At 30.6% G+C, this 115,343-nt stretch carries 94 protein-coding genes, 4 tRNA genes and 1 pseudogene (2 of these 99 only partly in view); 77 read left to right on the top strand and 22 right to left on the bottom strand.

What is annotated here, in order from left to right; translation table 11 throughout:
* The 52 genes from J3359_RS13570 to J3359_RS13315 form a co-directional block, all read left to right on the top strand.
* Positions 1-303 carry the 3' portion of a DUF5819 family protein gene (locus tag J3359_RS13570; protein ID WP_208077385.1) on the top strand. The gene continues 294 nt to the left of window position 1, outside the view, so the window shows 303 of its 597 coding nt (coding positions 295-597); its start codon lies off the left edge, out of view; the stop codon is at positions 301-303.
* On the top strand, positions 293-1,174 hold the full coding sequence (locus J3359_RS13565; RefSeq protein WP_208077384.1) for an HTTM domain-containing protein: 882 nt from the start codon (positions 293-295) through the stop codon (positions 1,172-1,174). The genes J3359_RS13570 and J3359_RS13565 overlap by 11 nt, the downstream gene beginning before the upstream one ends.
* The gene (locus J3359_RS13560; RefSeq protein WP_208077383.1) at positions 1,171-3,531 is read left to right on the top strand and encodes an outer membrane beta-barrel family protein; all 2,361 of its coding nucleotides are present in this window, start codon (positions 1,171-1,173) and stop codon (positions 3,529-3,531) included. Before J3359_RS13565 ends, J3359_RS13560 begins: the two co-directional genes overlap by 4 nt.
* Complete coding sequence (locus J3359_RS13555) at positions 3,528-3,905, top strand: DCC1-like thiol-disulfide oxidoreductase family protein (RefSeq protein ID WP_208077382.1); 378 nt, start codon at positions 3,528-3,530, stop codon at positions 3,903-3,905. Before J3359_RS13560 ends, J3359_RS13555 begins: the two co-directional genes overlap by 4 nt.
* A gap of 60 nt (positions 3,906-3,965) precedes the next feature.
* Positions 3,966-4,703, top strand: a complete 738-nt coding sequence (locus tag J3359_RS13550; protein WP_208077381.1) for a hypothetical protein — start codon at positions 3,966-3,968, stop codon at positions 4,701-4,703.
* Between the two features lie 4 nt (positions 4,704-4,707).
* A complete protein-coding gene (locus J3359_RS13545; RefSeq protein WP_208077380.1) occupies positions 4,708-5,121 on the top strand; it encodes a hypothetical protein in 414 nt (137 codons plus the stop codon).
* Between the two features lie 498 nt (positions 5,122-5,619).
* Positions 5,620-5,955, top strand: coding sequence for a hypothetical protein (locus tag J3359_RS13540; protein ID WP_208077379.1), 336 nt, complete (start codon positions 5,620-5,622; stop codon positions 5,953-5,955).
* Between the two features lie 1,122 nt (positions 5,956-7,077).
* A complete protein-coding gene (locus tag J3359_RS13535; protein WP_208077378.1) occupies positions 7,078-7,578 on the top strand; it encodes a hypothetical protein in 501 nt (166 codons plus the stop codon).
* A gap of 1,325 nt (positions 7,579-8,903) precedes the next feature.
* On the top strand, positions 8,904-9,434 hold the full coding sequence (locus J3359_RS13530; protein ID WP_208077377.1) for a hypothetical protein: 531 nt from the start codon (positions 8,904-8,906) through the stop codon (positions 9,432-9,434).
* A gap of 2,578 nt (positions 9,435-12,012) precedes the next feature.
* A complete protein-coding gene (locus J3359_RS13525; protein WP_208077352.1) occupies positions 12,013-12,564 on the top strand; it encodes a hypothetical protein in 552 nt (183 codons plus the stop codon).
* A 657-nt stretch (positions 12,565-13,221) separates the two neighbouring features.
* Positions 13,222-14,553: a hypothetical protein gene (locus J3359_RS13520; RefSeq protein WP_208077376.1), complete on the top strand. Its 1,332-nt coding sequence runs from the start codon at positions 13,222-13,224 to the stop codon at positions 14,551-14,553.
* Between the two features lie 3 nt (positions 14,554-14,556).
* On the top strand, positions 14,557-15,633 hold the full coding sequence (locus J3359_RS13515) for a hypothetical protein (protein WP_208077375.1): 1,077 nt from the start codon (positions 14,557-14,559) through the stop codon (positions 15,631-15,633).
* A gap of 2 nt (positions 15,634-15,635) precedes the next feature.
* Positions 15,636-16,772 carry a hypothetical protein gene (locus J3359_RS13510; RefSeq protein WP_208077374.1) on the top strand — a complete coding sequence of 379 codons (1,137 nt, stop codon included), beginning with the start codon at positions 15,636-15,638 and terminating at the stop codon, positions 16,770-16,772.
* A 1-nt stretch (position 16,773) separates the two neighbouring features.
* Entirely contained in the window at positions 16,774-17,259 is a 486-nt protein-coding gene (locus J3359_RS13505) for a hypothetical protein (protein WP_208077373.1), read from the top strand.
* Positions 17,260-17,431: 172 nt separating this feature from the next.
* On the top strand, positions 17,432-18,151 hold the full coding sequence (locus tag J3359_RS13500; protein WP_208077372.1) for a hypothetical protein: 720 nt from the start codon (positions 17,432-17,434) through the stop codon (positions 18,149-18,151).
* A gap of 2,943 nt (positions 18,152-21,094) precedes the next feature.
* The gene (locus J3359_RS13495; RefSeq protein ID WP_208077371.1) at positions 21,095-23,044 is read left to right on the top strand and encodes a hypothetical protein; all 1,950 of its coding nucleotides are present in this window, start codon (positions 21,095-21,097) and stop codon (positions 23,042-23,044) included.
* A 4-nt stretch (positions 23,045-23,048) separates the two neighbouring features.
* On the top strand, positions 23,049-23,351 hold the full coding sequence (locus tag J3359_RS13490) for a hypothetical protein (RefSeq protein WP_208077370.1): 303 nt from the start codon (positions 23,049-23,051) through the stop codon (positions 23,349-23,351).
* 157 nt (positions 23,352-23,508) lie between these two features.
* A complete protein-coding gene (locus J3359_RS13485; protein ID WP_208077369.1) occupies positions 23,509-24,300 on the top strand; it encodes a hypothetical protein in 792 nt (263 codons plus the stop codon).
* A gap of 559 nt (positions 24,301-24,859) precedes the next feature.
* Positions 24,860-25,168 (top strand): hypothetical protein, encoded by a 309-nt coding sequence (locus tag J3359_RS13480; RefSeq protein WP_208077368.1) that lies wholly within the window; start codon positions 24,860-24,862, stop codon positions 25,166-25,168.
* A 139-nt stretch (positions 25,169-25,307) separates the two neighbouring features.
* Positions 25,308-25,589 (top strand): hypothetical protein, encoded by a 282-nt coding sequence (locus J3359_RS13475; RefSeq protein ID WP_208077367.1) that lies wholly within the window; start codon positions 25,308-25,310, stop codon positions 25,587-25,589.
* A 169-nt stretch (positions 25,590-25,758) separates the two neighbouring features.
* The gene (locus tag J3359_RS13470) at positions 25,759-26,040 is read left to right on the top strand and encodes a hypothetical protein (RefSeq protein WP_208077364.1); all 282 of its coding nucleotides are present in this window, start codon (positions 25,759-25,761) and stop codon (positions 26,038-26,040) included.
* Between the two features lie 169 nt (positions 26,041-26,209).
* On the top strand, positions 26,210-26,491 hold the full coding sequence (locus J3359_RS13465; RefSeq protein ID WP_208077367.1) for a hypothetical protein: 282 nt from the start codon (positions 26,210-26,212) through the stop codon (positions 26,489-26,491).
* Between the two features lie 319 nt (positions 26,492-26,810).
* A complete protein-coding gene (locus tag J3359_RS13460) occupies positions 26,811-29,255 on the top strand; it encodes a M4 family metallopeptidase (protein ID WP_208077366.1) in 2,445 nt (814 codons plus the stop codon).
* Positions 29,252-29,590: a DUF6970 domain-containing protein gene (locus J3359_RS13455; RefSeq protein WP_208077365.1), complete on the top strand. Its 339-nt coding sequence runs from the start codon at positions 29,252-29,254 to the stop codon at positions 29,588-29,590. Before J3359_RS13460 ends, J3359_RS13455 begins: the two co-directional genes overlap by 4 nt.
* Before the next feature lie 557 nt (positions 29,591-30,147).
* The gene (locus J3359_RS13450) at positions 30,148-30,429 is read left to right on the top strand and encodes a hypothetical protein (RefSeq protein ID WP_208077364.1); all 282 of its coding nucleotides are present in this window, start codon (positions 30,148-30,150) and stop codon (positions 30,427-30,429) included.
* A 248-nt stretch (positions 30,430-30,677) separates the two neighbouring features.
* Positions 30,678-31,166 (top strand): hypothetical protein, encoded by a 489-nt coding sequence (locus J3359_RS13445; RefSeq protein WP_208077363.1) that lies wholly within the window; start codon positions 30,678-30,680, stop codon positions 31,164-31,166.
* 369 nt (positions 31,167-31,535) lie between these two features.
* Positions 31,536-32,894: an IS110 family RNA-guided transposase gene (locus J3359_RS13440; protein ID WP_208077362.1), complete on the top strand. Its 1,359-nt coding sequence runs from the start codon at positions 31,536-31,538 to the stop codon at positions 32,892-32,894.
* 74 nt (positions 32,895-32,968) lie between these two features.
* Complete coding sequence (locus J3359_RS13435; RefSeq protein WP_208077361.1) at positions 32,969-34,723, top strand: DUF262 domain-containing protein; 1,755 nt, start codon at positions 32,969-32,971, stop codon at positions 34,721-34,723.
* Positions 34,724-35,525: 802 nt separating this feature from the next.
* Complete coding sequence (locus tag J3359_RS13430) at positions 35,526-36,884, top strand: IS110 family RNA-guided transposase (protein ID WP_208077360.1); 1,359 nt, start codon at positions 35,526-35,528, stop codon at positions 36,882-36,884.
* Positions 36,885-37,345: 461 nt separating this feature from the next.
* On the top strand, positions 37,346-37,621 hold the full coding sequence (locus J3359_RS13425) for a hypothetical protein (RefSeq protein WP_208077359.1): 276 nt from the start codon (positions 37,346-37,348) through the stop codon (positions 37,619-37,621).
* Between the two features lie 141 nt (positions 37,622-37,762).
* Entirely contained in the window at positions 37,763-38,044 is a 282-nt protein-coding gene (locus tag J3359_RS13420) for a hypothetical protein (protein WP_208077358.1), read from the top strand.
* Positions 38,045-39,438: 1,394 nt separating this feature from the next.
* Complete coding sequence (locus tag J3359_RS13415) at positions 39,439-39,993, top strand: hypothetical protein (protein ID WP_208077357.1); 555 nt, start codon at positions 39,439-39,441, stop codon at positions 39,991-39,993.
* A 772-nt stretch (positions 39,994-40,765) separates the two neighbouring features.
* On the top strand, positions 40,766-41,380 hold the full coding sequence (locus tag J3359_RS13410; RefSeq protein WP_208077356.1) for a hypothetical protein: 615 nt from the start codon (positions 40,766-40,768) through the stop codon (positions 41,378-41,380).
* A gap of 159 nt (positions 41,381-41,539) precedes the next feature.
* Positions 41,540-42,646: a serine hydrolase domain-containing protein gene (locus J3359_RS13405; RefSeq protein WP_208077355.1), complete on the top strand. Its 1,107-nt coding sequence runs from the start codon at positions 41,540-41,542 to the stop codon at positions 42,644-42,646.
* Between the two features lie 840 nt (positions 42,647-43,486).
* A complete protein-coding gene (locus J3359_RS13400; RefSeq protein WP_208077354.1) occupies positions 43,487-43,960 on the top strand; it encodes a hypothetical protein in 474 nt (157 codons plus the stop codon).
* Positions 43,961-44,577: 617 nt separating this feature from the next.
* Positions 44,578-45,084 (top strand): HXXEE domain-containing protein, encoded by a 507-nt coding sequence (locus J3359_RS13395; RefSeq protein ID WP_208077353.1) that lies wholly within the window; start codon positions 44,578-44,580, stop codon positions 45,082-45,084.
* A 664-nt stretch (positions 45,085-45,748) separates the two neighbouring features.
* Positions 45,749-46,300, top strand: a complete 552-nt coding sequence (locus tag J3359_RS13390) for a hypothetical protein (RefSeq protein ID WP_208077352.1) — start codon at positions 45,749-45,751, stop codon at positions 46,298-46,300.
* Positions 46,301-46,465: 165 nt separating this feature from the next.
* The gene (locus J3359_RS13385) at positions 46,466-47,356 is read left to right on the top strand and encodes a carboxymuconolactone decarboxylase family protein (RefSeq protein ID WP_243765918.1); all 891 of its coding nucleotides are present in this window, start codon (positions 46,466-46,468) and stop codon (positions 47,354-47,356) included.
* Between the two features lie 783 nt (positions 47,357-48,139).
* Positions 48,140-48,631: a phosphoethanolamine transferase domain-containing protein gene (locus tag J3359_RS13380; protein WP_208077351.1), complete on the top strand. Its 492-nt coding sequence runs from the start codon at positions 48,140-48,142 to the stop codon at positions 48,629-48,631.
* 606 nt (positions 48,632-49,237) lie between these two features.
* A complete protein-coding gene (locus J3359_RS13375; RefSeq protein ID WP_208077350.1) occupies positions 49,238-49,786 on the top strand; it encodes a hypothetical protein in 549 nt (182 codons plus the stop codon).
* Positions 49,787-50,835: 1,049 nt separating this feature from the next.
* A complete protein-coding gene (locus J3359_RS13370) occupies positions 50,836-51,117 on the top strand; it encodes a hypothetical protein (protein WP_208077349.1) in 282 nt (93 codons plus the stop codon).
* A gap of 164 nt (positions 51,118-51,281) precedes the next feature.
* Positions 51,282-51,563: a hypothetical protein gene (locus J3359_RS13365; protein WP_208077348.1), complete on the top strand. Its 282-nt coding sequence runs from the start codon at positions 51,282-51,284 to the stop codon at positions 51,561-51,563.
* Between the two features lie 318 nt (positions 51,564-51,881).
* Positions 51,882-52,220: a type II toxin-antitoxin system HigB family toxin gene (locus J3359_RS13360; protein WP_208077347.1), complete on the top strand. Its 339-nt coding sequence runs from the start codon at positions 51,882-51,884 to the stop codon at positions 52,218-52,220.
* Positions 52,193-52,807, top strand: coding sequence for a helix-turn-helix domain-containing protein (locus J3359_RS13355; protein WP_208077346.1), 615 nt, complete (start codon positions 52,193-52,195; stop codon positions 52,805-52,807). The genes J3359_RS13360 and J3359_RS13355 overlap by 28 nt, the downstream gene beginning before the upstream one ends.
* Positions 52,808-55,101: 2,294 nt before the next feature.
* Positions 55,102-56,091 (top strand): hypothetical protein, encoded by a 990-nt coding sequence (locus tag J3359_RS13350; protein WP_208077345.1) that lies wholly within the window; start codon positions 55,102-55,104, stop codon positions 56,089-56,091.
* A 197-nt stretch (positions 56,092-56,288) separates the two neighbouring features.
* On the top strand, positions 56,289-57,827 hold the full coding sequence (locus tag J3359_RS13345; RefSeq protein ID WP_208077344.1) for a rhomboid family intramembrane serine protease: 1,539 nt from the start codon (positions 56,289-56,291) through the stop codon (positions 57,825-57,827).
* A gap of 714 nt (positions 57,828-58,541) precedes the next feature.
* The gene (locus J3359_RS13340) at positions 58,542-58,955 is read left to right on the top strand and encodes a 3-hydroxyacyl-ACP dehydratase FabZ family protein (protein ID WP_208077343.1); all 414 of its coding nucleotides are present in this window, start codon (positions 58,542-58,544) and stop codon (positions 58,953-58,955) included.
* Positions 58,956-59,228: 273 nt separating this feature from the next.
* Positions 59,229-59,621, top strand: coding sequence for a hypothetical protein (locus tag J3359_RS13335; RefSeq protein ID WP_208077342.1), 393 nt, complete (start codon positions 59,229-59,231; stop codon positions 59,619-59,621).
* Positions 59,622-61,294: 1,673 nt separating this feature from the next.
* Entirely contained in the window at positions 61,295-61,534 is a 240-nt protein-coding gene (locus tag J3359_RS13330) for a hypothetical protein (RefSeq protein ID WP_208077341.1), read from the top strand.
* A 793-nt stretch (positions 61,535-62,327) separates the two neighbouring features.
* The gene (locus J3359_RS13325; protein WP_208077340.1) at positions 62,328-62,717 is read left to right on the top strand and encodes a VOC family protein; all 390 of its coding nucleotides are present in this window, start codon (positions 62,328-62,330) and stop codon (positions 62,715-62,717) included.
* A gap of 177 nt (positions 62,718-62,894) precedes the next feature.
* Entirely contained in the window at positions 62,895-63,689 is a 795-nt protein-coding gene (locus J3359_RS13320) for a hypothetical protein (RefSeq protein ID WP_208077339.1), read from the top strand.
* A gap of 400 nt (positions 63,690-64,089) precedes the next feature.
* Positions 64,090-64,290, top strand: coding sequence for a transposase (locus J3359_RS13315; protein ID WP_208080483.1), 201 nt, complete (start codon positions 64,090-64,092; stop codon positions 64,288-64,290).
* Positions 64,291-64,561: 271 nt separating this feature from the next.
* Here the strand turns inward: J3359_RS13315 and J3359_RS13310 are convergent, their stop codons facing one another.
* The 5 genes from J3359_RS13310 to J3359_RS13295 form a co-directional block, all read right to left on the bottom strand.
* A complete protein-coding gene (locus J3359_RS13310; RefSeq protein ID WP_208077338.1) occupies positions 64,562-68,083 on the bottom strand; it encodes a leucine--tRNA ligase in 3,522 nt (1,173 codons plus the stop codon).
* Positions 68,084-68,214: 131 nt separating this feature from the next.
* Positions 68,215-68,769 (bottom strand): DUF2911 domain-containing protein, encoded by a 555-nt coding sequence (locus tag J3359_RS13305; RefSeq protein ID WP_208077337.1) that lies wholly within the window; start codon positions 68,767-68,769, stop codon positions 68,215-68,217.
* Positions 68,770-68,856: 87 nt separating this feature from the next.
* Positions 68,857-68,979 (bottom strand): FeoB-associated Cys-rich membrane protein, encoded by a 123-nt coding sequence (locus J3359_RS18615; RefSeq protein WP_243765916.1) that lies wholly within the window; start codon positions 68,977-68,979, stop codon positions 68,857-68,859.
* Complete coding sequence (gene feoB / locus J3359_RS13300) at positions 68,980-71,091, bottom strand: ferrous iron transport protein B (protein ID WP_208077336.1); 2,112 nt, start codon at positions 71,089-71,091, stop codon at positions 68,980-68,982.
* On the bottom strand, positions 71,091-71,321 hold the full coding sequence (locus tag J3359_RS13295; protein ID WP_208077335.1) for a FeoA family protein: 231 nt from the start codon (positions 71,319-71,321) through the stop codon (positions 71,091-71,093). The genes feoB and J3359_RS13295 overlap by 1 nt, the downstream gene beginning before the upstream one ends.
* 699 nt (positions 71,322-72,020) lie before the next feature.
* Between J3359_RS13295 and J3359_RS13290 the strand changes: the two genes are divergently transcribed.
* The 4 genes from J3359_RS13290 to J3359_RS18460 all read left to right on the top strand — a co-directional run bounded on the left by J3359_RS13290 (position 72,021) and on the right by J3359_RS18460 (position 74,848).
* A complete protein-coding gene (locus tag J3359_RS13290; protein WP_208077334.1) occupies positions 72,021-72,551 on the top strand; it encodes a helix-turn-helix domain-containing protein in 531 nt (176 codons plus the stop codon).
* Between the two features lie 85 nt (positions 72,552-72,636).
* A complete protein-coding gene (locus tag J3359_RS13285; RefSeq protein WP_208077333.1) occupies positions 72,637-72,837 on the top strand; it encodes a hypothetical protein in 201 nt (66 codons plus the stop codon).
* 138 nt (positions 72,838-72,975) lie between these two features.
* Positions 72,976-74,178 (top strand): hypothetical protein, encoded by a 1,203-nt coding sequence (locus J3359_RS13280; RefSeq protein WP_208077332.1) that lies wholly within the window; start codon positions 72,976-72,978, stop codon positions 74,176-74,178.
* A 535-nt stretch (positions 74,179-74,713) separates the two neighbouring features.
* Positions 74,714-74,848 carry a hypothetical protein gene (locus tag J3359_RS18460; RefSeq protein WP_302850186.1) on the top strand — a complete coding sequence of 45 codons (135 nt, stop codon included), beginning with the start codon at positions 74,714-74,716 and terminating at the stop codon, positions 74,846-74,848.
* Between the two features lie 66 nt (positions 74,849-74,914).
* On the opposite strand, the gene J3359_RS13275 is transcribed toward J3359_RS18460, so the two are convergent.
* Positions 74,915-75,592, bottom strand: a complete 678-nt coding sequence (locus tag J3359_RS13275) for an SCO family protein (RefSeq protein ID WP_208077331.1) — start codon at positions 75,590-75,592, stop codon at positions 74,915-74,917.
* Between the two features lie 172 nt (positions 75,593-75,764).
* Between J3359_RS13275 and rseP the strand changes: the two genes are divergently transcribed.
* Positions 75,765-77,132: an RIP metalloprotease RseP gene (gene rseP / locus J3359_RS13270; RefSeq protein WP_208077330.1), complete on the top strand. Its 1,368-nt coding sequence runs from the start codon at positions 75,765-75,767 to the stop codon at positions 77,130-77,132.
* A 58-nt stretch (positions 77,133-77,190) separates the two neighbouring features.
* Here the strand turns inward: rseP and J3359_RS13265 are convergent, their stop codons facing one another.
* From J3359_RS13265 to J3359_RS13240, 6 genes are all read right to left on the bottom strand, one after another.
* Positions 77,191-77,346 carry a hypothetical protein gene (locus J3359_RS13265; RefSeq protein WP_208077329.1) on the bottom strand — a complete coding sequence of 52 codons (156 nt, stop codon included), beginning with the start codon at positions 77,344-77,346 and terminating at the stop codon, positions 77,191-77,193.
* A gap of 57 nt (positions 77,347-77,403) precedes the next feature.
* On the bottom strand, positions 77,404-78,270 hold the full coding sequence (locus J3359_RS13260) for a cupin-like domain-containing protein (RefSeq protein WP_208077328.1): 867 nt from the start codon (positions 78,268-78,270) through the stop codon (positions 77,404-77,406).
* Between the two features lie 112 nt (positions 78,271-78,382).
* On the bottom strand, positions 78,383-79,480 hold the full coding sequence (gene bioB, locus J3359_RS13255) for a biotin synthase BioB (RefSeq protein WP_208077327.1): 1,098 nt from the start codon (positions 79,478-79,480) through the stop codon (positions 78,383-78,385).
* A 60-nt stretch (positions 79,481-79,540) separates the two neighbouring features.
* Positions 79,541-80,959, bottom strand: coding sequence for a flotillin family protein (locus J3359_RS13250; protein ID WP_208077326.1), 1,419 nt, complete (start codon positions 80,957-80,959; stop codon positions 79,541-79,543).
* Positions 80,953-81,543 carry a hypothetical protein gene (locus J3359_RS13245; protein ID WP_208077325.1) on the bottom strand — a complete coding sequence of 197 codons (591 nt, stop codon included), beginning with the start codon at positions 81,541-81,543 and terminating at the stop codon, positions 80,953-80,955. The genes J3359_RS13250 and J3359_RS13245 overlap by 7 nt, the downstream gene beginning before the upstream one ends.
* Before the next feature lie 302 nt (positions 81,544-81,845).
* Complete coding sequence (locus J3359_RS13240; protein ID WP_208077324.1) at positions 81,846-83,666, bottom strand: TonB-dependent receptor plug domain-containing protein; 1,821 nt, start codon at positions 83,664-83,666, stop codon at positions 81,846-81,848.
* Between the two features lie 67 nt (positions 83,667-83,733).
* On the opposite strand from J3359_RS13240, the gene J3359_RS13235 reads away from it, so the two are divergent.
* Together J3359_RS13235 and J3359_RS13230 are read left to right on the top strand one after the other, a co-directional pair.
* Positions 83,734-85,230 carry an aminotransferase-like domain-containing protein gene (locus J3359_RS13235; protein WP_208077323.1) on the top strand — a complete coding sequence of 499 codons (1,497 nt, stop codon included), beginning with the start codon at positions 83,734-83,736 and terminating at the stop codon, positions 85,228-85,230.
* A 938-nt stretch (positions 85,231-86,168) separates the two neighbouring features.
* Positions 86,169-86,309 carry a PID-CTERM protein-sorting domain-containing protein gene (locus J3359_RS13230; RefSeq protein WP_243765915.1) on the top strand — a complete coding sequence of 47 codons (141 nt, stop codon included), beginning with the start codon at positions 86,169-86,171 and terminating at the stop codon, positions 86,307-86,309.
* Between the two features lie 4 nt (positions 86,310-86,313).
* Here the strand turns inward: J3359_RS13230 and J3359_RS13225 are convergent, their stop codons facing one another.
* A complete protein-coding gene (locus J3359_RS13225) occupies positions 86,314-86,898 on the bottom strand; it encodes a riboflavin synthase (protein ID WP_208077321.1) in 585 nt (194 codons plus the stop codon).
* Positions 86,899-86,957: 59 nt separating this feature from the next.
* On the opposite strand from J3359_RS13225, the gene pdxA reads away from it, so the two are divergent.
* The 9 genes from pdxA to J3359_RS13180 all read left to right on the top strand — a co-directional run bounded on the left by pdxA (position 86,958) and on the right by J3359_RS13180 (position 93,465).
* Positions 86,958-87,992, top strand: a complete 1,035-nt coding sequence (gene pdxA, locus J3359_RS13220) for a 4-hydroxythreonine-4-phosphate dehydrogenase PdxA (RefSeq protein ID WP_208077320.1) — start codon at positions 86,958-86,960, stop codon at positions 87,990-87,992.
* Positions 87,993-88,074: 82 nt separating this feature from the next.
* A complete protein-coding gene (locus J3359_RS13215) occupies positions 88,075-88,611 on the top strand; it encodes a YceD family protein (protein ID WP_208077319.1) in 537 nt (178 codons plus the stop codon).
* A gap of 1 nt (position 88,612) precedes the next feature.
* Positions 88,613-88,807, top strand: a complete 195-nt coding sequence (rpmF, locus tag J3359_RS13210; RefSeq protein ID WP_088354910.1) for a 50S ribosomal protein L32 — start codon at positions 88,613-88,615, stop codon at positions 88,805-88,807.
* A 154-nt stretch (positions 88,808-88,961) separates the two neighbouring features.
* On the top strand, positions 88,962-89,957 hold the full coding sequence (locus J3359_RS13205) for a beta-ketoacyl-ACP synthase III (protein WP_208077318.1): 996 nt from the start codon (positions 88,962-88,964) through the stop codon (positions 89,955-89,957).
* A 27-nt stretch (positions 89,958-89,984) separates the two neighbouring features.
* The gene (gene accB / locus J3359_RS13200) at positions 89,985-90,461 is read left to right on the top strand and encodes an acetyl-CoA carboxylase biotin carboxyl carrier protein (RefSeq protein WP_208077317.1); all 477 of its coding nucleotides are present in this window, start codon (positions 89,985-89,987) and stop codon (positions 90,459-90,461) included.
* Positions 90,462-90,560: 99 nt separating this feature from the next.
* The gene (gene accC, locus J3359_RS13195) at positions 90,561-91,898 is read left to right on the top strand and encodes an acetyl-CoA carboxylase biotin carboxylase subunit (protein WP_208077316.1); all 1,338 of its coding nucleotides are present in this window, start codon (positions 90,561-90,563) and stop codon (positions 91,896-91,898) included.
* An 87-nt stretch (positions 91,899-91,985) separates the two neighbouring features.
* The gene (locus J3359_RS13190; protein ID WP_208077315.1) at positions 91,986-92,435 is read left to right on the top strand and encodes an Lrp/AsnC ligand binding domain-containing protein; all 450 of its coding nucleotides are present in this window, start codon (positions 91,986-91,988) and stop codon (positions 92,433-92,435) included.
* 1 nt (position 92,436) lies between these two features.
* Positions 92,437-92,754, top strand: a complete 318-nt coding sequence (locus J3359_RS13185; RefSeq protein WP_208077314.1) for an Hpt domain-containing protein — start codon at positions 92,437-92,439, stop codon at positions 92,752-92,754.
* A 12-nt stretch (positions 92,755-92,766) separates the two neighbouring features.
* Positions 92,767-93,465: a LytR/AlgR family response regulator transcription factor gene (locus J3359_RS13180; protein WP_208077313.1), complete on the top strand. Its 699-nt coding sequence runs from the start codon at positions 92,767-92,769 to the stop codon at positions 93,463-93,465.
* Positions 93,466-93,709: 244 nt separating this feature from the next.
* Here J3359_RS13180 and J3359_RS13175 read toward each other — a convergent pair whose 3' ends face one another.
* The 4 genes from J3359_RS13175 to J3359_RS13160 form a co-directional block, all read right to left on the bottom strand.
* Complete coding sequence (locus tag J3359_RS13175) at positions 93,710-95,290, bottom strand: solute:sodium symporter family transporter (RefSeq protein ID WP_208077312.1); 1,581 nt, start codon at positions 95,288-95,290, stop codon at positions 93,710-93,712.
* 661 nt (positions 95,291-95,951) lie between these two features.
* Positions 95,952-96,037: transfer RNA gene (locus tag J3359_RS13170), tRNA-Leu, on the bottom strand.
* 18 nt (positions 96,038-96,055) lie between these two features.
* Positions 96,056-96,127, bottom strand: a tRNA-Gly gene (locus tag J3359_RS13165).
* 799 nt (positions 96,128-96,926) lie between these two features.
* Positions 96,927-97,000, bottom strand: a tRNA-Asn gene (locus tag J3359_RS13160).
* Positions 97,001-97,182: 182 nt separating this feature from the next.
* Between J3359_RS13160 and J3359_RS13155 the strand changes: the two genes are divergently transcribed.
* From J3359_RS13155 to J3359_RS13140, 4 genes are all read left to right on the top strand, one after another.
* Positions 97,183-99,915, top strand: a complete 2,733-nt coding sequence (locus tag J3359_RS13155; RefSeq protein WP_208077311.1) for a 2-oxoglutarate dehydrogenase E1 component — start codon at positions 97,183-97,185, stop codon at positions 99,913-99,915.
* Between the two features lie 210 nt (positions 99,916-100,125).
* On the top strand, positions 100,126-101,343 hold the full coding sequence (gene odhB / locus J3359_RS13150; protein WP_208077310.1) for a 2-oxoglutarate dehydrogenase complex dihydrolipoyllysine-residue succinyltransferase: 1,218 nt from the start codon (positions 100,126-100,128) through the stop codon (positions 101,341-101,343).
* 91 nt (positions 101,344-101,434) lie between these two features.
* Positions 101,435-102,151 (top strand): alpha/beta hydrolase, encoded by a 717-nt coding sequence (locus J3359_RS13145; protein WP_367890376.1) that lies wholly within the window; start codon positions 101,435-101,437, stop codon positions 102,149-102,151.
* Positions 102,152-102,340: 189 nt separating this feature from the next.
* Positions 102,341-104,743: a helix-turn-helix domain-containing protein gene (locus J3359_RS13140; RefSeq protein WP_208077309.1), complete on the top strand. Its 2,403-nt coding sequence runs from the start codon at positions 102,341-102,343 to the stop codon at positions 104,741-104,743.
* 231 nt (positions 104,744-104,974) lie between these two features.
* On the opposite strand, the gene J3359_RS13135 is transcribed toward J3359_RS13140, so the two are convergent.
* From J3359_RS13135 to J3359_RS13125, 3 genes and pseudogenes are all read right to left on the bottom strand, one after another.
* Complete coding sequence (locus tag J3359_RS13135) at positions 104,975-106,459, bottom strand: OmpA family protein (RefSeq protein WP_208077308.1); 1,485 nt, start codon at positions 106,457-106,459, stop codon at positions 104,975-104,977.
* Positions 106,460-106,532: 73 nt separating this feature from the next.
* A complete protein-coding gene (folK, locus tag J3359_RS13130; RefSeq protein WP_208077307.1) occupies positions 106,533-107,657 on the bottom strand; it encodes a 2-amino-4-hydroxy-6-hydroxymethyldihydropteridine diphosphokinase in 1,125 nt (374 codons plus the stop codon).
* A gap of 121 nt (positions 107,658-107,778) precedes the next feature.
* Positions 107,779-108,443: pseudogene (locus J3359_RS13125) on the bottom strand (ISAs1 family transposase); the annotation flags it as partial.
* Between the two features lie 283 nt (positions 108,444-108,726).
* On the opposite strand from J3359_RS13125, the gene J3359_RS13120 reads away from it, so the two are divergent.
* Positions 108,727-110,058 carry a cytochrome ubiquinol oxidase subunit I gene (locus J3359_RS13120; RefSeq protein WP_208077306.1) on the top strand — a complete coding sequence of 444 codons (1,332 nt, stop codon included), beginning with the start codon at positions 108,727-108,729 and terminating at the stop codon, positions 110,056-110,058.
* A 3-nt stretch (positions 110,059-110,061) separates the two neighbouring features.
* Positions 110,062-111,138, top strand: coding sequence for a cytochrome d ubiquinol oxidase subunit II (cydB, locus tag J3359_RS13115; protein ID WP_208077305.1), 1,077 nt, complete (start codon positions 110,062-110,064; stop codon positions 111,136-111,138).
* 90 nt (positions 111,139-111,228) lie between these two features.
* Here cydB and J3359_RS13110 read toward each other — a convergent pair.
* Both J3359_RS13110 and J3359_RS13105 read right to left on the bottom strand, forming a co-directional pair.
* Positions 111,229-111,302: transfer RNA gene (locus J3359_RS13110), tRNA-Ile, on the bottom strand.
* 61 nt (positions 111,303-111,363) lie between these two features.
* Positions 111,364-112,335 carry a polyprenyl synthetase family protein gene (locus tag J3359_RS13105; RefSeq protein WP_208077304.1) on the bottom strand — a complete coding sequence of 324 codons (972 nt, stop codon included), beginning with the start codon at positions 112,333-112,335 and terminating at the stop codon, positions 111,364-111,366.
* Positions 112,336-112,505: 170 nt separating this feature from the next.
* Between J3359_RS13105 and J3359_RS13100 the strand changes: the two genes are divergently transcribed.
* The 3 genes in view from J3359_RS13100 to J3359_RS13090 are tightly spaced (at most 9 nt apart) and all read left to right on the top strand, a layout consistent with a single transcriptional unit that may run on beyond the window.
* A complete protein-coding gene (locus J3359_RS13100; RefSeq protein ID WP_208077303.1) occupies positions 112,506-113,105 on the top strand; it encodes a TetR/AcrR family transcriptional regulator in 600 nt (199 codons plus the stop codon).
* Between the two features lie 7 nt (positions 113,106-113,112).
* The gene (locus tag J3359_RS13095) at positions 113,113-114,444 is read left to right on the top strand and encodes a TolC family protein (RefSeq protein ID WP_208077302.1); all 1,332 of its coding nucleotides are present in this window, start codon (positions 113,113-113,115) and stop codon (positions 114,442-114,444) included.
* A 9-nt stretch (positions 114,445-114,453) separates the two neighbouring features.
* Positions 114,454-115,343, top strand: partial view of an efflux RND transporter periplasmic adaptor subunit gene (locus J3359_RS13090; protein ID WP_208077301.1) — the 5' portion only. Its footprint extends 286 nt past the window's final position; 890 of the gene's 1,176 nt are visible here — the first part of the coding sequence; its start codon is at positions 114,454-114,456; its stop codon lies beyond the right edge, outside the window.

The raw sequence follows: 115,343 nt of genomic DNA, 5'->3' as shown, positions 1-115,343 counted from the left end.
CTATTAAAGTATCAAAACGAATGTTATAATGATATACTCAGAAAATTAGAATCAAAAAAAATATCCTTTTCAAATATTAATGTATCGAATAGTCATGGTCTAGAATCTATTTTAAATTATTCCAAAATTGTACTTAAAAAACAATTGAAATTCTTATCTAACATTAAGAGTACTGATTCTATTAAAGTTGATATTTATCTTATAGATGAACCATTGAATAAGCCCAATAGCCCTAATAAATATGGAGAAAAAAAATATATACAACTTGAAAACATTTATTTAGGAAAAAAAGATGAATTATAATAAATACAAAATAGGTGCTTCGATATTAAGGTTTCTTATAGGTTTTTTTATCTTCAAAGACTTTATTGTGTATGCTATAAACAGCAAATATCTTTTTAATCAAAAAGGTATTATTTCGTATGAGACATATATAGATATTATTAACTATTTCGGCTTTAAATATTTCTTTTTTGATTTTACAAATAATACAGTTATATACTTGTATTTGTTTTTAGGTATTATTTTTAGTCTTTTATTAACACTTGGTGTTTTACAACGGTTTTCTGTTATAGTTTTATTTGTTCTTCTTTTTGTATTCAAAATAAGAAATATATATTTATTAGATGGAGCAGACAATGTAATATCTGTAATGCTACCTTTTTTCCTATTTGTTAACACATTTAGTTTTAGTGAGAAATATGAAAAATTAAAACAAAAAATTTTACAAAGAAAAAATCTTTTAAAAATTGACGGTGTCCTGAGTAAATATTTTTCATATGCAATAATGATTCAAATTTGTTTCATTTACTTTTTTGCTGGTCTTCATAAGTTACAAGGTGAGGTTTGGCAAAATGGTACAGCATTGTATTATATTTTAAACTCAAATGATTTTTCTCCTACCATTTTAAATCAATTTATAACAAGTTCTCTTCTTGTAGTAAAACTTTTGACTTGGTTCACTATTTTTTTTCAACTAACATTTCCGATTTTAGTATGGATTCCCAAATTGAGAAAGCCATACATAATTTTAGGCATTATTTTACATTTAGGAATTTTCTTTATGATGAAAATTGATAACTTTTCCTTTGTTATGATTTCTTGTTATGCAATATTTTTTAATAATGACTTTTACACTAAAAACTTTAAATACTTTAAAAGACTTCACTTATGAAATTAGTTTATTTCCTTATTTCACTGTCATTAGCGAATATTGTTTCTGCTCAAACAATAAATTATGGAGGAGTTGTGGAAAACAATGATTCAAAAGAAGATTTATTAATTATATTATCAAATATAAAAGACTCTACTTTGGTTTATTCACAAAATACAACAAACAATACTTTCTTAATTAAAAATGTAGAAACTGGTAATTATGAACGCTGTGTTATTTCAAATCTATACAATCAATGCGATACTATTATATTAAATCAATCTATAGAAAATGATATTATTTATTTAGAAAATTCTTATCAATTAGGCGAGGTTGTTATAACTGCAAAAAAACCATTAATTCAAAATAAAAATGGGGTTCTAAAAGTAAACGTTGAAAATAGCCCTATTATGTCATCAGGCACTTTATTTGAAACTTTATCAAAATTACCAGGTGTGTCATATAATCAAGCAAATGGTAGTTTTAAATTAAAAGGTAAAGACGGTATTCAAATTCAAATGGATGGACAAACTGTTTATATTTCTGGTAATGAATTATCTTCTCTTTTAAAAAGTATTCCAGCAGAAGATGTTAGCAATATAGAAATTAACTCAAGCCCTTCGGCAAAATATGATGCAGGGGGTAGCGGAGGAATAATAAACATTAATACAAAAAAAATAAAAAGGCAAGGTATATACATAGGCACGTCTTTAAATGCTACACAAGGAAAGTATTATAAACAAAATTTTGGCTTAAAAAGTCAATTTAATACAAAAAAGCAAAGATTTATGTTATACTATATAAATTCATTTAATACAGATTTTGAAAATGCAGATACAGAAAGACAATTCACGGAAAACTATACCACCCAAAATACTTATGCAAAAATTAAGGGTAATTCAAATACTCTTAATGCACAATATGAAAATCAATTCTCAAAATCTAATTTATTATTAAATTCATCAATTTCATTATACAAAGAGGATATTAATCAAAACACAAATTTAGATTTATTTGATAATTCTCATGTATTATACTCAAATGTTTATTCTAATCAACAGAGTAATAATAAACTTAAAAATTTTGATTTCGGAGCAAATTATAAAATGAATTTTAAGAAGTCTGATATTACTTTGAAGTCCAATTATGTCTATTATAATATTGATAATAGCTCTTATCTTATATCAACAGAAACTCCACAAGTAAATACTTTTAACAACTTACAAAACATATCCCCTAATAAAGTAAACCTACTAGTATCGCAGTTAGATTATAATCAAGTTATTGATTCGCTTTCTCATTTTGAAACGGGTTTAAAATACATTTATCAAGATATAGATAATGAAAATAATTTTTACCAAAATATTAATAATAGTTTAACATTTGATTCCGATAAGTCAAACGGATATTTGTATAGAGAGCAAATCGTTGCAGGATATTTTCAATACTACAAGACAATTAATAAATTTGATTTCACACTTGGAGGGCGTTTAGAATATAACCCTTCTAAAGGATTTGATAAAAAAAATGAATATACATTAAAAAGAGAGCAGACTAACTTTTTTCCTTTTATAAACATAGCGTTTAATTATTCTGACAATAATAATTTCAATCTATCCTATACCAAAAGAATCAACAGACCTCGTTTTAGCAATCTTATGCCATTCACATATTATGTAGACCCTTATACACAGCTAATAGGTAATCCTAATTTAAAATCAAGTATAACTAATCAAGTAGAATTGCAATTTATTCATAAACGAAACTATATATTTAGTATAGCATATTCATTAATTAATAATTCAATATATCAAACACCTATTCAAAACAATGCAACTCTAAATACTATATTAACTCCTCTTAATATAGATAAAACACATTCATTATCTCTAAATGCAAATTTATCTTTTGACCTTACAAAATGGTGGTATTTTAATATCAACGCTATAGGTTTCTATGATAAAATATCTTCAAGTAATGATGCAATAAATATTGCTTCAGATAATTTTTCTGGTCAAATCGTAACAACAAATTCTTTTTCTTTACCTAAAAATATTCAGTTTGAAATAACCACTGATTATGTTTCTCCTTTTATTCAAGGTCCATATAAAACAGATGATTTATTCTCTATGAATGCAAGTTTAAGTAAAAGTTTTTTTGATAATAAAATGCGTGTATCAATTATTGGAAATGATATTTTAAGAACGTATAAAATAAATAATAATTCAATAATTGTAAATCAGATTTCCAATATTTTTCAAAGGTTTGATACTCATTGGATTAGATTAAGTTTAGTATATAGATTTAACAAAGGGATAAAAAAAGGAAGTGCTACAGATGATAAGACTACAGAAGAATTAAAATCAAGAGTAAAATGAAAAAAATAATAGTTTTTTATGATAATTGGTGTCCTAATTGCACAAGATTTATAAATCTAGTTAAAAAACTTGATTTTTTTAATCTAATTGATACAAGAAAATTACGATTGAATAGTGATATTAGCAAGCTTCCTGATATAGATTTAGAATTAGCAAAAAAACAAATGGCTTCTAAAATAAATAATAAATGGTTTTATGGTTACAATTCTATTTATCATATTTTAATTAGATTACCCATTATAATTTTAATTTTCCCTTTTTTATACTTTTTTAAAATAACTAATATCGGGCAATATTTATACGTTCAATTAGCAATAAAAAGAAAAATAATTCCATTACATTGTAGTTCAAAAACCTGTAATATAGAAAATTAATAAAGATTATTATTGAAATATTCATAAATTTGTAATGTAAAATCATTAAACTTAATCATTATGGCATCAACATCAGAAACAGGACACTCTAAAAATGTAGCCAACTTCCAAGACCTCATTTCGTTTTGCACAGGATATGGATCAACCTATAACCCTACCAATCCAAGACTAACATTAGCGGAATTAGAAAATCTATATACTACCTCTCAAACCAAATTACAAGCAGTCGCTAATACAAAAACTACTTTTGATAATGCAACTAACGAACGCCGTAACTCTTTTGCAGACCTAAAACCTCTAGCCACAAGAATAGTAAACAGCTTTGCCATATCAGGTGCAGACCCTTTAGCAGTAAGTAATGCCAAATCTATCAACAAAAAATTACAAGGTTCAAGCAAAAGAACTACAACTGAAACAGAAGAAAATTCAGAAGAAACACAAAGCACCAATTCCATCTCAACCTCTCAACAATCCTACGACAGATTAATAGACCACTTCTCAAACCTTATAGAAGTATTACTGCAAAATCCTCTTTACGCACCCAACGAAACAGAACTCCAAACCGCAACCTTACAAACGAAGTTACAAGACCTACAAACCAAGAACACCAATCTCATCAACGCCTATACCCAATATTCCAATGCAATGATAGATAGAAATAACACACTTTACAATCCTGTAATAGGCTTGGTACAAACTTCAAAAGAAGTAAAGCAATATGTAAAAAGCGTATTCGGGGCAAAAAGCCCACAATACCAACAAGTAAGTGGCTTAGAATTTAAAGTAATCAAGAGATAATATAATGTTTGCAACATCGATTATAAATCAGGTAGCTGTAACAAACATTTTTACAACTGCTATTGTAAAACAAGCACCCGCAATTATACTTTTTGTAACTGATTTTAAAAAGTTACTAACTGCAAATATAAAATTAACAACTGCGTTTATACTTCTCCCAACTGAAAAAATAAAACTACAGACTGAATTTAAAACTTTTCAAACTACAGATAATAATTTACAAACTTCAACCCCAAATGAACGAAAAGAATATAGGAAGGCTGCTTACAACATGGTATATATTCAATTGCTCCTTATGGCATTTTCAAGAACGTTTAGGGTAAATCCAAAAGTAATGGCATATTTACAAAGTACAGGCATAAATCACGCAACTAAATATATACCTATCCGTTGGCAACCATTTAAGAAAAATCCGTAAACATTTGAAAAATCCAGCCAAATAGAACCGAAAAAAATATTGTGGGCGGAATTGAATTGCGGAATTGACAAACTGAACTGAATACAAAACCGAATGAAAACGGATTTTTTGCCGACTAAAAGCTGAACCGAAAATTTTTGAGTTTTAAGCCGATTTCTGACAAGCGAAACGCATAAGAAACGTGAAAATTATTGCGGAATAAAAAACTGAACCGAAAACTATTGCGCCGAATTTTACTCGGACGGAAAAAATCAGCGGAAAAAGAATCGAATTTTTTTTGATTTTTAAGTAATAATCCGAAAAGTTTGTGTTTATCTACGAAAATGAATCTGAAAAGGAAAAAGCAGAATCGGAATGTGGAAAACCGTAAAAAGAATTAAGCAGAATTGACTAAATTGGTCGTTTAAAGAATAAAAATGGCTGAATTAAAGCTGACGTGAAAAAGCAAAGCGACAAAGGAAAAACGGTTGCCAACAAAGTATAAAAATAATTGCTATTTTGGCTAAACCAAAGGTAGTTGCAATTTTGCACACTTCTGAATTTCATGCTGAAATTCCTCGTGCACAAAATCGCAACTATTCTTATACAAAAACGTTAGCAAATATTGTTCTCACTCAAACGCTGAAAAATAGTGAATTAAAATTAATAGATTTTATCACAAAAAAGGAATTTCAAAATGCTGAGCACTCGCTCGCTCGTAAAATTTTGCGTGGGAATTTACTCAAATGTGGAATTATAAAACGTGAGAATTTTCTTAGACCCGAAAAACCAAAATTGCGGAATTTACAAGGAATCGTAAAATTGAGCAAGTTTGAGAAATTGAGCAGAAAATGAAAAATTGTGGAGTTCTTACTCAAAAGCTGAATTTTGGGATTTATTAATGAACAAAGAAGAATGAAAAAAAACATTTGCTAACAACGCATAAAAATAATTGCTATTTTAGCTTAACCGAAGGCAGTTGCAGTTTTGCACACTTCTGAATTTCATGCTGAAATTCCTCGCGTACAAAACCGCAACTATTCTTATACAAACACGTTAGCAAATATTGTTCTCACTCAAACGCTGAAAAATAGTGAATTAAAATTAATAGATTTTATCACAAAAAAGGAATTTCAAAATGCTGAGCACTCTCTCGTTCGTAAAATTTTGCGTGGGAATTTACTCAAATGTGGAATTATAAAACGTGAGAATTTTCTTAGACTCGAAAAACCAAAATTGCGGAATTTCCAAGGAATCGTGAAATTGAGCAAGTTTGAGAAATTGAGCAGAAAATGAAAAATATAAATTGCGGAATTCTTACTCAAAAGCTGAATTTTGGGATTCAATTAATGAACAAAGGAGAATGAAAAAAAACATTTGCTAACAACGCATAAAAATAATTGCTATTTTAGCTAAACCAAAAGCAGTTGCAATTTTGCACACTTCTGAATTTCATTCTGAAATTCCTCGTGTACAAAACCGCAACTATTCTTATACAAACACGTTAGCAAATATTGTTCTCACTCAAACGCTGAAAAATAGTGAATTAAAATTAATAGATTTTATCACAAAAAAGGAATTTCAAAATGCTGAGCACTCGCTCGCTCGTAAAATTTTGCGTGGGAATTTACTCAAATGTGGAATTATAAAACGTGAGAATTTTCTTAGACCCGAAAAACCAAAATTGCGGAATTTACAAGGAATCGTAAAATTGAGCAAGTTTGAGAAATTGAGCAGAAAATGAAAAATTGTGGAGTTCTTACTCAAAAGCTGAATTTTGGGATTTATTAATGAACAAAGAAGAATGAAAAAAAACATTTGCTAACAACGCATAAAAATAATTGCTATTTTAGCTTAACCGAAGGCAGTTGCAGTTTTGCACACTTCTGAATTTCATGCTGAAATTCCTCGCGTACAAAACCGCAACTATTCTTATACAAACACGTTGCCACACATTTGAGAAAAATTCTGTACATATTGACAATTTTAGTTTTCGGAATGACTTATGGTCAAGAAAACGAAACTTCTGATTGTGATTTACAATCGGAAAATCAACTATGGAAAGCGGAATATGAAAAAGCGGAATCCAAAGCTGAACGGATTGAATTGATAAAATCTAAAATCAAATCTGACTCGATTTACGAACAATCTGAACCGAAAATTAAGACAGCACATTCGCCAACGATTTTCAACGAACATAAAAACAAAAACGGAATTGAATGTGGTTGTAAAATTTTATTCGTTTTACATTACAAAAAAAGACGTTCGATTATTGTAAATCTAAATGACCGACCTGAATTAAGCATTGTTGTGGATAAACTAAATTCCGAAAATGTAGAACGGATATGGACTGAATTTAATAAGGAAACTGCACAAGCGGTTTATGGAGTGGCTGGTAAATGTGGATTTGTACAATTGAGAATAACTGACAGAAAATTAAAACGACTGATAAAAAACGTGTGGCAACAACGTATATAGCTCATAGCTGGGCAGTTGCTCAATCGAAGTTTCGGCATATTTGGAAGTCCGCCAAATTTTTTAATTTGGTTTTTTGAGAAAATAAGGTGAAAAAAAATTAAAAAATTCGGCTCGTGCTTAACCGAAAAGTTATCGCTAATTTGCACGCTACGAGCCATATACAAGACCGTTGGCAACCATTTAAGAAAAATCCGTAAACATTTGAAAAATCCAGCCAAATAGAACCGAAAAAATATTGTGGGCGGAATTGAATTGCGGAATTGACAAACTGAACTGAATACAAAACCGAATGAAAACGGATTTTTTGCCGACTAAAAGCTGAACCGAAAATTTTTGAGTTTTAAGCCGATTTCTGACAAGCGAAACGCATAAGAAACCTGAAAATTATTGCGGAATAAAAAACTGAACCGAAAACTATTGCGCCGAATTTTACTCGGACGGAAAAAATCAGCGGAAAAAGAATCGAATTTTTTTTGATTTTTAAGTAATAATCCGAAAAGTTTGTGTTTATCTACGAAAATGAATCTGAAAAGGAAAAAGCAGAATCGGAATGTGGAAAACCGTAAAAAGAATTAAGCAGAATTGACTAAATTGGTCGTTTAAAGAATAAAAACGACTGAATTAAAGCTGACGTGAAAAAGCAGAGCGACAAAGGAAAAACGGTTGCCAACAAAGTATAAAAATAATTGCTATTTTGGCTAAACCAAAGGTAGTTGCAATTTTGCACACTTCTGAATTTCATGCTGAAATTCCTCGCGTACAAAACCGCAACTATTCTTATACAAAAACGTTGCAAAACATTGTCGAGCAAGTTTGTGAAAATCACTCAAACTGAATAAATAATTTTGAGATTTTATTTTTTAAAATTTAGAAAAAATGAAAATTGTGGAACACTCTCTCGCTCGAAAATTTTAGAAATAATCAGAAAATTTGGAATTTAAAATGTTTGAACTTACTCGAATTCTGAAAATAAGTTTGGCGGATTTCTTACTCAAAATCTGAATATAGGAAGTTTTCGAATTGAGGAAAGACAAAAAATCTAAACTGTGGAATTTACTCAAACTCTGAATAAAAAATAGTGAGAAAATTACTCAAAAGTTGAAATTTTAAAGAGAGAAAAAGGAAAATAAGACGGAATTATAAACTGAAAAAACAACGATTTTGCAACAAAGTATAAAAATAATTGCTAATTTTAGCCTAACCGAAAGTAGTTGCAATTTTGCACACTTCTGAATTTCATGCTGAAATTCCTCGCGTACAAAACCGCAACTATTCTTATACAAACACGTTACAAACAATTAAAACCAAGATTACGAATGAAAAAAATGAATTTACTTCTCGGAATAATAATATTTATAAATTTATCTTGTACTTCTGAAGATAATGGAGTTGAGAACCGAAATGGATTTAATTTTAATGGCACATTTTACGAAACATCTTTTGCAGGAACTGAAAGTAGAAGTTCACCATATCATTTAATTTTTTCCAATACAGATAACACAAACTTGCCAGAGGCACATTTTGGTAGTTTTTATTTAGATTCGGGATCTGATGTTCAAAATGGTCCATTAATTGAAGGACAATATTCTACTTCTAATGGAACAAATTCTAAATTTGGAATTCACGGCTACCAATTTATTCATTTCCAAGATAACTCTAATGCAGATGAAGTTCATATTGCTTCTGGATATTGGCATCAGGATGAAAGATTTATTTCAGGTAATGTAGAAATTAATTCTATAACTTCAACTGGTGATGATATAGTAACAAATATTGACATTGATTATACATTTAAATGGAATTCTGTAACAGTAGTTGGACATTATAACGGACCAGTTATTAACGATGATTTTTAATTTAAACATTGTATATAAATTTAATATTTTAGATAAAAAAAACTGTTTGTAACACCGTGTAAAAAAAATTGCTGGTTTTATCATACTTACGAAAATCCTCGCGGATTTTCTTGGTTTATGTTTTGTTTAGTAACTTTATTGCTTGAAACACGCAACTTTTCTTACACAACAACGTTGGCAACCATTTAAGAAAAATCCGTAAACATTTGAAAAATCCAGCCAAATAGAACCGAAAAAAATATTGTGGGCGGAATTGAATTACGGAATTGACAAACTGAACTGAATACAAAACCGAATGAAAACGGATTTTTTGCCGACTAAAAGCTGAACCGAAAATTTTTGAGTTTTAAGCGAATTTCTGACAAGCGAAACGCATAAGAAACGTGAAAATTATTGCGGAATAAAAAACTGAACCGAAAACTATTGCGCCGAATTTTACTCGGACGGAAAAAATCAGCGGAAAAAGAATCGAATTTTTTTTGGATTTTTAAGTAATAATCCGAAAAGCTGTGTTTATCTACGAAAATGTATCTGAAAAGGAAAAAACAGAATCGGAATGTGGAAAACCGTAAAAAGAATTAAGCAGAATTGACTAAATTGGTCGTTTAAAGAATAAAAACGGCTGAATTAAAGTTGACGTGAAAAAGCAGAGCGCCAAAGGAAAAACGGTTGCCAACAAAGTATAAAAATAATTGCTAAGTTTAGCTTAACCAAAGGTAGTTGCAATTTTGCACACTTCTGAATTTCATGCTGAAATTCCTCGCGCACAAAATCGCAACTATTCTTATACAAACACGTTGCCAAATATAGCTCACTCACTCAAAACCTGAATTGAAAATTGAGTTTTTAAAGCTAAAAAAGGAATTTAAAAATTGTGAAACACTCTCTCGATAATCGGAATTTTAGCAAAATGTTGAGTTTATAAAATGTGAAAAACTACTCTTTCGAAGTTTCGGAATTGAAAACTAAATGGTGGAATTATCACTCAATCCCAAAATTTCGGAAACTGAATTTAGAAAATTAGCGGGATTCTTACTCAAACTTGAAAAATAAAAAATGAGGAATTAACAAAAACTCAAATTAACAATGAAAAAAACTACATTTGGCAACAAAGTATAAAAATAATTGCTAATTTTAGCTTAACCAAAGGTAGTTGCAATTTTGCACACTTCTGAATTTCATGCTGAAATTCCTCGCGCACAAAACCGCAACTATTCTTATACAAACACGTTGCCAAATATAGCTCACTCACTCAAAACCTGAATTGAAAATTGAGTTTTTAAAGCTAAAAAAGGAATTTAAAAATTGTGAAACACTCTCTCGATAATCGGAATTTTAGCAAAATGTTGAGTTTATAAAATGTGAAAAACTACTCTTTCGAAGTTTCGGAATTGAAAACTAAATGGTGGAATTATCACTCAATCCCAAAATTTCGGAAACTGAATTTAGAAAATTAGCGGGATTCTTACTCAAACTTGAAAAATAAAAAATGAGGAATTGACAAAAACTCAAATTAACAATGAAAAAAACTACATTTGGCAACAAAGTATAAAAATAATTGCTAATTTTAGCTTAACCAAAGGTAGTTGCAATTTTGCACACTTCTGAATTTCATTCTGAAATTCCTCGTGTACAAAACCGCAACTATTCTTATACAAAAACGTTAGCAAATATTGTTCTCACTCAAACGCTGAAAAATAGTGAATTAAAACCAATCGGTTTTATCACAAAAAAGGAATTTCAAAATGCTGAGCACTCTCTCGCTCGTAAGATTTTGCGTGGGAATATACTCAAATGTGGAATTATAAAACGTGAGAATTTTCTTAAACTCTAAAAACCAAAATTGCGGAATTTCCAATCAATCGTGAAATTTAGAAAGTTTGAGAAATTGAGCAGAAAATGAAAAATATAAATTGCGGAATTCTTACTCAAAAGCTGAGTTTTAGGATTTAATTAATGAACTAAGGAGAATGAAAAAAACAACATTTGCTAACAACGCATAAAAATAATTGCTATTTTAGCTTAACCAAAGGTCGTTGCAATTTTGCACACTTCTGAATTTCATGCTGAAATTCCTCGCGCACAAAACCGCAACTATTCTTATACAAACACGTTGCCAAATATAGCTCACTCACTCAAAACCTGAATTGAAAATTGAGTTTTTAAAGCTAAAAAAGGAATTTAAAAATTGTGAAACACTCTCTCGATAATCGGAATTTTAGCAAAATGTTGAGTTTATAAAATGTGAAAAACTACTCTTTCGAAGTTTCGGAATTGAAAACTAAATGGTGGAATTATCACTCAATCCCAAAATTTCGGAAACTGAATTTAGAAAATTAGCGGGATTCTTACTCAAACTTGAAAAATAAAAAATGAGGAATTGACAAAAACTCAAATTAACAATGAAAAAAACTACATTTGGCAACAAAGTATAAAAATAATTGCTAATTTTAGCTTAACCAAAGTTAGTTGCAATTTTGCACACTTCTGAATTTCATTCTGAAATTCCTCGTGTACAAAATCGCAACTATTCTTATACAAACACGTTACCCAACATTTGACCAAACATTACGCTGAATTGAAAAAACTAAAATCTGACTTCACAATAAACGAAATTGGAAAGTTCCGATTTTATAGCGGAATTGCAATCGGAATTGGATTTAGCTTAATTTTAAATTCTCTATTTCGAATTACTTTAAAGCTTTGTAATATTGGAGAAGTTATTACGGATTTGAATTGGATAAATTTAGTGAATTACGAATTTTCAACTTATTATCTGACTTTAATCGGATTCGCTTCAATTGGATTTTCTTTTTGTTTTACGACTTATTTATGGATGAGCAAACCTTTTGCGACTGATAGAAGAAAAACTATAAGGTTGAGAATGGCTCAAATTAATCCGATTTGGATTTTATTTGGAACATTACTTTTTCTATTGCGAATGTTTTGGTTTCTTGCTGGAGTCGATTTGACAATTGAAAAAGATTTTGCGTATTTGGGATTTATGATTCCAATTTTTATTTATTTGTATTGTTGGAATTTAATTTCGGATATTTATAAAAGTAAAAAACCGTTTCTAATGACTTCGCTGATTATTATAATTCTCGGAATTATGTTGAGCGGAATTTAGAAAATAAAATAAAAACGTTGGGTAACACCGTATAAAAATAATTGCGGTTTAGTGCTTAATCAAAGGTCGTTGCGTGTTTGTAACGTCTGAATTTCCTTCGGAAATTCCTCGCATACAAACCCGCAACTATTCTTATACATCAACGTTAGCAAATATTGTTCTCACTCAAACGCTGAAAAATAGTGAATTAAAACTAATCGGTTTTATCACAAAAAAGGAATTTCAAAATGCTGAGCACTCTCTCGCTCGTAAGATTTTGCGTGGGAATATACTCAAATGTGGAATTATAAAACGTGAGAATTTTCTTAAACTCGAAAAACAAAATTGCGGAATTTCCAATCAATCGTGAAATTTAGCAAGTTTGAGGAATTGAGCAGAAAATGAAAAATATAAATTGCGGAATTCTTACTCAAAAGCTGAGTTTTAGGATTTAATTAATGAACTAAGGAGAATGAAAAAAAACATTTGCTAACAACGCATAAAAATAATTGCTATTTTAGCTTAACCAAAGGTAGTTGCAATTTTGCACACTTCTGAATTTCATGCTGAAATTCCTCGCGCACAAAATCGCAACTATTCTTATACAAACACGTTGGCAACAAGGCGGCTCACTCAAACGGCAAAACCAACTCTTTAAAAAAAAGAAAAGAGAAAAAAATGAGAATTGAATTTAAAAAACAACTTCTGACTTTACTTTGCGTGCTGATTTCTTTATTGTCATTTAGTCAAGTTAAACTTCCAACAAAACCGAAAACTTCCACATTTAAAGTTATCAATTCTAATTTAGGGCTTCCTAAAGTAAATATTCCAAACACAAACTTTCTGAACAATCAACCAAATGGAATGAGTGTCTACGAACAAGACCGAAAAAGAGTTGCACAACAAAAAAACGAACTGAAACAAATCTATGCGGAATTAAACGCTGACCGAATTAACTACTCTTTGCCAAGTTATAGCAATATTGAAAGTACAAAGCATTACCGAAAAGCTTTTGACCAATTAGCGAAAATGAAAGCAGACAGCTTTTCTATTAAAAAAGCAACGTTTATAATTGAAAATGCTTACTTCGAAGAAAAACAAAGTTATGCTGAATTTGAAAAAGTAGTTAAACAAACAGGAAACTTCTTGCGTGAAAAAATGGAGGAATTGGGTTATGACCAAAACCGAAACTTAGCTAAAAACTTTATACTCTTTCAATTCTTTTCAGACACGTTGCAAATCAAATCCAAGAATTTAAAACATTTACCTTTTAAATATGACTTTGAAGATTATTTAGGTATTAAAGATTGGTCTAAAATGTTTGTATCAAAATTATTAGCCACAGGAAAAGGACAATGTAATTCATTACCAAGATTATATTTAATTCTTGCAGAAGAAATTGGTGCAGAAGCATTTTTATCATTGTCGCCTAATCATTCTTATATCAAATTTAAAGACGAGGAAGAAAATTGGTATAACGTAGAATTAACAAATGGAATGTTCACAACAGAATCTATGATTTTACAATCGGGTTTTATAAAATCCGAAGCTTTACAAAGCGGGATCTATATGCAACAAATGACAGAAAAACAGTTGCTATCGCAACTGTATTCTGATTTTGCACAAGGTTACACTCGTAAATTTGGTTACGACCCATTTGTAAAAAAAGTTATAGATAAAGCATTAGAATTATATCCCAATAGCATCACAGCAAATATGATAAACTCAAATTATTTAACCATTCAATTTGAGTATGTTGCCAAACAAGTTGGCATCAATCCAAGAAACCGACAAGAATTACAGAACATTCGTTTTTATCCTAAAATTGTAAAACTATTGAACAATGTAAACGCTCAATATACTAAAGTAGATAATTTAGGTTTTGAATTTATGTCGGCAGAAGCCTATCAAAATTGGTTAGCTTCGTTAAAAGAAACTAAACAAAAACAAGATAGTGAGGATATGAAAAAACAATTTAACATCAAACTTAAAAAAACATTTAAATACTAATCAATGCGTAAATTACTACTACTCTTTTTAATAGTTAATTGTTTTGTGCTGAAAGCACAAAACAATCAATATTTATATGATGAGGCGTTTACAACACTTTCAGAAATGTTAGAAGAAAAAAGACCTCTAAATTTTAAAAAAGCTGTTTTTACAGTTGAAAATGCTTATTTAGATGGACTGCTAGATACTATTTCTTTAAACGATCAAATTAATTTTTTAAAAAAATTAAGTATAAAAATTAGAGAAAACAGCAAATTAGAATATCAAGAAAAAGATAGTTTAATCGTAAAAAAGTATGCAAGTCTTTTTGCAGTTATAAAAGATAGTCTATTTATGGTAAATCAAAAAGGTAAAGAATTTATTCATCTACCTTTTAATTACGATTTTGAAGATGTTTTTGGGCATCAAGATTGGTCTAAAATGTTTGTTTCAAAATTATTAAGTTCACATATAGGCAATTGTCATTCTATTCCATATTTATACAAAATAGTTGCGCAAGAGATTGGTGTTACTGCAAATCTTGCATTAGCACCAAACCATATTTACATAAAACATAGAAGTGTAAAAAATGGTTGGTACAATACAGAACTAACAAGCGGAATTTTTCCAATAGATGCGTGGATAATGGCTTCGGGTTATGTCCATTTAGATGCTATTAGAAATGGTGTGTATATGAAAGCCTTAACAGAAAAAGAAAGTATTGCACTTTGTTTGGTAGATTTAGCACAAGGTTATCAAAAAGCAGAAATCTACGATTTAGATTTTGTTATAAAATGTGCAAACAAGGCACTTGAATATTTTCCAAACTATGTAAATGCTATGATTTTAAAAACAGAAGCTAAAGGAAAAAAAATTGAAAACATATTATCAAGCTACAATACAGATTTTAGAAGCGTTCGTAAATATCCAAAAACACACGCTATTTTTAAAGAAATAGAAAAAGAGTTAGCAATAATACACAAATTAGGCTATCGTCAAATGCCAGAGGAAATGTATTTAGATTGGCTTGTTTCTTTAAAAAAGGAAAAGCAAAAATATGCAAACAAAAAAATCAATACCTTTAACACCAAAACCAACTAATTATGAAAAAGTTACTTTTATTTATTGTACTTATTTTTTCTATTAGTCTTTCTTTTGCTCAAGAAAAAAAATTAACAAAAGAAGAAAAAGAAAAAAGAGAGCGTAACATTCAAGCAGGAAATCCTTTCAAAGAATTTGGGTATAAACCAAAAATTGCAACATTAAGCAAAGGAAAATATTTAGAATTTCACGATTTAGATAGCATTGTTAAAATTGGTTCTTTTACGTTTCACGTAAAAAGAAAAACCATAAATGGTTATTCGCAAGAAGAAACAAAATATTCAGAAGCCACTTTAAGACCTGAAATTGTAAGTCGTTGGTTTAGTCCTGACCCTTTAAGTGAGGAATTTCCAAGTTGGTCGCCTTATAATTTTACAATGAATAATCCAATTCGGTTTATTGACCCTGATGGTCGTGCGCCAATAGATGTAAATTGTTGTGGTTTTCTTCCAACTGGTGCTGGTATAGGCTTAATGTTTAGAAGATTTAAAAACACAGCAAACTATATGCGTCAAGGAAATTCTTTAACAACTTCTTATTTAATGGCAAGTGGAGATGATGCAATAGATGCAACTAAACAAACATTAAGATATGTAACACCTGTTGAAGATATTTATGGTGTTGCAACAGGTGAAGATTTTTATGGAAATTCATATAATAGAGCAGAAGCAAGTGGTTGGGCGGCTGCAAGTTTTATACCATTTGCAAAACTCGGAAAATTAGGTAAGCTTGGAAAAGCATATAATAAAGCCGATAATTTGATAGAATACGGGATAAAAGGAGCTGATGATATAGGCACAGGTACTGCATCATTATCCAAGAAAGGGATTTTAGAACTTGATTTTAACGTTCCTAAAGGTATGAGAGGTCAAGGAATTGGTACTGAAATGTTTGATGATGCTGTAAAAACTTTTGGCAAAGACATTAAAGGTATACAGGGCTTGTGGTTAGGTGGCGATAACTTAGGTGCTTTTAATAAAGCAATCAAATCAGGTTCATCCATTCAAAATGCGATATTCTCAACACCAACAGGAAAATGGGCTAAAAAAAATGGTTTTAATACTGTTGAATGGGGTGCAAATAGTGTTTTTAATTCCGATAATACAGCAGAAGCTGTTCAATTAATCTTTAAAAAATAATATGAGAATATATATATGTAACATAGATAAATGTATTTCTTTTGATAAAAATTCAAATGAATATGAGTTTTTAATTAATATATTTTTAAATAATAAGATATCTAAAAACAAAGCAATACTAAAAATTTCAGAAAGAATCGAAAGTATTTTAAAAAGCAGAGAATTAGATACAAAAAGTCATAATTTAATAGAAAAAACGTTTAATAATAAAAAGCTATCATTAGGAAGAGATAGCACAGATATTAGATTAATATTTTTAATTAACCTATTAAATATTGTTAATAAAAAAGACTATTCTACATACATCATTGAAAAAATAAAACCAAATATTAAAAATGAGTTTAATTATTTAAAACAAGGAACTAAAAATATTAATGATTTAGATATTGAAATTATAAAATGCTTATTTAATTTAAGTTTATTAAAATCAAAAAATAATATAATTGAGCTATCAGAAAAAGGAGAAAGAATTTCTTTATTATTATAGTAACTTTTACTATATACTATAAATACACTTATAATTTGTAATTTCTATTTTTTATCCTAAATTTAAGTTACTAAACAATGATGCTTATTTTAAATCAAAAGAAACTTAATAAAATGTCCATTTTATTATAATATTGTATCTTTATTGCTATAAACTTTTAAATATCAATATTATGAGTAAGCAATATGAAACAGGAAATGCAAAAAATGTAGCCAATTTACAAAAACTTATAGAACAAGTTTCTGTTTATACCGGCTACAATCCATCTGTAGAAAACCTAACAATAGCAAGTTTAAATACACTTTACACTAATGCTTTAGCATCTGTAACAGCAGTAGAAGAAAAACGTAATGCTAACAAAAATGCTATTCACACAAGACAACAAGCTTACTCAAATCTTAAACCTATTACTACAAGAATTATCAATCAATTAGATATTCTTGGGCTTACAAAAGGGGTTTTAGACCAAGCAAAATCTTTAAATCACTTAATTCAAGGTAGCGCAAAGAAAAAAAAAGTAATTAATGAAGAAACAGAAGAAGAACAAAATACAGTTTCTACCTCTCGCCAATCATATACACAATTAGCAGATAATTTTTCTAAATTACTACAATTGCTTTCTACTATTCCAAGCTACAACCCAAACATAGAAGAACTAAAATTAGTAAATCTTAATACATATCTTACTTCACTCATAAACAGCACAAAAGGAGTTGACCAAACAGAAGCAGAACTTAATGAAAAATTGATAGAAAGAGATAATGTTTTGTATGCAGATGGAACAGGATTATATACAATTGCTCAAAATGTAAAAAAATATATAAAAAGTTTATTTGGTGCTACCTCACCAGAATATTCAAAAGTATCAAAAATAAAATTTACCACCAATTAATATAAAACTAACAACCTAATTTATAATTTTAATAAGTCATTTTATAAATTTAAAGAAACAATTTAATATTTGAGAGCCCTAAAGCATACTTTTAATAACCTAAACTATATTTATAACAGGAAAAATTATAATTTTAACGACATAATTTATAAATGTTGCACAATAAAATAATATTTGAATAAGTAGAAATAATAATATAATGTAGGAAAACAAAAATAAAGCCCAGTTGCCAACACCGTGTATAATTAATTGCTATTATTAGCTTATTTACGAAAGTACTCGCAAAGATAAAAGTTAGTTTTTATTTATTAAATTCATTGCTTAACCTACGCAACTAATCATACACAAAACCGTTAGCAAATATTGTTCTCACTCAAACGCTGAAAAATAGTGAATTAAAACTAATCGGTTTTATCGCAAAAAAGGAATTTCAAAATGCTGAGCACTCGCTCGCTCGTAAGATTTTGCGTGGGAATTTACTCAAATGTGGAATTATAAAACGTGAGAATTTTCTCAAACTCGAAAAACCAAAATTGCGGAATTTTCAAGGAATCGTAAAATTGAGCAAGTTTGAGAAATTGAGCAGAAAATAAAAAATATAAATTGCGGAATTCTTACTCAAAAGCTGAATTTTAGGATTTATTAATGAACAAAGGAGAATGAAAAAATAACATTTGCTAACAACGCATAAAAATAATTGCTATTTTAGCTTAACCAAAGGTCGTTGCAATTTTGCACACTTCTGAATTTCATGCTGAAATTCCTCGCGCACAAAACCGCAACTATTCTTATACAAACACGTTAGCTTTAATGCTCGGGACATTGCAAAACCGAAAATTTCAGGTTTAAATCAAAAGTCATTTAAAGCAGAATTTAAAAATAAAATGCGGAATATTGAGCTGAATAATCACTCAAACCCTGAATTGAATTGCGTCTGACTTTTTAGCTCGTTTGCGGAATCGAAAACCGAATTGAAAAGTGGAATTTCACTCAATCGGAATTTAGCAAGTTGAGGAATCGCTCACTCGAAATCTGAATTAAAAATATTGCGGAATTTGAGCAAGTTTACTGAATGAAAGTCGAGCTGAATAAAAAAATAAAATGCGGAATTAAAAAGCCGACCGAAATTTAATATTGACTAAAAAATAAACGGACAAAAAAGCACTAAAGCTAACAAAGTATAAAAATAATTGCTACTTTTAGCTTAACCAAAGGTAGTTGCAATTTTGCACACTTCTGAATTTCATGCTGAAATTCCTCGCGCACAAAACCGCAACTATTCTTATACAAGACCGTTGCCAAATATAGCTCACTCACTCAAAACCTGAATTGAAAATTGAGTTTTTAAAGCTAAAAAAGGAATTTAAAAATTGTGAAACACTCTCTCGATAATCGGAATTTTAGCAAAATGTTGAGTTTATAAAATGTGAAAAACTACTCTTTCGAAGTTTCGGAATTGAAAACTAAATGGTGGAATTATCACTCAATCCCAAAATTTCGGAAACTGAATTTAGAAAATTAGCGGGATTCTTACTCAAACTTGAAAAATAAAAAATGAGGAATTGACAAAAACTCAAATTAACAATGAAAAAAACTACATTTGGCAACAAAGTATAAAAATAATTGCTAATTTTAGCTTAACCAAAGTTAGTTGCAATTTTGCACACTTCTGAATTTCATTCTGAAATTCCTCGTGTACAAAATCGCAACTATTCTTATACAAACACGTTGCAAAACATTGTCGAGCAAGTTTGTGAAAATCACTCAAACTGAATAAATAATTTTGAGATTTTATTTTTTAAAATTTAGAAAAAATGAAAATTGTGGAACACTCTCTCGCTCGAAAATTTTAGAAATAATCAGAAAATTTGGAATTTAAAATGTTTGAACTTACTCGAATTCTGAAAATAAGTTTGGCGGATTTCTTACTCAAAATCTGAATATAGGAAGTTTTCGAATTGAGGAAAGACAAAAAATCTAAACTGTGGAATTTACTCAAACTCTGAATAAAAAATAGTGAGAAAATTACTCAAAAGTTGAAATTTTAAAGAGAGAAAAAGGAAAATAAGACGGAATTATAAACTGAAAAAACAACGATTTTGCAACAACGCATAAAAATAATTGCTAATTTTAGCTTAACCAAAGGTAGTTGCAATTTTGCACACTTCTGAATTTCATGCTGAAATTCCTCGCGCGCAAAACCGCAACTAATCTTATACAAACACGTTGGCAACCATTTAAGAAAAATCCGTAAACATTTGAAAAATCCAGCCAAATAGAACCGAAAAAAATATTGTGGGCGGAATTGAATTGCGGAATTGACAAACTGAACTGAATACAAAACCGAATGAAAACGGATTTTTTGCCGACTAAAAGCTGAACCGAAAATTTTTGAGTTTTAAGCCGATTTCTGACAAGCGAAACGCATAAGAAACGTGAAAATTATTGCGGAATAAAAAACTGAACCGAAAACTATTGCGCCGAATTTTACTCGGACGGAAAAAATCAGCGGAAAAAGAATCGAATTTTTTTTGATTTTTAAGTAATAATCCGAAAAGTTTGTGTTTATCTACGAAAATGAATCTGAAAAGGAAAAAGCAGAATCGGAATGTGGAAAACCGTAAAAAGAATTAAGCAGAATTGACTAAATTGGTCGTTTAAAGAATAAAAATGGCTGAATTAAAGCTGACGTGAAAAAGCAAAGCGACAAAGGAAAAACGGTTGCCAACAAAGTATAAAAATAATTGCTATTTTGGCTAAACCAAAGGTAGTTGCAATTTTGCACACTTCTGAATTTCATGCTGAAATTCCTCGTGCACAAAATCGCAACTATTCTTATACAAAAACGTTGTGGTTTATATTTCGCCAATTTACTGTCTGAATTGAAAAATAAAAAAATTGTAGCTTGTTTAAAGCAAAATTGAAAATTAATTTTAAACAATTATGAAAAACAGAAAAAACAAAATTACTAACCTTTTAAAAATTGGAGTTCTACTTTTTGGAATTTCTGTATTACTTTGGAATTGTGAAGAAGAAGAAATTAATAATTTTAAAACACCTACAAACTCAAAAACTCCTTTTGAAACAATTCCTTTTAAATCAGTATTAGAACAAGAGGAATTTAATGAGATTGCTAAAGTTTCTAAAACTGAAAAATACTTTAAAGAATCATTTAATAACCCTAAAGGAATATTTAGTAAATCTTCTTCTAGAAAAAAATCTTTCGAGGTTATAAAAAAGTTTGTTAAAAAAATAAAAAAAGAAAATTATACGTCTTACACTTTTTTAATTAAAAGAGATAAAAATATTTATCAAAACAGTGTTTTTGAAAATTTAGTAGTTGAAAAGAAAAATAATAAAATAAAAGCTTTTATTATAAAATATGAACCTTCTTTAGAATATTTACATAGTAAAAACTTACCATTTTCAGGAAAATTAAGTGTACAAAAAATTGATTATGACCCATCTTTTTTAAGCAAAATGCAACGAGAATGTGGCTGGATAGAAACTTATACCAGAAGAAATTGTACTGTTCATGGTTATAATGGTGTTAATATACCAGGATGCAACAACTATGGAAAAGATTCTTTTGTATATTCAGCTTCATATGTTTGTTCAGACTCAGGTGGAGGAGGAACTTCTTTTGGTTCTGGAGGTTCTTCTACTGGAGGTGGAGGAGGCTCAAAAGGTGGAGGAAGTACTACTTCCCCTGTTTATCCTTGTGAAGACCCTATTCACGGATGTGATAAAATGCCTTGGAAACAATTAGCAAACCAATTAGAAATTACAGACCAAACACAAATAGATTGGGTTAATGACTCTGCTAATTTATTACAGGTAAACGCTCTCTTTAATTTTGGAGAAGCGAACCAATGGTCTAATAGCGTTATAGCTATTTCTCAACAAATTGTAAGCGGACTTTCTAATACCAATAATTTAAATTTATCATTTGAGGAAAATCTAGCAGTAAAAAACAAAGCAACTGAAATTTTCGACATCATCGCAAAAAATAATTTCACTAATATTGACCAATTTTCGCTTGCCGACCAAAAAACCATTGCTAAGAATTCTTTATTTATTGGCTTGTTGCCAAGTGTTAGTTCTATCATTGGAAATTATTGGCCCAAAAATGCTGAACAATGGGCTGTAATTGGTGATTTATTCGTTCAATTTTTACCAGAATTAGCATTGGGGTTTATTCCTGGTAGTAGTATTGTAGATGTTATAAAGGGGCTTGATAAGGGAGATGCTGTAGGTGTTGCTTTTGGTATTGCTGGGGTAATTGCCGATGTTTTTGGTGGCACCATTCTTGGAGGACTTACCAAAGCTGTTAAGATAGGAAAGAAAGTTTTTACTTCTTTTAAACTTACATATAAATTTGTAACTGTCGTAGGTAAAGGTTTAAAAGCTGGATTGAAAGTATCTTTAGAAGGAACTACTGTAATTTTAAAGAAAAGTGGTAACGAAATTGCTCGTATTGCTAACAACGTAATGACTTTTAATTACTCTGGTTTTGGAGGTAAAATTATCACTAATCCTAATAAAACAACTACCGTTATTGGTAGGTTTGATGATTTAATTAACCCTCCAGGAGTTAAAACAATAAAAGATAGTAGCCTTTATAAATATGGAGAAAACTCTGGAGGAATTAACATTTTAGATGCTCCAACTGGTACTTGGTCGATTCAATTAAATATGGATTGGTTAAATGATGCTATACAGAGAGGAGATATTATAAGGGTTGTATCTAATCCATTAGATAATAGAAATTTATTTCGATTAGATTCTTTTGGTAATATAACAAATCAACTCACACCTTTTGGAATGGAAGTAAATAGGCTAAATTTAGCAGGATACACTTTTAATCCAAGTACTTTTGAATTTATACCTTAAACATATGAAATTAAAAAAAGATATTCTTGAAAAAATAGAAAATGATTTTTCTAGTCAAAAAGAAAATGTTATTAATTTATTAGTAAATAAAATAAATGAAAATGAGCATATAAATCACCCAAGAATAATAAGATGCGTGATTTATTTGTCCAATGGTGATTTATTTGAACTAAATCATTATTTAAAAACAGCCATTTCAGATCCGAGAGATGTTATGTTGTACGCTGAATATGAAAATAACAACACTTTAAATCCGTGTAGGATTAGAGATTTTAATAATGAATTTGGGAAAGAATTAATTAAATAAAAAATACAAACCACAACCATGTATATAAAAAATAGCAGTTAAGTACAAACTTTTAATTTTGTGCTTACCTGTTATTTTAACTTATAAACTGAAAGTAATAGTATCTTTTATTTCGCTACTTTTCATATACAAATACGTTGGCAATAATTAAAACGAAGTGCAAAACGACAAACTATTTTACGGAAAATTATTTTTGATTTCTGTTGGTTTACTTCTTGTAAACGACTTTTATTTAAAATATCAGTTTCATAATTATCTGACTGGAAAACTATCTGATTTCGTCGGACTTTTTGCCTTTCCTTATTTTGTTAGTTTATTATTCAAAAGTAAAGTCAAAACTATTTACATTCTGACTGGAATTTTATTCGTTTTTTGGAAAAGCAGTTCTTCTCAATTTGCTATTGACTTTCTGAATAATATCGGAATTGGAATAAATCGTGTCGTGGATTATTCTGATTTAATTGCACTTTTAATTTTACCACTTTCTTATCGTTACAGAACAAAAAACACAAGCGGAATTAAAAAAATAAATTTCCTTCCAAAAGAATTTATAATTGGAATTTGCTCGTTTGCATTTATAGCAACTACTCTTCCAAAAGAGAGAGGAGAAATAAATTTAAAATCGACTTACGAAACAGAATTTGAAATGCAAAAAGATTCTGTATTGAGAAAAATGTTTAAATATTATCAAAGTGATAATGACCCAAAATATCAAGCAGTAATCGAATTACCAGAAAAAAGGTCGAGAATAATTGTATCAACCATAATTTCAGAAACCGAAAATGACAGAACAAAAGTTCAGCTTGACAGTATATTATTTTTTGTGACTGAAGCAAGAGGCTTTTTTGGAGTTCAGAAAAAGAATGTGGATTATGTTAAGGAATTGAAACTAAAAGATTTTGAACAATTATTTACAGAACAAATTATAAACGAACTGAATAAAAAATAACTATTGCCAACACCGTGTAAAATTAATTGCTGGTTTTAGCCGATTTACGAAAGTCCTCGCGGACTTTCTATCTGTGATTTATTTGCTAACTTTAGTGCTTAAAACACGCAACTAATCTTACACAAATACGTTGCAAAACATTGTCGAGCAAGTTTGTGAAAATCACTCAAACTGAATAAATAATTTTGAGATTTTATTTTTTAAAATTTAGAAAAAATGAAAATTGTGGAACACTCTCTCGCTCGAAAATTTTAGAAATAATCAGAAAATTTAGAATTTAAAATGTTTGAACTTACTCGAATTCTGAAAATAAGTTTGGCGGATTTCTTACTCAAAATCTGAATATAGGAAGTTTTCGAATTGAGGAAAGACAAAAAATCTAAACTGTGGAATTTACTCAAACTCTGAATAAAAAATAGTGAGAAAATTACTCAAAAGTTGAAATTTTAAAGAGAGAAAAAGGAAAATAAGACGGAATTATAAACTGAAAAAACAACGATTTTGCAACAAAGTATAAAAATAATTGCTAATTTTAGCTTAACCAAAGGTAGTTGCAATTTTGCACACTTCTGAATTTCATGCTGAAATTCCTCGCGCACAAAATCGCAACTATTCTTATACAAAAACGTTAGCAAATATTGTTCTCACTCAAACGCTGAAAAATAGTGAATTAAAACTAATCGGTTTTATCGCAAAAAAGGAATTTCAAAATGCTGAGCACTCGCTCGCTCGTAAGATTTTGCGTGGGAATTTACTCAAATGTGGAATTATAAAACGTGAGAATTTTCTCAAACTCGAAAAACCAAAATTGCGGAATTTTCAAGGAATCGTAAAATTGAGCAAGTTTGAGAAATTGAGCAGAAAATAAAAAATATAAATTGCGGAATTCTTACTCAAAAGCTGAATTTTAGGATTTATTAATGAACAAAGGAGAATGAAAAAATAACATTTGCTAACAACGCATAAAAATAATTGCTATTTTAGCTTAACCAAAGGTCGTTGCAATTTTGCACACTTCTGAATTTCATGCTGAAATTCCTCGCGCACAAAACCGCAACTATTCTTATACAAACACGTTAGCAAATATTGTTCTCACTCAAACGCTGAAAAATAGTGAATTAAAACTAATCGGTTTTATCACAAAAAAGGAATTTCAAAATGCTGAGCACTCGCTCGCTCGTAAGATTTTGCGTGAGAATTTACTCAAATGTGGAATTATAAAACGTGAGAATTTTCTTAAACTCAAAAAAAACAAAATTGCGAAATTTCCAATCAATCGTGAAATTTAGAAAGTTTGAGAAATTGAGCAGAAAATGAAAAATATAAATTGCGGAATTCTTACTCAAAAGCTGAGTTTTAGGGTTTAATTAATGAACTAAGGGGAATGAAAAAAACAACATTTGCTAACAACGCATAAAAATAATTGCTATTTTAGCTTAACCAAAGGTCGTTGCAATTTTGCACACTTCTGAATTTCATGCTGAAATTCCTCGCGCACAAAATCGCAACTATTCTTATACAAACACGTTAGCAAATATTGTTCTCACTCAAACGCTGAAAAATAGTGAATTAAAACTAATCGGTTTTATCACAAAAAAGGAATTTCAAAATGCTGAGCACTCGCTCGCTCGTAAGATTTTGCGTGAGAATTTACTCAAATGTGGAATTATAAAACGTGAGAATTTTCTTAAACTCAAAAAAAACAAAATTGCGGAATTTCTAATCAATCGTGAAATTTAGAAAGCTTGAGAAATTGAGCAGAAAATGAAAAATATAAATTGCGGAATTCTTACTCAAAAGCTGAGTTTTAGGATTTAATTAATGAACTAAGGGGAATGAAAAAAACAACATTTGCTAACAACGCATAAAAATAATTGCTATTTTAGCTTAACCAAAGGTCGTTGCAATTTTGCACACTTCTGAATTTCATGCTGAAATTCCTCGCGCACAAAATCGCAACTATTCTTATACAAACACGTTAGCAAATATTGTTCTCACTCAAACGCTGAAAAATAGTGAATTAAAACTAATCGGTTTTATCACAAAAAAGGAATTTCAAAATGCTGAGCACTCGCTCGCTCGTAAGATTTTGCGTGAGAATTTACTCAAATGTGGAATTATAAAACGTGAGAATTTTCTTAAACTCAAAAAAAACAAAATTGCGAAATTTCCAATCAATCGTGAAATTTAGAAAGTTTGAGAAATTGAGCAGAAAATGAAAAATTGTGGAGTTCTTACTCAAAAGCTGAATTTTGGGATTCAATTAATGAACAAAGGAGAATGAAAAAAATAACATTTGCTAACAAAGTATAAAAATAATTGCTAATTTTAGCTTAACCAAAGGTAGTTGCAATTTTGCACACTTCTGAATTTCATTCTGAAATTCCTCGCGCACAAAATCGCAACTATTCTTATACAAACACGTTATGGGCAAATTAACAAACATAACGGTCGAAATAAGCTGGAAAACGACTTTAAACAGGAGTAGGCAAAATTTAAAACAATAAGTTATGAAAACAAAACACTACATTCTTTTTGGGTTAATAATGCTAATTTCTAGCAACTTATTTTCCCAAGTAAAACAAAATGAAATCCTATCAAAGGATGCGAAAGGAATTGCTAATTTTTTAAAATTTAAGGAAACTAAACTTGAATCTTCTGACAACGCAGTTAAATCATTTTTAAAAAAACAGTATAACCTGAATGATAATTATGAATTTAAACAAAAAAATAATTCACTCATTATTGAAAACGGTATTAAATCTCAAAAATTAGAACAATATTACAAAGGAGTAAAAATAGCATTCAGTGAAATAGTTGTTGTTTCAAAAAACAATAATGTAAAAACCATAAATGGAAAAGGATTAAATATTGAAAATATTAACATAACCCCAAAACTATCTGAAAGTGAATCATTGAATCATCTTTTAAAAAAGATAAGTGCAGAAAAATATGCTTGGGAAGATAATTCATACGAAGAATTAATAAAAAAAGAAACAAATGACCTACTTGCTACCAATTATCCCAAAGGAGAATTAGTAATTATTGACAAAGACTTATTTGACGACATTTTTGAACCTATTTTAGCTTATAAATTTAATGTCTATGCTACATTACCTTTATCTAGCTCCATTTATTATGTCGATGCTTCTAATGGAAAATTAATTCTTGAAAATCCATTAATTAAACATGTTCAAGGTACAGCACAAACAAGATATTCAGGACAAAGAACAATTGAAACACAACAAAATGGTAGTTCGTATAGATTAAGGGATTATTCAAGAGGTAGTGGAATTGAAACTTATAATATGAATAATGGTACAAATTATAATTCAGCTACTGATTTTACAGACAATGATAATAATTGGACTTCTTCTGAATACAATAATTCAAATAAAGACAATGCTGCTTTAGATGCTCATTGGGGTGCTGAAAAAACTTATGACTACTTTTTAGAAAAACATAATAGAAATAGCTATGATAATAATGGAAGTAAAATTAAAAGTTATGTACATACTAATCTTGTAGGGTTAGGTCGCCCAAACAATGATAATGCCTTTTGGGACCCAACATACAAAAGAATGACCTATGGAGATGGACAGTATTTATTTGATGCCTTAACAAGTATTGACGTAGTTGCACATGAAATAGGTCATGCTGTTTGTAGCTCTACAGCAGACTTGTATTACGGAAATGAATCTGGAGCAATAAATGAAGGTTTAAGTGATATCTGGGGAGCAATGGTAGAATATCATGCAGATACAACAAAACAGACTTATGAAATTGGAGAAGAAATAAAGTTAGGTGGTGGCTCTTTACGTTCTATGTCTAACCCAAATTCTAGAAACCAACCTGACACTTACAAAGGTGATTACTGGTATTGGTATCCTTCAAATCCAGGTTATGGTGAGGGAGTCCATACAAATAGTGGTGTATTAAATTACTGGTTTTATTTACTTGCAGAAGGTGGAAATGGAACTAATGATATTGGAAATGTTTTTAATGTTAACGGAATAGGAAAAGAAAAAGCATCAAAAATTGTTTATAGAGCAGAAAGTATCTATTTTACTTCATCTACAACTTATAGTCAAGCTCGTCAACTGACTATCCAAGCTGCAGAAGATTTATACGGAGAGAACTCTATTGAATCCGCATCAACTTGTCAATCTTGGTATGCTGTAGGGGTTGGAGATAATAGTTGTAATGTTGACATTGAGCTTACAGGAAATTCTACAATTTGCAATACATCAAACTATACTTATACTCTAAATTATACACCACCAAACTCTAGTACAAATTGGTCAGTAACTTCTGGTATTCAAATAATAAATAGTAACAATTCTTCTATCACTATAAACTCTATAAATAGCTCTTTCAATGGAATGGCTACAATTACTGCTTCAATTAGCGGAACAATAATAAAAAAAGATATTTGGATTGGAAAGCCTAAATTTACTTTTGAAATTGAACCAGTAGGCATTAATTATATACATGTTAATATGATTGGTTACAATAGTTCTGATATTACCAAACAAGGCATTACTTCAACAACTTGGCAAAAAATATCAGGTAGTGGTGGTTGTTATTCATCTTTTTATGGAAATAATTTCTTTGGTAGTGGAAATGGAAATTGCAATAGTTGGGTTGCTTATGCCAAAATAACAGCAACAAATGTCTGTGGCACAACAACTATTTATCGTCATTTTACCCCACCAGCCCCAAACCCTTGTAACAATATAACGTTTAATGGTCAAAGTATAGTAATTGAAGACCCTTGTAATAACTTTAACGGAATAGCTGGTAATTCTAATTCAATAAAAAGTATTTTGATTTATAATTTAATGGGGAAACAAGTGAGCAATAATAATGATTTATCAATACTTTCTAAAGGTATTTATATTATAAAAGTAGAATTAACAACAGGAGAAATATTAACTAAAAAAATAATCAAATGAAAAAATTAACTTTAATAATCTGTATCATTCTATCAATATCAAGTTGTGAAAAAAATGATGATGAAATAAACTATCCTACTTGTCTGCAAACACGTATCAATAATTTCATTGAAAACTACGGAGTACAAAATCCACGTTCAAATATAAAAAAGTATACATACCAAAATCAAAGTGTATATATTTTTTATGCAAACAATGTATCTGATGAGCATTTCAGTGTTATTGATGAAAATTGTAATACAATTTGTTCATTTGGCAGTATTGCTGGTAATAACACTTGTGATAACTGGGAAAGTGCAGAACTTATAGAAACCGTTTGGACTGATAATAGATAAAATCTGCCCATAACAACGTATATAATTTATTGCTAGTTCTAGCCTACTCCCGAAAAACCCCGCGGTTTTCCAATCCCGTTTTTATTTGCTAAATTTAGTGCCTAGAAACCGCAACAAACCATATACCGCACCGTTAGCTTTAATGCTCGGGACATTGCAAAACCGAAAATTTCAGGTTTAAATCAAAAGTCATTTAAAGCGGAATTTAAAAATAAAATGTGGAATATTGAGCTGAATAATCACTCAAACTCTGAATTGAATTGCGTCTGACTTTTTAGCTCGTTTGCGGAATCGAAAACTGAATTGAAAAGCGGAATTTCACTCAATCGGGATTTAGGAAGTTGCGGAATTGCTCACTCGAAATCTGAATTAAAAATATAGCGGAATTTGAGCAAGTTTGCGGAATGAAAGTAGAGCTGAATAAAAAATAAAATGCGGAATTAAAAAGCCGACCGAAATATAATATTGACCAAAAAATAAACGGACAAAAAAGCACTAAAGCTAACAAAGTATAAAAATAATTGCTAATTTTAGCCTAGCCGAAAGTAGTTGCAATTTTGCACACTTCTGAATTTCATGCTGAAATTCCTCGCGCACAAAACCGCAACTATTCTTATACAAACACGTTAGCAAATATTGTTCTCACTCAAACGCTGAAAAATAGTGAATTAAAACTAATCGGTTTTATCACAAAAAAGGAATTTCAAAATGCTGAGCACTCGCTCGCTCGTAAGATTTTGCGTGAGAATTTACTCAAATGTGGAATTATAAAACGTGAGAATTTTCTTAAACTCAAAAAAAACAAAATTGCGGAATTTCTAATCAATCGTGAAATTTAGAAAGCTTGAGAAATTGAGCAGAAAATGAAAAATATAAATTGCGGAATTCTTACTCAAAAGCTGAGTTTTAGGATTTAATTAATGAACTAAGGGGAATGAAAAAAACAACATTTGCTAACAACGCATAAAAATAATTGCTATTTTAGCTTAACCAAAGGTCGTTGCAATTTTGCACACTTCTGAATTTCATGCTGAAATTCCTCGCGCACAAAATCGCAACTATTCTTATACAAAAACGTTAGGCAATATTGAAAAAAATGCATCTGAAATTAATATTCGCACACATATTGATATTTATTATTTCCATTTTCGGATTCACATATCTGTATGAATATGTTGGAAATGGAACACTTGAAATAATTTATGCTGTTTTTCATCTAACAATAGTTATTATACTTTATTTAGTTAGCGGATTTTTAGCAACTGACAAAACTGAACTTTTTGATTTAAAAAAATATTACATCATTGCATTAATTGGATTCATCATTTGGCTATTTGCAGTTTTGAATTCCCCAACTGATTTGAATTGGAAAAATGGAAACGGAGGAATTTTATGGCTGATTTACAGAATGTATATAAGTGGAATAGAAACGCCATTTAATTTTAGTGATAGTATCTCTATTTCTACAAAAAACATAAAACTTGAAATAGGAATATTACTGATTTTAACAATAATCCCATCTTTATTACAGGCCTATATAAAGCGGAATAAAAAAACATTGCCTAACACCGTATAAAAATAATTGCTATTTTAGGCTTAACCAAAGGTCGTTGCTCTTTTGTTACGTCTGATTTTCCTTCGGAAAATCCTCGCACACAAAACCGCAACTATTCTTATACATAAACGTTGCCCACAATCCCCCATAGAAACCTTCTTTCCTCATTACGTTGGCTAACGTAAAAATCGTATCTTTCTAAATAATTAATTTGAGCTCTTTGCAAGGCCGTTTTTCAAAGTGTTGCTACTGCGTGTAAGCACGTGCGCAATCCTGGTTGAAATGTTTGCCATCAGTACATTGGCGATCCCGATAGCTATCGGGAATCCCGTTCAGAATAATCTCTTTGCCTAAAGCACATTTCCTTAGAGCTTTTTAAAATCTTTAAGTATGAAAGAACAAATTAGCTTAGATGTAGTCAATAAAAATGCAGCAGGCATTGATATTGGTAGTAGAAGTCATTGGGTGGCAGTTGGTCAGAGCGATGACTTAATCAAAGAGTTTGGCGTCTACAATGAAAATCTATACCAACTTGCCGATTGGTTGACCTCACACAAGATTAAGCATGTTGCTATGGAGAGTACCGGAAACTACTGGCAAAATTTACATGCCGTACTGCTCTCAAGAGGATTTGAGGTAACCCTGTGCAATGGTAAATTTACCAAAAACATCAAAGGAAAGAAAACAGATGTCAAAGACTGTCAATGGATCCAAAAACTACACAGTTTAGGACTGCTCTCGGGTAGTTTTTTACCCGATGAAGACACCGAAATACTCAGGACATACACAAGACACCGATACAATCTGATAAAACAAGCTGCCTCGGCAACAAAGAAGATGCAGAAATACCTTAGACTTATGAATATTCGCCTCGATGTAGTGGTCAAAGATGTGGTGGGACTTACAGGACTTAAAATTATTCGTGCCATTGCTCTAGGCGAAACCGATCCAGAAAAACTAGCAAGTTTACGTCATTACAACTGCAAGAAAAGCGAAGAAGAAATTGCCAAAGCATTGCACTCCAACGGAAGAAAAGACTTCCTTTATGCACTAAAAGATGAGCTAGACACCTACGATTTCGTGCAAAAGAAGATAAGAGAATGTGACGACCAGATTGCCGCAAAACTCGACGAAATAATAGGTAAAGACCCTGAAAAACAAGAACATTATATCGATAAGAAACCGTATAAACGCGTTAACAAAAACACTCCTAAAGACATAGACATCAATTTAAAATCCTACCAAATGTTCAAAGGTGTAGACCTTTTAGCCATAGAAGGTATGAGTTACAATACCGTCCTTACCATTATGAGTGAAGTAGGTTTTGATGGAATCAAAAAGTTTAATTCCGCAAAACAATTTACATCTTGGCTTAGGCTGGCGCCCAACAACAAAGTAAGTGGTGGAAAAGTGCTATCCAGCAAAATAGGGAAAGGAAGCAACAGACTCAAAATTGCTCTGCGAAATGCAGCAAACTCCATTGGTAATTTAAAAGACAGCACACCACTGCGGGATTTTTTCCATAGAATCAACTTCAGAAAAGGCCGTGTCTCGGCCATCACTGCAACAGCAAGAAAATTAGCAGTCATCATTTGGAATATGGTCACAAAAGGAATCCCATACCAAAACCCAGAAGGCTATCTCTACCTTGACCAAAAAAGAAAATTAGGTATCGTTAAAAGAATGAAGAAACAAATCACTAAATTTGGAATAACAAATGACGATTTAGAGCTAAACACAACCCCTTGAAAAACAAGAATTTAATTTTACGTTAGTCAGAAGCAAAAACGACAACAGAACATAAAACAAACATTAGGAAATTAATGGAAGCAGGAAAAAGAACAATTAGAGATATATTTAACAGAGGTAGAAATTTAGAAATACCTTTTTTTCAAAGAGCATACGTTTGGGATACTGAACAATGGCAAAGATTTTTAGAAGATATGATTATGGTTTCGACAACGAAAAGACCATATTTTTTAGGTTCTGTAATTTTAAAACAGCAAGAAACTTCTTCAAATAAAGATTCGATTTTAACAGTCATTGACGGACAACAAAGACTTACGACCTTAAATATCTTTCTAAAAGTTCTGTGTTTAAAAAATAATGCCGACAACGATTTTACCGAAACTTTTAAAAAACAGCGAGATAAATCTATCATTTTACTTCATAATCACAACGACCAAGAATCATTCAATAAAGTTGTAAATCTTGAAAGTTCAACAGTTTTTAAAGACGTTTCTGAAAATGACAATATTCTTTCGGCTTATAATTTTTTCAACGAAAATATAACAGCAGAGGATTTAGAAAACTCAATTGATTTTTTCAATATTTTAGACAACATACTTTTTGTTGGGATTGACCTTGGTTACGAAGAGGACGAACAACAAATCTTTGACACAATCAATTCACTTGGAGTTAGGTTAACAACAGCAGAATTGCTGAAAAACTACTTTTTCAAACGTGACGAAATAGAAAGCTACAATAAGTATTGGAAGCAAGTATTTGAAAAAGATGACGACACCAAAATATATTGGGACAGAGAAATAACAACAGGTCGTTTAAGAAGAACATTCATAGACCTTTTCTTTTACTCGTATCTACAAATCAAAATACAAGAACCTGAACTGAAAGTAAATACCGAAGATAAAATTGAGTTTTCAAAAGTTGAGAACTTGTTTGAGTCTTACAAAAGGTTTATAAGAGATTATAAATTGGATAAAACCAAAATCCTTGACGAACTAAAAGAATACGCAGATTTATTTAAAGAAAATTTTGATTACGATATTGTTAATAATGAATTGAGTTCAGAAAGCGGAATTGAACGTATAAATGCAATTATCTTCGGACTTGACACTTCTACACTAATTCCCTACTCTCTTTATATTCTCAAAAATGTTGAGGATGAAACTCAACGAAACGAGCTTTTTGCATTTATAGAAAGTTATGTAATGCGTAGAATGGTTGTAAAAGCAACGACTAAAAACTACAATCAACTATTTACAGACCGATTAATATCTAATAAAATATTATCTAAACAGCAGTTTGTTGAATATTTAGAAGGCAGAAATGACAAGGTAAATTATTTACCAAATGACACCGAATTAAAACAAGGTTTTGAAAATTCAATTTTAATCAACAAACAAACCGCAGGAATTATATATCTAATTGAATCTAAAATTAGAAATAGAAATAAACAAGCTACCCAGCTTTTAGGAATTAGCAAATATAGTTTAGAGCATTTAATGCCAAAAAAATGGGAAAATAAATGGAATAGCGTTCCTACAAAAGAAGCCAAAGATTATAGAAATTTCAAACTAAAGACTTTGGGAAATTTAGCGATTATTACACAATCTTTAAACGCTTCAATTAGAGATTCCAATTGGCCAAAAAAAAAGAGAGGTAGCGGAAATAAAGAAGGCTTAAAACATTATTCGGGCGGAATTGAAACTCTTGCACCTTATCTTGAATTAAACGATTGGAACGAAACAGAAATTGAAAATAGAGCCGGATTTTTACTCGAAAAAGCGAAAGAAATATGGACAGCTGAAACAATGCCAGTGGCTAACAATGTATAAAAATAATAGCGGTTTAATCGCTAAAATGAAAGTAAGAAAATTAAAAAAAGGTCTGTGTTTAACCGAAAAATTAGTGTGTAAAAATCCGCCACTATTCTTATACTAGACCGTTGCCAAATATAGCTCACTCACTCAAAACCTGAATTGAAAATTGAGTTTTTAAAGCTAAAAAAGGAATTTAAAAATTGTGAAACACTCTCTCGATAATCGGAATTTTAGCAAAATGTTGAGTTTATAAAATGTGAAAAACTACTCTTTCGAAGTTTCGGAATTGAAAACTAAATGGTGGAATTATCACTCAATCCCAAAATTTCGGAAACTGAATTTAGAAAATTAGCGGGATTCTTACTCAAACTTGAAAAATAAAAAATGAGGAATTGACAAAAACTCAAATTAACAATGAAAAAAACTACATTTGGCAACAAAGTATAAAAATAATTGCTAATTTTAGCCTAACCAAAGGTAGTTGCAATTTTGCACACTTCTGAATTTCATTCTGAAATTCCTCGTGTACAAAATCGCAACTATTCTTATACAAACACGTTGGCAGTAATCCCCCATAGAAAGCTTCTTTCCTCATTACGTTGGCTAATGTAAAAATCGTATCTTTCTAAATAATTAATTTGAGCTCTTTGCAAGGCCGTTTTTCAAAGTGTTGCTACTGCGTGTAAGCACGTGCGCAATCCTGGTTGAAATGTTTGCCATCAGTACATTGGCGATCCCGATAGCTATCGGGAATCCCGTTCAGAATAATCTCTTTGCCTAAAGCACATTTCCTTAGAGCTTTTTAAAATCTTTAAGTATGAAAGAACAAATTAGCTTAGATGTAGTCAATAAAAATGCAGCAGGCATTGATATTGGTAGTAGAAGTCATTGGGTGGCAGTTGGTCAGAGCGATGACTTAATCAAAGAGTTTGGCGTCTACAATGAAAATCTATACCAACTTGCCGATTGGTTGACCTCACACAAGATTAAGCATGTTGCTATGGAGAGTACCGGAAACTACTGGCAAAATTTACATGCCGTACTGCTCTCAAGAGGATTTGAGGTAACCCTGTGCAATGGTAAATTTACCAAAAACATCAAAGGAAAGAAAACAGATGTCAAAGACTGTCAATGGATCCAAAAACTACACAGTTTAGGACTGCTCTCGGGTAGTTTTTTACCCGATGAAGACACCGAAATACTCAGGACATACACAAGACACCGATACAATCTGATAAAACAAGCTGCCTCGGCAACAAAGAAGATGCAGAAATACCTTAGACTTATGAATATTCGCCTCGATGTAGTGGTCAAAGATGTGGTGGGACTTACAGGACTTAAAATTATTCGTGCCATTGCTCTAGGCGAAACCGATCCAGAAAAACTAGCAAGTTTACGTCATTACAACTGCAAGAAAAGCGAAGAAGAAATTGCCAAAGCATTGCACTCCAACGGAAGAAAAGACTTCCTTTATGCACTAAAAGATGAGCTAGACACCTACGATTTCGTGCAAAAGAAAATAAGAGAATGTGACGACCAGATTGCCGCAAAACTCGACGAAATAATAGGTAAAGACCCTGAAAAACAAGAACATTATATCGATAAGAAACCGTATAAACGCATTAACAAAAACACCCCTAAAGACATAGACATCAATTTAAAATCCTACCAAATGTTCAAAGGTGTAGACCTTTTAGCCATAGAAGGTATGAGTTACAATACCGTCCTTACCATCATGAGTGAAGTAGGTTTTGATGGAATCAAAAAGTTTAATTCCGCAAAACAATTTACATCTTGGCTTAGGCTGGCGCCCAACAACAAAGTAAGTGGTGGAAAAGTGCTATCCAGCAAAATAGGGAAAGGAAGCAACAGACTCAAAATTGCTCTGCGAAATGCAGCAAACTCCATTGGTAATTTAAAAGACAGCACACCCCTGCGGGATTTTTTCCATAGAATCAACTTCAGAAAAGGCCGTGTCTCGGCCATCACTGCAACAGCAAGAAAATTAGCAGTCATCATTTGGAATATGGTCACAAAAGGAATTCCATACCAAAACCCAGAAGGCTATCTCTACCTTGACCAAAAAAGAAAATTAGGTATCGTTAAAAGAATGAAGAAACAAATCACTAAATTTGGAATAACAAATGACGATTTAGAGCTAAACACAACCCCTTGAAAAACAAGAATTTAATTTTACGTTAGTCAGAATAAGATTAACTTTTTGCCATTTCATATTTATTATTTCGGAATTTTTAAAAGCGGAAAGCTATTTTTTAAAAGGGAAAATGGAATTGACAGCGGAAATTACAGTGTCCAAACTTATCGATTTCATCGTATGAGAGTTACACTATCAAATACGTTGGGAACGCATATAAGTTTGAAAATTACGGTTTTTTTTTGAGAAAGTCAAATAAAATACTGAATTTTAATGTTTTAAAAAATAGCTTGGAGCTTATTGAGAGTGAATTCCGAATTATTTTTATGACGAAATCTTATACGGAACGATGTATAAGATTCATAAGAAAAATAAACTAATAAATAGGAATGTCGAATTAGTGTTGCGTTAATCTGACTACATAAATATGAAATTAGAAAGCTAATTCCTATATTTACTGCACACAACTGCGAATATAAAAAATGCCCAAAAAAGGGCACTTTCCATATTCGCGGACGTTAGCAAATATTGTTCTCACTCAAACGCTGAAAAATAGTGAATTAAAATTAATCGGTTTTATCACAAAAAAGGAATTTCAAAATGCTGAGCACTCGCTCGCTCGTAAAATTTTGCGTGGGAATTTACTCAAATGTGGAATTATAAAACGTGAGAATTTTCTTAGACCCGAAAAACCAAAATTGCGGAATTTACAAGGAATCGTAAAATTGAGCAAGTTTGAGGAATTGAGCAGAAAATAAAAAATATAAATTGCGGAATTCTTACTCAAAAGCTGAGTTTTAGGATTTAATTAATGAACTAAGGGGAATGAAAAAAACAACATTTGCTAACAACGCATAAAAATAATTGCTATTTTAGCTTAACCAAAGGTCGTTGCAATTTTGCACACTTCTGAATTTCATGCTGAAATTCCTCGCGCACAAAATCGCAACTATTCTTATACAAACACGTTAGCAAATATTGTTCTCACTCAAACGCTGAAAAATAGTGAATTAAAACTAATCGGTTTTATCGCAAAAAAGGAATTTCAAAATGCTGAGCACTCGCTCGCTCGTAAGATTTTGCGTGGGAATTTACTCAAATGTGGAATTATAAAACGTGAGAATTTTCTTAAACTCAAAAAAAACAAAATTGCGAAATTTCCAATCAATCGTGAAATTTAGAAAGTTTGAGAAATTGAGCAGAAAATGAAAAATATAAATTACGGAATTCTTACTCAAAAGCTGAATTTTGGGATTCAATTAATGAACAAAGGAGAATAAAAAAAATAACATTTGCTAACAAAGTATAAAAATAATTGCTAATTTTAGCTTAACCAAAGGTAGTTGCAATTTTGCACACTTCTGAATTTCATGCTGAAATTCCTCGCGCACAAAATCGCAACTATTCTTATACAAACACGTTGCAAAACATTGTCGAGCAAGTTTGCGGAAATCACTCAAACTGAATAAATAATTTTGAGATTTTGTTTTTTAAAATTTAGAAAAAATGAAAATTATCGGACACTCTCTCGCTCGAAAACTTTAGAAATAATCAGAAAATTTGGAATTTAAAATGTTTGAACTTACTCGAACTCTGAAAATAAGTTTGGAGGATTTCTTACTCAAAATCTGAATATAGGAAGTTTTAGAATTGAGGAAAGACAAAAAATCTAAACTGAGGAATTTACTCAAACTCTGAATAAAAAAATAGTGAGAAAATTACTCAAAAGTTGAACTTTTAAAGCGAGAAAAAGGAAAATAAGACGGAATTATAAACTGAAAAAACAACGATTTTGCAACAAAGTATAAAAATAATTGCTAATTTTAGCCTAACCGAAAGTAGTTGCAATTTTGCACACTTCTGAATTTCATGCTGAAATTCCTCGCGTACAAAACCGCAACTATTCTTATACAAACACGTTGGCAACCATTTAAGAAAAATCCGTAAACATTTGAAAAATCCAGCCAAATAGAACCGAAAAAAATATTGTGGGCGGAATTGAATTACGGAATTGACAAACTGAACTGAATACAAAACCGAATGAAAACGGATTTTTTGCCGACTAAAAGCTGAACCGAAAATTTTTGAGTTTTAAGCCGATTTCTGACAAGTGAAACGCATAAGAAACGTGAAAATTATTGCGGAATAAAAAACTGAACCGAAAACTATTGCGCCGAATTTTACTCGGACGGAAAAAATCAGCGGAAAAAGAATCGAATTTTTTTTTTTGATTTTTAAGTAATAATCCGAAAAGTTTGTGTTTATCTACGAAAATGAATCTGAAAAGGAAAAAGCAGAATCGGAATGTGGAAAACCGTAAAAAGAATTAAGCAGAATTGACTAAATTGGTCGTTTAAAGAATAAAAACGACTGAATTAAAGCTGACATGAAAAAGCAAAGCGACAAAGGAAAAACGGTTGCCAACAAAGTATAAAAATAATTGCTATTTTGGCTAAACCAAAGGTAGTTGCAATTTTGCACACTTCTGAATTTCATGCTGAAATTCCTCGCGCACAAAATCGCAACTATTCTTATACAAACACGTTAGCAGTTATTTAAGAGCAACACCCACGAAATGAACTTTCAATTAAATGGAAAAACAGGAATTTGGTTAAACAAACTTAACGGAAAAACTGTTGACAAAATATATCAAGTCGATTATAATAACGACAGACATAATGACGACTATTTACCTTGGATATTTTTAATAACATTCGCTGAATTTGACCAATATCTGAAAATTGAAGGCGACTTTGATGGAAGCCATTTAAAAATAAATTTGCGAGAAAAATCGTTACTAAAAAACGAACTGAAAGAAAACAATCTACCTAACGAATTGGATTTGTGGCAAGTTTACGAAACCAAATCGGATGAAAAACTTGGTCGACTTTTGGGACAAAGAATTGATTTTGTAGAATTTGGTGTTGATAAAGATGAATTTGAAATTAATGGAACTAAAATCAAAGGGCAAAAGGAATTTTTTAATTTCATTCGGTTTTATTGTAAAAATCTGAATTTAACAGTTTTCGAAGGTTCGTTGACTGGACTTGGAGTTTCTGATGATAAACACGTGAAATTGAATTTTGAGGAAACATTTGAAATACATAATACAAATAAAAACAACTGCTAACAACGTGTATAATTAATGGCTGGTTCTCGCCTACTTACGAAAATCCTCGCGGATTTTCTATTCGGTTTTTATTTGTTAAATTAGGTGCTTAAACACGCCACTAATCATACACAAACACGTTAGCAAATATTGTTCTCACTCAAACGCTGAAAAATAGTGAATTAAAACCAATCGGTTTTATCACAAAAAAGGAATTTCAAAATGCTGAGCACTCTCTCGCTCGTAAGATTTTGCGTGGGAATATACTCAAATGTGGAATTATAAAACGTGAGAATTTTCTTAAACTCAAAAAAAACAAAATTGCGAAATTTCCAATCAATCGTGAAATTTAGAAAAAATGAAAATTGTGGAGCACTCTTTCGCTCGAAAATTTTAGAAATATTCAGAAAATTTGGAATTTAAAATGTTTGAACTCACTCAAACTCTGAAAATAAGTTTGGCGGATTTCTTACTCAAAATCTGAATATAAGAAGTTTTGGAATTGAGGAAAGACAAAAAATATAAACTGTGGAATTTACTCAAACTCTGAATAAAAAATAGTGAGAAAATTACTCAAAAGTTGAAATTTAAAAGAGAGAAAAAGGAAAATAAGACGGAATTATAAAATGAAAAAACAACGATTTTGCAACAAAGTATAAAAATAATTGCTAATTTTAGCCTAACCGAAAGTAGTTGCAATTTTGCACACTTCTGAATTTCATGCTGAAATTCCTCGCGCACAAAATCGCAACTATTCTTATACAAACACGTTAGCACCAATATAAACACAACCTTGAACACAAAGACATTATTCCGAATATTTTTAACGACTGGATTCATTTTATGGGTTTTATCTTGGATTGGAGATTCTAAAGGAATACTGCCTGCTTCAACTTTCGGAATGATTTTGTCTGTTATTTCAACTGGAATGGGAATTTATTTTTGGCTAAAATCCTATAAAGAGAAAAGAGGATTTTATCCGAATTTCTTCAAAATATATCGACATTTAATCAATGAAATGAAAAAGAATCCATTTAACGGATTCTTTATTATGGTAAGACACTTGCTTAAATTTTATACTCTGATACTCGTCTTTTCAATGGTTTTAGTATTTATTGGATTTATAACTATTGGACAATCTGAACCTGTAAAAACAGTTCAAAACTATTGTGAAAACAATGCTGAAATAAATGACATAACTGGAAAAATAAACCATTACGGAATTTTAAGAAATGTAAGTTCTCAATGGAATTCGGAAACTGGAAGTTCGGAATTATCTTTAGTTTTTGTTTCTGAGAATGGAGTTTTTAATGTTTACTCAAAATTGGAAAAAGAAAATGGGGAATGGAAAGTGAATGAATTAGAGTTGAAAGATAAAAATACTGGTGCTAACACCGTGTATAATTAATGGCTGGTTCTCGCCTATTTACGAAAATCCTCACGGATTTTCTATTCGGTTTTTATTTGCTAAATTAGGTGCTTAAACACGCCACTAATCATACACAAACACGTTGGCAATAATTAGTAACAAAATTCTAACTTAAAAGACAAATAGATAAAAAAATTGATGAAAGTTGTACTTTATATAATACTTGGAATTGTTTTGGTTGTTATCGGATTTTTTGTCTGGTTTTTTGTATTTTTTCTTCAAGTACCTGAATTAAACATTCCTAAAAATTCAAGTGAAAAAGAAAAAGTAGTATTAATTGACAATTGGTTAGAAAAACTAAATTCTGAAAGGAAATTTAATGGTGGAATTCTAATAACAAAAAATGGAGAGCCAACTTTAGCAAAAACATATGGCTTCACTAATTCAAAGAAAACAGAAAAACTAAATAATAACTCATCATTCAGACTTGCTTCAATATCAAAACAATTTACAGCGAGTGGAATTATGCTATTAAAAGAGAAAGAATTAATTGATTATGATGATTTAGTTTCAAAATATATTTCAAATTTTCCATATGATAATGTTACAATTAGAAACTTATTAAATCAAACTTCTGGAATACCTGACACATATTTAGATTTAGCAGAAAAAGCAAAGGATGAAATTGGAATTTTAACAAATGAAAAAGCTATAAAACTAATCGTAGATAATAAACCAAAAGCTAATTTTCCGCCTAATGAAAAATACGAGTATTCAAATACAAACTATATAATTTTAGCAAGAATAATTGAATTGGTTTCAAATCAATCCTTCGAGAACTTTATGAAAGATAATATCTTCATTCCATTAGAAATGAATGGTACAAGAGTTTGGAATCTAATTTCAGAAGATAAAACGTTCAAAGGAAAAACAGATGGCTTTGAAGATTTTGCTGGAGAAATACGAGAAATTAAACCAACATTTGTTGATGGCGTTGCTGGCGATGGTGGCGTTTTTAGTAGTATAAATGATTTTGTAAAATGGGATAAATTTTGGTACGAAAACAAACTTATTAGTAATGAAAATTTAAAAGAAGCTTTTAAAAGACCAACACTAAATAATGGAAAAAAATCTAATTATGGTTTTGGTTGGGTAATTATAAATGAAGATGTAGTTATGCACAATGGAGCTTGGTTAGCAGCGAATACTTATTTTGTAAGAAATACTAAAAAGAAGACGAGTTTTGTGCTTTTAGATAATTCCTCTAATTTATTTTTTGACAAGATTATTGGAAGTATAAAATAACTATTGCCAACACAGTGTATAATTAATTGCTTGTTTTTAGCCAATTTACGAAAGCCCTCGCGGACTTTCTATTCGGGATATATTTGCTATCTTTAGTGCGCAAACCACGCAACTAACCATACACAAATACGTTGGCAACCATTTAAGAAAAATCCGTAAACATTTGAAATATCCAGCCAAATAGAACCGAAAAAAATATTGTGGGCGGAATTGAATTGCGGAATTGACAAACTGAACTGAATACAAAACCGAATGAAAACGGATTTTTTGCCGACTAAAAGCTGAACCGAAAATTTTTGAGTTTTAAGCCGATTTCTGACAAGTGAAACGCATAAGAAACGTGAAAATTATTGCGGAATAAAAAACTGAACCGAAAACTATTGCGCCGAATTTTACTCGGACGGAAAAAATCAGCGGAAAAAGAATCGAATTTTTTTTTGATTTTTAAGTAATAATCCGAAAAGTTTGTGTTTATCTACGAAAATGAATCTGAAAAGGAAAAAGCAGAATCGGAATGTGGAAAACCGTAAAAAGAATTAAGCAGAATTGACTAAATTGGTCGTTTAAAGAATAAAAACGACTGAATTAAAGCTGACGTGAAAAAGCAAAGCGACAAAGGAAAAACGGTTGCCAACAAAGTATAAAAATAATTGCTATTTTGGCTAAACCAAAGGTAGTTGCAATTTTGCACACTTCTGAATTTCATGCTGAAATTCCTCGCGTACAAAACCGCAACTATTCTTATACATAAACGTTAGCAAACATATGACCAAACAGCTACTAATAATAATCGGAATTTTAATTTCACTCAATTCTTGTAAACAAACCGAATCGAAAAAAATGGACGAATCGGAAGTGAAAGATGTCGTGGAAACAGAAAAAGAAACGTCTGAACCTAATTCTGTTGCGGAATCGTATATTGAAAATGATAGTTTGGTAATTGTGTTGAAATCTGAATTGGAAAAAATTGCTCTTAACAAAAATTTCACGATTGAGAAAAAACCAATACAAAATAGACACGTTGACAATTTAGTTGATACCATCATAACTCGGACTTTTGAAAACACAAAATTTACGTCTTATAAAGCAACAAATGAAGAATGGATATATAAAGCTAAAATCGAGAATTCTGAATTTGCATTGAATGACTTTATAAAAGTTGGAACGAAAAAATATGTTGTTGAAAAATCTCTTGCAAAAGAAATTCAAAACGGCATATTAAAAATTGGAAATTTAGAACAAACGTCTGTTTTCAATTTAATATTTAAATTTGGAATATTAAAACTAATTGAATACGATGGATATGTGGATTAAAATACGATTTGCTAACACCGTGTATAATTAATTGCTTGGTTCTCGACTACTTACGAAAGTCTTCACGAACTTTCTATCTATGTTTTATTTACTAACTTTAGTGATTAAAACACGCAACTAATCATACACAAACACGTTAGCAAATATTGTTCTCACTCAAACGCTGAAAAATAGTGAATTAAAACTAATCGGTTTTATCGCAAAAAAGGAATTTCAAAATGCTGAGCACTCGCTCGCTCGTAAGATTTTGCGTGGGAATTTACTCAAATGTGGAATTATAAAACGTGAGAATTTTCTCAAACTCGAAAAACCAAAATTGCGGAATTTTCAAGGAATCGTAAAATTGAGCAAGTTTGAGAAATTGAGCAGAAAATAAAAAATATAAATTGCGGAATTCTTACTCAAAAGCTGAATTTTAGGATTTATTAATGAACTAAGGGGAATGAAAAAAACAACATTTGCTAACAACGCATAAAAATAATTGCTATTTTAGCTTAACCAAAGGTCGTTGCAATTTTGCACACTTCTGAATTTCATGCTGAAATTCCTCGCGCACAAAATCGCAACTATTCTTATACAAACACGTTGGCGGTCATTAGAACGAACAGTACTTAAAAATGGAATTGAATTTAAATACGTTGATTATCTTACTCCCTTTTGCGTTCGCTCTCCACAACTTTGAAGAAATATTGGGAATGGAAAAATGGACAAAATCGATTCCCATTTTTATCCATAAACCAGTGACAACGAGACAATTTGGAATAGCCGTAATATTATTTACGATTTTAGGTTTTGCAATTACCTTTTCGAAAGAACTTTATCAAACGGAAAAATATTATTATTTAATCATTACAGGATTCTCCGGAATGTTGTTTTTGAACGTTTTCTTTCCCCATTTATTGGCTGTGATATATTTAAGAAAATATGCACCAGGAATCATCACGGGACTTTTAATCAATCTACCGTTAACAATAACAATTTTACTATTGGTAAAAGATTCTGAAATATTATCGCAAAAACAGATGATATTTTCTGTAATCGCTGGTGGATTAATTGGAATTTTCCTTGCATTTATTTTTCTGAAAATCGGGAAATTTTGGGATTTTAAAAAAGTAATTGAATGAAAAATAACGAACCGCCAACAATGTATAACCGCAATTACGGCGGATTCGACTACGTCCGAATCCACTCGGAATTGCTAACGTCTGTGCCAAACCGAAAATTAACGCATATAAACCCGTAACTGACGGTTATACGAGACCGTTAGCTTTAATGCTCGAGACATTGCAAAACCGAAAATTTCAGGTTTAAATCAAAAGTCATTTAAAGCGGAATTTAAAAATAAAATGCGGAATATTGAGCTGAATAATCACTCAAACTCTGAATTGAATTGCGTCTGACTTTTTAGCTTGTTTGCGGAATCGAAAACTGAATTGAAAAGTGGAATTTCACTCAATCGGAATTTAGCAAGTTGCGGAATTGCCCACTCAAAATCTGAACTAAAAATATTGCGGAATTTGAGCAAGTTTATGGAATAAAAGTCGAGCTGAATAAAAAATAAAATGCGGAATTAAAAAGCCGACCGAAATATAATATTGACTAAAAAATAAACGGACAAAAAAGCACTAAAGCTAACAAAGTATAAAAATAATTGCTACTTTTAGCTTAACCAAAGGTCGTTGCAATTTTGCACACTTCTGAATTTCATGCTGAAATTCCTCGCGTACAAAACCGCAACTATTCTTATACAAACACGTTACCCAACATTTGACCAAACATTACGCTGAATTGAAAAAACTAAAATCTGACTTCACAATAAACGAAATTGGAAAGTTCCGATTTTATAGCGGAATTGCAATCGGAATTGGATTTAGCTTAATTTTAAATTCTCTATTTCGAATTACTTTAAAGCTTTGTAATATTGGAGAAGTTATTACGGATTTGAATTGGATAAATTTAGTGAATTACGAATTTTCAACTTATTATCTGACTTTAATCGGATTCGCTTCAATTGGATTTTCTTTTTGTTTTACGACTTATTTATGGATGAGCAAACCTTTTGCGACTGATAGAAGAAAAACTATAAGGTTGAGAATGGCTCAAATTAATCCGATTTGGATTTTATTTGGAACATTACTTTTTCTATTGCGAATGTTTTGGTTTCTTGCTGGAGTCGATTTGACAATTGAAAAAGATTTTGCGTATTTGGGATTTATGATTCCAATTTTTATTTATTTGTATTGTTGGAATTTAATTTCGGATATTTATAAAAGTAAAAAACCGTTTCTAATGACTTCGCTGATTATTATAATTCTCGGAATTATGTTGAGCGGAATTTAGAAAATAAAATAAAAACGTTGGGTAACACCGTATAAAAATAATTGCGGTTTAGTGCTTAATCAAAGGTCGTTGCGTGTTTGTAACGTCTGAATTTCCTTCGGAAATTCCTCGCATACAAACCCGCAACTATTCTTATACATCAACGTTGGCGTTAATTCGACAAAAATGAAACTAAAAGAACTAACATTCATATTTTTACTATTGATAATCGGACAAATTAGTTACGGACAAATAAACAGGAATAAAACAGAAATGGAAAAATCAGAAAGATATCAAGCAGGTTGGGAAAAACTAAAGGAAATTGACGGAGAAGCAGGAGAAAACGTAATAGAAAGTTTAAAAGATATTTCACCCGAACTTGGAACTTTCATCATTGAATATGCTTTTGGAGACATTTATACGAGAGATGGACTTGACCTAAAATCTAAAGAAATTTCCGTTGTATCAGCTCTCACAGCGATGGGAACAGCATTGCCACAATTGAAAGTTCATATAAATGGAGCTTTAAACACTGGAAGCACTATCAACGAATTGAAAGAAATAATTCTTCAAATGTCTGTTTATTCAGGTTTTCCAAGCTGTATAAACGCTATGAACGCATTAAAAGATGTGTTGAACGAAAGGGAAAAACAAGGAATTAAAGATACTATTGGAGATTTTTCAAATACGCCAATAGCGAACAGACTTAAAACTGGAGAATTAGAATTATCAAAATTGGACAGTACACAAGTCGAAAAACTGAAAACTGCCTATAATGAATTTTCGCCTGAATTGGTGAAATTCGTGCTTGAATACGGATATGCCGACATTTTTTCGAGAGACAATTTAGATGACAAATACAGACAAATTGCAACTATTTCTGCCTTGACAGCATTGGGCACAGCACAATCCCAGCTAAAATTTCATATCAATGCAGGATTTAACATTGGACTGACTGAAATTGAAGTCAAAGAAATAATGTTGCTTATGACTGTTTATTCAGGTTTTCCATCGGCAATTAACGGAATGAATGTATTGAAAGAAGTAGTTACTGACAGAAAGAAAAACAAGAACTAACGCCAACACCGTGTATAATTAATTGCTTGGTTCTCGCCTACTTTCGAAAATCCTCGCGGATTTTCTATTAGGTTTTTATTTGCTAAATTAGTGCTTAAATACGCCACTAATCATACACAATCACGTTGGCAACCATTTAAGAAAAATCCGTAAACATTTGAAAAATCCAGCCAAATAGAACCGAAAAAAATATTGTGGGCGGAATTGAATTGCGGAATTGACAAACTGAACTGAATACAAAACCGAATGAAAACGGATTTTTTGCCGACTAAAAGCTGAACCGAAAATTTTTGAGTTTTAAGCCGATTTCTGACAAGTGAAACGCATAAGAAACGTGAAAATTATTGCGGAATAAAAAACTGAACCGAAAACTATTGCGCCGAATTTTACTCGGACGGAAAAAATCAGCGGAAAAAGAATCGAATTTTTTTTTTTGATTTTTAAGTAATAATCCGAAAAGTTTGTGTTTATCTACGAAAATGAATCTGAAAAGGAAAAAGCAGAATCGGAATGTGGAAAACCGTAAAAAGAATTAAGCAGAATTGACTAAATTGGTCGTTTAAAGAATAAAAACGACTGAATTAAAGCTGACATAAAAAAGCAAAGCGACAAAGGAAAAACGGTTGCCAACAAAGTATAAAAATAATTGCTATTTTGGCTAAACCAAAGGTAGTTGCAATTTTGCACACTTCTGAATTTCATGCTGAAATTCCTCGCGCACAAAATCGCAACTATTCTTATACAAACACGTTGCCAACAAGCTGAAAAAAATCCGAACACAAAATGAAAATCGAGTTTAAAGAAGAACAAAAATTTACACAATGGTGGCTTTGGTTGATTTTAATCGGAATCGGAATTTTACCGATTTTCGGAATTTATAAGCAATTAATTCTCGGAGAAAAATTTGGAGACAAACCAATGTCTGACTTCGGACTTATAATTTTCTGTCTGTTTATTTTTGGATTAATAGCTATGTTTTGGTTTATGCGACTGAAAACTGAAATTGACCAAAATGAAATCCGAATAAACTTCTTTCCTTTCATTAAAAAGCGAGTAAATTGGAAAGAAATAAAAAACGCTGAAATCGTGAATTATGGATTTGTTGGAGGTTGGGGAATCCGACTTTGGACTAAATACGGAACTGTATATAATACGAAAGGAAATAAAGGTTTAGCGATTGAACTTCAGAATGGAAAAAAATTTCTAATCGGAACTCAAAAAGAAACTGAAATGAAAAAAATAGTGGAAAAAGCCAGTTGGCAACAACGTGTATAATTAATGGCTAGTTCTCGCCTACTTACGAAAATCCTCGCGGATTTTCTATTCGGTTTTTATTTGCTAAATTAGGTGCTTAAACACGCCACTAATCATACACAATCACGTTGGATGCAATAAGATTAACTTTTTGCCATTTCATATTTATTATTTCGGAATTTTTAAAAGCGGAAAGCTATTTTTTAAAAGGGAAAATGGAATTGACAGCGGAAATTACAGTGTCCAAACTTATCGATTTCATCGTATGAGAGTTACACTATCAAATACGTTGGGAACGCATATAAGTTTGAAAATTACGGTTTTTTTTTGAGAAAGTCAAATAAAATACTGAATTTTAATGTTTTAAAAAATAGCTTGGAGCTTATTGAGAGTGAATTCCGAATTATTTTTATGACGAAATCTTATACGGAACGATGTATAAGATTCATAAAAAAAATAAACTAATAAATAGGAATGTCGAATTAGTGTTGCGTTAATCTGACTACATAAATATGAAATTAGAAAGCTAATTCCTATATTTACTGCACACAACTGCGAATATAAAAAATGCCCAAAAAAGGGCACTTTCCATATTCGCGGACGTTGTAGCACATTTAAGAAAACCCAATGGCAACATACCAATTTCTAACATTTGTACTTCCAAGAAAGCCGATTGAAAAAAAATATGGCGGAATTCCAAAACAGCTTGAAATAAAACACGCTGAATGGGAAAAGTATTGGGACAATTGGAATATGAAACTGAATGAAGCACCTGAACCTGAATTTGAAGATGCGATTTCAACGAAATGGTGGAAAGAAATTCAAATTAATATTGCAGAATTAAGAGATGAAATTGACAAAATTATTCCAAGAGCTTCGTGGAATAACGAAAGTTGGAAAATCGAAAATGGAGAAGTTGACCACGATTTGAGTATTGACTATAACGAAAAAGAGAATTTTATAGAAGATTTTAGATTTAGAACTGATTTGAGAGATTCAGAGCTAAATTTCTTGAATTCAATGTTGGAATTATGTGACCGAAATGATTGGATTTTAATGGACGAAGATGGAAATCTATGTAATCCGAATATTAAAGAATTAGCGGAATTATTAAAAATCTCAAAAGCTCATTTATATATAACAAATCCGACTAAATTTTTTGAGGATTGGGAATAAAAACGTGCTACAACACCGTGTATAATTAATGGCTAGTTCTCGCCTACTTACGAAAATCCTCGCAGATTTTCTATTCGGTTTATATTTGCTAAATTAGGTGCTTAAACACGCCACTAATCATACACAAAACCGTTAGCTTTAATGCTCGGGACATTGCAAAACCGAAAATTTCAGGTTTAAATCAAAAGTCATTTAAAGCAGAATTTAAAAATAAAATGCGGAATATTGAGCTGAATAATTACTCAAACTCTGAATTGAATTGCGTCTGACTTTTTAGCTCGTTTGCGGAATCGAAAACTGAATTAAAAAGCGGAATTTCACTCAATCGGAATTTAGCAAGTTGCGGAATTGCCCACTCGAAATCTGAACTAAAAATATAGCGGAATTTGAGCAAGTTTTCGGAATGAAAGTAGAGCTGAATAAAAAATAAAATGCGGAATTAAAAAGCCAACCGAAATATAATATTGACTAAAAAATAAACGGACAAAAAAGCACTAAAGCTAACAAAGTATAAAAATAATTGCTAATTTTAGCCTAACCAAAAGTAGTTGCAATTTTGCACACTTCTGAATTTCATGCTGAAATTCCTCGCGCACAAAATCGCAACTATTCTTATACAAAAACGTTAGCTTTAATGCTCGAGACATTGCAAAACCGAAAATTTCAGGTTTAAATCAAAAGTCATTTAAAGCGGAATTTAAAAATAAAATGCGGAATATTGAGCTGAATAATCACTCAAACTCTGAATTGAATTGCGTCTGACTTTTTAGCTTGTTTGCGGAATCGAAAACTGAATTGAAAAGTGGAATTTCACTCAATCGGAATTTAGCAAGTTGCGGAATTGCCCACTCAAAATCTGAACTAAAAATATTGCGGAATTTGAGCAAGTTTATGGAATAAAAGTCGAGCTGAATAAAAAATAAAATGCGGAATTAAAAAGCCGACCGAAATATAATATTGACTAAAAAATAAACGGACAAAAAAGCACTAAAGCTAACAAAGTATAAAAATAATTGCTACTTTTAGCTTAACCAAAGGTCGTTGCAATTTTGCACACTTCTGAATTTCATGCTGAAATTCCTCGCGTACAAAACCGCAACTATTCTTATACAAACACGTTAGCAAATATTGTTCTCACTCAAACGCTGAAAAATAGTGAATTAAAACCAATCGGTTTTATCACAAAAAAGGAATTTCAAAATGCTGAGCACTCTCTCGCTCGTAAGATTTTGCGTGGGAATATACTCAAATGTGGAATTATAAAACGTGAGAATTTTCTTAAACTCAAAAAAAACAAAATTGCGAAATTTCCAATCAATCGTGAAATTTAGAAAGTTTGAGAAATTGAGCAGAAAATGAAAAATTGTGGAGTTCTTACTCAAAAGCTGAATTTTGGGATTCAATTAATGAACAAAGGAGAATGAAAAAAATAACATTTGCTAACAAAGTATAAAAATAATTGCTAATTTTAGCTTAACCAAAGGTAGTTGCAATTTTGCACACTTCTGAATTTCATTCTGAAATTCCTCGCGCACAAAATCGCAACTATTCTTATACAAACACGTTAGCAAATATTGTTCTCACTCAAACGCTGAAAAATAGTGAATTAAAACTAATCGGTTTTATCACAAAAAAGGAATTTCAAAATGCTGAGCACTCGCTCGCTCGTAAGATTTTGCGTGAGAATTTACTCAAATGTGGAATTATAAAACGTGAGAATTTTCTTAAACTCAAAAAAAACAAAATTGCGGAATTTCCAATCAATCGTGAAATTTAGAAAGCTTGAGAAATTGAGCAGAAAATGAAAAATATAAATTGCGGAATTCTTACTCAAAAGCTGAGTTTTAGGATTTAATTAATGAACTAAGGGGAATGAAAAAAACAACATTTGCTAACAACGCATAAAAATAATTGCTATTTTAGCTTAACCAAAGGTCGTTGCAATTTTGCACACTTCTGAATTTCATGCTGAAATTCCTCGCGCACAAAATCGCAACTATTCTTATACAAACACGTTGGGCAATATAAAAGAACGAAAATTTAGTTCTATAATAAATGAAACTTTTTATTATATTTGCAATAAATTATTTGAACTTTGAATTTACTAAACAAAAGAAAACTTTTAAAACTTGAGAAAAAGAATCAAGGAAATAAAAAGTTGACTGAAGCAATTAAAAAACTAATTGAAGATATTGAAAAGGCAGAATGGAAAAACCCTCTTGAAATAAAAGAAGATAGACCTGACGCGGACAATGTTCATTCTGAAGGTTTCTATTTCTTTAATATTAGTATTCATAGAACAATGATTTTAATCGTATTTGAAGATTCAGAAGCTTCAATTGTTTGGACAGGAAATCATCAAGAATATGATAAAACATTCAAAGGAAATAAAAACACAATAGAAAAATGGTTGAAAAACCAAAATTTAATTTAATTATGGAAAAATTTTCAATTCAAAATATAGAAAAAATCAGCTCTTTGAATAGTGAGTTAGAAGTTGAAAAAGCATCCAATTTATTCCTAAAATTGAGAGTTTTAGCGAAAGAAAATGAATCTTATCAAGTTTTGAGAAAACACTTATCAAAATTAATAAAAGATTATGAAGATAAGAATTGGTCAAGTAGTGATAATATTACTAACGAGCAAATTAAGGAAAGTGATTTAGCGGAACAAATTGTTCAAGCGGAAAGTAATTTTTACTCAAAAAGAAAAGAAATTATTCGTAAAAAACTGAAAGAAAGCGGTTTGAATCAAACAGACTTGGCGAAAATTTTAGGACATAGAAAGGGCTATGTTTCTGAATTAATAAATGGAATCAGACCATTCTCAAAAGAAGATTTAATAATTATAAATCGTTTATTCAAAATTGAACTTGAAAACTTAATTCCAACTTTTATAAAAGAAGACAAAGTTTTACACATAAGAAAAACTTTAAAATCAATTCCGAAAAGCCGAATTAGATTAACGAAAAAAGATATTGATTTAAATTTAGAAAATTACATTGCCCAACACCGTGTATAATTAATGGCTGGTTCTCGCCTACTTACGAAAATCCTCGCGGATTTTCTATTCGGTTTTTATTTGCTAAATTAGGTGCTTAAACACGCCACTAATCATACACAAGTACGTTAGCAAATATTGTTCTCACTCAAACGCTGAAAAATAGTGAATTAAAACCAATCGGTTTTATCACAAAAAAGGAATTTCAAAATGCTGAGCACTCTCTCGCTCGTAAGATTTTGCGTGGGAATATACTCAAATGTGGAATTATAAAACGTGAGAATTTTCTTAAACTCAAAAAAAACAAAATTGCGAAATTTCCAATCAATCGTGAAATTTAGAAAGTTTGAGAAATTGAGCAGAAAATGAAAAATTGTGGAGTTCTTACTCAAAAGCTGAATTTTGGGATTCAATTAATGAACAAAGGAGAATGAAAAAAATAACATTTGCTAACAAAGTATAAAAATAATTGCTAATTTTAGCTTAACCAAAGGTAGTTGCAATTTTGCACACTTCTGAATTTCATTCTGAAATTCCTCGCGCACAAAACCGCAACTATTCTTATACATAAACGTTGGCAACCATTTAAGAAAAATCCGTAAACATTTGAAATATCCAGCCAAATAGAACCGAAAAAAATATTGTGGGCGGAATTGAATTGCGGAATTGACAAACTGAACTGAATACAAAACCGAATGAAAACGGATTTTTTGCCGACTAAAAGCTGAACCGAAAATTTTTGAGTTTTAAGCCGATTTCTGACAAGTGAAACGCATAAGAAACGTGAAAATTATTGCGGAATAAAAAACTGAACCGAAAACTATTGCGCCGAATTTTACTCGGACGGAAAAAATCAGCGGAAAAAGAATCGAATTTTTTTTTGATTTTTAAGTAATAATCCGAAAAGTTTGTGTTTATCTACGAAAATGAATCTGAAAAGGAAAAAGCAGAATCGGAATGTGGAAAACCGTAAAAAGAATTAAGCAGAATTGACTAAATTGGTCGTTTAAAGAATAAAAACGACTGAATTAAAGCTGACATGAAAAAGCAAAGCGACAAAGGAAAAACGGTTGCCAACAAAGTATAAAAATAATTGCTATTTTGGCTAAACCAAAGGTAGTTGCAATTTTGCACACTTCTGAATTTCATGCTGAAATTCCTCGCGCACAAAACCGCAACTATTCTTATACAAACACGTTAGCTTTAATGCTCAGGACATTGCAAAACCGAAAATTTCAGGTTTAAATCAAAAGTCATTTAAAGCGGAATTTAAAAATAAAATGTGGAATATTGAGCTGAATAATCACTCAAACTCTGAATTGAATTGCGTCTGACTTTTTAGCTCGTTTGCGGAATCGAAAACTGAATTGAAAAGCGGAATTTCACTCAATCAGAATTTAGCAAGTTGCGGAATTGCCTACTCAAAATCTGAACTAAAAATATAGCGGAATTTGAGCAAGTTTGTGGAATGAAAGTAGAGCTGAATAAAGCATAAAATGCGGAATTAAAAAGCCGACCGAAATTTAATATTGACTAAAAAATAAACGGACAAAAAAGCACTAAAGCTAACAAAGTATAAAAATAATTGCTACTTTTAGCTTAACCAAAGGTAGTTGCAATTTTGCACACTTCTGAATTTCATTCTGAAATTCCTCGTGTACAAAACCGCAACTATTCTTATACAAAAACGTTGGCAACCATTTAAGAAAAATCCGTAAACATTTGAAAAATCCAGCTAAATAGAACCGAAAAAAATATTGTGGGCGGAATTGAATTGCGGAATTGACAAACTGAACTGAATACAAAACCGAATTAAAACGGATTTTTTGCCGACTAAAATCTGAACCGAAAATTTTTGAGTTTTAAGCCGATTTCTGACAAGCGAAACGCATAAGAAACGTGAAAATTATTGCGGAATAAAAAACTGAACCGAAAACTATTGCGCCGAATTTTACTCGGACGGAAAAAGAATCGAATTTTTTTTTTTTTGATTTTTAAGTAATAATCCGAAAAGTTTGTGTTTATCTACGAAAATGAATCTGAAAAGGAAAAAGCAGAATCGGAATGTGGAAAATCGTAAAAAGAATTAAGCAGAATTGACTAAATTGGTCGTTTAAAAAATAAAAACGGATGAATTAAAGCTGACGTGAAAAAGCAGAGCGACAAAGGAAAAACGGTTGCCAACAAAGTATAAAAATAATTGCTATTTTAGCTTAACCAAAGGTCGTTGCAATTTTGCACACTTCTGAATTTCATGCTGAAATTCCTCGCGCACAAAACCGCAACTATTCTTATACAAACACGTTACCCACAATTTGAAAAAACCACAATTTTATAATATAAATGGAATTCCTTCAATAGAACCAAAAGATGATTTTTGGGTTGCTAATAACGGAATTGATATTGCAATTAATGCAAATGATATTACTGGAGATATTGATATGAACTGTATTATGTTGCAACACGAAATTGGTAATATAATATTTGAAGGAATTAATAAATTACATTCTAAACAAGCAGGAATGCAAATGTGGATTCCTTATGCTGGAATAGATGGAGACTTGAAAGTAACCAAAGAACAGTTCGAGATTCTTATCAATAATTATGGAAAAAACGAAGACTTAAATAAATTACTCTACTATTACGATGTAAGTAACTTAATCGGAACCTTTCAAAATTCAGTTCAAGAAACAAGAACTCTTTTCTGTCAGTTTTACGAGGAGTTAAATACTAAAACTTTTATGCTTGCACCTAATCCAATTGACCTAAATGGAGTAATGTTTGCTTCTGGACGATTAGTTACAAGTTTGTTTTCTAAAGTAAATCACTTGTTTATTTCACTATATAGTCAACTTGACTTTTTAGCGAAAATAGCATACGAAATTGAGAACTTACCATCAAATTTTGAAAGCTACCCAAAACTTAAGTCAGCTAAAATACTATTCGGAGATTCTAAAAAAACAAAGATGCACGAATTAGAGAATACAGTATTTGAAAAATCAATTAAAAATATCAAACTGATTCAAACATTGCGAAATGAAATAGTACATAATGCTTCATTTGAAAATATCCCAAAAGTATTTCAGCACTTTGAGAACAATATAATGATAGAAAAGTTTATCTTTTTACCTGATTTTGATGAAGATGGAATTATAAAAACATTTAAGAGTAGAAAGAGATTTTTCGGAATGGATATTAAGCTAAACCAAATCTTACCTGAATTGATATTTGACCTGTGGAAAAGGCAGTTAGAAACAATTAGCATTCTGAAAAAAACTGTGGGTAACAATGTATATAAAAAATAGCGCAAGTCGTTTCTAACAGGAAGGTTTGGGCATTTTTGGAAAGTCGCCAAATTTTTAAATTTGACGATTTCCAATAAAAAGATAAATAGTAAAATTTAAAAATTCGGCTTGTGTATAATCCGAAAAGTAACAGCTTATTTTCAGCGCTACTTTTCATATACGAGACGTTAGCTTGCATTTAAAACCAACATCGAGAATTGAACAATATTAAAACAAAACTTCAAGAAGTATATATTCCATTTTTAATAGTTTCGATAGGAACTATTCTTTCTTATAACATATTTCGTTGGACTTTAGATATCAAACTCGGAATTTTACCCTTAAAAGAAAACTTATTGAATTTTTGGATTCCTTTCGCTCTTCCTTGGATTCCAATACTTATTTGGTTACGAAGAAGAATTCGAATTTTAAATGTTAGAGGTAAAAGAGATAATGGATATTTTGGATATCAATTTGCTATGGCAGCAGCAATGGCTGTACCAATAATAATAAGTCAAAACTACATTGAAAAAGGTTCTTTTGACTTAAATGAAATATCTTCAATCTCAAAAGTTAAAGAATTAAAAAACGAAAAGTATTTTAAAATAAGCTCATTTAATATTGACCATAACTCAAGTCTTCCATATGTAACTGCGAGAACTTCTGGTCGAAATAATGATAATTTGAACTTTTACTTATATCTAGCCTGTCCATTTGAGGAAACGAGCTCTATTTGGTATGGAGTTGAGTATAAAAAGAATTTAAGTAATCGTATTAATGAACAAAGGAAAAATTCAGAATACAGGACTTTTTTAAACAAATCAGAACAAGAATTTAAAACTTATAATTTTCAAGATGTAGAATATTTTGAACGACTAGGGTATTCAGACGACAGAGACGGATTTATAGAAGCAATAAAAGAAAGAAACGCTAATCTTAACGAAAAAGAACAAATAATACTTATCCCAAAAAATGATGTTTTTGAAGAAAGACTTGGCAATTCATTTTCCTGGATTTTTGGCTCTTTTGGAATTGGAGCATTAGTCCTTTTGGTTATGGTAGTTATTCCAAAAATTGACGAAAAGGAATTAAACGATTTTAAAAAGAATAAACCGATAAAAGAAGACGATTTAAAAGATATGTTAGGCTTTTTAAATCCAATGGGCGAAAATAAAGCTACAGCAATTTTATTGCTTTTAAATATTATTATTTTCCTAATTATGACATTTGACGGACTAAACATTGTCTCGCCTACACCAAAGGAATTGCTCGAAATTGGAGGAAATAGACGAATTGAAGTTATGAATGGAGAATATTGGAGATTATTTTCTTCGATGTTTATTCACGGTGGATTATTACATTTGTTTATGAACTTAATAGGTCTTGGACTTGGAAGCAGTTTATTGGAAAACATTCTTGGTTCGGTAAAATTAATAATTACCTACATTGTTTGCGGAATACTTGCAAGTTTAGCGAGTATTTATTGGCACGAAAACACCGTTAGTGTTGGATCATCTGGAGCAATATTTGGACTTTATGGTCTGATTTTGGCTTTTACAGTTTTTAAAATTTACCCAAATTATATGAGAGGAATGACTTGGATGCTATTAGGACTTTACGCAGGAGTAAGTTTGTTATTTGGATTTTTAGGCGGTATTGATAATGCAGCTCATTTTGGTGGATTGATAAGCGGATTTGTGATTGGAGGAATTTTAATATTGACAAATAAAGAACAACTGAAAAAAAACGCAAGCTAACAACGTATAAAAACAATAGGGCAATTGGTGCTTAACCCAATGTTTCAGGCACTTTTTCGAGGTCGCCAAATTTTTAAATTTGGCTTATTGAGAAAAAAAGATAATAAGAAAAATTTAAAAATTCGGCTTGTGTTTAACCGAACGGTTCGTGCATTTTTTCCGCCCTACTGTTCTTATACAAATCCGTTAGCTTTAATGCTCGGGGCATTGCAAAACCGAAAATTTCAGGTTTAAATCAAAAGTCATTTAAAGCAGAATTTAAAAATAAAATGCGGAATATTGAGCTGAATAATCACTCAAACTCTGAATTGAATTGCGTCTGACTTTTTAGCTCGTTTGCGGAATCGAAAACTGAATTGAAAAGTGGAATTTCACTCAATCGGAATTCAGCAAGTTGCGGAATTGCTCACTCGAAATCTGAACTAAAAATATTGCGGAATTTGAGCAAGTTTACGGAATGAAAGTAGAGCTGAATAAAAAATAAAATGCGGAATTAAAAAGCCAACCGAAATATAATATTGACTAAAAAATAAACGGACAAAAAAGCACTAAAGCTAACAAAGTATAAAAATAATTGCTACTTTTAGCTTAACCAAAGGTCGTTGCAATTTTGCACACTTCTGAATTTCATGCTGAAATTCCTCGCGTACAAAACCGCAACTATTCTTATACAAACACGTTGTGCGTCATTTGAAAAAACGAAACTGAAACAAAATGGAAACAGAAATAGAAAAATTAATTCCACACAGATTTCCATTTTTATTTGTAGACAAAATTATAACTGCAAATGAAAATGAGATTATTGGAAAAAAAAGTTTTGACAAATCAAATAATATGTTGACTGGTAGTTTTCCTGAATTTAATTTCATTCCTGGGATGATTTTGGTTGAATCAATGGCTCAATGTGGTGGCGCAGGCGTAAAAAAAGCAGGTCTTGCTAATGGTTTATTCGGTCTAGCAAGTATGGAAAATGTGACTTTTTTAAAAGGAGTAACTTACAACGAAGAAATTAAATATGTTATTAAAAACATTAGAATCAGTGACAGATTAATAAAACAATCTGGAATTGCATACGCTAAAAACGAACCCATTGTCGAAGCGACTTGGCTTTGTGCTAGAATTGACTAAATAACAATGGAAAACATTTTAATTACAGACAAAAAAGGAAATTAAAATCACTCAAATTATTACTTACAATTTGAAACACTTGACTTTCCGCTAAAATAATGAAATAGAAATTTGAAAATAAAAAACGAACGCACAACAACGTGTATAATTCATTGCTAGTACTCGCTTACTTACGAAAATCCTCGCGGATTTTCTATTCGGTTTGTATTTGCTAATTTAGTTGCTCAAACACGCAACGAAATCATACACAAAACCGTTGTGCATAATTTAAAAATGACATTTCCTTTATTAAACATATCGACCAAAAAGTGGAATTCTGAAGACTTAACTGACTATATACTCTTTGATGAATTTATTTACACAGATAAAGAAGCGATATTTAATGAATTATATAGAAATAAGTTATTTATTGACTGTAATGGTAGAATTTATAAAGCACTAAAAAAAGCGGAATTGACCGAAAAATGGCGGAATTGGCTACGTTTTATCCCAAATATTTGGAAAAGAGAAGTTATTTTCGGTCCGACTGGAGACAGTTGGACTATTGAGGAACTGAGAAATTTTTTACTCGAACGAGTTTCTGAATTGAAAGCCGACAAACACACTTACGAATGGAAAGACCAATTGAAAAGAGCAAAAAATCACTCTGAATTAATTTATGGATAGTAAAAAACTATGCACAACACCGTATATAATTTATTGCTAGTTCTAGCCTACTTACGAAAATCCTCGCGGATTTTCTATTCGGTTTTTATTTGCTAAATTAGGTGCTTAAAACACGCAACAAACCATATACAACAACGTTGCAAAACATTGTCGAGCAAGTTTGCGGAAATCACTCAAACTGAATAAATAATTTTGAGATTTTGTTTTTTAAAATTTAGAAAAAATGAAAATTATCGGACACTCTCTCGCTCGAAAACTTTAGAAATAATCAGAAAATTTGTAATTTAAAATGTTTGAACTTACTCGAACTCTGAAAATAAGTTTGGAGGATTTCTTACTCAAAATCTGAATATAGGAAGTTTTAGAATTGAGGAAAGACAAAAAATCTAAACTGAGGAATTTACTCAAACTCTGAATAAAAAAATAGTGAGAAAATTACTCAAAAGTTGAACTTTTAAAGCGAGAAAAAGGAAAATAAGACGGAATTATAAACTGAAAAAACAACGATTTTGCAACAAAGTATAAAAATAATTGCTAATTTTAGCCTAACCGAAAGTAGTTGCAATTTTGCACACTTCTGAATTTCATGCTGAAATTCCTCGCGTACAAAACCGCAACTATTCTTATACATAAACGTTGGCAACCATTTAAGAAAAATCCGTAAACATTTGAAAAATCCAGCCAAATAGAACCGAAAAAAATATTGTGGGCGGAATTGAATTGCGGAATTGACAAACTGAACTGAATACAAAACCGAATGAAAACGGATTTTTTGCCGACTAAAAGCTGAACCGAAAATTTTTGAGTTTTAAGCCGATTTCTGACAAGCGAAACGCATAAGAAACCTGAAAATTATTGCGGAATAAAAAACTGAACCGAAAACTATTGCACCGAATTTTACTCGGACGGAAAAAGAATCGAAATTTTTTTTTTGGATTTTTAAGTAATAATCCGAAAAGCTGTGTTTATCTACGAAAATGAATCTGAAAAGGAAAAAGCAGAATCGGAATGTGGAAAACCGTAAAAAGAATTAAGCAGAATTGACTAAATTGGTCGTTTAAAGAATAAAAACGGCTGAATTAAAGCTGACGTGAAAAAGCAGAGCGACAAAGAAAAAACGGTTGCCAACAAAGTATAAAAATAATTGCTACTTTTAGCTTAACCGAAAGTAGTTGCAATTTTGCACACTTCTGAATTTCATGCTGAAATTCCTCGCGCACAAAATCGCAACTATTCTTATACAAACACGTTAGCTTTAATGCTCGGGACATTGCAAAACCGAAAATTTCGGGTTTAAATCAAAAGTCATTTAAAGCGGAATTTAAAAATAAAATGCGGAATATTGAGCTGAATAATCACTCAAACTCTGAATTGAATTGCGTCTGACTTTTTAGCTCGTTTGCGGAATCGAAAACTGAATTGAAAAGTGGAATTTCACTCAATCGGGATTTAGGAAGTTGCGGAATTGCTCACTCGAAATCTGAATTAAAAATATAGCGGAATTTGAGCAAGTTTGCGGAATGAAAGTAGAGCTGAATAAAAAATAAAATGCGGAATTAAAAAGCCGACCGAAATATAATATTGACCAAAAAATAAACGGACAAAAAAGCACTAAAGCTAACAAAGTATAAAAATAATTGCTAATTTTAGCCTAGCCGAAAGTAGTTGCAATTTTGCACACTTCTGAATTTCATTCTGAAATTCCTCGTGTACAAAATCGCAACTATTCTTATACAAAAACGTTAGCAAATATTGTTCTCACTCAAACGCTGAAAAATAGTGAATTAAAACTAATCGGTTTTATCACAAAAAAGGAATTTCAAAATGCTGAGCACTCGATTGCTCGTAAAATTTTGCGCGGGAATTTACTCAAATGTGGAATTATAAAACGTGAGAATTTTCTCAAACTCTAAAAACCAAAATTGCGGAATTTTCAAGGAATCGTGAAATTTAGAAAGTTTGAGAAATTGAGCAGAAAATGAAAAATATAAATTACGGAATTCTTACTCAAAAGCTGAATTTTGGGATTTAATTAATGAACAAAGGAGAATGAAAAAAAACATTTGCTAACAACGCATAAAAATAATTGCTATTTTAGCTTAACCAAAGGTAGTTGCAATTTTGCACACTTCTGAATTTCATGCTGAAATTCCTCACGCACAAAATCGCAACTATTCTTATACAAAAACGTTAGCTTTAATGCTCGGGGCATTGCAAAACAGAAAATTTCAGGTTTAAATCAAAAGTCATTTAAAGCAGAATTTAAAAATAAAATGCGGAATATTGAGCTGAATAATCACTCAAACTCTGAATTGAATTGCGTCTGACTTTTTAGCTCGTTTGCGGAATCGAAAACTGAATTGAAAAGTGGAATTTCACTCAATCGGAATTCAGCAAGTTGCGGAATTGCTCACTCGAAATCTGAACTAAAAATATTGCGGAATTTGAGCAAGTTTACGGAATGAAAGTAGAGCTGAATAAAAAATAAAATGCGGAATTAAAAAGCCAACCGAAATATAATATTGACTAAAAAATAAACGGACAAAAAAGCACTAAAGCTAACAAAGTATAAAAATAATTGCTACTTTTAGCTTAACCAAAGGTCGTTGCAATTTTGCACACTTCTGAATTTCATGCTGAAATTCCTCGCGTACAAAACCGCAACTATTCTTATACAAACACGTTGTGCGTAAGCTGAAAAACGATATGGAATTTGACAGAACAGGAATAATATTATACACAATTGAATACCAAAAATGCGTTCAATTTTATGGAAATATAATCGGAATGAACAAAATGTTCGAAACGGAAAATCTGACTTGTTTTGAATTCGGAAACTCTTATTTAATGGTTGAATTGGATGATGAATATGACGGAACACTAAAGGAATCAGAACGAATCAAAACCTGTTTGCGAATGAACATTCAGAACGTGAAAAAATTGGCGGATAAACTGACCGAAAAAAATGTGGATGTTGATTATCAAGAACATTCTTGGGGAACAGTTGCGAAATTCTTTGACCCAGACGGAAATTTATGCGCTTTTAAGGACTCTGAAAAATTTGAAAAACAAATAGCTGACTTTAAAACGGACTGAATAAAATAGTGAATAGAAAAAAAAGCCTACGCACAACAACGTGTATAATTCATTGCTAGTTATAGCCTACTTACGAAAGTCCTCCCGGACTTTCTATCTGTAATTTATTTGCTATCTTTAGTGCTTAAACCACGTAACTAATCTTATACATCAACGTTAGCAAAAATTGAAAAAATTATGAGAAAATTAAAATTATGTAGTCTCATTTTATTTACACTTATCTTAGCCTGCTCTGATAATAATGAAAGTGAAAAACAAATTAATGAAGACTTTTCAATTGAAATTGAATTTTTAACTGATAAGTTAGAAGTTGACCAACCTATTTCTTTTAAACTAAAATCAAATAAAAATATTATAAGTTATAGTGCCTCTACAAACAACATTAATTTTGTGCAGTCAAATCAATCAAATTACGGAAAGAATGTTAATATAATTTTAAGCTTTGACAAAACTGGAAAGAATACAATTTATTTATCTGCTCAAAATGAAAAAAACGAAATACTTAAAAAAGAATTTGAAATAGATATATTAAAAGGAGAATCTGTCAAAATAAAAAATTTAAAAATAATATCATTTAAAAATATCAACCAAACATGGGACTCTGAATATTCAAATAACGATATTAATCGATTAGCTGACTTGAAATTTACATTAGAAAAAACCTATATTAAAACCTCTTTATTTAATGAAGTATTATACGAAAGATCTATTTGGTATAAATCTGAAACTTTAATAAATCAAGGTAACTTGAATTGGAACTTGAATAATGAAAATTTAAATGTTAATCCAAATTTTATAATGACATTTAGTTTAGCAGATATTGATGATAATGGTTTGGTTGAGGATCTTCTTTTAGGCCCACCTTTTGCTATTGAATTTAATTTTAAAGATTACATTCAAGACAAACCAAATAAGGTAATATTAAAAAAAGAAAATATTGATTTAGAAGTTGAATTTGAAATCGAATGGTAAAACTTTTGCTAACTAAAGTATAAAAATAATTGCTATTTTAGCCTAACCGAAAGTAGTTGCAATTTTGCGCACTTCTGAATTTCATGCTGAAATTCCTCGTGCACAAAATCGCAACTATTCTTACACAAACACGTTGCCAAATATAGCTAGCTCACTCAAAACCTGAATTGAAAATTGAGTTTTTAAAACTAAAAAAGGAATTTAAAAATTGTGGAACACTCTCTCGCTAATCGGAATTTTAGCAAAATGTTGAGTTTACAAAACATGAAAAATTACTTTTTCGAAGTTTCCGAACTGAAAACAAAATGGTGAAATTATCACTCAATCCCAAAATTTCGGAAACTGAATTTAGAAAGTTGGCGGAATTCTTACTCAAACTTGAAAACTAAACCACTATGGACTGAAAGTCCATAGGTTTCTAAATATAGCTGTTAACAGTATTAAATATCATTTGGAAACTATTCTGAATTTCTTTAACAATAGGAGTACTAATGCAAATGCAGAGTCTTTTAATTCCAAAATAAAACTCTTTAGACCAAACCAAAGAGGCGTGAGAGATACTCAATTTTTCCTCTTCAGATTAGAAAAATTATTTGCTTAATTCCCATGAAATTTACTTGACCCAAAGTTATTACACAGAGACTCACAAAGAAACACAGAGATTCACAGAGATTTATTTCAAAAAAAATCGCAGGTACAGAACTGTAATCTATTGAATGGTTAAGTAGCTGAAAACTACATAGAAACACAGCAAACTTAGGGTTTAAACTGCAAAACTCTAAGTTTGTTGTGTTCTTTCTATCTGGTAAATTAAATATTTAGCACGAAAGCAATTCTTCACAAACAAGCTAATACTTAAAAAGGCTGTACCTTTAACCAACTATATTAACGATTTTTCCAGGAACAACAATAACTTTCTTTGGTTCTCGTCCAGCAAGTTGTGCTATTGTTTTTTCGTTCTCTAATACTGCTTTTTCTATTTCTACTTTTGATAAATCTAAAGGAAGCTCTAATGTAAAACGCATTTTTCCGTTGAAAGAAATTGGGTAATTTTTAGAACTTTCTATTAAGTGCTTTTCGTTAAAAATTGGAAAAGGAGCTGTTGAAATACTTTCTTTATTTCCTAATTTACTCCATAATTCTTCAGAAATATGTGGTGCGTAAGGTGATAATAAAATTAATAATGGTTCTAAAATTTCTTTCTTATTACATTTTAAAGCGGTTAAATCGTTTACAGCAATCATAAACGTAGAAACAGAGGTATTAAAAGAGAAATTCTCGATATCTTCTTGTACTTTTTTAATGGTTTTATGTAAAACCTTCAGTTCGTCTTTGGTTGCTTTTTCTTCGGATACAATTATGCCATCTTCAGCAATATATAGTTTCCATAATTTCTTTAAGAAAGAATAGACACCAGAAATACCAGAAGTTTTCCAAGGTTTTGCTTGTTCTAAAGGACCTAAAAACATTTCGAACAAACGCAATGCATCTGCTCCATATTCTCTTACAATATCATCAGGATTTACAACATTGTATTTCGATTTAGACATTTTTTCTACTTCTCTACCTACTTTATAAGAATCTTCTCCTAAACCTTCTCCAAGAGAAAGGGCTTTACCACTCTCTCCTATAAAAACGGCATTTTTATATTCTTTATTTAAAGGATGGTTTTTAAAACCATCTACATCTAATTCATCAGAATTATTTACCAAAGAAACATCTGCATGTAATGGTGTTTTCGTAATCATTACTAAATCTGCAAAATTTGGATCTAGTAATTTGTTATCTAACAAGTAGTTTTTTACTACAGTTTCGAATTCATCATCATTAGAAAATAAATTTTTAGAGACAAATATTGTTGGAATTTTCTCTATAACATCGTCATTCGATGTATCGATATTACAACCATTCTTTACAAAAGAAATTGCTTTGTAAACAAATGCGGAAGTTCCTAAAATCATTCCCTGATTAATCAACTTTTTAGCAAATTCATCTACAGGAACAAGACCTTTATCGAATAAGAATTTTTGCCAAAAACGAGCATATAATAAATGCCCTGTTGCATGTTCTGAACCTCCAATATATAAATCTACTTCTTTCCAGTAATCCAATGCTTCTTTGCTTGCAAACTCGGCTGAATTTTGCGAATCCATATATCTATTAAAATACCAAGAACTTCCTGCCCAACCTGGCATTGTGTTTAACTCTAAAGGCCACACAGTGGCATTATTTATCTCACTGTTGTGCACTATTTTATTAGCAACTGAATCCCAAGCCCATTCTGTAGCATTTCCTAAAGGTGGTTTACCATCTTCTGTTGGTAAGTATTTTTCTACTTCTGGCAGTACAATTGGCAAATGTTTTGCGTCAATCATTTGTGGCATTCCGTCTTTGTAATATACCGGAAAAGGTTCTCCCCAATAACGTTGTCTGCTAAAAACCGCATCACGCAATCTGTAGTTTATTTTCCCATAACCAAAGCCACGTTTTTCCATTTCGAAAATGGCTAATTTTAATGCTTTTTGGTATTTTAATCCTGATAAAAAATCGGAATTTGCAATTACAGTTCCTTGCTTTTCTGTATGTGCTTGTTCAGAAATATCTACACCTTCAAAAATATTAGGAATCGGAATTCCGAAATGTTTTGCAAAATCGTAATCACGTTGGTCTCCACAAGGAACCGCCATTACAGCTCCTGTTCCATAACCTGCTAACACGTAATCGCCAATCCAAATTTGTATCTTTTCTGATGTAAAAGGATGAATTGCATACGCACCAGTAAATACTCCTGAAATGGTTTTTACATCTGCCATTCTATCGCGTTCGGAACGTTTTGCTGTTGCTTTTATATAGGCTTCAACTTCTGCTTTTTGAGCAGGAGTTGTTATTTTTGCTACTAATTCGTGTTCTGGAGCCAGTGTCATAAAACTAACTCCATAAATTGTATCTGGACGTGTTGTAAAAACCTGAATCGTATCTCTGACTCTCTTTCCTGAGGAAAGAGCCACTGTTGTGTTATCAACTATATCTGAAATGGTTTGCGGTTGTTGTTCTTTTACTTGACTATTTTTAATCTCTTTTTCAAGATTTTGTAATTTATAAAATTGATTATCTAACTCTTTTTCAATTTTAAAAATTACTTTTTCAATATTTCCAATTACCTCTTCATTTTTGAATCTTATAACTTTAAAACCGCTTTTTTGCTCTAATTCTAAAATTCTTTCTTCGTCTTTTTCTAATTGATAGTCGTGAATATTACCATCAACTTCAATAATTAACCTTTTTGATAGGCACACAAAATCAACAATAAAATCGTTTATTAAATGCTGCTGTCTAAATTTAGATTTTAACTTTTTCCCTTTTAAATATTTCCATAAAATAGCTTCAGCAGGTGTTGGGTTCGCTCTCATTTCTTTCGCTTTTTCCAACAACAAATAAGAATTGTTTCCACCTGTCATATAATCTTTTGCATCCGATTCCACATTTGCTCCCTTTTCTTCGGAAAGGTTTGGAGATAGGACTTCAAACGTAACCATTGCACCTTGACTTCTCCCAATCCAATTGGTTTGAGAATCTTTTAAAGGTTGTGGCCAATCTATGGTTTCTAATCCATCTAACAAACGTTGTGCGTAAGCAGAAATTCGCATAGACCATTGTGTCATTTTTTTACGAACAACTGGGTAACCTCCACGTTCTGAAACACCATTTACAATCTCATCATTTGCTAAAACAGTACCTAAAGCAGGACACCAATTTACCTCTGTATCTGACAAAAACGTTAAACGATATTGTAATAAAATTTCTTCTTGTTCTGTTTTTGAAAACGCTTTCCAATCTTCTGCTGAAAAAGATTTTATATCTTCATTACAAACTGCATTTACTTTTGTATTTCCTGCTGTTTTAAAGATTTTTTCTAAAGTTGTAATGTCTTCTGCTTTGTCTAAATCTTTATTGTACCAAGAATTAAACAATTGAATAAAAATCCATTGAGTCCATTTGTAATATTCTGGATTCGAAGTTCTTACTTCGCGAGACCAATCAAAAGAAAAACCTATTTTATCTAATTGTTTTCTGTAGGTTTTAATGTTTTCTTCTGTTGTTTTTGCTGGATGTTGCCCAGTTTGAATTGCATATTGTTCTGCTGGCAAACCAAAAGAATCGTAACCTTGTGGATGTAACACATTAAAACCTTGGTGGCGTTTGTAACGTGCATAAATATCACTTGCAATATAACCTAAAGGATGCCCAACATGTAAACCTGCTCCACTTGGATAAGGAAACATATCTAACACGTAATATTTAGGTTTTTCACTTTCATTACTGGCTTTAAAAGTTTGGTTTTCTGCCCAAAATTTTTGCCAGTTCTTTTCTATTTCTTGATGATCGTATTGCATTTCTATTCTCTTAATTAAAGCGCAAATTTACGTTTATTCTATAAAAGAAGTAATTTGTAAACCACTAAATTTTAGACCCAAAAAAACCGCAGATAAATTGCGGTTATATTTTATAAAAAAAGTAGCTTTTATTACTCTTCTTTTTCAATTTCTAAAGGAACTGTAACAATCGTATCTCCCCAACCCATATACATTTTTATGTCATCTTTTTCTCCATCAAAAAGAATGGAAAAAGCCTCGATTTTATTATTCGATTTAGAAACTTTTCCTGTAACTCTTAAAACATCTTCTTTTTCATCATAAAAATAAGCCCCCCAAACATTTTTTTGATTGCTTAAAATTACTGTCCATTTTCCATCTTGTGGAATTGTAAATAATGTATAGGTTCCTGGTTTTACTTTTTTACCTCCAAAATCTACTTTTTTATAAAAAGTAATTTCGGCTGCTTCGTTTGCTCCTGTTCTCCAAACCTTATCTTTTGGTGCTAATTTCCCTAAATCTCTTCCTTTTAATTGTGGGCGACTGTACACCACTTTTACTAATTTGTTTGCGTCTTTCCAGTTATTTGGGTAAGATGCTGCATCCATTGGGCTTACATCTAACTTTGGGAATTTCTGAGCAAATGTTTCATTCGAAGAAATTAGAGCGATTGTAAAAATGATTAATGATACTATTGATTTTTTCATAATTATATTTTCAAAAATTTATTTTTATCTTGTTTGGCAAAAATACGAATCGCAACAAGATTTATATCTTATTTTCTTGTTAAGATTTTAATGACAACCACAATCTGTGCCACAATTTCCATTTTTCTTTTTCTTTTTTGGAAACACGTATTTCCTCAACAAGAAAAACAAGGCAATTATTAATAAAGAGTAAGCAATTATTTCTTGCATTTAACTTAATATTTGATATACAATTAACGAGGATACATATGCCAATAATCCCATTCCAAAAAACTGAATTAAAGGCCATTTCCACGTTTTTGTTTCGCGCTTTACAATCGCAAATGTTGCCATACATTGCATTGCAAAAGCGTAAAAAATTAACAACGACATTCCTACAGCAAAGTTGAATCTTTTTTCTCCTGTTGCTGGGTTTATTTCGGAATGCATTTTTTGTTTAATCGTTGCTGTATTTTCATCATCTGCTTCTACACTATAAATGGTTGCCAACGTTCCTACAAAAATTTCTCTTGCTGCAAAAGAAGTTATTAAAGCGATTCCTATTTTCCAATCGTACCCTAAAGGTTTTATAGCAGGTTCTACACTTTTCCCCATAATTCCTATATAAGAATTTTCTAATTTTGCGGAGGCTATTTTTTTATTTAGTTCTTCTTGAGATAAGTTCTGATTTACCACATTCTCTACCACATTTTTCTCGGCATTTGTAAATGATTTTGGTCCGTTTGAAGCCAAAAACCATAAAACAATAGACAATGCTAAAATTATTTTTCCTGCTCCGAATACAAATGCTTTTGCTTTCTCTAATACTTCAAAAAAAACATTTTTAAAAGAAGGAATCTTATAATTTGGCATTTCTACCACGAAAAAAGATTTCGATTTTATTTTTAGAGTTTTGTGCAAAATGTATGCTCCTAAAATAGCCATTCCAAATCCTAAAACATACAACAACAATAATACCAAACCTTGTAGGTTTAAAAAACCTAAGATTTTTTTATTCGGAATTATTAACGAAATTAGAATTGCATATACTGGTAAACGTGCAGAACAGGTTGTAAATGGAGTTACTAAAATGGTTATTAAGCGCTCTTTCCAACTGGAAATTGTTCTGGTTGCCATAATCGCTGGAATTGCACATGCTGTTCCAGAAATTAGCGGAATTACACTTTTTCCATTCATACCAAAACGTCGCATAATTTTATCCATCAGAAAAACAACGCGACTCATATAACCTGTTTCTTCTAAAATGGCAATAAATAAAAATAATATGGCAATTTGTGGAATAAAAATTAAAACTCCTCCTATTCCAGGGATAATTCCTTCTACCAATAAATCTGTTAAAACGCCAGGCTGTAAACTATCTTTAACAATGTCAGACAGATCTGCAAAAGTAGTGTCTATGAAATCCATTGGTAAGGTTGCCCAATCGAAAATAGATTGAAAAATGACCAATAAAATCGTGAAAAAGAAAAAATATCCGAAAAATTTATGCGTGAAAATTTTATCTAATTTACTACGTAAATCTGTCGCTTTCGATTTATCTACAATGTAAGTTTTCTTTAATATTTTATTTATTTCTTGATAGCGATAAATGGTTTCTTTATGTTGGTATTTCTTTAACTTAGAAACATCTTGTTTAAATGCTAATAATTTTTCTTTTTCTTCTTTTGTAATAGTTTCTGGGTAGTTGTTTTGTGTAACCATTAACCATAATTCATACAAAGAATAATTGGGGCTTATTTCTTTTAATTTGTTAAAATAATCTGGATCTACTTTATGGTTTATACCACATAATGGAGATGCCTTTGTAGCTATATGACAACGAATTATTGCTTCTTTTAAAGCAGCTATACCTTGTTTTTTTCTGACACTTATTAAAACAACTTCTGTATTTAACTCTTTTTCTAGTAGTGTTAAATCTATAGAAATACCTTTTTTATCCATTTGATCTGCCATATTAATGGCCAAAACTGTAGGAATTTCTAAATCTTTAATTTGTGAAAAAAGTAGTAAATTTCTTTTTAAATTTTCTACATCTGCAATTACTAAAATTACGTCTATAGATTCTTTACTATCTTTATTAAGTAAGGTTTTTAGAACAATACTTTCGTCTATTGAGGTAGGGTTTATGCTGTAGGTTCCAGGTAAATCTGTAATAACTGCAGTTTGTGTTGCAGATAATTTGCTTACACCTTTTTTTTTATCTACAGTTACTCCTGGGTAATTGCCTACTTTTTGTTTTAAACCTGTAAGTTTATTAAAAATAGATGTTTTACCTGTGTTGGGGTTTCCAATTAAAGCAATTTTTATATTGTTTTTAGACATTATAAATTCGCTTTTAAAATTTTTATTTGAGATGCAGTTTCCTTTCTAATTGCCAAATGGGCTCCATTTACACAAATGTATAAAGGGTCTTTTAAAGGCGCTATTTGTATTAATTGCACTTCTGCTCCTGGCAAACAGCCCATTTCCAGTAATTTAAGAGGTATAAAATCTAAAGATTCTTCAGAAATATAACCTAATTCGCCAATATGTAAAGATGCAATTGTGCTCAAAATTTTTTATTTGGAAGAGCAAAGATAATCATTTAGAATGATTCTAAACAGGTTGTTCTTTGGTAATTTATTACATTTGAAAAAAAATGAATGAGTCCCCTACAAATTAATTTTAATGTCTATAACCTGCTTATTGCGGCTGGTTCAATTCAAGGTTTAATTTTTAGTATCGTTGTAATTCTAAATCCAAAATATAAATCAAATTCAAATTTTTATTTATCTCTATTAATTGCAACCATTTCACTAAACAATTTATACTATTGGCTTATTGATATAAATTATATTAAAAATGTAGAATTATATAAATTGTTTTATATCCCATGGGCTCTTTTAATAGTGCCAATGTATTTTTACTTTGTACAGTCTTATTTACAAAGACAAAAAATTAAATTAAAATTATTTGATTATTTACTTTTCCCTTTCTATGTTTTTTGTCTGTTACATGTCGTTATTTCTATTTATAGATACTTTTTTAATCTAAATAAAATAACCTATTTAAGTTTAATACAAAACCTATACTTTATAGAAGAATATTTTTCCTCTTGCTTTACCTTAATAGTTATATATATAATTTACAAAAAAATTAAAGTTTATGAGAAAAATAACGCTTCCTATGATAATAAAAAAGTTATTATTGAAACTAAATGGCTAAAGCATATTTTATTTTTTGGACTTCTTATTTGCTTTATATGGATTGGAATGATTTTATATAATAACATAAATTCACTACCTCTTTTTTCTAATAACAATCGATATTTCTTATGGATTTCTAATTCACTACTCATTTATTATTTAGGGTATTTGGGTATTTATTATAATGGAATTTTTAAACAAAGAGTTAATATTAGAAAAAATAGTAGAATTGTAAAGAAAGAATTAACTCCAAAAAATGATAATAAAATAGAAAAAATTAAAAATGAAATTCTTAGAGAAAAAGCATTTTTAAATTCTAATTTAAATCTAGCCTCAATTGCAGAAAAACATAACTTAAACGAAAGTTATCTCTCGCATATCTTTAATAAAAATAGTAACACGAACTTTTCTACTTATATTAATAAATTAAGAGTAAAAGAATCTAAAAAATTATTGGTTGACGAGGCCTTTAAAAATTATGATATAATTTCTATTGCATTAGAGTCTGGTTTTAACTCTAAATCTGCATTTTACAATGCTTTTAAAAAAGAAACTGGTTTAACACCCACCCAATATAGAAAACAAAATTTGTCCTGATTTTTTGGGTTCTAAATATTTTGGATAAAATACTTTGTTGTATTTCTATTTTTGTCTATGCTTAAGAACCTTAAATTTAACCAAAGTGAAAACAGAAAAAATCAATCTAACCAAATTATTTAAAATCGAAATTCTACTCATCGGAATTTCTTTATTACTATGGAATTGTGAAAAAGAGGAAATTATTTCTAATCCAAGTCAGAGCAACTTATTATCCAAACTTCAAAGCGAATTTAACGCTGAAAATTTCAAAAAAGCAATACCTTATGAATTTGAGGTGATTTAGAATAATGAAAATAAAAAATATCATAAAGAATTAGAAAAATATTATTACGAATTCCCTATCAATTTCACTAACTCTTTCAATCCTAACAATTTTAAAACTAAAAATGTTAGTAAATATTCAACTATTTATAAAGTTTTTGTGATTAAGAACGAAAATCAAGAACACTCTTTTTACATTTATAAATCTTATACTGAAGATATAAATAAGAAAAAACTCAGAACTAAAAACATTTTATTAGAAGAAGAAGAAATCTCAAATGGTTTAAACCATATTCTAGACAATGAAGGAGACATAGTGTATGCTGAAAAAATAAAAAATGGTAAAAAAGACGAAAATATTCTTTTCAAGAAAGAATTTAAAAAGAAAAAAACTAAAGATAGTTATCAAAGTAGAATGATGGAAAATTGTTACCCTGTAACAACATACCATTACGTTGATAATTATTTAGTTTGGAAAATAAACGGAGAGCCAGACCAGTGGGTTTTTGCTGGCTCTACATTAACAGGAATATCTGTTTCTCAACTTTGTGAATCTTATTGGTTACCAGATTTAAATATTGGCGGTGGTGGTAATTCTGGTGGTTATTATACTAATCCTGGAAATAGTCCTGCATATCAAGATTGTCAGTCAAATAGTAATAAAAATTACCAAGGAAGATACGTAGAAGAAGATAATCCTTGTAAATATGTGATAACTGTAAACCCTATTGAGTGTGGAGAAGGTTATGAATATGATTCAATTTTAGGAGAATGTGTTGAAGAAATAGTTGTTGTATCTCCAGATGACCCAATTGAAAATTTAGAAAAATTTTTAGGTTGTTTAGATAAAACAAAAGGTGCTACCGTTACAATTTATGCAAAACAACCAAATCCTAATAAACCCAGTACACCCGCAACATTAGAAAATGGTGTTGGCCATGCTTTTATAACAATTTCACAAGGAGAGCATAGGTTAAGTTACGGTTTTTATCCTGAAAAAGGAATCGGTTATTTTAACGCAACAGCTGGTATAATGGATAGGAATGAAAATTATCCATATCATGTTAGTGTAACTAAAACAATTTCTAGTAGTACTTTAAGTAATTTAATAAAAGTTAGTTTAGATTATGACACTGCAGAATATGAACTGCAAGCACAAAATTGCACAAATTTTGCAATTTCTGCTTCACGTATCATAGGTTTAAATATTACCGAATCAGTATGTATTGGAAATTATGGGGTTGGAAAAGGTGCAACTCCTGGTAAATTTGGTGCATATTTAAAGATTATGAATTTACCAACTGGAGCAACAAGAAACAAAGCTGGAGGTATTTCTCCTTCAAATAAAGAATGTCTTAAATAAAAAAAACATGACTTTACAAATAAATTCAAACAAGCTTATTTTTATAAAATCATTATCGCTTCTTAGTCTTAGTTTAATTTTTATACCCTCAGATAAATTTTCTTTAATTTATATTATCTGGCTTTTACTACTACTTTTTGGAAATATTTCAGAATTGTTTTCTTTAGATTTATTTCTAAGTCTTATCAGTATAATTGAGTTTTTCATGGTTTTTAATAAAAAAAAGCATATAGTTTTATTTGGTTATTTACTGGCTCCTTCATTAATACCTGTAGCTCTTTATTACAGAAACCAAAAATTAGATGTTTGGTTTTGGTTACCCTTAATAATTTTTATATTAAGTAGCACCTACGCAATTTATTTATCATTTAAAATAACAAAGTATGAATAATAACTATTTTAATTCTGCTATTAATTACTTGTTCAAGTTTTGGACAGGAAATTACTTCAGAAAACTGGATAGAAAGCGAAAAAAAACAATATAAAATCTTTTGATGAAAAACAGACTACATTAAAAACTGTTGGTGGTAAAAAAATGTATACAAAAGATGCTAATGTTTTTGCTTATTTTAAGAAAGAAGAACCGGAAAACCCTTTAGGAGTTTTACAGTTCGAAAGTACTAGTAATAAATTAGGTTCTTGGATATTTATAAATCTAGGAGGTTATTAATATTTTTTAACATTTAGTTTACTTTAAAACTACTGATAAAGCATAATTTTTTAAAGTTGTGCTTTATCATTTTTTATATTCTTCCTTCAACAAAACAATATCTTTTTTTAACTTTTCCATATCTTCTTTTTTGGTGCCATCGTAATAACCTCGAATTCTTCTTTCTTTGTCTACCAAAACAAATTGTTCTGTATGAATAAAATCGTCTTCTCCTCCATCGCCTTCATCTAAAACCGCAAAATAACTCTTTCTCGCCAATTCGTAAATGTGTTTTTTAGAACCTGTGGTTACATTCCATTTTCCATCAATTACACCTTTGTTTTCTGCGTATTTTTTTAAGACTGAAACACTATCCATTTTTGGAGTTACAGAATGTGAAAGAAACATAATATCATTATCGTTTTTATAATAATCTTGCAATTCGCTCATATTATAGGCCATCGCAATACAAATGGTTTTACAACGCGTAAAAAAGAAATCGGCAATGTAAATTTTGTCTTTATAGTCTTCGTTTGTAATGGTTTTTCCATTCTGATTTATCAACTTAAAATCGGCTATTTTATGATTTTTTTGAACATGCAACATCGATTCGTCTACCAACTGCGGATTTACATCTACAGGATTAAATACTTTTAGTTTTTTATCGACTTTTAATAAATGATAAAAAACAGGAATTGCAATTGCGGAAAAAACCACTAAAAAAATAAGTGTTGGTAACGATTTTTTAAAAAACTTAAAATCCATAAAACGAAGTTATTTCTACAAATTTACGACTTAAAAAATCGTTTGGAAAGGGGTTTCTATAGCTATCTATCTAAAATGTTTGTTAAAATAAAAAATGTAGCTTCGATAGTTCTTTTACAACTCTCTTTAAAAACGTACATTTGCACGTTTTTTAACTATGATTTAACACTGAATGGAAATATTAATAAAAGCATCTCAATTTATTTTAAGTTTATCTTTATTGATTGTTTTGCACGAATTGGGGCATTTTATCCCTGCAAAATTGTTTAAAACGAGAGTAGAAAAATTCTATTTATTCTTCGATTATAAATTCTCTCTTTTCAAGAAAAAAATTGGTGAAACCGTTTACGGAATTGGTTGGATTCCTTTGGGTGGTTATGTAAAAATTTCTGGAATGATTGACGAAAGTATGGATACAGAGCAAATGGCTTTGCCTCCACAACCTTGGGAATTTCGTTCGAAACCAGCTTGGCAACGTTTAATTATTATGTTGGGTGGTGTTTTTGTAAATTTTGTTTTAGGGATTTTAATATACATCTGTTTAATGTGGGCCTATGGCGAAAAGTTTTTACCAAACGAAAGTGTAAATGCAAAGGATGGTATTTGGGTGCAAGATTCTTTAGCGATGAAAATTGGCTTAGAAACTGGCGATAAAATTTTAACTATTGATGGTGAAAAAATTAGAAAATTCAATGGAATTACATTAGGGTTTATTAATGGAAATAATTTTACCTTAGATAGAAATGGAACGATTATCGAAAAAAATCTTCCAGAAGATTTTATTTCTCAATTAATGGACAGAAGGAAAAATGAAAAAGGCCCTGTTGTTTCTGAAAGAATTCCTTTTGTAATTGGTGGAGTTTCAAAAGAATCTCCAAATGTAAAAGCCGATTTAAAACCGAAAGACCTTGTTGTTGGTATTAATGGAACTGCCATAAAATATTTTGATGAAGCTAAAAATGTATTGAATAAATATAAGAATCAAAACATTACTTTAACCATAAAAAGAGCAAACAAAACAAAGGAGATTCCTGTAAAAGTTACTAAGGAAGGAAAATTAGGTGTTGCTTTAGGACAACTTAAATATACAGATTTAGAAAAATTAGGCTATTACGATTTGGCTGATATAGAGTATTCTTTTATAGAAGCAATACCTGCAGGTTTAACAAAATCTTGGAAAACGCTTACAGATTATATGAAGCAATTGAAAAAGATTTTTAACCCAAGTACAGGAGCTTACAAAGGTTTGGGTGGTTTTATTTCTATTGGAAGTATTTTTCCTGCAGAATGGAGTGCACAAGCTTTCTGGGAAATCACAGCATTTTTATCGATCATGTTAGGTTTTATGAATCTTCTACCAATTCCTGCTTTAGATGGTGGTCACGTAGTTTTTACGCTTTGGGAAATGATTACTGGAAAAAAACCAGGAGATAAATTCTTAGAATATGCACAAGTTGCTGGTTTTGTTTTATTGATTGCTCTGCTGCTATTTGCAAACGGAAACGATGTTTATAGGTGGATACAAAGTTTGGGTAATTAATTTATCCTATTTAAAAATATTAAAAAGCCTCACAAATAAAAATTGTGAGGCTTTTTGTTTACATTTTAAATGATCGATTAATAAAAGAAATCCAAGTATATTCTACGTTGCAATTATCGCAAGCATAAGCTTTAGATCTTGGAATTAATCTTGCAATCCCTTTTCTTCTCATTCTGTGCCTAGACACAGATTTACATCTTGGACAGGCTTTCATAATAAGTAATATTTATTTAGACACTTGTAAGATACTAAAAAATTCTGAAAGCGTTTTTTAAAGCTTATTATAAACATTGGTTTTAATAATCGCTTGTTCGTTTTTCCAATCGATCCATTTTTGTCCTTTAATTCTTCGCATTAGATTGTCTATTGTTCGCATTACAAAAACATTGTAAATGGCTTTCGATAAGTTTTTAGGTTTTCTTGCTATTGCTCGTAAACTCATAGAAAAACCTGGTGTAACGTATTTCATATAATGCCAATAACCTTCTGGCATGTATAAAACTTGACCATGTTCTAAATTTGTTTTATATCCTTTCGCTTTTTTAAGTGCTGGCCATTTGTTAAAATCTGGATTCGAAAAATCGATATCTTCTCTCGTAATTAACGAATGTGGAATTTTATATAAATACTTGTTCTGTTTTTGATCGAACAAAATAATTTCTTTTTTTCCTTCAAAATGAAAATGAAAAATATTGGCTAAATCAATATCATAATGCATAAAAGTGTAAGAACCTGTTCCTCCGAAAAACAACATTGGTAAACCTTTCATTAAACGCAAACCAAAATCTGGATATTTAAAATCTTTCTGTAAAATAGGTACTTCTTTTAAAATATTCCAAAGAAAAATTCTAAATTTTGTAGGCTTAGTTTTTAGCAAATCTATATACTCACTCATTTTCATTTTTGCGTGTGGCTCGTTAAAACCATCTTTAAAATCTACGGGTCTATCGTCATACAAAGGTACCGTTTTATCTCCTGCAACTTTTTTCATATAATCTAAACTCCATTTTTTATATGCAGGCCAATTTTCTATAAATTGTTCTATAACCACTGGCTTTTGTGGCTTAAAGTAATTTTTTATGAAATCTTCTTTCGTAATTGTTTTTACTCGGTCTATCTGAGATAAGTTTAAAGACATAGCTTTGTTTTTTGAACGATGCAAAGTTAATAAATTGTAAGGAAAATGTTTGTTAAAACGAAAAACCATCATCTTTTGTAAATGATGGTTTAAAAATACTATAAATATTATTTTATGCTTTTACTGCTTTTTTTGTTTGCTTTGCAGCTTCATTTCTCTTAATTTTATGTGTTGGTCTTGTCCATTTTGGCTTTTCACCTAATGCTTCAAATTTAGAGTCTTTTGCCTCTACAGACTGTGGTTGTACTTTTTTAGTAAATGGTTTTTGCGGGTTCAATCCTAATAATTTAAACATTTTCATGTCTTCATTTACATCAGGGTTTGGTGTTGTTAATAATTTATCTCCTGCAAAAATTGAATTTGCTCCTGCAAAAAAGCACATTGCTTGTCCTTCTCTACTCATTTGTGTTCTTCCTGCAGATAGACGAACTTGCGTTTCTGGCAGTACAATTCTGGTGGTTGCCACCATACGAATCATATCCCAAATTTCAACGGGTTTTTCGTCTTCTAATGGTGTTCCTTCAACAGCTACTAAAGCATTTATTGGTGTAGATTCTGGTTGTGGATTTAAAGTTGATAAAGCCACCAACATTCCTGCTCTATCTTCTATAGATTCTCCCATTCCAATAATTCCGCCAGAACAAACAGTTACATTTGTTTTACGCACATTACCAATCGTATCTAAACGATCTTGGTAACCTCTTGTGGAAATTACTTCTTTGTAATATTCTTCAGAAGAATCTAAATTATGATTATATGCATATAAACCCGCTTCTGCTAAACGTTGTGCTTGATTTTCTGTTACCATACCCAAGGTACAACAAACTTCCATTTCTAATTTATTAATAGTTCTAACCATTTCTAAAACTTGGTCGAACTCTGGGCCATCTTTTACGTTTCGCCAAGCAGCTCCCATACAAACACGAGAACTTCCGCTTTCTTTTGCACGTAAAGCTTGCGCTTTTACTTGGTGTATGGTCATTAAATCGTTTCTTTCTACATTTGTGTGATATCTCGCTGCTTGCGGACAATAACCACAATCTTCGGAACAACCACCTGTTTTTATAGATAATAAGGTAGAAACCTGAACCACATTTGGGTCGTGTCGCTTTCTATGAATTGTTGCGGCTTCGTACAACAACTCCATCATAGGTTTGTTGTAAATTTCTAATATTTCTTCTTTTGTCCAATTGTGTCTTACTTTACTCATAAATGGAATTCTTTAATACAAACCCCTGCATAAAAGTAGCTTTTTTTATAGGGTTATTTATTACTCTTTAGTCTTTTTATCTTTAACTTCTAAAGCTTCTTCTGTAGAAACCTCTTTTCCTTTCAAGTAATTTGGCAATTCCATTCCTGCCATATTAAACATTTCTTGTAAAGGTGGTACTGCTTTATACATTCCTGAAATAAAGTTAGAGGTTGATGTTTTTCCATCTTTTTCACCACCATTTTCCCAAACTGTAACTTTATCAATTTTAATATTCTTAATGGCTTCTGCTTGTGTTTTTACCAATTCTGGTAATTTATCTGCAATTAATAATAAGGCTGCGTTTTGCGAATCGTTTCCAGCAGCTTGTACTATTTGGTCTAAACCTTGTGCTTGTTTCGTTAAAACTTCGTACAAACCTTGTGCTTCTGCTTGTGCTTTAAATAAAATGGCATCTGCTTCTCCTCTTGCAATTCTTCTTATATTTTCTGCCCTAGCTTCTGCATCTATTTCTACTTTTCTTTTGTCGATTTCTGCTGGTACAATAACATCTGCTAGTTGCGAAGAACGTTCTCTTTCTGCTCTAGCAACTTCTGCTTCTTGCTCTGCTGCATACGATTCTTTTAGGGCATTTGCTGTTTGTACTTTTTCTGTTGCAATTGCTGTACGCTCTGCTTCTGCTTCTCTTTGTCTTCTTAAAGAATCGGAATTTGCAACCGCAATTTTAGCGGTGTTTTCTCCTTCTACAGCTTGGGCATTTGCTGCTGCAACTTGGCTTCTTTCGTCTTGTAAAGCATTTGCTTCTCCAATAGAACCATCTCTATTTTTCTCTGCAACCGATTTTCTTGCGGCATTAATTGCATGTGCTGCAGCTTCTTTTCCTAAAGCTTCTATATAACCAGATTCGTCTACAATATCTGTAATATTTACGTTGATTAGTTTTAAACCTACTTTCTTTAATTCGGTTTCCACAGATTGAGAAATGTTGGTTAAAAACTTATCTCTATCGTTATTAATTTCTTCAATATCCATAGAGGCAACCACTAAACGTAATTGTCCGAAAATAATTTCTTGTGCCAATTCCTGAATATCGTTTTGCGCCAAACCTAATAAACGTTCTGCTGCGTTTTGCATAATACCTGGTTCTGTAGAAATACCAATGGTAAATCTACTAGGTACATTTACACGAATATTTTGTTTAGAAAGTGCATTTACCAAGTTTACTTCAATAGAAATTGGTGTTAAATCTAAAAATTCGTAATCTTGAATTACAGGAAAAATAAATGCGGCTCCACCGTGAATACATTTTGCAGATTCTCCTCCACCTACTTTTCCATACACTACTAAAATTCTGTCTGAAGGACATCTTTTATAGCGTTTTACCATGGCAATTATCAATATAAAAATAAATAGAATTGCAATTCCTATTCCTATTAAACCAGAAAACTGGTTGATTTGTAAAATTGTTAAGTTTAGCATAGTAATTTTGTTTTGTTTTGAGGTTCGATAATTAATATTCCGTTTTCTGTTACATCTGTAACTGTAATAATTCTTCCTTGTTTTAAATCTTCTGAATAGTCTGTTAAAGCTTCTAATTCTCTTAAAGATCCTTGAATCTTAATTTGAATTTTACCTGTTCTAGATCTATTTGCACCCACTGTTAAATAGACTTCACCTGTTGCATTTAAAGCATTGTGCATTTTTAGAGTTCCACTAGATGTTAATTTGCTGATGTAATAAAACAATGCTGCCATTACAAACATCATTAACAAACCACAAAAAATTGAGATAATAACTGTAGTGGGTTTCGAGTTTCCTGCATCGATACTCGAAATTCCACTCCAACCAAAAATAGTGAAAAAAGCAACTAAATTCTTCAATGTAAAAAATTGAAATCCAGCACCAGTATCGCCTTCTATTTCTGCATCTACATCTCCAAGATCATCGGAATCTGCACCAATTATGGTTGTTATTAAAACGATTAGAAACATAAAAGTAGAAATTCCTGTAAGTATCCAATACGTTTTTTGAAAAGAGGTTAACTCTTGAAACCATTCTATCATAATAGTTCGTTTTAAAGTGAATAAATATAAGAGTTTAAGACTTGATAAATGTAATTTATTTTGTCTATAAACAGAAACTCGTTTTTAAAGAAATTGCCTTTCTGAGAAAAAAACGATTATAAATAGACCAATTCTAAACTTAATACCATTTAATACTCGTAAAATTTATTGAGTTTCTATCTATTAGTAACTTAAACAAGATATTTGTTACAGAAATATTAAATTATTCAAACAAAAATCACTAAAAAACTAAATATATTGTGTTTTTTATATTTTAAAAAAGCAAAGAGTTTAAATTCTTGTTAAAAATTATAACGCAAACCAAAAAGAAAATTACTCGATGGCATTGGTAAAAAACCAGACTCTACATATGTTGCATTAAAAATATTATTTGCTGTTGCTGTAAAACTAAATTTATAAACATTTACAATTACAGAAGCATCCCAAACATTATAACTTGTTCCTGCAGTTCTATCTGCATATTTATAAATAATATTTTGTCTTACATTTTTAAATAATTGGGATGAAAAACGAGTTGTAAAATGATGCTTTAATGTATTTAATCTATAACGAGATAAATTTCTATTTTGGTCGGTAATATCGTCTTCTAAAAAAGTATATCCGAATCTTAAAGATTGCTTAAATTCTTTAATTTTAAAAGTATAATTTGCATCTAACTCAAAACCTTTTGTATTTACTTGCGAAATATTTGTTGCTATAAACTTTTTTTGTGAGACATCTTTTCTAATAAAATCTATAATATTATCTGAAGCTCTTGTAAACACAGCAAGTGTTGCAAAAAAGTTATTGTTTGTATATTTTAAACCAAATTCTTGTGCAATGGCTTCCTCTGGTTTTAAATTTGGGTTACCTGATGTGCTGCTATCATTATAAAATAAATCTGTATAGGTTGGTATTCTATAAGTATAACCAATATTCCAATAATACCTTAAGTTATCGGATAATTGTACACCAATATCTAAACCTGGAAACGCATGAAACTTAAAGTCTGAAAAATAAGTGGCTGCAACACCTGGAGTAATATCTATAACACCAAATTTAAAACGATGTTCTAAAAATACATTTGCCATTATTCTGTCTCGTTTTCCTAAATTATTACTGCTAATAGAAACACGAGAAACATCGAATCCAAAACCAGTAATTCCTAAATTAGAGGTGTAAGAAGCGTTGGTTTCTACTCCCACTTTATTCGTAATATGCAAATTTCTATAAAAACTAGGGTCGTCTTTTTTTAACAGAAAAATATCTTGACCTCTTCTCCAATAAATTCTTGGTGTTATTTTTAATTTTTCGCCCTTAAAAGTTGTTTGTACACCTAATAAACTATTTTGAGTTTCCTCATATTCGTTCAATCCAAAACTTGGTGGCGTATAAAAATTCTGAGCACCAAATTTTTTATCGAAAAAAGTACCAATCACTTCAATAGGTTGTTTTTTCTTATTGAAAACTGCTTTTAAGAAATAATTGTAATTATTATAGTCTAAATTTTCTCTGTACCCATTTGAAGTTAATGTTCCAACATGAGCCATTATAGAGGAGTTTTCGAATTCTTTACCAACAGTTACAGAACCATTTAATTGCCCAAAAGAACCTGCTTCAATATTTGCAGAAACTGTATTTTTTAATTTCTTTTTGGTTACAATATTTATAGCTCCAGTAAATGCATTTTGCCCAAAAACTCTTGCTGCAGGCCCTTTTATAATTTCTATTCGCTCAATTACTTCAATTGGCAAAGCTGCGTTTAATGTATGATGTCCTGTTTGAGAATCGTCCATTTTTATGCCATCAATTAATAATAAAGTTTGGTCGAAACCACCACCTCTAATGTATAAATCTGCCTGACTACCTGCTGTTCCTCTTCTTCTAATATCTACTCCTGCAACTTGTTGCAACAAATCTGCCACGTTTGTTGCTGCACTGTTTTTTATATCTGTTGATGTAATAATATGTATCGTTCTAGAATTTTTTTTGAATGGTAAATCTATTCTAGCAGATGTAATAATTACTTCTTTTAAAGTGTCTCTTTTTGTAGTTTCTTCTTGTGCTTTCGATTGTAAAGCAAAGAATAATACTGTAAATAATAAACTAATTTTAATTTTCATGAATATTGATTTAAAAACGATGCAAAAGTCGTAATTTTATGGACGATTAAACTAGTCCAGTTTTAAAATGATAGATAGTCCGGTTTTTACGCTTTTGAAACAATTAATTAGTTTTGATAAAAAGACTACTCAGCCTCTATATATTCAGGTTTCGCAACAAATTATTAATGCAATTCAGCGAAGATATTTAACCAAAGGGACTCTTTTGCCTGGAACTCGAAATTTATCGAAATTATTAAAAATACATAGAAATACTGCAGTTGCCATTTACGACGAATTGGCTTCTCTAGGTTGGGTGGAAATTATTCCTAATAAAGGCACATTTGTTATAGAACCAGAACAAACCACTGTAAAAATAAAAGCAACTTCTCAAAAAATAAACGAGGCTTATTTATCTGCAAAAAGAACAGGATTTCTATTTCAGACTTCTTTTCATTTGGCTTCCACTTCGCAATTTACAAATGCTAAATTTACGATTAACGATGGTAAGCCAGATTTGCGTTTGCATCCTGTGCATCAATTTACAAGATGGTACAGTGCAGCTATGAAACGTAAAAATTTAATTAAAAAATGGAACAGACCCAATGAGTTTTCAGACACTTTATTTCAAACCAATATTTGTAATTATTTGAATGCAACAAGAGGTTTTCATGTAGAACCCAACAACCTTTTAAGTACAAGAAGCACAGAAATGAGTTTGTACATTGTTTCTCAATTAATTCTCAAACCAAAAGATATTGTTTTAGTAGGAAATCTAAGTAACTATGCTTCAAATATGATTTTTCAACAAGCAGGTGCCTCTATTAAAACAATTCCTGTAGATAATAATGGTTTGAATGTTAATTATATAAAAGAACATTTTGTAAAAGGAAGCATTAGATGCGTATATGTTTGCGCTCATAGAGATTACCCAACTATGGTAACTTTAAGCGTAGAAAGACGTTTGGAGTTGTTACAACTAGCAAAAGAATATGGTTTTGCAATTATTGAAGACGATTACGATTACGATTTTCAATTCGAAGGTTCTGCAATGTTGCCAATGGCAAGTGCAGATGTTAATGGAATGGTTATTTACTTGGGTAAATTGGGGCAATCTTTATTTCCGAGCTTTCAAACCGGTTTTGTAATTGCTCCAGAAAATTTAATTTCGGAAGCCAATAATTACTTACAATTGTTAGACAAACAAGGCGATTTAATTCAAAAACAAATATTATCTGAACTAATTAATGAAGGTGAAATTTATCGTTTAATGAAAAAAAACGTTGTTATTTATAAGCAAAGAAGAGATTGTTTGTGCGATTTATTAAAGATACATTTTGCAGAGATTGCAACTTGGAAAATTCCTTCTGGTGGATTGGCAATTTGGTTGGAGTTTCAACCTAAAATAGCATTGGTTCAATTAGCAGAAGAAGCAGAAAAAAATGATTTATTTATTCCAAAAACCATTTTATATCAAAATAAAAATACCTGTGCCATTCGTTTTGGATTCGGACATTTAAACGAAGAGGAAATAACTTCAGTAATTAAAAAACTAAAAAAAGCACATCGTAAAGTTTCTTTTTAAGCATAAAAAATTACCTTTATTTTGGGCACTAATTTTATTTTTTTATGTCATTTTAGACGTTAGCAAATATTGTTCTCACTCAAACGCTGAAAAATAGTGAACTAAAATTAATAGATTTTATCATAAAAAAGGAATTTCAAAATGCTGAGCACTCGCTCGCTCGTAAAATTTTGCGTGGGAATTTACTCAAATGTGGAATTATAAAACGTGAGAATTTTCTCAAACTCGAAAAACCAAAATTGCGGAATTCCCAAGGAATCGTGAAATTTAGAAAGTTTGAGAAATTGAGCAGAAAATGAAAAATATAAATTACGGAATTCTTACTAAAAAGCTGAATTTTAGGATTTAATTAATAAACTAAGGAGAATGAAAAAAAACAACATTTGCTAACAACGCATAAAAATAATTGCTATTTTAGCTTAACCGAAAGCAGTTGCAATTTTGCACACTTCTGAATTTCATTCTGAAATTCCTCGTGCACAAAATCGAAACTATTCTTATACAAGCACGTTGGCAGCTATATAACAGAACACAATGGAATTTAACAAAGAAAAATATTTAGTATCTATATTTCTTTATCTGTTTGTGCCAACGTTTTTACCCACTCTATAAAACACAGTTCAAATTACTTACTATCTATAGCAAAGAATACACGATTAAAAGTAGAAGACTTAAAGCTGCTTTGAATAATAAATATATGCCAAAAATACTTAAATTATGATGCGTTTGCACTGAAAAAACAAGTGAAAAATTTTCTTTAATACTGCAATATTACATTATATTTGCAAACTTTAAGAGGCTCCAAGTGGAACCACTTTATTTTACACAAGTATTTAATTTAAATACTCTATATTTGTATCTATAAAATATTTCAAAATTTTAATCTGGGGGGATATAAAATGAAGAAAAAAAATTTCTTAGTGCTGTCTATAGCGCTTATGTACACATGTATGGTTAATGGGCAAGTTGTGCCACCACCAATGCCACCACCACCACCACCTGGACTTCCAGTTGATGGAGGTTTACTGTTTCTATTTGTTTCGGGATTAATTTATGGAGTTAACAAGGTTAGAAAATAATATTCTATCTAACCATTAATCTACTTACATACTTTCCAATAACGTCGAATTCTAAATTTACCTTGTTATTTAATGATATGTTTTTGAATGAAGTATTATCAAAAGTATAAGGTATTATTGCAACACTAAAAGAATTCTCTTTAGAATTTACTACTGTTAAACTCACTCCATTTACAGTTATCGATCCTTTTTCTATAGTTATATTATTTTTTTCTGAGTTATAACTAAACGTAAAAATGGTACTTCCATTTTGTTTTTCGATATTGGTACAAACACCTGTTTCGTCTACATGACCTTGCACAATGTGTCCATCTAATCTGTCGCCTAATTTCATAGCGCGTTCTAAATTAATTGCATCAGCTGGTTTTAACAAACCAATTGTTGTTTTATCTAAGGTTTCTTTAATGGCTGTTACTGTGTATTCATCATTATTTATTGCTACTACAGTTAAGCAAACTCCATTATGTGCTACACTTTGGTCTATTTTAAGTTCGTTTGTAATTGAGCTTTTTACTGTTAAATGAACGTTGTCTTGCTCTTTTTCTATATTTGTAACAACTCCAAGTGTTTCTATAATTCCTGTAAACATTTCGCTAAATTTTGGTTACTTTTGTACAAATCAAAAATAGGAATAATACAAGAGTTACTATGGATAAATCTGATAAAATTATCGTTGGAATTTCAATTGGAGATCTAAATGGAATAGGAATAGAAGTAATTTTAAAAACATTTCAAGATAAAAGAATGTTAGATTTTTGTACTCCAGTTTTATTTGGAGCTACCAAAGTTATTTCTTACCATAAAAAAGCACTTAGTTTAGAGGTTCCTGTGCATGGTATTACTAACATAAATCAAGTAAACCATAACAAAATAAATGTTTTAAATATTTGGAAAGAAGAAGTTAATTTAGCTTTAGGAACATCTACAAAAGAATCTGGAGAATATGCAGCAAAATCATTAGCTTCTGCTATGGAACATTTAAAAGAAGATCGTATAGGTGTTTTGCTTACAGCTCCAATAAATAAAGAAAATATTCAATCGGAAACTTTTAACTTTCCTGGGCATACAGAGTATTTAGAAGCAAATTTAGAAGGCGATGGCTTAATGATTCTAATGACAGATAAACTAAGAATAGGTTTAATTACTGGGCATATTCCAATCTCTAAAGTTGCAGAAACAATTACACCAGCACTTATTAAAGAGAAAGTTGCAGTAATGCACGAGTCTTTAAAGAAAGATTTTGGAATTAATAAACCAAAAATTGCTGTATTATCTTTAAATCCACATTGTGGAGATAAAGGAGTTATTGGAAAAGAAGACGATGAGATTATAAAACCAGCAATAGACGAGATTAAAAAAGAAGGAACATTAGTTTTTGGGCCTTATGCTGCAGATGGTTTTTTTGGTTCGGAAACCTACAAACAATTCGATGGCGTATTAGCAACTTATCACGACCAGGGTTTGGCACCTTTTAAAGCACTGTCTTTTGGTAATGGTGTTAATTTTACAGCAGGTTTAAATAAAATTAGAACTTCTCCAGACCATGGAACAGGTTTCGATATTGCAGGAAAAAACCTAGCAAATTCTTCTTCTTTTACAGAAGCATTGTTTGCAGGTATTCAAATATATAGGAATAGAAACGAGTATTTAGAGCTTACTAAAAACCCACTATTAGTAAAGTAATTACCGAAATTAATTTTTTTGAAAAGAAAGAGGTGTGTAAAACATTTTTTTATATCTTTGCACGCTCAATTGATGTATGATAATGAAAGACTTAAAACAATTCAACATATCGTTTGTAGGATTAAAAGAAGGAAAGCATTTATTCGAATATTCGATTGACAATACGTTCTTTAACGCATTTAATTACAATGAGTTTGAAAAAGCTTCGATAGATGTAACATTAGATTTTGTAAAAAAAAGCACCTTATTAGAGCTTCTTTTTACAGCTAAAGGAACTGTAAATGTTCCTTGTGATCTTACAAATGAGATGTTCGACCAAGAAATTAGTTCGGTTTTACCACTAGTTGTAAAATTTGGTCCAGAATATAATGATGATAATGAAGAGATTTTAATATTACCTCATGAAGCGTATGAATTTAATGTAGCACAGTTTATTTATGAAATGATTGTGTTAGCAGTTCCAAATAAAAGAGTACACCCAAAAGTGTTGGATGGAACTATGGAATCTGAGGCATTAAAAAAATTAGAAGAACTAAAAATAAAAAAAGTACAAACTGTTGAAGAAACAGACCCAAGGTGGGATAAATTAAAGAATTTAATAACAGATAAAAAGACATAAAATGGCACATCCTAAAAGAAAAATATCCAAAACAAGAAGAGATAAAAGGAGAACACATTATAAAGCATCTTATCAGCAGATCGCTACAGATCCAACAACTGGTGAGGCACATTTATATCATAGAGCTCACTGGCACGAAGGTAAATTATATTACCGAGGTCAAATAGTATTAGAATCTGCAGTTGCAGAAGCTTAAAAAAACAATTAAAATGTTTTAAAAACCCTCAAGTTTGAGGGTTTTTTTGCGTTTTTATACTAAAATCCATCGTTTTTGATAACTTTTTCCTAAAAAGTGAAAATATTTTCATTACTTTGAATTTCCTAAACATTTGGATAATAAACCAAGAATTATGACTAAAATCACTGCAGCAATTACAGCAGTAGGGAAGTATGTTCCTGAATATATTTTAACAAATAAAGAGTTAGAAAGCTATGTAGATACAAATGATGAATGGATAACTACAAGAACAGGAATAAAAGAAAGAAGAATTCTTAAAGGAGAAGGTTTAGGTACTTCTTACATGGCAATTAAAGCAGCCGAAGAATTATTACAAAAATCTAACTGTAACCCAACAGAAATAGATTTGGTTATTGTTGCAACAGCGACTCCAGATTTACCAGTAGCTTCTACAGCAGCCTATGTTGCTACAGAAATTGGTGCTGTAAACGCTTTTGGTTACGATTTACAAGCAGCTTGCTCTAGTTTTTTGTATGGAATGTCTACAGCAGCAAGTTATATAGAGTCTGGAAGATATAAAAAAGTATTGCTAATTGGAGCAGATAAAATGTCTTCGATTATAGATTATACAGATAGAGCAACATGTATTATCTTTGGAGATGGAGCAGGAGCTGTATTATTCGAACCAAATAACGAAGGTTTAGGTTTACAAGACGAGTATTTAAGAAGCGATGGAATTGGTAGAGATTTCTTAAGAATCGAAGCAGGTGGTTCTATCATGCCAACAACAAAAGAAACTGTAGAGGCAAATAAACATTTTGTATATCAAGAAGGAAAAACAGTTTTTAAGTACGCTGTTTCTAATATGGCAGATGTTGCAGAAAAAATGTTGATAAGAAATAACTTGACAGAGCCAGACATTCAATGGTTGGTGGCACATCAAGCAAATAAAAGAATAATCGAAGCAACTGCAAAAAGAGTGGGAGTTTCTTCGGAAAAAGTAATGATGAATATCCATAGATATGGAAATACAACATCTGCAACTTTACCACTTTTATTAGCAGACTATGAAAATGAATTGAAAAAAGGAGATAATTTAATATTTGCTGCATTTGGTGGTGGCTTCACATGGGGAGCTGCATACTTAAAATGGGCATACAATTCGTAATACTAAACAAACTAAATAATAAGAAAAATGGATATTAAAGAAATTCAAAATCTTATAAAATTTGTAGCTAAATCTGGCGCTAGCGAGGTAAAGTTAGAAATGGAAGATGTAAAAATTACAATTAGAACAGGTTCAGAAAAAACAGAAACAACAATTGTTCAAGCTGCACCTATGCAACAAGTTCCTGCTGCACCAGTAGCAGCTGCTCCTCAACCAACTTCAGAACAACCTGTAGCAACTTCTGCAGAAAGTAACGATGCTAAGTATATTACTGTTAAATCGCCAATTATTGGAACATTTTACAGAAAACCAGCACCAGAAAAACCAAATTTTGTAGAAGTAGGTTCAGAAATTAGTGTTGGAGATACAGTATGTGTTATCGAAGCAATGAAATTATTTAACGAGATAGAATCTGAAGTTTCAGGTAAAGTCGTTAAAATTTTAGTGGACGACTCTTCTCCAGTAGAATTCGATCAACCATTATTTTTAGTAGATCCATCGTAGGTTAATTCGAAAATCTATATATAAATTTCGAATATTTTTATTCAATTATATATCGATGTTTTTAATTAACTATTTTCTAACTAACGAAATACTACAAAGATGTTTAAAAAAATATTAATTGCCAACAGGGGTGAAATTGCACTACGTGTAATTAGAACTTGTAAAGAAATGGGTATTAAAACGGTTGCAGTATATTCTACTGCAGATGCAGAAAGCTTGCATGTAAGATTTGCAGACGAAGCAGTTTGTATTGGTCCTCCATCAAGTTCGGAATCGTACTTAAAAATGCCTAATATTATTGCAGCTGCAGAAATTACAAATGCAGATGCGATACATCCAGGTTATGGGTTTTTGTCTGAAAACGCAAAATTCTCTAGACTTTGTGAAGAACACAACATAAAATTTATTGGAGCTACTGGAGAGATGATCGACCAAATGGGAGATAAAGCAAATGCAAAATCTACCATGATTGCTGCAGGCGTTCCATGCGTTCCAGGAAGCGAAGGTGTAATTACCGATTTCGAAGATTGCCAAAAAATTGCCAAAGAAACTGGCTATCCAGTAATGCTAAAAGCATCTGCTGGTGGTGGTGGAAAAGGAATGAGAGCTGTTTGGAAAGCAGAAGATTTAAAAGAAGCTTGGGAATCTGCAAGACAAGAATCTAAAGCCGCCTTTGGAAATGACGATATGTATATGGAAAAACTTATTGAAGAGCCAAGACATATCGAAATTCAAATTGTGGGAGATTCTTTCGGAAAAGCATGTCATTTATCTGAGAGAGACTGTTCTGTGCAAAGACGTCATCAAAAGTTAACAGAAGAAACACCTTCTCCTTTTATGACAGACGAGTTAAGAGAAGCTATGGGTAATGCTGCTGTAAAAGCGGCAGAATATATAAAATATGAAGGTGCAGGAACTGTAGAGTTTTTAGTAGATAAGCACAGAAACTTCTATTTTATGGAAATGAATACACGTATCCAAGTAGAACACCCAATTACAGAAGAGGTTGTAAATTACGATTTAATTCGCGAACAAATCTTAGTAGCTGCTGGAGTACCAATTTCAGGAAAGAACTACTATCCTCAATTACATTCAATAGAATGTAGAATAAATGCGGAAGATCCTTACAATAACTTTAGACCAGCTCCAGGAAAAATTACAACTTTACATACACCAGGAGGTCATGGAGTAAGAATGGATACACATGTGTATGCAGGATATATGATTCCGCCAAATTACGATTCTATGATTGCAAAATTAATTGTTACTGCTCAAACAAGAGAAGAAGCCATTAATAAGATGAAGAGAGCATTAGATGAATTTGTAATTGAAGGAGTTAAAACTACCATTCCATTTCATAGACAATTAATGGACCATCCAGATTATATTTCAGGAAATTACACCACTAAATTTATGGAAGATTTTGTATTAAAATAACCATATTTAGTTATAATTATAAATGAAAAATAGAGAATACAGTTTGTGTTCTCTATTTTTTTTACCTTTATACGAAATAATTTATATATGAAGATTGACGGGATAGACAAAATTATTATTAAAACATTGGTAAAAGATGCAAGAACACCAGTTTTAAGTATTGCCAGAGAAGTAGGTATCTCTGGTGCAGCCATTCATCAACGATTAAGGAAGTTAGAAAAATTGAAATTAATCGATGGTTATCATATGAAGCTAAATCCAAAAGTTTTGGGATATACAACAACTGCTTTCGTAGGTGTTTTTTTAGATTCAATAGGAGAAGTTAAAGCAGTAACCAAACAAATAAAAAATATTCCAGAAGTAGTAGAAAGTCATTATACAACTGGAAATTACCCTATTTTTATTAAAATTCTATGTAAAAGTAACGACCATCTTCTAAGTTTACTTCAAAACAATATTCAAACAATTAAAGGTATTTCAAGAACAGAAACTTTAATTTCTTTGAGTCAGCAAATCAATCGACAAATTTCTATCTAAATTGGAGAAACCAAACCTTAATTATATACAGCAAATTTCTGGTGGAGATAAAGATTTTGAGGCCTCTATGCTTACAATCTTAAAAGAAGAGTTTATTAAAGAATTATCTTTGATAAAGAAAAATTTTAAAAAGGAAGATTACATACAACTATCATTTAATATACATAAAATAAAACATAAAATAAGTATCTTAGGTATGGAGAAAAGCTTTGAATTAGCTTCAGAAATAGAGCAAGAAATAAAAAATGGAAATACGGAACAATATGCAAATTTGATAATTATTTTAGAGAGAATTGGTGTATATTTAAGCGATAAATAAGTCCCCAAAAGAATGAATTGTATAATCATAGATGATGATGCGTCTGCTAGATTGATTATAAGGCAGTTGTGTAAACAAACAAAATTAAAAGTAAAAGAAGAGTTTTCTTCTGCGATAGATGCTATAAAATATTTAAACTCAAATTCAGTTGAAGTTATTTTTTTAGATATACATATGCCTACTTTTTCTGGATTCGATTTTATAAAAACTTTAAAAATATCTCCAAAAATTATTTTAACAACGTCAGATAAAACTTTTGCACTAGAAGCTTTCGAATACGATGCAGTGGTAGACTATTTGCTTAAACCTTTAAGGTTAGAGCGTTTCTTAAAATCGATCGATAAGTTGTCTAAAACAACTACGAACATTGGTGTTAAACACTCTTCAGCGGTTGGAAATAAAGATTTTATATTTGTATATGTAGATAAAAGATTGGTTAAAATTAATATTCCTGATATTCTTTTAATTGAAGCAAAAGGAGATTATATAAATATTAAAACGCTTAATAAAAACTACATAGTGCATTCTACTTTAAAAAAAATAGATGAGAAGTTGCCATCTAATATGTTTATGAGAATTCATAGATCGTATATTATAAATACTTCAAAAATTATAGATATCGAAGACAATACAGTCTTAATTGAAAAATATGTTGTTCCTATTAGCAGATCTCATAAAAGTGGATTAATGGAAAAACTAAATTTACTGTAAAACAAATAATCGAAAAAATAATACCATTCAACTATTATTTTATTCTATTTATCGAAATCCTAATTACAATGCTTAGAAAGATTGTTTCTTTGTAGTACAATTAGGGATTAAATATAATTTTAAGTTGAGTGAAATTATATAATTACAATTATAAATTGGGGGATTTATAAATTGGTACAAAAAGAGTTGAAAGTAATATTTTCAACTCTTTTTTTTTAATAAGACATTGAAGCGTTTTATGCTTTTAAGCAAAATAAACATAAACAGCCACAACAATTAAACAAATGGCGATTCCTGTGTGGGTTGTGTATTTCCAAGGAGTAATGTCTACCTGTTTAGTGTATTCTTGTATAAATGGTTCTTTTCTTGGATGTAACTTACCAATAACTAGCATTATTAAAACATTTAATATAAATAAGATAGCACAAATATCTAAAAAGTGCAAGCTCGCAAATACCTCAGGCGAATATACATCTATAATTAAATAAGCGATGTATAATAAACAACCAGAAACAAGCCCGATTTTAGCAGCGATTGCAGGAACATATTTTGTTAAATAACCAACGATAATAATCGTTAAAATAGGAATACTGTAAATACCATTTACCTTCTGTAAATAATCGAACAAACTACCAGCATCTGCTATTAGAGGGGCTACAAACATAGCTGCAATTGCCAAAATAATACCAAAAATTTTTCCATATTTTACAACGGTTTTTTCATCGGCATTTTTGTTGATGTGCTGTTTATAAATATCAACACCAAACAAAGTTACAGAGCTGTTTAAAACAGAGTTAAAAGAACTTAAAATTGCGCCAAATAAAACAGCTGCAAAGAAACCAACCCATGCTTGTGGTAATACTTTTTTTACAACCATTGGATAAGCACTATCTGCAGAAGCTAAATTTCCTTCAAATAAATGAAAAGCAATTAAACCTGGTAGAACCACAATAATAGGACCTAGTATTTTTATAAATGACGCTAATAATAATCCTTTTTGTCCTTCTTTTAAATCTTTTGCACCTAAAGCTCTTTGTATAATTTGTTGGTTGGTTCCCCAATAAAATAACTGAACCAACATCATTCCAGTAAAAATGGTGTAAAAAGGTACAGGATCGTCATTGGTTCCCATAGACTTAAATTTGTCTGGATTTTCTGTAGTTAAAATCGATAAGCCATCTAATAAACTTCCATCACCAATCATCATCAAACCAAAAATAGGAATTAAAACACCCCCCACTAAAAGTCCTATTGCATTAATAGAATCTGAAACTGCAACTGCTTTTAAACCTCCAAAAACGGCATAAATAGAACCTATAATTCCTATTCCCCAAACACAAATCCAAATAGATTCTTTTTGAGTAACTCCTAATAATTCTGGAACATCGAACATTCCACTAATTGCTAAAGAACCAGAATATAATATTACTGGCAACAATACAACAACATAACCTGTTAGAAACAAGCCAGAAGTTAATGTTTTTGTGGTAACATCGAATCTTTTTGCTAAAAACCCAGGTACTGTTGTTAAACCACCTTTTAAATACCTTGGCAATAAAAATATGGCAGTTACCACCATTGCAACAGCGGCTAAAGTTTCCCAAACCATTACAGATAAACCGCTTTCGTAAGCAGCTCCATTTAAACCAACAATTTGTTCTGTAGATAAGTTGGTTAATAGTAAAGAACCAGCTATAACTCCAGCAGTTAAACTTCGTCCTCCTAAAAAATATCCATCAGAAGAATCTTCTTTAGTATTTCTTGTTTTTAAATAAGCGATAATGGCTACTAAAGCTGTAAATCCTATAAATGTTAGAAATTGCATAATTTGGGTTTTGGTTGTTATTGAATTTTAATTGTGTCTAAATATACATCAGAATTATTAGAAGATGTAATTCATAAATATTTTTTTTATTTTTATATGAGTATAATAATAACACGTGTAAGTCTTTTTAAACAATAAATAAGTAGAAAAGTAAGGGTCATATACAAAAGGAAGAGAGCATGCTTACCTATTATAACGGGTTTGTTAAAAAACGATAAGTAAAAACCCCAGATTTTACTAAGTATTTTTTAAGCTCTATTTTAGGATGCTAAAATTTAGCGGTTGTTTTTCTGTAATTTTCAATTTTTTTGTTGATGATTTTTTCAACTAAAAACAATTACTAAGTATATAATTTCCATACTCTTGTGAAACAGTATATTCGTAATTATGTCAGCTTTATATAACCCAAACAAATTCTTAGTATTACTATCTTAATAGTTTGTTTGTGTAGCTTTTTCTTAAGTAAGTTTTGTTTTTATAATGATTAATAACTAGAAGTTTTACCAATATTTACTGTATTTTATTGTTTCTTATGATGATATTTTTTCGGATTCAAAAATCGTTAAAGCAGTATAATTTTTATATTGAATTGTCGGAAATAAATATATGGATTTTAAAAACAAAAAACCGCTGAAAATCAAAAGATTAACAACGGTTATTGTACTGAAGATGGGACTTGAACCCATACGAGCATTACTGCTCACTGGATTTTAAGTCCAGCGTGTCTACCAATTCCACCACTTCAGCATTGGTATTATAAAATAGAGCGAAAGACGGGATTTGAACCCGCGACCCCCACCTTGGCAAGGTGATGCTCTACCCCTGAGCTACTTTCGCAGTCATTATTTTTATTTAGAACTTGCTCAAAAAAATAAAATTAATTCTATATGTTTTAAGAGAGGTGCAAATATAATATGTTTTGTTTATCTTGCAAATACTTTTTTGTTTTTTTTTAATTTAAAATCAAATTTGTTTAAAGTGTACAATTCTTTCTTTCTTTTTAGACTTAAATTTACTGCTATATAAATAGCTTTTTTATGGTTTTGTAATATTTTTTTTTGATTTTTAGTTATCTGCTTGGAGTTAATGTTTGTTTTATAAAAAAAGAAAAGGTTTTTAAGAATTTTTTAGCTATTAAAGCTTTAAAATTATCTCAGTTTATAGATTTTATTTAAAAAATGCCTTTCCAAAAGAAATTCAGCAATCTTTTATTAAAGGAGTAGAATTATTTTTAAAAATAAATTCAAAAAAATATTTTAGAAGGAAAGAAATAAGTTTTTTTTAAATTTTGCTTATTTATTTTAATCAAAATGAAGAAAAACAACAGCAAATTTTCAATTTATTAAAAAAATCATCAGAAAAAGTCGAAGATAAATACACTTAGTTATGTTTATAAATATTTAACTTTTATAAGACATTACATACTTTTTGGATTTTTTACTTCAAAAAAGTCGGTAAGGAAGTTTAATATTACAACCCAATTCCAGAATATTATAACGGTTGTGTTTCATATTCTAAAAACGAAACTTGATGAAAACAAGTTTTAATTATTTAACAAACAGTGTTTTATGTAGAATTCCATCAAAAACAATAACGTATAAAAAAAACCTTATCAAAAAATGATAAGGTTTTTTTGCTCCTCTTCAAGGACTCGAACCTTGGACCCTCTGATTAACAGTCAGATGCTCTAACCAACTGAGCTAAAGAGGAGTTTGCTTCACATTTGTGATTAGCGAGTGCAAATATAATTTTTTTTAATACATCTCCAAATACTTTTCGAAAAAAAATTTATTTTTTTTTACTCTTTTATGACAGAAATTAATTCTCGATTAATTTCAAATATTGTATTTTTGTTTTAGTAATAAGCTTACACAAAAGGCACAAAATATTATATGGACAAATTTTCGTTCTTAAACGCAGCACATACAGGCTTTATAGCCGATTTATACGATCAATACTTAGTAAACCCAGATTCTGTTGAACCAAGTTGGAGAAGCTTTTTTCAAGGATACGACTTGGCTAATGAAGATTATTCTTTAAAAGATGAAGAAACCTCAATAAAAATCCCTCAAGAAGTTAAGAAGGAATTTTTAGTGGTAGACTTGATTAATGGATATAGAACACGTGGACATTTATTCACAAAAACAAATCCAGTAAGAGAAAGAAGACAATACGAACCAACTTTAGAAATCGAAAACTTCGGCTTAACCGAAAACGATTTAAACAAAGAATTCTCTGCAGGAGATGTTTTGGGTTTAGGAAGAGTAAAACTGTCTGAAATAATTAGTCATCTTAAAACTATTTATTGCGATTCTATTGGAGTGGAATATATGTATATGAGAAACCCCATAAAATTAAAATGGTGGCAAAAACGTTTGAACGAGAACGATAATCACCCAAGTTATTCTATAGAATCTAAAAAATATATTTTAGGAAAACTAAATCAAGCAGTTACTTTCGAAAGTTTTTTACAAACAAAATATGTAGGACAAAAGCGTTTTTCTTTAGAAGGAGGAGAATCACTAATTCCAGGAATGGCAGTTGTTTTAAGAGAAGCTGCAGAAAATTTTGGCGTTAAAGAATGTGTTTTAGGAATGGCACATAGAGGTCGTTTAAATACGTTAGTAAACATTTTTAAAAAACCAGTAAGAGATTTATTTAGTGAGTTTGAAGGAAAAGATTTCGAAGACGAAGATATCGATGGAGATGTAAAATACCATTTGGGTTTAACGTTAAGTAAAACCTATAGAGATGGCAACGAAATTAAAATGAACTTGGTTCCAAACCCATCTCACTTAGAAACTGTGGCAGCAGTTGCAGAAGGAATTACAAGAGCAAAAATCGATAGAAAATACGATGGAGATTCAAGTAAGATTCTTCCAATAATTATTCATGGGGATGCTGCGATTGCAGGTCAAGGAATTGCCTACGAAGTTGTTCAAATGGCAAAGTTGAATGGTTATAAAACCGGAGGAACAATACATATTGTGGTAAATAACCAAATTGGGTTTACCACAAATTATTTAGATGCACGCTCAAGTACCTATTGTACAGACGTTGCAAAAGTAACTTTATCGCCAGTTTTACACGTAAATGCAGATGATACAGAAGCAGTTTGTCATGCAATGCAAATGGCTTTAGAATTTAGAATGAAATTTAAAACCGATATTTTTATAGATCTTTTAGGATACAGAAAATACGGACATAATGAAGGTGATGAGCCTCGTTTTACACAACCAAAATTATACAAAGCAATCTCTAAACATGAGAATGTAAAAGAGATTTATGCAGAAAAATTATTGCAAGAAGGAAGCATAGATAAAAATTATTTAGCTGAAATTACTACAGAATTTAAGGATATGTTGGAGACTGAATTCGATGAATCTAAAAAAGTAGAAACATCGAAAGTTAAAGAATTCATGCAATCTACTTGGGAAGGTTTCGATCGTGAAGAATTACCAGCGATGTTACAACCTATTGATACAACATATGAAGCAAACAATTTAAAAAATATTGCAAAAGTAGTTTCTACAGTTCCTGAAGGTGTAAAATTTGTTAGAAAAGCAGAACGTATATTACAAGGAAGAGCAAAAATGGCTTTCGAAACCAATCAATTAGATTGGGGAATGGCAGAGAATTTAGCTTATGGATCTTTAATGGAAGAAGGTTTTAATGTGCGTATTTCTGGGCAAGATGTAGAAAGAGGAACTTTTTCTCACAGACACGCCATTTTACGTGACGAACTTTCAGAAGAGAGAATCAACCTTTTAAACAGAAACCCAAAAAGTAAAGGACAAATGACGATTTACAACTCGTTATTATCTGAATATGGAGTTCTTGGTTTCGATTATGGGTATGCAATGGGTAACCCAAATACATTAACCATTTGGGAAGCACAGTTTGGAGATTTCTCTAACGGAGCTCAAATAATGTTCGACCAATATATTTCTGCAGCAGAAGATAAATGGAAATTACAAAACGGAATTGTGGTGTTATTACCTCATGGTTATGAAGGGCAAGGTTCTGAACATTCATCTGCAAGAATAGAACGTTATTTACAATTGTGTGCAGAAGATAATATGACACTTGCAAATTGTACAACGCCTGCGAATTTCTATCATTTATTGCGTCGTCAAATGAAACGCGATTATAGAAAACCATTAATTGTATTTACTCCAAAAAGTTTATTAAGACATACAAAAGTTATTTCTTCTATTGAAGATTTGGCAACTGGCGAATTTCAAGAAGTAATAGATGATACTATAAACCCAGAAAAAGTAACAAAGTTGGTTTTTTGTATGGGGAAATTTTATTACGATTTATTAGAAGAAAGAGAAAATTTAGAAAGAGAAGATGTTGCTTTAGTTAGAATAGAACAATTATTTCCATTGCATTTAGAGAAATTACAAAAAGCAATAGATAGATATCCGAATGTAAAAAATTACGTTTGGGCACAAGAAGAACCAAGAAATATGGGAGCTTGGAGTTTTATGTTAGAACGTTTCGATTTGGTAAAATTAAATATTCGTTCTCGTAAATATTACGCAGTTCCTGCAGCAGGTTCAAGCACAAGATTCAAAAAACGTCATAAAGGTGTTATTGATAGTGTTTTTAGTAATGAGTAAGCGCGTTAAGGATTGAAACGACATCCTTTTTATTTGTCTCTTCGAGCATTACTGAAATAAAAAAGTATTTTTATTGAAAGTAGCAAACGAAGTTTTAAGAGAAGTTGTCAAATAAAAAGATATAGTGGAAAGCCTGTTAAAACGCCCAAAAAATAAAAGTTAAAATAATTAAATGCTGAAATAATTTCGGCGCAAGTAAAATAAAAAACCATGAGTGTTTTAGAAATGAAAGTTCCTTCTCCAGGAGAATCGATTACAGAAGTAGAAATTGCAACTTGGTTAGTTGAAGATGGAGATTATGTAGAAAAAGATCAACCGATTGCAGAAGTAGATTCTGACAAAGCAACTTTAGAATTACCAGCCGAAGAAAGTGGAATTATCACTTTAAAAGCGGAAGAAGGAGATGCTGTAGAGGTTGGTGCTGTTGTGTGTTTAATCGATACAAGTGCAGCAAAACCTGAAGGAGATGCATCAGAAAAGCAACCAACAAAAGAAGCGCCAACAAAAGAAGAAAAAGTCGCGCCAAGTGTAGAGAAAAAAGATACCTATGCTTCTGGAGTAGCATCACCAGCTGCTAAAAAAGTTTTGGCAGAAAAAGGTATGGATGGTTCTTCGATTAAAGGAACAGGAAAAGATGGTAGAATTACCAAAGACGATGCTGTAAAAGCAGTGCCTTCTATGGGAACACAACCTGCAAACGGATCTCGTGGAACAGAGCGTAAGAAAATGTCTATGTTACGTAGAAAAGTTGCAGAACGTTTGGTAGCTGTAAAAAGTGAAACAGCCATGTTAACAACGTTTAACGAGGTGAATATGCAGCCAATTTTCGATTTACGAAAAGAGTATAAAGAAAATTTTAAAGCAAAACACGGAGTTGGTTTAGGGTTTATGTCTTTCTTTACTTTGGCAGTTGTTAGAGCATTAAAAATGTATCCAGATGTAAATTCGATGATTGATGGAGATTATCAAATTAAACACGATTTTCAAGATATTTCTATTGCAGTTTCTGGGCCAAAAGGTTTAATGGTTCCAGTAATTAGAAATGCAGAAAACTTATCTTTTAGAGGTGTAGAAAGCGAAGTAAAACGATTGGCTCTACGCGCGCGAGATGGGCAAATTACAATTGATGAAATGACTGGGGGAACGTTTACGATTACCAATGGTGGTGTTTTTGGTTCCATGTTATCTACACCAATTATTAATCCTCCACAAAGTGGAATTTTAGGAATGCACAATATTGTAAACAGACCAATGGCTGTTAATGGTGGTGTTGTTATTCAGCCAATTATGTATGTTGCTTTGTCTTACGATCATAGAATTATTGATGGACGTGAATCTGTTGGTTTTTTAGTGGCTGTGAAAGAAGCTTTGGAAAATCCTGTGGAATTATTAATGGATAATAATCCTACAAAAGCATTAGAAATGTAAATCAAGGGTTTGGGCTGAGTTTGTCCAAGTCTTACTTATAAATATAAAAATCTCGAGCTTTTGCTCGGGATTTTTTGTTTAATTTTATAAAATGAAAAAGAAAAGAGACTCTTATAAATTAATAGTAACCTATTCTAAATTTTTATTACTTGTTATTTCTGCTTTTTTATGGACGAGTTGTGCGTCTAAGAAATTTACAGATATTTCTTACTTAAAGACTTCAAAAGCATTAGTAGAAAATTTACCAGAATTAAATGTTTTTAAAACTCGAAACTCTAAAAATAATCCTGTAATTATATTTATTCATGGTGGTTATTGGATGGAAGGTAGAAAAGGAATTTATGGTTTTTTAGGTAGAAATTTTGCTAAAAAAGAGGTGGTAACTGTAATTCCTAATTATACTTTAAGTCCCAATGGAAATTATGACACCATGGCTAAAGAAGTTGCTGGTGCTATAAAATGGACGTTTAACAATATTGAAAAATACAATGGAAATCCGAACGAAATATTTTTAATGGGGCATTCTGCTGGAGGACATTTAATTGCATTGACAGCAACAAATTCAAAATATTTAGAAAATCCTGATATTATAAAAGGGGTTATTTTAAATGATTCTGCAGGTTTAGATATGTATTCTTATTTAAAAGAAAATCCGCCAACAGAGCAATATAATTACGATGTAACATGGACTAAAAACGAGGAAAACTGGAAAGATGCTTCGCCTATTTATTCCTTAACTGAAAAAGCGCCACCTTTTTTTAATATTTGTGGGTACAAAAACATATCCTTCCATTATTTCTCAGAATAAAGATTTTGTTGAAGAATTAAAAAAGTTTCAGCCGGAAGTGAAAATAAATTATCAAACTATGAAACATATTCCTATGATGACTCAGTTCTTTTTTCCTTGGAATAAAAATTATAAGAAAATTATTGAATTTATCAATAATAATAAATAGAAATACTTATTGATTTTTTACCTTGCATCAAAAAGTAGAAAATGCAAACAAATCCTGAGCTAGAACTTGCGATAGACTTCGTCGAAAAAACAGATAGAAACCTGTTTATTACAGGAAAAGCTGGTACAGGAAAAACTACTTTTTTACATCAAATTAAAAACCAATCTTTAAAAAGATTGGTAATTGTGGCACCAACAGGAGTTGCAGCAATTAATGCAAAAGGTGTTACGATTCATTCTTTTTTTCAAATGCCTTTTGGGCCTATTTTACCAAATCAGCCTCCAAATAACCAACAACGTAGGTTTTCGAAAACAAAAATTGATATTATAAAATCTTTAGATTTAGTAATTATAGACGAAATTTCTATGGTTCGTGCAGATTTGTTGGATGGAATAGATCAAGTAATGCGTCGTTATAAAAACCGAAATAAAGTTTTTGGTGGTGCACAAATTTTAATGATTGGCGATTTGCAACAATTAGCACCAGTTGTTCGACCAAATGAATGGAGTTTATTGCAACAATATTACAATACAGTTTATTTTTTTAGCTCAAAAGCGTTTCAAGAAGCAAATGTAGTTTCTATTGAGCTGAAACATATTTATCGTCAGAAAAACGAAGATTTTATTACGATTTTAAATGAAATTAGAAACGATAATTTATCTTCAACATCAGCTAAAATTTTAAACGAACGTTACAATCCAACTTTTTCTCCAAGTAAAGAAGAAGGTTATATTACACTAACAACTCATAATAATAGGGCGAATTTAATCAACAATTCAGAGCTTAATAAAATTACCAATAAAAGTCGTTTTTTTGAAGCTGAAATTTCAGGAAAATTTAGTGAAAACTCGTATCCAAATGCAGCCAAATTAGAATTAAAAGTAGGTGCGCAAGTTATGTTTATTAAAAACGATTCTTCACAAGAAAAAAGATATTTCAACGGAAAAATAGGAATTATTACAGACATTTCTAAAACTTCTGTAACTGTGCAATGTGGAAATGAAGCAGATGAAATTGTTACAGAAAAAGAAACTTGGTCTAATATTAATTACTCCATAAACGAAGAAACAAAAGAGATAAAAGAAGATTTGGTTGGCGCTTTTTCACAAATTCCATTACGTTTGGCTTGGGCAATTACCATTCATAAAAGTCAAGGGTTAACCTTCGAAAAAGCAATTATAGATGCAGAAGCATCCTTTGCACATGGGCAAACTTATGTAGCATTAAGTAGGTGTACTTCTTTGGAAGGTTTGGTTTTAAAAACGCCAATTACCAGCAATGCAATTATAAATGATAAAACCGTTAGCGTTTTTAATAAAGAGGTAGAAGAAAATCATCCAGATGAAAATATTCTTAACCAATCTGAAATTGAATTTCAACTGAATTTAATTTCGGAGTTATTCGATTATCAACCATTTTTATATCCAATTTCAAGATTAATCGATATTTTTTATAAAAACCAAACCAGTATAAAAGGTGATGTTGTTGATCATTTGCAAACGATAAAAGACGATGGAGTTGTTGCTTTAATGAGAGTTTCCAATAGTTTTAAAAATCAGTTAAAAGTACTTTCAGAAGACAATATTCTTCCAGAAAATAGTTCTACAATTCACGAACGATTTACAAAAGCAGTTGCTTATTTTTTAAATCACACACAAAATAATATCGCAAAACCTTTAGATGCCATTAATTTTTCCACAGATAATAAAGCTGTAAAAAAAGATTTCTCAAAACAGTTTGATTCACTTCAAGAAAAATTAGAAGAAAAGTTATTTGCCTTACAAAAAATGACGACTGGTTTTAAAGTTCAGTCGTATTTAGAAGTAAGAGCAAAAGCAGTTTTGCAAAATATGGAGTCGAAAAAGAAGAAAAAAGTAGCTTCGAAACGCGACCCAATTTTGGCATTAAAATTACGAGAATTGCGAGACGAAATTCGTATTGCAGAAAACATTCCTGCGTTTCAAATATTTACCCAAGAAGCTTTGTATGCCATGTGCGATACCTTGCCAAGAACTCCACAAGAGCTTTTAAAAGTAAAAGGAATGGGTAAAACCAGAGTTGCAAAATATGGAGACGAAATTTTAGAAGTTATAAATAAGTATTGCACAGAAAACGGAATAAACAAATTTAACGAGCAGAAAAAAGAAGCTAAAAAACCGACAAAACAAATTTCTTTTGAGTTGTTTAAATCGGGTTTATCTATCAAAGAAATTGCCAAAGAACGCAGCTTAACAACAGGAACCATCGAAAATCATTTGGCGAATTACATCTCTTCAGGCGACATAGATGTGTTAGAATTAATCGATTTAAAACGCTATAAAAAAATCCGTAATCAAATCGAAGAAGCTGGTGAGGTAAAGGTTTTAAGTGCGCTCAAAGAAAAAGTAGATGCAGATATTACGTATATGGAATTAAAAATGGTTCTAATATCTATGGAGGCATAGATTTTTTTGTCGCTATTTTCTGCTTTTGTTACTCGCTTTTTATCTCTTTACCAAGAGATAAAAGAACTTAAACAGCCCACTTTCTCGAAACTTAGAGACTGGGTAAGACTTGTTTGCAAATTTTAGTTTATTCTTGAAAAGATAAGAATCTTACAAATTTTAGAATATGTATAAAAAAATCGCCTAAAAATTATTTTTTAGGCGATCTCTTCTTAATGTATTTAAAGCTTTTTAATCGATTGAACTTGCAGCTTTAATCTCAACTCTTCTGTTCAGTTGTCTTCCACCTTCATTCTCATTAGAAAACTTTGGTCTAGACTCACCATAACCTTTGGCTGTTAATCTTTCGTTTGCAATACCTTGTTGTATCATGTATTTTCTAACAGCATTGGCTCTTTTCTGAGATAAGTATAAGTTATATCTATCGCTATTTCTGTTATCTGTATGTCCTTCAATAACAAATTTAACATCTGGCACTTCTTTCATTAAAGAAATAATTTTACCAATAGTATTAAATGAGATAGATTTTATTTTATCGCTATTTGTATCGAAATAAATACTTGCAGCTAACAATGCAATTTGTTGGTTAATGTTAGAAGAACTTCCTTTTTCTTGTTCAGGACAACCTCTATTTTCTACTGTACCAACTGTATTAGGGCATAAGTCTTTACCATCCATAATACCATCTCCATCTGTATCTACATTTAATGGACAGCCTTCATTTGATTCTGGTCCATATTCTAATGGACATTTATCTTTATAGTCTGGTAAACCATCCTTATCTGAATCTACAGCTTTACCATTACCATAAACCATAACTCCAGCAGGTGTATTTGGTTCGATATCTAATTCGTCCATTACACCATCCTTGTCTGTATCAACAATTTTAAATGTACCTCCATTACGTGCATTATTTGCCTGATCACCCCAAATACTAAATATTTTTTTCTTTCCTAATTTTACAGCAACACCTATACTTGAAACAAAAAATGTTTCCCAATCTTGTTTATTAGAAATAGCCGCATCTAAATGATCCTCGTAATTAAAGTACATTCCTGTTCTAAACTCTATGTCTACTCTTTTGCTAATTCTTCTTTTAACACCTAGTTGTGCAGATAAATAAATAGAACTTGCTTGGTTTTCACTATTTCTTGCTGGGTTTTTACCAAAATCTACTAAAAGTTCGTCTGGACCATTAGCTTCTCTTTCGAAAAGTGCGGAGTTATATTGATGATAACCTACACCAAAGTAACCAGCAATATTCCATTTAGTTGCAGTAGTTTGGTATAAATTTGTGAAACTAAAAATTAAGTTTAGTTCAGCACCATAGGCATTTCCTTTGAAATACATATTATCCTGTAAAACAACATTGTCTTTTGTATATAAAACTCTATATTGGTCTGTAGTAGAGAAATACTGAGCTCCTCCAGACATTTGAGTATAAAATGCTTTTAGCTCTAAGCCTAAAAGTGGATTGAACATTTTATCTACATAAGCGAAAGCTCCAAAATTAAAATAGTTTGTGTCGTCTCCAGTTCCAATAGAACGTAAATCTCCATGCATAATAAAGTTACTAAATCCAGCACCAACAGCCCAACTGTTACTGTTGTTTAAATCGATTCGATTTCCGTAAGTAATTTCGTCTGTAGTAAATTGACCAAATATTGCAGTTGTTGTAATACAACTTAAAATAGCAACTAAAAAAATTCTCCTCATTGGGTTTATTTATTTTGTTAATTTAACAAATTTTGGGGGGAATAATTATCTTAGCAAAAATATAATTTTTTTTTTAATTATTCTTTATTTTATCAATTATAAAATTGTAGTCTTTCTTGTTGTTTACAAAGTCAATTTCAGATACATCTATAATTAATAAATTTAATTTTTTTTGAGTGTTGATAAAGCTTACATAACCATCATGAATTTTTGTTAGATATGATTTTTCGATATTTTGCTCATAAGATCTTCCTCTTTTTTTAATGTTTTCTAATAAACGATCTGTATTTTGATATAAGTAAATATACAAATCGGGTTTTGTAATTTCTTTGTAAATTAAATTAAACATTTTTTTGTATAAAAAAAGTTCGTCTTTAGAAAGAGTTACTTGTGCGAATATTAGAGATTTAAAAATATAATAATCTGAAATTATAAAGTTCTTAAATAAGTCGAATTGTGCTAAATCGTCGCTTAATTGTTGATATCTGTCGGCTAAAAAACTCATTTCTAATGGAAATGCATATCGTTCTTTATCTTCGTAGAATTTTGGTAAAAAGGGATTGTCTGCAAAACGTTCTAAAACTAATTTTCCTGTAAACTCGTCTGACAACATTTTTGCTAAAGAGGTTTTGCCTGCACCAATATTTCCTTCAATAGCGATGTAATTGTATTTTTCTGATAAAGAAATAGGACAAATTAGTTTTTCTTCAATTTTTTCTATTTCAGAAGTATCATTAATGTTTTGTAAACAAATACGAATTTGTTTTTTTTCTATTGGATGAAATGCGTTTGGTGCAATTTCTGCTAAAGGAACCATTACAAATTTACGGGCTAACATTTTGGAATGTGGAACAATTAAATCTTTTGATAAAATAATTTCATCATTAAATAATAAGATGTCTATGTCTATATTTCTGTTTTGATAAACTCCTAAGTTATTTCTTTCTCGGCCTAATTTTTTTTCAATTTGTAAGAGAGAAGCTATTAATTCCTCTGGATTTTGATTCGTAAAAACCTGCATACATATATTATAGAAATTATTTCCCTTAAAACCCCAAGCAGGCGTCTTATAAATGGAGGAGATTTTTTGAACATCACCAATTTCAACTGCGATTAAATTGATAGCGTTTTGAAGGTTCTCTAATTTATTTCCTTGATTGGTTCCTAAAGATAAATATGTATGATTTTGTATTTTCATAAAGAATTACAAAGAAAATAAAAGCATTTTATAAAAAGTCTATAAACGAAAAAAATCGCTAAAATTAATTAGCAATTTTTATAATTTCTTAAAATATTATTGTTTTTATCTAATTAGTTACGATAATAGTTTTTAAATTTATCCAAGGATTCTCTTTAGAGATGAATTTGAAATCTCTAATACAGCTACAAATACGTGTTTCTATTCTTCCATGATCTAAATTGTAATATGTATTTGCATCTGTAATTTTAGCAAATCTAAATTCATCTTCTATATGTTCAAGAAATTCTTCTTGATTGGCTTTTACTGCTAAAATCTCTAATTAGATTTTTCAGATACTTTGACTTGACCAAGAACAAGGTTGTTCTCATTCGCCCAAGCACTAATCATATGAACAGGAGATTTTTTACCATTTGCTTTAGCTCCTCTAATAGTTTTGCCATCAATAGCGATAACTTCTTGTGGCTGTTGTTCTAACAATGTTACCCATTGGACAAAACAGGATTCAAACTGAGAGCTATCAATATTAGAAAATACGCGATTAAAAGTATCGTGAGACGGAATCCCATTGGGTAAATCAAGAAAAGTAAGTAGGAATTCTTCTTTTGATTGTGCATAGTTTTCCATTTCATTCCAACTATTTGCTCCACAGATGACCGAAATTATTCCAATAAGGAGGATGCTCTCTAAATCGTAAAGTTGTTTGTGTGAGCACCTAAAGTCGGGTATTTGACCAAATATAGTCTTTAGTTTATTTGTTGTTTTTAAAGCATATAAAACATTGATTATCAATACAAAATATAATATTAAAAAGCAACAAATAAGTTGCTAATTAACAGTGAATTTGCTCAAAACAGAACTTGAAAAATAAAACCTGTTTTTAATGCGTCTGCCCTGAATTTATTTGGGACAGGATTGCCTATAAATATAAAATTTTTTATCTTTGTCGTAACTTACGAAGGTTAAACTAAAAAATGTATTTGTTGTTAGATGAATGATTTTGAAGTGATTGGAATTAGCCTTGTGCTTTCAAGATAAGTTCACCTATCAATCCTTATAAAGAAATTTTATGGAAGATATGCTGTTCTATGATAGAATGCAATTTGCGTTTACTATCACGTTTCATTATTTATTTCCACAGCTTACCATGGGGCTTTCCCTTTTAATTGTTGTTTTTAAGGGACAATACTTGTATACCAAAGATAATAGGTATAATGATGCTGCAAAATTTTGGATGAAAATCTTTTCAATTAATTTTGTAATGGGTGTTGTTACAGGAATACCACTGGAATTTCAATTTGGTACCAATTGGGCTAAATTTTCTGAATTAACAGGCGGTATAATTGGGCAAACCCTAGCCATGGAAGGCATGTTTTCTTTCTTTTTAGAGTCTTCATTTTTAGGGTTATTTCTTTTTGGAGAAAAACTTTTGGGGCAAAAACTACACTTTCTTACAGGTTTTTTAGTTTTTCTTGGCTCTTGGGCAAGCGGTCTTCTAATTATTGCCACCCATTCATGGATGCAGTACCCAGTAGGCTATGAGATTTTAGAAAATGGAAAATTCGTACTCAATAATTTTTCAGCATTGTTTTCCAACCCTTGGCTATGGCCTTCTTATATCCATAATCAATTAGCATCGGTAGTAACTGCTTCATTTGTAGTGGGTGGCGTTGGTGCATTTTACCTTCTCAACAATCAACACAGTAAATTTGGTAAGCTCTTTCTAAAAACTGGTGTTATTACAGGTCTTATCTCATCTCTTTTAGTAGCTTTTCCAACGGGCGATTGGACAGCAAAAAATGTAGTCAAATACCAACCAATCACATTTGCTGCAATGGAAGGTATTTTTGAGACAGAAGATGGCGGTTCTGAAATTATTATTATTGGTCAGCCAGATATACAGAACAAAAAATTGGATAATAAAATTGCCATTCCGAATATATTGAGTTTTTTAACCTATCAAAACTGGAATAGAGAAATCAAAGGATTAAATGAATTTGATGAAAAAAACCATCCCACTAATATATCAGGACTATATTATGCCTATCATATAATGGTAGGACTGGGCACTATTTTTATTGCCTTAATGGGTTTTGCCATGCTACAATTATTGAGAAAAAAGCTATACAAGACAAAATTGATTTTGTGGGCAATCATATTTATGATACCTTTCCCATACATAGCTAATACAGCGGGTTGGTACACAGCCGAGTTGGGCAGGCAGCCATGGCTAGTTTACAATTTATTACGCACGGCAGATGGCATTTCGCCAACTGTTTCGTCGGGTAATACATTGTTCACCTTATTAGGTTTTATTGGTTTATACCTACTTCTAGGCCTGCTTTTTTTAATCGTAATTGGAAAAATTATTTACAAGGGTCCTCATATAGAAAAACAATAAATTATGGAGATATTTTGGTACATTATTGTGGTTGTGATGCTTGCAGTTTATATGATATTAGATGGGTATGATTTTGGAGCAGGAATTGTTCATTTATTCATTGCTAAAACCGAGAAAGAAAAAAAAGCAATTAGAAATGCTATTGGACCATTTTGGGATGCAAACGAGGTATGGCTTATTGCTGTTGGTGGGGTGTTGTTTTTTGCTTTTCCAACGTTATACGCGGCTTCTTTTAGTGGGTTCTACTTACCATTGATTATGATTCTGTGGCTTTTAATCTTTAGAGCCATTGGTTTAGAGTTACGCGGACAGATACATAATTTAATATGGGAAAGCATTTGGGATAAAGCCTTCGGTATCGCTAGTTTATTATTGGCTTTATTTTTTGGCATTGCTTTAGGGAATATTGTACGAGGTGTTAACTTGGGGATGGTAGAAAATGGTGTTTCTACACAGGAGGCACACTTTTTTTTCTTACCCTTATGGAACCCGTCTTTTAGTCCATATGCTGAACATTTAGGAATTATAGATTGGTTTACGGTATTGCTAGGTATTATCGGAGTCATTTCTTTAACCATTCATGGTGCAAATTGGATTATTTTTAAAACAGATTCTACTTTAAATAAACTACTAAAAAGCATTATTTTTAAGCTAAATTTTGTCTTAGTAGCCCTAGTTATAATCTCAGTTTCAATTTGGCATATTATTAATCCTAAACCTTTTCATAATTTTATAGACCACCCTTGGATATGGATTTTCCCTTTCATTACATTCACGGGTTTATTAGGCTTATTCAAGGTAAAATCCTTTAGAAAAGATGGCTACGGATTTATATTTTCTTCCTTATTTTTATTTGGAGGGTTTACCACAACGGTCGCTTCTATTTTTCCTAATATATTACCATCTACCAACGCCGTAAACCCTTCTTTAACCGTTTACAATGTCGCAGCAGATCAATACGGATTGTCTGTAGGAGCCAAATGGTTTATTATCTCAGCTGTATTGGTTGTTGTTTATACAATTATCATTCATAAGGTTTTTAAAGGAAAAATGGACAATATAAAGTATGGAGAACATTAATTAATAATTATTGAAAACCCCTTTATAACTATTATTGTAGCTATAAAAAATAAAAAACCTCTACATTTCTGTAAAGGCTTGTAAATAAAGTGGTCCCACTTGGGCTCGAACCAAGGACCACCTGATTATGAGTCAGGTGCTCTAACCAACTGAGCTATGGGACCAAAATTATTGGATGCAAATGTACTATTTATTTTAAAAATCTAATAATAAAAAAGAAAAATCTTAAACAGATCTATTCATTAACCATAAACCAAAGTTTTTAAGGTTGGTTTTTCCTGCTTCATCAATATCCATTTTAGCCAAGGTATCAAAAGCTTTTTGAGTATATTTTTCTATTTGATCTTTTATTAAAAAAGGAATATCGTTTACCTTAAAAACCCTTTTTACATCTGCAATTTTAACAGTATTGTCTTTCAATTTCTTTCTATACAAATATTTTAACTTTCCTCTATCATGCTCGTTGGAAACCTCCAGTGCTTTTAAGTATAAATATGTTTTTTTATTTTCTATAATATCTCCACCCACTTGTTTACCAAAAGTTTCTGGGTTTCCAAAAGTATCTAAATAATCGTCTTGTAGCTGAAAAGCCAAGCCTAAATTTAAGCCGAAATCGTAAATTAAATTGGCATTTTCGTCGTTTGTTTCTGCCACAATTGCCCCCATTTTTAGAGCTGCAGCAACTAAAACAGATGTTTTTAAACGAATCATATTAATATATTCGTCTATGGTAACATCGTTTCTTGTTTCGAAATCGACATCTAATTGTTGTCCGTCACAAACTTCTAAGGCAGTTTTGCTAAATAATTTTGCTAATTTTTGAAAAACAACAGGTTCGTAATTTTCAAAATATTGATATGCCAAAATAAGCATCGCATCTCCAGATAAAATTCCTGTATTAATATCCCATTTTTCATGTACAGTTGCTTTACCCCTTCTCAGAGGAGCATCGTCCATAATATCGTCATGAACCAAAGTAAAATTATGAAAAACCTCAACAGCTAATGCTGCTGGCAATGCTTTTTTAAATCCGTCAGAAAATATATCTGCTGCCATTAAAGTTAGTACAGGTCTAATTCTCTTTCCTCCTAATTGTAGAATATAATCTATAGGTTTATATAAGTTTTTAGGCTCTTGAATCCATTTTTTTGATTCTAAATAAGATAAGAACTCTTTTTGATAATTTAAAATATCCAAATCTGTAATTTTTTGTAAAAATAATGCAAAGAATTTTCACTTTCTTACTCAAAAGTAAAAAAAACACCAAAACTTTGGAAACTTTTTTTGTTTCTAAAGTTTCCATTCGTACATTTGCACTCGAAATAAAGAAACCTTTAAGCATCGTTTAAAGGAAACTCTTAATAAATATGAAGGATAAAATTCTAAAAATATCGAATGACTTATTCCTAAACTTAGGGTTTAAGAGTGTTACTATGGATGAAATTGCAAGTAATGTAGGTGTTTCTAAAAAAACCATTTATAAATATTTTAAAAACAAAACAGAGCTTGTTATTGCTGTTACAGATTATATATTCGACACTATTTGCGTTGGAATTGATGGTATTTGTAAGAAAAAATTAAATCCAATAGAAGAAATGTTCTCCATTAAGAGAATGGTTATGGATCATTTAAAAGACGAGAAGTCTTCTCCACAATATCAACTTCAAAAATATTATCCAAAAATATATGCATCTTTAAAACAAAAACAGTTTCATGTAATGCAAGAGACTATAAAAGATAATTTAAAAAATGGTGTAGAGTTAGAATTGTTCCGAAAAGATATTAATATCGATTTTACCTCTAGAATTTATTTTTATGGGATGATTGGTATAAAAGACCAAGAAATTTTTCCATTAACAAATTTCTCTATGAACGAGCTAATGAATAATTATTTAGAATACCATATTAGAGGTATTGCAACAGAAAAAGGAATCCAAGAATTAAAAAATCAACTAAATCAGAAATAAAAATCAAATGAAAAAAATACTATTGATCTTTTTTATAAGCTTATTTTATTTGAGTATACATGCTCAAGAAAAAGAAATGAGCCTTTCTTTAAATCAAGCAATTAATTTTGCTTTGGAGAATAGTTATAATACTAGAGCTTCTCAAAACGATATTCTTTCCGCACAAAAAAAAGTATGGGAAACCACGACCATTGGTTTACCTAAAATTGATGCGAAAGTAGATTATCAAAACTTTATAAAACAACCTGTAACATTGGCCGATTTTGATGGAGATGGAACCAATGAAGAATTTGTTTTTGGAACCAAGCAAAACATGAACGCTTCTGTTACTTTAAAACAATTATTATTCGATGGCTCTTATTTGGTTGGTCTTCAGGCTTCCAAAACATTTTTAAAGATTTCTGAACAAGCAAATATTAAAACAGAAATGGTTACCAAAGAAGCTGTAATAAATGCTTACGGAAATGTTTTAGTAAGTGAAAATACCATTTCAATTTTAGAAAAAAATATTAAAATTCTTCAGAAAAATTACAACGATGCCAAGAAAATCTACGAAAACGGATTAAACGAAGAGGAAGATGTAGAGCAGTTAGAAATTACTTTAGGAAATTTAAAAAATCAACTTGGAAATGTTGCTAGAATGAAAGATATCGCATATCAAATGTTAAATCTTTCTATTGGAAACCCTATTGATACCAAATTAACATTAACAGATAGTTTAGATTCTTTAACAGTGCAAAATATCGATTTAGCTATTATTGCAACCGAATTTAATGTTAATAATCATATCGATTTTAAAATTGCTAAAAACGATCGTGAGTCTAAACGTTTATTAGTAAAACTAGAACAAAGTAAAGCCCTGCCAACTTTAACCGCATTTGTAAATTATGGTGCTCAAGCAAACTCCGATTCTTTTACCTTCTTAAACAGTAACCAACGTTGGTTCGATTCTTCTTTGTTAGGCATAAGTTTAAACATTCCTATTTTTAGCAGTTTGGGTAGAAGCGCAAAAACCGCACAAGCAAAAATTGACTTAGAAACTGCAGATTTAAGACTGCAAGAAACCAAGCAACGTTTAAGCTTACAGGCTCAAAAAGCAAAGAACGATTATCAATTTAGTATTGAAAATTATCAAACTTCAAAAAGAAACCTTGCCTTATCAGAAAGAATAGAAAAAAAACAAAGGATTAAATTTTTCGAAGGAATTTCTTCTAGTTTCGATTTATTACAGGCACAAAATCAATTATACACACAACAACAAAACTACATCCAATCTATGTTAGATGTAATTGCAAAAAAAGCAACTTTAGAAAACGCATTAAACATACCAGCTAAATAACCAATTATTATGAAAAACATATATTTATTACTCCTTACAATACTTATTATAACTTCTTGTGGAAACAAAAAAGAAGTTTCTGTAGACGATGTTTTAGCGACAAACGACGTTGCTCAAATAAAATCTAAAAAAGCAGAATTAGATACCAAACAACAAGCTTTAGCAAACGATTTAAAGAAATTAAACGACAAGCTAGAAGATTTAAATGAAGATAAAAACATTCCATTAATTACTACTTACAAAGTAAAAGAAGAAGTATTTAATCACTTTATAGAACTGCAAGGAAATGTGCAAACAAAACAGAATGTTTTAGTGTATCCAGAAACGCCTGGAATTTTAAAGAACGTATATGTTAAAGAAGGACAAAGAGTTTCTAAAGGACAAGTTTTAGCAAAAATAGATGATGGTGGAATGTCGTCTCAATTAGCACAATTAGAAGCAAACGAACAGTTAGCAAAAACAACTTACGAGCGTCAAAAAAGATTATGGAATCAAAAAATTGGATCTGAAATTCAATTTTTACAAGCCGAAACAAATTACAAATCGCAAACAAATGCTGTAAAACAATTAAAAAGTCAGTTAAGCAAATCTACTATTAGAGCACCTTTTGCAGGAATTATAGACGATGTTTTTAAAGAAAGAGGCACTGTAGTTGCTCCTGGAATGGGATCAGAAATATTTAGAATCGTAAACCTTTCTAATATGTATATAGAAACAGAAGTTCCAGAAACATATATAGGTAGTATTACAGAAAACAAAATTGTGGAAGTTAATTTCCCAGTTTTAGGTGAAACTGTAAACTCTAAAATTAGACAAGTTGGTAATTTTATAAACCCCAATAATCGTTCTTTTAAAATTGAAATTGGTGTACCAAATTTAAAAGGAAAAGTAAAACCAAA

This window comes from Polaribacter cellanae, assembly GCF_017569185.1.
Lineage (GTDB): Bacteria > Bacteroidota > Bacteroidia > Flavobacteriales > Flavobacteriaceae > Polaribacter > Polaribacter cellanae.
Note: the sequence above shows the minus strand (reverse complement) of the source record. Positions and strands in the feature narration are given on the sequence as shown.

Bases quoted from the DNA above. Each gene is read 5' to 3' on its own strand.
- J3359_RS13565 (WP_208077384.1), top strand. From the start codon at position 293: ATGAATTATAATAAATACAAAATAGGTGCTTCGATATTAAGGTTTCTT.
- J3359_RS13560 (WP_208077383.1), top strand. From the start codon at position 1,171: ATGAAATTAGTTTATTTCCTTATTTCACTGTCATTAGCGAATATTGTT.
- J3359_RS13555 (WP_208077382.1), top strand. From the start codon at position 3,528: ATGAAAAAAATAATAGTTTTTTATGATAATTGGTGTCCTAATTGCACA.
- J3359_RS13550 (WP_208077381.1), top strand. From the start codon at position 3,966: ATGGCATCAACATCAGAAACAGGACACTCTAAAAATGTAGCCAACTTC.
- J3359_RS13545 (WP_208077380.1), top strand. From the start codon at position 4,708: ATGTTTGCAACATCGATTATAAATCAGGTAGCTGTAACAAACATTTTT.
- J3359_RS13530 (WP_208077377.1), top strand. From the start codon at position 8,904: ATGAATTTACTTCTCGGAATAATAATATTTATAAATTTATCTTGTACT.
- J3359_RS13520 (WP_208077376.1), top strand. From the start codon at position 13,222: ATGAGAATTGAATTTAAAAAACAACTTCTGACTTTACTTTGCGTGCTG.
- J3359_RS13515 (WP_208077375.1), top strand. From the start codon at position 14,557: ATGCGTAAATTACTACTACTCTTTTTAATAGTTAATTGTTTTGTGCTG.
- J3359_RS13510 (WP_208077374.1), top strand. From the start codon at position 15,636: ATGAAAAAGTTACTTTTATTTATTGTACTTATTTTTTCTATTAGTCTT.
- J3359_RS13505 (WP_208077373.1), top strand. From the start codon at position 16,774: ATGAGAATATATATATGTAACATAGATAAATGTATTTCTTTTGATAAA.
- J3359_RS13500 (WP_208077372.1), top strand. From the start codon at position 17,432: ATGAGTAAGCAATATGAAACAGGAAATGCAAAAAATGTAGCCAATTTA.
- J3359_RS13495 (WP_208077371.1), top strand. From the start codon at position 21,095: ATGAAAAACAGAAAAAACAAAATTACTAACCTTTTAAAAATTGGAGTT.
- J3359_RS13490 (WP_208077370.1), top strand. From the start codon at position 23,049: ATGAAATTAAAAAAAGATATTCTTGAAAAAATAGAAAATGATTTTTCT.
- J3359_RS13460 (WP_208077366.1), top strand. From the start codon at position 26,811: ATGAAAACAAAACACTACATTCTTTTTGGGTTAATAATGCTAATTTCT.
- J3359_RS13455 (WP_208077365.1), top strand. From the start codon at position 29,252: ATGAAAAAATTAACTTTAATAATCTGTATCATTCTATCAATATCAAGT.
- J3359_RS13440 (WP_208077362.1), top strand. From the start codon at position 31,536: ATGAAAGAACAAATTAGCTTAGATGTAGTCAATAAAAATGCAGCAGGC.
- J3359_RS13435 (WP_208077361.1), top strand. From the start codon at position 32,969: ATGGAAGCAGGAAAAAGAACAATTAGAGATATATTTAACAGAGGTAGA.
- J3359_RS13430 (WP_208077360.1), top strand. From the start codon at position 35,526: ATGAAAGAACAAATTAGCTTAGATGTAGTCAATAAAAATGCAGCAGGC.
- J3359_RS13425 (WP_208077359.1), top strand. From the start codon at position 37,346: ATGCCCAAAAAAGGGCACTTTCCATATTCGCGGACGTTAGCAAATATT.
- J3359_RS13415 (WP_208077357.1), top strand. From the start codon at position 39,439: ATGAACTTTCAATTAAATGGAAAAACAGGAATTTGGTTAAACAAACTT.
- J3359_RS13405 (WP_208077355.1), top strand. From the start codon at position 41,540: ATGAAAGTTGTACTTTATATAATACTTGGAATTGTTTTGGTTGTTATC.
- J3359_RS13400 (WP_208077354.1), top strand. From the start codon at position 43,487: ATGGACGAATCGGAAGTGAAAGATGTCGTGGAAACAGAAAAAGAAACG.
- J3359_RS13395 (WP_208077353.1), top strand. From the start codon at position 44,578: ATGGAATTGAATTTAAATACGTTGATTATCTTACTCCCTTTTGCGTTC.
- J3359_RS13385 (WP_243765918.1), top strand. From the start codon at position 46,466: ATGAAACTAAAAGAACTAACATTCATATTTTTACTATTGATAATCGGA.
- J3359_RS13380 (WP_208077351.1), top strand. From the start codon at position 48,140: ATGAAAATCGAGTTTAAAGAAGAACAAAAATTTACACAATGGTGGCTT.
- J3359_RS13375 (WP_208077350.1), top strand. From the start codon at position 49,238: ATGGCAACATACCAATTTCTAACATTTGTACTTCCAAGAAAGCCGATT.
- J3359_RS13355 (WP_208077346.1), top strand. From the start codon at position 52,193: ATGGTTGAAAAACCAAAATTTAATTTAATTATGGAAAAATTTTCAATT.
- J3359_RS13340 (WP_208077343.1), top strand. From the start codon at position 58,542: ATGGAAACAGAAATAGAAAAATTAATTCCACACAGATTTCCATTTTTA.
- J3359_RS13335 (WP_208077342.1), top strand. From the start codon at position 59,229: ATGACATTTCCTTTATTAAACATATCGACCAAAAAGTGGAATTCTGAA.
- J3359_RS13325 (WP_208077340.1), top strand. From the start codon at position 62,328: ATGGAATTTGACAGAACAGGAATAATATTATACACAATTGAATACCAA.
- J3359_RS13320 (WP_208077339.1), top strand. From the start codon at position 62,895: ATGAGAAAATTAAAATTATGTAGTCTCATTTTATTTACACTTATCTTA.
- J3359_RS13310 (WP_208077338.1), bottom strand. From the start codon at position 68,083: ATGCAATACGATCATCAAGAAATAGAAAAGAACTGGCAAAAATTTTGG.
- J3359_RS13305 (WP_208077337.1), bottom strand. From the start codon at position 68,769: ATGAAAAAATCAATAGTATCATTAATCATTTTTACAATCGCTCTAATT.
- J3359_RS18615 (WP_243765916.1), bottom strand. From the start codon at position 68,979: ATGCAAGAAATAATTGCTTACTCTTTATTAATAATTGCCTTGTTTTTC.
- feoB (WP_208077336.1), bottom strand. From the start codon at position 71,091: ATGTCTAAAAACAATATAAAAATTGCTTTAATTGGAAACCCCAACACA.
- J3359_RS13290 (WP_208077334.1), top strand. From the start codon at position 72,021: ATGATTTTATATAATAACATAAATTCACTACCTCTTTTTTCTAATAAC.
- J3359_RS18460 (WP_302850186.1), top strand. From the start codon at position 74,714: ATGTATACAAAAGATGCTAATGTTTTTGCTTATTTTAAGAAAGAAGAA.
- J3359_RS13275 (WP_208077331.1), bottom strand. From the start codon at position 75,592: ATGGATTTTAAGTTTTTTAAAAAATCGTTACCAACACTTATTTTTTTA.
- rseP (WP_208077330.1), top strand. From the start codon at position 75,765: ATGGAAATATTAATAAAAGCATCTCAATTTATTTTAAGTTTATCTTTA.
- J3359_RS13265 (WP_208077329.1), bottom strand. From the start codon at position 77,346: ATGAAAGCCTGTCCAAGATGTAAATCTGTGTCTAGGCACAGAATGAGA.
- J3359_RS13260 (WP_208077328.1), bottom strand. From the start codon at position 78,270: ATGTCTTTAAACTTATCTCAGATAGACCGAGTAAAAACAATTACGAAA.
- bioB (WP_208077327.1), bottom strand. From the start codon at position 79,480: ATGAGTAAAGTAAGACACAATTGGACAAAAGAAGAAATATTAGAAATT.
- J3359_RS13250 (WP_208077326.1), bottom strand. From the start codon at position 80,959: ATGCTAAACTTAACAATTTTACAAATCAACCAGTTTTCTGGTTTAATA.
- J3359_RS13245 (WP_208077325.1), bottom strand. From the start codon at position 81,543: ATGATAGAATGGTTTCAAGAGTTAACCTCTTTTCAAAAAACGTATTGG.
- J3359_RS13240 (WP_208077324.1), bottom strand. From the start codon at position 83,666: ATGAAAATTAAAATTAGTTTATTATTTACAGTATTATTCTTTGCTTTA.
- J3359_RS13235 (WP_208077323.1), top strand. From the start codon at position 83,734: ATGATAGATAGTCCGGTTTTTACGCTTTTGAAACAATTAATTAGTTTT.
- J3359_RS13230 (WP_243765915.1), top strand. From the start codon at position 86,169: ATGTACACATGTATGGTTAATGGGCAAGTTGTGCCACCACCAATGCCA.
- J3359_RS13225 (WP_208077321.1), bottom strand. From the start codon at position 86,898: ATGTTTACAGGAATTATAGAAACACTTGGAGTTGTTACAAATATAGAA.
- pdxA (WP_208077320.1), top strand. From the start codon at position 86,958: ATGGATAAATCTGATAAAATTATCGTTGGAATTTCAATTGGAGATCTA.
- J3359_RS13215 (WP_208077319.1), top strand. From the start codon at position 88,075: ATGAAAGACTTAAAACAATTCAACATATCGTTTGTAGGATTAAAAGAA.
- rpmF (WP_088354910.1), top strand. From the start codon at position 88,613: ATGGCACATCCTAAAAGAAAAATATCCAAAACAAGAAGAGATAAAAGG.
- J3359_RS13205 (WP_208077318.1), top strand. From the start codon at position 88,962: ATGACTAAAATCACTGCAGCAATTACAGCAGTAGGGAAGTATGTTCCT.
- accB (WP_208077317.1), top strand. From the start codon at position 89,985: ATGGATATTAAAGAAATTCAAAATCTTATAAAATTTGTAGCTAAATCT.
- accC (WP_208077316.1), top strand. From the start codon at position 90,561: ATGTTTAAAAAAATATTAATTGCCAACAGGGGTGAAATTGCACTACGT.
- J3359_RS13190 (WP_208077315.1), top strand. From the start codon at position 91,986: ATGAAGATTGACGGGATAGACAAAATTATTATTAAAACATTGGTAAAA.
- J3359_RS13180 (WP_208077313.1), top strand. From the start codon at position 92,767: ATGAATTGTATAATCATAGATGATGATGCGTCTGCTAGATTGATTATA.
- J3359_RS13175 (WP_208077312.1), bottom strand. From the start codon at position 95,290: ATGCAATTTCTAACATTTATAGGATTTACAGCTTTAGTAGCCATTATC.
- J3359_RS13155 (WP_208077311.1), top strand. From the start codon at position 97,183: ATGGACAAATTTTCGTTCTTAAACGCAGCACATACAGGCTTTATAGCC.
- odhB (WP_208077310.1), top strand. From the start codon at position 100,126: ATGAGTGTTTTAGAAATGAAAGTTCCTTCTCCAGGAGAATCGATTACA.
- J3359_RS13145 (WP_367890376.1), top strand. From the start codon at position 101,435: ATGAAAAAGAAAAGAGACTCTTATAAATTAATAGTAACCTATTCTAAA.
- J3359_RS13140 (WP_208077309.1), top strand. From the start codon at position 102,341: ATGCAAACAAATCCTGAGCTAGAACTTGCGATAGACTTCGTCGAAAAA.
- J3359_RS13135 (WP_208077308.1), bottom strand. From the start codon at position 106,459: ATGAGGAGAATTTTTTTAGTTGCTATTTTAAGTTGTATTACAACAACT.
- folK (WP_208077307.1), bottom strand. From the start codon at position 107,657: ATGAAAATACAAAATCATACATATTTATCTTTAGGAACCAATCAAGGA.
- J3359_RS13120 (WP_208077306.1), top strand. From the start codon at position 108,727: ATGGAAGATATGCTGTTCTATGATAGAATGCAATTTGCGTTTACTATC.
- cydB (WP_208077305.1), top strand. From the start codon at position 110,062: ATGGAGATATTTTGGTACATTATTGTGGTTGTGATGCTTGCAGTTTAT.
- J3359_RS13100 (WP_208077303.1), top strand. From the start codon at position 112,506: ATGAAGGATAAAATTCTAAAAATATCGAATGACTTATTCCTAAACTTA.
- J3359_RS13095 (WP_208077302.1), top strand. From the start codon at position 113,113: ATGAAAAAAATACTATTGATCTTTTTTATAAGCTTATTTTATTTGAGT.